This is a genomic window from Pseudomonas taiwanensis, from assembly GCF_013393345.1.
In the GTDB taxonomy this organism is placed as follows: domain Bacteria; phylum Pseudomonadota; class Gammaproteobacteria; order Pseudomonadales; family Pseudomonadaceae; genus Metapseudomonas; species Metapseudomonas resinovorans_C.
The window spans coordinates 230687-320500 of sequence record NZ_QJRF01000076.1; the positions used below are offsets into that span (position 1 = coordinate 230687).

Genomic DNA, 89814 nt, shown 5'->3' on the forward strand with positions numbered 1-89814 from the left:
GCGGCCCACTTCGGCGCGGATGGCGGCCGGGTTGGCGTAGAGCACGGAGGGGTCCATGTTGCCTTGCAAGGAGACCTTGTCGCCGACGCGGGCGCGGGCGCTGCCGATATCGCAGGTCCAGTCCAGGCCCAGGGCTTCTGCGCCGGTATCAGCCATGGATTCCAGCCAGAGGCCGCCACCCTTGGTGAAGAGGATCACCGGTACGCGTCGACCGTCGTGCTCGCGGATCAGCCCGTCGACGATCTTCTTCATGTAGGCCAGGGAGAATTCCTGGTAGGCCGCCGCCGAGAGGCTGCCACCCCAGGAGTCGAAGATCTGCACCGCCTGGGCGCCGGCCTTGATCTGGCCGTTCAGGTAGACGGTCACTGACTGGGCCAGCTTGTCCAGCAGGGCGTGCATGGCTTGCGGGTTGTCGTAAAGCATCGCCTTGGACTTACGGAAGTCGCGGCTGGAGCCGCCTTCGACCATGTAGGTAGCCAGTGTCCAGGGGCTGCCGGAGAAACCGATCAGCGGCACGCGGCCGTTCAGTTCGCGGCGGATGTTGCGGACGGCATCCATCACGTAGCCCAGGTCCTGCTCCGGGTCCGGGATCGGCAGGGCTTCGATGTCGGCCAGGCTGTTCACGACTTTCTTGAAGCGCGGACCTTCACCGGTCTCGAAATACAGCCCCTGGCCCATGGCGTCGGGGATGGTGAGGATGTCGGAGAAGAGGATCGCCGCGTCCAGCTGGGGGTAACGGTCCAGCGGCTGGACGGTGACCTCGCAGGCCAGTTCGGGGTTCTTCATCAGGCTGACGAAGTCACCGGCCTTGGCGCGGGTGGCACGGTATTCCGGCAGGTAACGACCGGCCTGGCGCATCATCCAGACGGGAGTGACATCAACGGGCTGCTTGAGCAGGGCGCGGAGGAAACGGTCGTTCTTCAAGACGGTCATGGCAGTGTCCAACGAAAAAGTGCGGGCATTTTCGCAGAGCCCAATGCAAAAGGCACGGCGGGTGCCGTGCCTTTTGTCCATCGCGACATTCGGTCGCTGCGGTCCCAGTCCCTTAAGCGCTTAGACGCCCAGGTAGTCGAGGATGCCTTCGGCGGCTGTACGACCTTCGAAGATCGCAGTTACCACCAGGTCGGAACCACGGACCATGTCGCCACCGGCGAAGATCTTCGGGTTGCTGGTCTGGTGCTTGAACTGCGACTGCGCAGGCGCGACCACGCGACCCTGGCTGTCCACGCTGATCTCGAACTGCTCGAACCAGGGCGCCGGGCTCGGACGGAAACCGAAGGCGATCAGCACGGCTTCTGCCGGAATGATCTCCTCGGAACCCGGGATCGGCTCGGGGCTGCGACGGCCACGGGCATCCGGCTCGCCGAGACGGGTCTCGACCACCTTCACGCCTTCCACCTTGTCTTCGCCGACGATGGCGATGGGCTGGCGATTGAAGAGGAATTTCACGCCCTCTTCCTTGGCGTTCTTCACCTCTTTGCGCGAACCCGGCATGTTTTCTTCGTCACGACGGTAGGCACAGGTCACGGCCTTCGCACCTTGGCGAATGGAGGTGCGGTTGCAGTCCATCGCGGTGTCGCCACCACCCAGGACCACTACGCGCTTGCCCTTCATGTCGACGAAGTCCTCGGGGGACTTCTCGAAGCCGAGGTTGCGATTGACGTTGGCGATCAGGAAGTCCAGCGCATCGTGCACGCCCGGCAGGTCCTCGCCCGGGAAGCCGCCCTTCATGTAGGTGTAGGTACCCATGCCCATGAAGACTGCATCGAACTCCTCGAGCAGTTGGTCCATGGTCACGTCCTTGCCCACTTCGGTGTTCAGGCGGAACTCGATGCCCATGCCGGTGAAGACTTCACGGCGACGGCTCAGCACATGCTTCTCGAGCTTGAACTCGGGGATACCGAAGGTCAGCAGACCGCCGATTTCCGGGTTCTTGTCGAAGACCACCGGGGTCACGCCGTTGCGCACCAGCACGTCGGCGCAGCCCAGACCGGCCGGACCGGCACCGATCACGGCAACGCGCTTGCCGGTGGGCTTGACCTTGGACATGTCCGGACGCCAGCCCATGGCGAAGGCGGTGTCGGTGATGTACTTCTCCACCGAGCCGATGGTCACTGCACCAAAGCCGTCGTTCAGGGTGCAGGCGCCTTCACAGAGGCGGTCCTGCGGGCACACGCGACCGCAGACTTCCGGCAGGGTGTTGGTCTGGTGCGACAGTTCGGCGGCAGCCAGGATGTTGCCTTCCGACACCAGCTTCAGCCAGTTCGGAATGAAGTTGTGCACCGGGCACTTCCACTCGCAATACGGGTTGCCGCAGCCGAGGCAGCGGTGAGCCTGGTCAGCCGCTTGCTGCGGCTTGAACAGGTCATGGATCTCGACGAATTCCTTCTTGCGCTGGCGCAACAGTTTCTTCTTCGGATCCTTGCGCCCGACCTCGATGAACTGGAAGTCGTTGTTCAGACGTTCAGTCATTAAAAAAACCTCATCAAACCACTTCAGGCGCTGTTGTTATTGCGGGTTGGCACGGGTGCTGGAGAGCAGCGAAGCGAGGCTCGCGGCCTTCGGCTTGACCAACCAGAACTTGCGCAGGTAATCGTCCAGGTTTTCCAGCAGGTGGGCACCCCAGTCGCTGGAAGTTTCCTTCACGTACTCGACCAGCACGCTGTGCAGGTGGCTACGGTAGGCCTCCATGGACTCGTTGCTGATGCGCTGGATTTCCACCAGTTCGTGGTTGACCCGGTCGACGAAGCTGTTGTCCTGGTCGAGCACATAGGCGAAGCCGCCAGTCATGCCGGAACCGAAGTTGTAGCCGGTCTTGCCGAGAACGCAGACGAAACCGCCGGTCATGTACTCGCAGCAGTGATCGCCAGTGCCTTCCACCACAGTGTGGGCACCGGAGTTACGCACTGCGAAACGCTCGCCTGCGGTACCCGCAGCGAACAGTTTGCCGCCAGTGGCGCCGTAAAGGCAGGTGTTGCCGACGATGGCCGACTCCTGGCTCTTGAACGGGCTGCCCTTCGGCGGAGTGATCACCACCTTGCCGCCGGTCATGCCCTTGCCGACGTAGTCGTTGGCATCGCCTTCGAGGTACAGGTTCAGGCCGCCGGCGTTCCACACGCCGAAGCTTTGGCCCGCGGTACCGCGGAAGCGGAAGGTCACCGGGGCGTCTTTCATGCCCTGGTTGCCATGACGACGAGCGATCTCACCGGAAATCCGCGCGCCAATGGAGCGGTCGCAGTTGCAGATATCCAGGTCGTAGACACCGCCGGTCTTGCCTTCGACGGCCGCCTTGGAGATGTCCCACATCTTCTCGGCCAGCAGGCCCGGGTCGAAGGGCGGGTTTTTCTCCACTTCGCAGAACTGCGGCTTGTCGGCCGGGATATGGTCGCTGCCCAGCAGCGGGCTGAGATCCAGGTAGCCCTGTTTCTCGGTATCACCCGGCAGCATTTCCAGCAGGTCGGTACGACCGATCAGCTCGCTCAGGCTGCGCACGCCCAGCTTGGCCAGCCACTCGCGGGTTTCTTCGGCGATGTAGGTGAAGAAGTTCATCACCATTTCGACGGTGCCGATGAAGTGGTCCTTGCGCAGCTTGTCGTTCTGGGTGGCGACGCCGGTGGCGCAGTTGTTCAGGTGGCAGATACGCAGGTATTTGCAGCCCAGGGCGATCATCGGTGCGGTACCGAAGCCGAAGCTTTCAGCGCCGAGAATGGCCGCCTTGATCACGTCGAGGCCGGTTTTCAGGCCGCCGTCGGTCTGTACGCGCACCTTGCCGCGCAGGTCGTTGCCGCGCAGGGTCTGGTGGGTTTCAGCCAGACCCAGTTCCCACGGGCTGCCGGCGTACTTGATGGAGGTCAGCGGGGATGCGCCGGTGCCGCCGTCGTAGCCGGAGATGGTGATCAGGTCGGCATAGGCCTTGGCCACGCCAGCGGCGATGGTGCCAACGCCGGCTTCAGCCACCAGCTTCACCGAGACCAGCGCCTGCGGGTTGACCTGCTTGAGGTCATAGATCAGCTGGGCCAGATCTTCGATGGAGTAGATGTCGTGGTGCGGCGGCGGCGAAATCAGGGTCACGCCGGGCACTGCATAACGCAGGCGGGCGATCAGGCCGTTGACCTTGCCACCAGGCAGCTGGCCACCCTCACCGGGCTTGGCACCCTGGGCGACCTTGATCTGCAGCACTTCGGCGTTGACCAGGTATTCCGGGGTGACACCGAAGCGGCCGGTAGCCACCTGCTTGATCTTGGAGCTCTTCACGGTGCCGTAGCGCGCCGGGTCTTCGCCACCCTCACCGGAGTTGGAGCGACCGCCCAGGCGGTTCATGGCCTCGGCCAGGGCCTCATGGGCCTCGGGGGAAAGCGCGCCCAGGGAAATGCCCGCGGCATCGAAGCGCTTGAAGATGGACTCCAGCGGTTCGATCTCGTCCAGCGACAGCGGCTGATCGATGGTCTTGACCTTGAGCAGGTCGCGCAACATCGACACCGGGCGGTTATCCACCAGCGCGGTGTATTCCTTGAACTTCTCGTAGTCGCCCTGCTGCACGGCCGCTTGCAGGGTGTTCACCACGTCCGGGTTGTAGGCGTGGTATTCGCCACCGTAGACGAACTTCAGCAGGCCGCCTTGCTGGATGGCCTTGCGGTTGTTCCAGGCTTCGAAGGCCAGCAGCTTCTGCTCGGACTCGATGTCGACGAAGCGCGCACCCTTGATGCGGCTGGCGACGCCACGGAAGCTGAGGTCCACCACTTCTTCCGAGAGGCCAACAGCTTCGAACAGCTGGGCGCCGCGGTAGGAGGCGATGGTGGAGATGCCCATCTTCGAGAGGATCTTCAGCAGGCCCTTGGAGATGCCCTTGCGGTAGTGCTTGAAGACTTCGTACAGGTCGCCCAGCACTTCGCCGGTGCGGATCAGGTCAGCCAGCACTTCATAGGCGAGGAACGGGTACACAGCGGACGCGCCAAAGCCCACCAGCACGGCGAAGTGGTGCGGGTCGCGGGCGGTGGCGGTCTCGACCAGGATGTTGCAGTCGCAACGCAGGCCCTTTTCCACCAGACGGTGGTGAACGGCACCGACAGCCAGAGAGGCGTGGGCCGGCAGCTTGCCGGGGGCGATGTGACGGTCGGTCAGGACCAGCAGCACCTTGCCAGCACGCACGGCTTCTTCGGCCTGGTCGGCCATGTTGCGCACGGCCGCTTCGAGGCCGAGGCTCTCGTCGTAGTTCAGGTCGATGATCTGCCGCTCGAAGCCCGGAGTGTCCAGGCTCATCAGCGCGCTCCACTTGGCCGGGGAGATCACCGGGCTGCTGAGGATCACGCGGGTGGCATGGTCAGGCGATTCGCTGAAGATGTTGCGCTCGGCACCGAGGCAGATCTCCAGGGACATCACGATGGCTTCACGCAGCGGGTCGATCGGCGGGTTGGTGACCTGCGCGAACTGCTGGCGGAAATAGTCGAACGGCGAGCGTACGCGCTGGGACAGCACGGCCATGGGGGTATCGTCGCCCATGGAACCGACCGCTTCCTGGCCTTGCTCGGCCAGCGGGCGCAGTACCTGGTCACGCTCCTCGAAGGTGACCTGGAACATCTTCATGTACTGCTTGAGCTGATCGCTGTCGTAGCTGGCCACGCCATGGTCGTCGTCCAGCTTGGCCTGGATGCGCACGGCACTCTGGCGCAGCCACTGCTTGTACGGATGGCGCGACTTCAGGCGGCTGTCGATGTCGTTGGTGTTGAGGATCTGACCGGTCTCGGTATCCACCGCGAGGATCTGCCCGGGACCGACGCGGCCCTTGGCGAGTACGTCTTCCGGCTTGTAGTCCCACACGCCGATTTCCGACGCGAGGGTGATGTAGCCGTTCTTGGTGGTGACCCAGCGGGCCGGGCGCAGGCCGTTGCGGTCGAGCAGGCAGACGGCGTAACGGCCGTCGGTGAGCACGACACCGGCGGGGCCGTCCCAGGGCTCCATGTGCATGGAGTTGTATTCGTAGAAAGCACGCAGGTCGGCATCCATGGTTTCCATGTTCTGCCAGGCCGGCGGGATGATCATCCGCACGCCACGGAACAGGTCGATGCCGCCAGTGACCATCAGTTCCAGCATGTTGTCCATGCTGGAGGAGTCGGAACCGACGCGGTTGACCAGCGGACCCAGCTCGTCGATGTCGGGCAGCTGCTCGTTGGCGAACTTGGTACGACGAGCCACCGCCCAGTTGCGGTTGCCGGTGATGGTGTTGATCTCGCCGTTGTGGGCGAGGAAGCGGAAGGGCTGCGCCAGCGGCCACTTCGGCAGGGTGTTGGTGGAGAAGCGCTGGTGGAAGACGCAAATGGCGGTCTGCAGGCGTTCGTCACCCAGGTCCGGGTAGAACTGCTGCAGGTCGGCCGGCATCATCAGGCCTTTGTAGATGATGGTCTTGTGGGAGAAGCTGCAGATGTAGTGGTCGGCGTCCGCGGCATTGGCCACGGAGGAACGGCGACGGGCACTGAACAGCTTGACTGCCATTTCCTGGTCGCCCAGGCCTTCACCACCGACGAACACCTGCTCGATCTGCGGCAGGCGCTCCAGGGCCAGGCGGCCGAGGACGCTGGTGTCCACCGGCACCTTGCGCCAGCCGATCAGTTGCAGGCCGGCAGCGAGGATTTCGCGATTCATGTTTTCGCGAGCCGCTTCGGCGCGAACCGGGTCCTGGTTAAAGAAGACCATGCCGACTGCGTACTGGGCAGGCAGCTCGACCGAGAAGGTTTCCTTGGCGATGGCGCGCAGGAAAAGGTCGGGTTTCTGGATCAACAGACCACAACCGTCGCCGGTCTTGCCGTCGGCGTTGATGCCGCCGCGGTGGGTCATGCAGGTCAGGGCTTCGATGGCGGTTTTAAGAAGATTGTGGCTCGCCTCGCCCTGCATATGGGCGATCAAGCCGAAACCGCAGTTATCCTTGAATTCATCAGGATGGTACAGACCTGCTTTCATAGGGGAACTCTCACCAGGGTTGCCTTCAGAAAAAGGCAGAATTGCTTTGTAATTCAACTCCTTACCATACGCGCCGGACTTGACGCCAGCTTTTGCGTAGGGCAAAGGGAGGTCATTGTACATAGCGCTTTGGTCGACCACAAATCTTCGTGGCCAACCTATGAAAGCCAATGTCGCAAAAATGAATGAATGAACCGGGAGGTCGTGCTAGCGACCGCCCAGTCAAAAGGCGGGGGATCAGGCTCGCAGAATACTAGCGAGCCATTTCCTGCTGGATGCTGGCGAAAGTCTTCGGCCAGGGTTTACCAGCCTGGACCTTGGCTGGCAAAGATTTGATCGCGGCCTGCGCTGCGGTGCGGCTGGGGAAGCTGCCGTAGGTCACGACATAGAGCGCCTTACCCTGGTGCTGCTTCTTGAAGTAGCGGTACTGACCACCGTTCTGCTGAACGAAGGCCTTGGCGCTGCCCTCGGAACTGGTGCCGAGCACCTGCAGGGCGAAGTGGCTTCCCGCCTGACCGCTGTACCAACCATTACCCGATGCGCCACCGGTCGACGCGACTGCTGTCGCCGGCACGGGTTTCTCTGCCGGCTTGGCGACCTGGGCGGGTGCGGCGGCGGGCTTGGCTGTGGCGACTGGCTTGGTAGCGGCGCTCGGCACAGCGGCCGGAGCAGCAGCCGGTGCGGCCGGCTTGGGGGCTGCAACCGGCGCGGCGGGCACAGCCGCGATGGGCTGGGTCGGCTGGGGCAATGGCTGCGCCGACGCGATCGGCTCTACCGGCGCTGCTGGCACCGGACTCGCAATCGCGCCCTGAGGCGGCGCGCTGGTGGTAACGGTAGGCGGCACAGTGGCGGCCCCTTCGGGCGCGGGGCCATCTTCCGGCTCACCCTGACCAGCAGCCTGGGCCAGCGGCTCACGAATCACCGGCTGGGCCTCACCCACCAACGGCAAGGGCAGCGGTTGGGAGGAACCCGCGAACTCGACGGCCGGCGAACCGGAGTCCGCTTCGCCGGCAGGCTGGCCTGCAGGCGCTTGCCCTTGCGACTGGGCGGCGGTTGCCGACGCGTTCTCGGCGCCACTTTCGTTGCGGCCCTGCATCATCCAGGCAGCAATCACACCGATCCCGACTACGGCGAGGGCGAGCAGGTGCTTCTTCGGCAGATTGAAGCCACCTGCGGATTTCCGCGAGGCGCCGCGCTCCGCAAGCATGGCCTCGACCATGAGATCGTGCGCCACTTGGTTGATCGAACCCGGCCAGCCGCCGGATTGCAGGTGAATGTCTTCCACCTGCTCATCGCTGAGCACGTCGATGCCACGCCCCGCACCTTCAAGGCGCTGGGCGACGTACTCGCGGGTTTCTTCCGGGGTGTACGGCTGCAGCTCGATGACATGGAAGCGCTCCTCACCCTCGACCAGCGCATCCAGGCGGGCCAGCAGCGAGTCCTCGCCAAACAGGAATACGTGGGTACGTGCTTCGACACTGCCCTCGGCCAGAGCCAGCAGATTGTCGAGGGAAGCGTCGTCCAGCTCCTCGGCGTCATCCACCAGGAGGTAAACCTCCTGGCCGGTCAGGGCAAGCTGGCCGACCTGGGCGAGAATGGAGCGCACATCAGCCTGCGCAACATTCAGCCCCTGGGCGATCTGACGCAGCATTCCACCCGCCTCGACCGAACTGCGTGCCGAAACCACCAGGCTCTGGACCGCCTGCTTGTTGGTGCTCGCCACCAGGGCCTGACGCAGCAGCGTCTTGCCGCTGCCGTGCGGGCCGCTCACCACCAACATCAACTGGCTGTAGCGAGCCAGGTGGTGCAGCTGACCCAGCACCGGCTTGCGCTGGGCCGGGAAGAACTTGAAGCCAGGCACCCGCGCCGCGAACGGATCATGGGTGAACTGGTAGTGACCGAGGTAGGCCTCGTCGGCGTGCAGGCTGCTCATGGGAATCCTTTACTCTCCAAGCTTGTCGGCCAGGGCGCGATAGTCGGCGGCCAGGGTGGCCTCGAGCACGTCACGCGGATAATCGGCAGTCACGACGGCATCGCCAATCCGGCGCAGCAGCACCAGGCGCAATTGGCCATCGAGTACCTTCTTGTCTACGGCCATGTGCTGGAGGAAATGTTCCGGCGTCATGTCCATTGGCGGTACGACCGGCAAGCCGGCACTGCGCAGCAAGCGAATCGCCGCGTCGCGATCGTCGGTGGAAATCCAGCCCAGGCGGCAGGACATTTCCAGGGCCATGACGGTACCCGCCGATACCGCCTCGCCGTGCAACCAGGCGCCGTAACCCATGTGGGTCTCGATGGCGTGGCCGAAGGTGTGGCCGAGGTTGAGGATCGCGCGCAGCCCGGACTCGCGCTCATCCACGCCCACCACCCGCGCCTTGGCGGCACAGGAGCGTTCGATAGCATCGGTCAGGGCGCCCGCATCGAGACCGCGCAGGGCAGTCATCTTTTCTTCCAACCAAGGCAGGAAAGGTTCGTCGCAGATCAAGCCGTACTTGATCACCTCGGCCAGACCAGCGGACAACTCGCGCTCCGGCAGGGTGCGCAGGCTGTCAGTGTCGATGATTACCGCCTTGGGCTGGTAGAAGGCACCCACCATGTTCTTGCCCAGCGGGTGGTTGATGCCGGTCTTGCCGCCAACCGAGGAATCCACCTGGGACAACAGCGTCGTAGGCACCTGGATGAAGTCCACACCACGCTGGTAGCAGGCAGCGGCAAAGCCGGCCATATCGCCGATGACCCCGCCACCCAGGGCGATCACAGTGGTGCGGCGATCATGGCGAGCGCCCAGCAGGGCATCGAAGATCAGCTGCAAGGTTTCCCAGTTCTTGTGCGCCTCGCCGTCGGGCAATACCACCGGCAGCACCGAGTAGCCCTGCAAGGTCTGGGTCAGCGTTTCGAGATAAAGGGGTGCCACGGTCTCGTTGGTGACGATGGCCACCTGACGACCGGCGATGTGCGGCGTGAAAAGCTCCGGGCGCGACAGCAGCCCAGAACCGATATGGATGGGATAGCTACGCTCGCCAAGATCGACTTGAAGTGTCCGCATGGGGCCCCCGATATAAAAAGGGCTAAAGGATAGCGCAGTTCCGCCCGCGCTTTAACGGGGCGGAAGTGCCTGGAGGCGCGCCAGTATTTCTTGAACCACCATGCGCGGCGGCCGCTCATCGGTTTCGATGATGATGTCGGCGATCTCCCGATAGAGCGGATCGCGAATGGCCATCAGGTCGCGCAGGACCTTGCCTGGATCAGCCGAACGCAACAGGGGCCGATTACGGTCACGCGAGGTGCGTTCAATCTGCTGCTCCACCGAGGTGTGCAAATAGACGACCCGCCCCCCGCCACGCAGAGCCTGGCGATTGGCCGGACGCAGAACCGCGCCACCACCGGTCGCCAGGACCACGCCGTCATGACCGCAGAGTTCCTCGATCATCGATTGTTCGCGATCGCGGAAACCCTGCTCGCCCTCGACGTCGAATATCCATGGGATATCCGCTCCAGTGCGCTGTTCGATTTCCTTATCGGAGTCCTTGAAGGGAAGTCGCAGTTCTTTAGCAAGCAAACGCCCGATGGTGCTTTTTCCTGCCCCCATCGGGCCAATCAGAATCAAATTTCGCACCGATATCAGCGACTCACCGCAATGGCCTGGTTGTTCATGATGCGGGGAGTGAGGAATACCAGGAGCTCGGATTTCTTGTCCTGAACCACGTCGCGACGGAACATGCGGCCGAGGAAGGGCAGGTCGCCGAGGAAGGGCACCTTGTCCACCGCCTTGGTTTGGGTGTTGGAGAATACCCCACCTATCACGATGGTTTCACCATCATTGACCAGTACCTTGGCGTTTACCTCGTTCTTGTTGATCGGCGGTACACCGTTCAGGGCGTTGCCGAAGTCCGGCGCGTCCTTGGTGACCTTGACCTCCATGATGATGCGGTTGTCCGGCGTGATCTGCGGAGTCACTTCCAGAGACAGGGCCGCTTCCTTGAAGGACGTGCTGGTGGCGCCGCTGGAACTGGCTTCCTGATAGGGCACTTCCTGGCCCTTGAGGATCTTCGCGGTTTCCTTGTCGGAGGTGACCACCTTGGGCTGCGACACGATTTCACCGTTACCGGTCTTCTCCATCGCCGACAGTTCGAGGTCGAGGATGGTGTTGTCGGTAATGAAGCCGATGCCGATGCTGGAGGTTGCGCCGGTGGCACCCAGGTCGACGAACGGGGCGTTGGCCAGGTTCACGTTGCCAGCCTGGTTGGCAGCTGGACGACCGAGACCACCGCCACCGACGACGAAGTTGTTGTCGCCGATGCTCGCACCGCGCCAGTTGACGCCCAGAGCCTTGTCATAGTCGACGTTGGCTTCGACTATGCGCGCCTCGATCATGACCTGACGAACCGGGATATCCAGCTGAGTCACGATGCGACGCAGCTCTTCCAGTTTGTCCTGGGTCTGGTAGGCGATGATGCTGTTGGTACGATCATCCACAGTGATGGAGCCGCGCTCATCAGTACCGGCCGCGCTCGGGTCACCACTGGTGACGGACTGGAACAGCTTGGCGATGTCTGCTGCCTTGGCGTAGTTCACCTGGATCAGCTCACGGCGCAGGGGCGCCAGTTCGGCGATCTGCTTCTGCGATTCCAGCTCCTGGCGTTCGCGGGCAGCGATCTCGTCCGCAGGCGCAACCAGCAGCACGTTACCCACTTTGCGCTTGTCCAGGCCCTTGGTCTTCAGCACCAGGTCCAGCGCCTGGTCCCAGGGCACGTTTTGCAGGCGCAGGGTGATGTTGCCTTGTACGGTATCCGACGCGACGAGGTTGAGGTCGGTGAAGTCGGCGATCAGCTGGAGAACGGAACGGACGTCGATGTCCTGGAAGTTCAGCGACAGCTTCTCGCCCGAGTAGGCGAAACGCTCGGTCTTGCGCTTTTCCACGTCATCCTGGGTCAGCGGCTTGATGCTGACGGTCAGCTTGTTGTCGGTCTGATAGGCCAGGTAGTCGTAGTAACCGGTCGGTTCGATGCTGATGCTGGCATTGGCGCCGGAGCCGGAAGCGCTGACGAACTGCACCGGAGTGGCGAAATCCTTCACATCGAGACGAACACGCAGCGGCTCGGGAATCTGGGTCTTGGAGAAGTCCAGGCGAATCTTGCCGCCTTGCTCCTGGATATCCGGACTGACGCTGGGATCGGACAGGGTGATGACTACGTTCCCCTCCCCCTGCTCACCGCGCTGGAAGTCGATGTTCTCGATGGCGCGCCCAGCGCTGGCATAGCTCTTGGTCGGCTGGGAGGCGCTCAGGGTAGTGGCCACCGGGGCGGGAGCGGACGCTACGGTGCGCGGCGCTGCGGACGAAGCCGCGGAATCGCCCACCAGAACGTAGAGGTTACGGCCATCCACACGGGTGCTGTACGGCACCAGGGTCGACAGGTTGATGATCAGGCGCGTGCGGTCCTTGGCTTCCACGACGGTCAGGCTGCGAGCGTTCCCCACGCCCAGCTCGCGGTTCTTGGAGCCCAGCTTGTTGGACACACCCGGCAAGTCCAGGGCAATACGCGCAGGCTGCTCGATGGTGTAGCCGCGCGGAGCCGTAATCGGCTCGTCGAATGCCAGCTTGAGTTCAACCCTGTCGCCTGGGAGAGCCGCGACATCCAGTGCCTGCAGGTTCGCAGCCAATAGCGCTGGCGACAGCAGGGCGGCCAATAGCGTGATACCAAGGCGCGATAGCGAGCTTTTCATCATCTGGTTCCGTTGTGCAGACCGGTAGTTATTCTTCATCGGTGGTTAACCTCGCCCTCAAGAGCGCTCCCTGAGCGCGAGACTACGTGGACGCTCCAGCCATCCACCTTCCCCGTCCGGGACGATCTCGATCACGTCGACCTTGGCTTCGTCGATCCCGACGACACGACCATGGTTACGCCCCAGATAATCCCCAACCTTGACCCGGTGCACCCCTCCAGCACCACTGACCAAGGCAAAGGTCCCCGAGCCGTTGGACAAGGTGCCCACCATCTCGAAGGACTCGATATTGAATCCTTCGAGGAACTGTTTGACCCGGGTTTCGTCCGGGTGAATGTCCTTCGAACCCTTCTGCTGCTTTGCCAGATCGATCTTGATCGGCGGCTGGAAGGGACTGCGCAGGGCGGCAGCGCTATAGGTGAATGCCTCATAGGGCTGGAATTTCGGCAAGGGTTCGATGGAGCCCTTGGGGCGAGCGCGAACTTCGTCCATGTAGGCTTGAAGATCGCCAAAGTCGTTGCCGACACCGCAGCCGGAAAGGCCGGCCAGCATCAGGGCACAGAGCGCCAGACGGGCGCGAGGACTACTCATTTCTGCAGCCCCTTGTCGTTATAACGGTAGGTCTTGGCCAGGATCGACATACGCAGCTTGGAACCGCTGTCATTGGCGAGCGGTTTGATCTCGAAATCATGCAACGTCACGATTCGCGGCAAGCTGGCAACGCCACTGACGAAGGTGGCCAGGTCGTGATAGCCGCCCACTACCGAAATCTGGATCGGCAGCTCGATATAGAACTGCTGCGCCACTTCCGGCAGCAGCTTGATTTCTTCGAACTCGAGGCCACTGCCCAGACCGGTACGGGTAATGTCTTCCAGCAGGCCCGGCACTTCGGTGTCGCTGGGCAGTTGGCGCAGCAAGGCACCGAAGGAGGTTTCCATCTCCTTCATCTGCTCCTTGTAGGCTTCCAGGTTTGCAGCCTGGAACGCCTTCGCGGCGAACTGCTCCTTCAGCGTCACTTCTTCGGCGCGCTTCGAGTCCCACTGGAGTTCGAGGTCCTTGAGGTGGAAGTTGTAGCCCAGTACCAGCACGAGAATCAGCAGCAGGATGCAGGCAATGACCTTGACCGCAATGGGCCAGGAGCCGAGGTTGTTGACGTCAAGATCGGCGAGGTCGATCTTGCGCAGGCTTTCCAGGGAGTCGGAGAAACTCATTTCGCGGCTCCTTTGTTAGCGGTGTTCACGGCTCCAGGCTTGCCGATTTCTTCCTCAGAGCCCGGCTGGGTCTGCTGCACGGTCAGCTGGAATACGTTGGCCTGGTCCACCGCGCCAGCAGTGACCGCCTTGACTCCAGTGAGGTTGGGCGCAGTCAGCCACTCAGAGGCATCCAGGTTACGCATCAGGTTGGAAACCCGGTTATTCGACTCGGCTGCGCCGACGATGTCGATGTTCTTGCCAGTCATCTTCACGCCGGTGAAGAAGACACCATCGGGCAGCGTCCGCACCAATTGATCAAACACACGACCGATGATCGGCCGGTTGCCCTGCAGATCCTGGATGATCTTCATCCGCTCGAGAAGCTGCTGGCGGCGGGTCTTCAACTCGCTGATTTCCTTGATCCTGGCGTCCAGGACGGCGATTTCCTTGCGAACGAAGTCGTTGCGTGCCTGCTGGTTCTCGATAGCGTTGTTCAGGTACTGGTCACCGAGGAACACCGCGCCGGCGCCCAGCGCCAGTACGGCTCCCAGTGCGACCAGGAACCGCTGCTTGCGCTCCTCGCGCAGCTGCTCACGCCAGGGGAGTAGGTTGATGCGCGCCATCAGTCGAAACTCCTCATCGCCAAGCCGCAAGCAATCATCAGGGCAGGGGCATCGCTGGCCAGGGCGCCCGCATTGACCTTGCTACTGAGCGCCATATCGGCGAAGGGGTTCGCAACCAGAGTCGGAGTACCGATCTTCTGCTGAATCAGGCGATCCAGGTCAGGAATCGAAGCGGTACCGCCGGCCAGGAGGATGTAATCCACGTCGTTGTACTGACCCGCGGCGAAGAAGAACTGCAGGGAACGGGATACCTGCTGAACGACAGCATCCTTGAACGGTTGCAAAACCTCGCTGTCGTAGTCATCCGGAAGACCACCTTGCTTCTTGGCAAGACCAGCTTCCTCGACCGAAAGCCCATAGCGGCGCTGGATCTCCTCGGTCAGCTGACGCCCCCCGAAAAGCTGCTCCCGCGTATAGATGGTGCGACCGCTGTGCAGCACGCTGAGCGTAGTCATGGTCGCGCCGATGTCGACGACAGCCACGGTGAGTTCGTCATGGGAATCGCCGAGCTGGGCCGAAAGCAGGGAATAGGCGCGTTCCAGCGCATAGGCTTCAACATCGACCACCTTGGCGGAGAGACCTGCCAGGGCGAGCGCGGCTTCCCGCACTTCGACGTTCTCCTTCCGGCAAGCAGCCAGAAGAACGTCGACCCGCTCCGGGTTACGCGCCGAGGCGCCTTGCACCTCGAAGTCGATGGCAACTTCTTCCAGCGGATAGGGAATGTACTGGTCGGCTTCGATTTTCAGCTGGTTCTCCAGATCATCATCGGAGAGACCGGCTTCCATCTCGATTGTCTTGGTGATCACGGCCGAACCCGCCACAGCGACCGCAGCGACCTTGACGCCGGTTCGCGCCTTGGTGACCACGCGGGAAAGCGCCTGCCCGACGCCTTCAAGTTCAGCGATGTTCTTTTCGACGACCGCATTCGGAGGGAGTGGCTCGACGGCATAGGACTCCACTTTGAAGCGGCTTCCCGAGCGACTCAATTCAAGGAGCTTGACTGAGGTCGAGCTGATGTCGATCCCCAACAGCGAATTCGCTTTCTTATTGAAGAGCCCTAGCACGACCGATTTCCTATCAGCGTCCGAGACTTACGGACGATTTATGTTTTTCCACATTAAATAGCAGTCTTGACAGAAGCGCAAATGGCTCCCCCGGAAAAAAAACGCTTATAATGTGATCGGCTTTTGCCTTTTATCATCGCCTTTCGTTTAACTCATTCTTTTGTCTGGAAATCCACAAGCCTTGATGCGCCTGCTGAAGTTCTTCTGGTGGTCTTTCGTTGCCGTTTTCTGTGGCCTGTTGCTCAGTTTCAGCGGCGCTTACCTCTATCTTAGTCCCAGCCTTCCGTCCGTCGACTCGCTACGCCGGATCCAGCTCCAGATCCCGCTGCGCGTGTATAGCAGCGATGGCAAGCTGATAGCTGAGTTCGGCGAGATGCGCCGTTCTCCCGTCCGTTTCGCCGACATTCCGCCCGATTTCATCCAGGCTCTGCTGGCTGCCGAGGACGACAATTTCGCGAACCATTATGGCGTCGACCTCACCAGCCTGATGCGCGCTGCCACGCAATTATTGAAGACCGGCCACATCCAGACGGGCGGTAGTACCATCACCATGCAGGTGGCGAAGAACTACTTCCTCACCAGCGAAAGAAGTTTCTCTCGCAAGATCAATGAAATATTGCTGGCCCTGCAAATTGAACGGGAACTCAGCAAAGACGAAATTCTTGAACTTTATGTGAACAAGATCTACCTCGGTAACCGCGCATACGGTATCGAGGCCGCCGCCCAGGTCTATTACGGCAAGTCCATTCGCGAAATCAGCCTCGCGCAAATGGCCATGATCGCCGGCCTACCCAAGGCGCCCTCCCGCTTCAACCCGCTGGTCAATCCGACCCGCAGCAAAGAGCGTCGCGACTGGATCCTCGGTCGCATGTACAAGCTGGGACGAATCGACGAAGCCCGCTATCAGCAAGCCATCAACGAACCGATCGACGCCAGCTACCACGTTCCGACCCCGGAACTCGCCGCGCCCTATATTGCAGAGATGGCCCGGGCCGAAATGGTCGGCCGCTATGGCAGCGACGCCTATACCGAAGGTTTCCGGGTCACCACCACCGTTCCCAGCGACCTTCAGCAAGCAGCCAACTCCGCGTTGCGCGAAGGCCTGATCGATTACGACCAGCGCCACGGTTACCGCGGTCCCGAAACCCGCCTGCCGGGCATGACCAAAGAAACCTGGCTGCAGGAGCTGGCCAAGCAGAAATCCCTCGGCGGTCTGGAACCGGCCATCGTCACCCAGGTAGAGAAGAGCGGCATCCTGGTCCTGACCCGCAGCGGCAAGGAAGAAGCCGTGAGCTGGGACAGCATGAAATGGGCCCGTCCCTTCCTCAACACCAACAGCCTGGGCGCTCGCCCTCAGCAACCTGCCGATGTCACCCAGGTGGGCGACCTGATCCGCGTACAGCGCCAGGCTGATGGAAGCCTGCGCTTCGTCCAGCTGCCGGCAGCGCAGAGCGCACTGGTTTCGCTGGACCCGAACGACGGCGCCATTCGCGCCCTGGTGGGTGGTTTCTCCTTCGAACAGAGCAACTACAACCGCGCCGCCCAGGCCAAGCGCCAGCCGGGCTCCAGCTTCAAACCCTTCCTTTATGCCGCCGCGCTCGATAACGGCTTCACCGCCGCGAGCCTTGTGAACGATGCCCCGATCGTCTTCCAGGAAGCGGGCATGGAAGAAGCCTGGCGTCCGAAGAACGACAACAACACCTTCCTCGGCCCGATCCGCCTGCGCGAAGCCCTCTACAAGTCACGCAACCTGGTTTCGATCCGCGTCCTGCAAGCAGTCGGAATCGACTACGCGCTGAATTACGTCAGCCGCTTCGGCTTCAACAAGGATGACTTGCCGCGCAATCTGTCCCTGGCCCTCGGTACCGCCAACCTCACACCACTGGAGATCGCTGGCGGCTGGAGCACCTTCGCCAACGGCGGTTACAAGGTTCAGCCCTACTTGATCGAGCGCATCGAGAGCCGCGACGGCAAGACGCTGTTCGTTGCCAATCCTCCGCGGGTTCCGGAGGGGGAAGTGCAACCCACCGACGTGGCACAAGCCAATGCAGCGCCAGACACCCTGCTTGCCTCTGCCGATGCAGCAGCACCTCAGAGCCAGGCTCCGGCCGTCGCCGAGCGCATCGTCGACCCGCGCACCACCTTCATCCTGAACAGCATGCTGCAGGATGTGATCAAGCGCGGCACCGGTCGCCGCGCACTGTCCATGGGTCGCAGTGATATCGCCGGCAAGACCGGGACCACCAACGAGTCCAAGGACAGTTGGTTCTCCGGCTACAACGCTGACTACGTCACTACGGTCTGGGTCGGCTTCGACCAGCCGGAGAGCCTGGGTCGCCACGAGTATGGCGGCACCGTGGCACTGCCGATCTGGATGAACTACATGAGCAGCGCACTGAAAGACAAGCCGGCTCACGTCCAGTCCGAGCCTGCTGGCCTGCTGACCCTGCGCATCGACCCGCTCAGCGGTCGCGCCGCCAGCCCCGGCACGCCGGATGCGTTCTTCGAACTGTTCAAGAGCGAGGACACACCACCGCCCATGAGCGAACTCGAACCCGGCCTGGCCATTCCAGGCAGCCCGCTGCCAGCCGACGAAGCCGCCCCCATCGACCTGTTCTGAGAACAAGGCCAATAAAAAAGCCCCGCATTTGCGGGGCTTCTTTTTGGTCCGGACTTAGCCGTTGAACACTTCGTCCACCGAGTTCAGCGGATAGTGCTTCGGATAAGGCAGGGTCGCTACGCCGGATTCGATGGCGGCCTTGGCCACAGCATCGGAAACGACGGTGATCAGACGCTTGTCCATGGGTTTCGGAATGATGTACTCACGGCCGAATTCCAGGGAGTCCACGCCGTAGGCGTCGCAGACGTCCTTCGGTACCGGCAGCTTGGCCAGATCGCGCAGGGCCAGGGCGGCGGCAATCTTCATCTCTTCGTTGATGCGAGTGGCGCGTACGTCCAGGGCACCGCGGAAGATGAAGGGGAAGCCCAGCACGTTGTTGACCTGGTTCGGGTAGTCGGAGCGACCGGTAGCCATGATCACGTCGTTGCGGGTCTCGTGAGCCAGTTCCGGCTTGATTTCCGGGTCCGGGTTGGAGCACGCGAAGACGATCGGGTTGGCCGCCATGCGCTTCAGGTCTTCCGGGCTCAGCAGGTTGGCGCCGGAGAGGCCGACGAACACGTCAGCGCCATCCAGGGCTTCGGACAGGGTGCGCTTGTCGGTTTCGTGGGCGAAGACGGCCTTGTACTGGTTCAGGTCGTCGCGACCGGCATGGACTACGCCCTTGCGGTCGATCATGAAGATGTTCTCGACCTTCGCGCCCATGCTAACCAGCAGCTTCATGCAGGAGATGGCGGCCGCACCGGCGCCGAGGCAGACGATTTTGGCTTCGGCCAGGCTCTTGCCGGCGATTTCCAGGGCGTTGAGCATGCCAGCGGCAGTCACGATGGCGGTGCCATGCTGGTCATCGTGGAAGACCGGGATGTCGCACTGCTCGATCAGGGTGCGTTCGATCTCGAAGCACTCGGGTGCCTTGATGTCTTCGAGGTTGATGCCACCGAAAGTGATGGAGATGCGCTTGACGGTGTCGATGAAGGCCTGAGGGCTTTCAGCGTCAACTTCAATGTCGAATACGTCGATGCCAGCGAAACGCTTGAACAGGACGCCCTTGCCTTCCATTACCGGCTTGGAGGCCAGCGGGCCGAGGTTGCCCAGGCCGAGGATTGCAGTGCCATCGGAAATGACCGCTACCAGATTGCCCTTGCCGGTGTACTTGAAGGCCAGCTCGGGATCACGCGCGATCTCGCGTACCGGCTCGGCGACGCCCGGGCTGTAGGCCAGCGACAGGTCGCGGGCGGTGGCGGTCGGCTTGGTCAGCTCGACGCTGAGTTTCCCGGGGCGGGGCTGGGCATGGTATTCGAGAGCGGCCGTTTTCAGATCAGACATTTTGGCATTTCCGCTTTTGCTTGTGACAGACGTGACGGGCGAGCATACGCAAGATGCTGGGGGCTAACAAGACCGTTCAGTCACTCCACGTCAACCCCTCTAACGTACGACTTTTAGCCAGTCTCCGGGCTTTGGCTCGCCTATTGGATACAAATTATTAAGCAATCGGATACGATTTTCCAGATCCGCTTGAGGTCCTGGTAATTTGCTTTCCCGGGCCAGGCTGGCCACGGTCTGGCCGGCTTTCACCTGGATCAGATGGAGGCGTAGCGGCTGACCCAGGGCCAACTCCTCCTTCTTCATCGGACGGAAGCTACGAATCACCGAGAGGAACTTGTCATCTTGGCTTTCCAGGGACGCCTTGTTGCGGATCGCTCCCACGAAAAGATAAGCCTTGTCGTCCTTGTAGATCACCGCCACACGTCGCGCAGGACTCCCCGCCAGCACAGCCGTGGCGCCCTGGAGGCCGGCCTGCTGCAGCGACTCCTCCATGGACAGGCGCTGACTACCAGCCTTCTGCCGCAGGTAGTCGGCGGGCGCCAAGCTGGGCTTGCTGCCATCCATGGTCATGGCGATGAAGGCCTGCTGGTCTGCGCTGTGGGTGATCACCGCATCCGGACGATTGACCAGGCCCCAGCCATCAGGGAAGTGGAAGGTGAAGTCCAGTCCGGCGTGATAGAAGTCCTGCCCACGACGCACACCGGTTTCCGCCGAATCACCGAACGGCAGCCCCTCGAGATGCTTCAGGAAGACCTCCCGGTTCACCACCTGATTACTGCCAGCCAGCGACTTTGCCGGCCCTACGACCTGTTTCAGCCGGGTGTCGTTGTCCGGGTGGGTATCGAACAGCCCGTGATAGCCCGACGGCGGCGCCTCCTGCCCCTTGCGCTGCGCCTGGCTACGGGCAAATTCCTCCTGGTTCTTCAGAACTTTCACCACTTCGATCATGGCTTGCGGGTCATAGCCGCTGCGCGCCAAGTACTGGGCACCGAGGCCATCAGCCTCCAGCTCCATGTCGCGACCATAGCCGCGCACGAAGGCAGTCCCCAGCACATTGGTCAGGTCACCGGCGGCGCCGACGCCAGTGCCGATGGCAACCGCCTGACCCAGGATGTTCCAGGCGGTGGACTGGCTCTGCTGCTGCACGCTATGCCGGGCAGTAACGTGCCCCACCTCGTGCCCTAGCACAGCGGCGAGCTCCGCCTCCGAGTTCAGGTACGCCAGCAGGCCGCGATGGATATAGATGTAGCCACCCGGCAGGGCGAAGGCGTTGATATCCGGCGAATCGACCAATGTGAAGTGGTACGGGATGCCGCTGCGATGGCTGTGAGTGGCGACGCGCTGCCCGACCTCCTGCACATAAGCCTGCAGTTTCTGGTCGGCATAGGGCGGGTTCTGCTTGACGATTTCCTGGTTGTAGCGGCGACCGAGGTCCAGCTCCTGCTGCTCGCTCATCATCACGAAATTGGTCTTGCCGGTGGCAGGATTGACTGCACAGCCAGCCAGCAGGGAAGAAGCGAGAAGCAGCGCCATGACGAGCGCAGGGAATCTCATCGAATCACCTCGAGCATTCCATTGTGGGTAAGGGGGAGCATCCAGCGGGCACCCTTCGTATTTACGCCGCCGCCGCGTGCACGGTCAATGACCCAACCTCTCGCCTCCACTCGCCTACCCACCAGCCGTTGCAGCGCGGCGGCATTGAACTGGTGCAGGTGCTTGAGGTTGATCCGCAGTACCAGAGGCCCCTCCAGTTCAAGCCAGATTCCACCCCGATTGCGCTCCACCCGGGCGACTCGCCCCTGCACCAGCGCGAATCCGCTGCGGCGCAGTTGCCAGGACGTCTGCTGAGGCGACTGGCGCCAAAGCCCCCGCCCAGCGCGACGAGCCGATCGCTCAGCCAGCGCATGACAGTCATTAAGGGCCGAATTGGGAGCGATGACGATACGAAACGCCAGTCCGTCAGTGAGCAGGAACTCTTCGAGATTGCGCCCGCGATCGTCATAGAGATGGGCCAGCGTTCGACCGTAGCGGTCCTTCGACTCGCGTCCCAGCCGAAGCGCAACGCGTCCGCCATTGGCTTGCACCAGCCCGGCGAGCCGTTGACGGGCGGCTCCGGAGTAAGGCTCAGCCGACCGCCCCTTGCGAGCCAACTCAGGCGCATTCAGACCGATCAGACGAACGCTTCGTCCATCAACCAGACGCAGCGTGTCCCCATCGACGACTTGTCGGACTTGATAGGTAGGAAGCTTCCCGGGAACCGGGCAGGCGGCATGAAGGGAGAAACTCAGGAGCCAGAAAAAGAAAAAGGCGCCTGTCAGAGGCGCCTTTTTCGTCAGCGGGGACTTGGCCATCAGGCCTTCCCGGGCTGTATCGGCTCTTACTTGGCGCCGAATACGCCGAAACGCTGCTTGAAGCGATCGATACGGCCGCCGGTGTCCAGGACCTTCTGCTTGCCGGTGTAGAACGGGTGGCACTCGGAGCATACGTCGAGGCTGATGTTCTTGCCGAGGGTGGAGCGGGTCTTGATGACGTTGCCGCAGCTGCAGGTAGCTTCGATCGCGACGTACTCGGGATGGATTTCCGGTTTCATTGCTTGATCCTCAGGTCTGGCGTGCCGCCACCCGACCCTATGTCGAGTACCGCACGGAAACAGGCGGCGGATGATACCAGAGTGAGTGTGCGTTGCAACCTGCCGGCCGCGCCGGCTGTCGCGCTGCACCGTGCTAAGATCGCGCCTTTTCCGACAGGACCGCCGCTTGCCTGACGCCCCCATCTTGCGCCTCGCGCTGCCCTCCCCGCTGCGCCGCCTGTTCGACTACCGTGCGCCCGCCGGCGTACCCCGCGCTGCCTTGCAACCGGGCGTGCGCCTGCGGGTGCCATTCGGTCGCCGCGAGATTATTGGCGTGCTGGTGGAACTGGCCGAGAAAAGCGAGGTGCCGGCCGACAAGCTCAAGCCTGCACTGGAATTGCTGGACAGTCGCCCCCCGCTCCCACCGGCGCTGTTCAAGCTGTGCCTGTGGACCGCCCAGTATTACCAGCACAGCCTCGGCGACACCCTGAGCTGGGCACTGCCGGTGCTGCTGCGCCAGGGCGAACCCGCGGAAGCCCGCCAGGAGCGCTTCTGGCACGCGATGCCTGGCGCCAGCCTCGATGATCCACGCCTCGCCCGCGCCCCGCGCCAGCGCCAGGCCCTGGCCACGCTCGCGCAGCATCCCCACGGTGTTGCCCACCAGTTGCTCGCGCAATTGCAGCTGAACAAGGACAGCCTCGAAATCCTCCTGGAAAAGGGCCTCGCCCGGGTGGAAGTGCGCCGCCACGCGCCCAGCGAACGCCATGGCCCGCTGCTGGCGCAACCGGAGCTGCCGCTCAACCCCGAGCAACGCGCTGCCTTCGACGCCGTGCATGCCTCATTCGGCAGCTTCAACGCCCTGCTCCTGGCTGGCGTCACCGGCAGCGGCAAGACCGAGGTCTACCTGCAACTGATCCGCCAGACCCTCGAAGCAGGCAAACAGGCGCTGGTGCTGATCCCCGAGATCAACCTGGGCCCGCAGACCCTCGAACGCTTCTCCCGCCGCTTCAATGCGCGCATCGCCCTGCTGCACTCGGCGGTGAACGACCGCGAACGGCTCGACGCCTGGCTGGCCGCCCGCGACGGCGAGGCCGATATCGTCATCGGCACGCGCTCGGCGCTGTTCACGCCACTGAAGAACCCGGGACTGATCATCATCGATGAGGAGCACGACGCCTCCTATAAACAGCAGGAAGGCCTGCGCTACCACGCTCGTGACCTCGCACTGGTGCGTGCCCGCCAGGAGAACATTCCGATCCTGCTGGGCTCGGCCACGCCCTCCCTGGAAAGCCTGCAGAACGCGCACGCCGGGCGCTATGGCCTATTACGCCTCACCCAGCGCGCGGGCGGTGCCAAGCAGCCGCGCTTCCTGCGGCTGGACGTGAAGAGCCTGCCGCTGGACTCCGGCATCTCGATGCCCCTGCAGCAGGCCATCGCCCAGACCCTGGCCGCCGGCCAGCAAGTGCTGGTGTTCCTCAACCGTCGCGGATTCGCCCCCACCCTGCTGTGCCATGACTGCGGCTGGATCAGCCAGTGCCCGCGCTGCGACGCGCGCATGACCCTGCACCAGCGCTACAACGAGCTGCGCTGCCACCATTGCGGCCACACCCAGCGCCAGCCGGCCTGCTGCCCCGACTGTGGCCGGGTCGACCTGCGCCCGGTTGGTGCCGGCACCGAGCGCGCCGAGGAACGCCTGGCGATCCTCTTTCCGAAGACGCAGGTGCTGCGTATCGACCGCGACAGCACATCGCGCAAGGACGCCATGGACAAGCTGTTCGCCACCATCCAGCGCGGCGAGCCCTGCATCCTGGTCGGCACCCAGATGCTCGCCAAGGGTCACCACTTCCCCCGTGTGACCCTGGTGGCCATCCTCGATGCAGACGGCGGCCTGTTCTCCGCAGACTTCCGCGCCAGCGAACGCATGGCCCAGCTCATCGTCCAGGTCGCAGGCCGGGCCGGACGCGCCGAAGAGCCGGGCAAAGTAATCATCCAGACCCACCTGGCCGAGCATCCGCTGCTGGTGCAGCTCACCGAGCAAGGCTATTTCGCCTTCGCCGAACAAGCCCTGTCCGAACGCCGCGCCGCCGGACTGCCGCCCTTCGCTCACCTGGCCCTGCTCCGCGCGGAAGCGCACAAGCCGGGGCAGGCGGAAGAATTCCTCGACAGCGCTTGCGGGGAAGCCGAACAACAACTGGCCGAGATGGGACTCAACAACGTCGAACTCCTTGGCCCCGTGCCCGCGCCCATGGAGCGCCGCGCGGGCCGCTATCGGGCGCAACTGCTGCTCCAGGCCAACGCCCGGGCGCCGCTGCACCGACTGCTGACGCCCTGGAGCCAGGCCCTGGAGCAACTCCCCGGCGGCCGTGCAGTGCGCTGGTCGCTGGATGTGGACCCCATCGATCTGTTCTAGAACGACCACCCGGCCGATATTGCTCACTGGTCCTTGCAGGCCGCCGCTTAAAACTTGAAGCTGCGGCCGCAGCCCGCCGATAATGCACAGTTTTCAACCAGCGCCAGCCCTTCCCGGGCGGCCGGAAGAGCAGAAGATGAAAGACACCATTCGCCAGCTGATCCAGCAAGCCCTGACCCGACTCGCCAGCGAGGGCGTGCTGCCCGAGGGCCTCAGCCCGGCTATTCAGGTGGAAAACACCAAGAACAAGAGCCACGGCGACTTCGCCAGCAACATCGCCATGATGCTGGCCAAGCCCGCCGGCATGAAGCCGCGCGACCTGGCGGAAAAGCTGATCAACGCCCTGCCCCAGGACGAGCAGGTCGCCAAGGTCGAGATCGCCGGTCCCGGCTTCCTCAACTTCTTCCAGAACAGCCAGGCACTGGCCCAGCGCCTGGAAGCCGCGCTGGCCGACGAGCATCTCGGCGTGCGCAAGAACGGCCCGCAGCAACGCGTCGTCATTGACCTGTCGGCGCCGAACCTGGCCAAGGAAATGCACGTCGGCCACCTGCGTTCCACCATCATTGGTGACGGCGTCGCACGCGTCCTGGAGTTCCTCGGCGACACCGTGATCCGCCAGAACCACGTGGGCGACTGGGGCACCCAGTTCGGCATGCTGCTGGCCTACATGCAGGAACAGCCGGTCGGCAGCGATGCCGAGCTGTCCGACCTGGAATCCTTCTACCGCGCGGCCAAGAAGCGTTTCGACGAGTCCGCCGAGTTCGCCGATCGCGCCCGCGAGCTGGTGGTCAAGCTCCAGGCTGGCGACCCCGACTGCCTGAAGCTCTGGACCCGCTTCAATGAGATTTCCCTGAGCCACTGCCAGGCCGTCTATGACCGCCTGGGCGTGAAACTCACCATGGCCGACGTGAAGGGCGAGAGCGCCTACAACGACGATCTGGCCAACGTGGTTGCCGACCTGCGCGCCAAGGGCCTGCTCACCGAGAGCGATGGCGCCCTGTGCGTGTTCATGGATGAGTTCAAGAACGCCGAAGGCAACCCGCTGCCGCTGATCGTGCAGAAGGCCGGTGGCGGCTACCTCTACGCCACCACCGACCTCGCGGCGACCCGCTACCGTAGCGGCGTGCTCAAGGCAGATCGCGCACTCTACTTCGTCGACCAGCGCCAAGCCCTGCACTTCCAGATGGTCTTCGCCTGTGCCCGCCTTGCCGGATTCGTGCCCGACAGCTTCGAGATGGAGCACATGGGCTTCGGCACCATGAACGGCGCAGACGGCCGCCCGTTCAAGACTCGCGATGGCGGCACCGTGAAGCTCATCGACCTGCTGGACGAAGCCGAGCAGCGCGCCTATGACCTGGTGAAGGGCAAGAACCCCGACCTGGAAGAGGCCGAGCTGCGCCAGATCGCGCGGGCCGTGGGTATCGGCGCGGTGAAGTACGCAGACCTGTCCAAGCACCGCACCAGCGACTACAGCTTCAACTTCGAGCTGATGCTGAGCTTCGAGGGCAACACGGCGCCCTACCTGCTTTACGCGTACACCCGCGTGGCCAGCGTGTTCCGCAAGCTGGGTAAGGACTTCTCCGAGATCGACGGCCAGATCATCCTCGCCGCCGAACAGGAGCAGGCCCTGGCCGCCAAGCTGGCGCAGTTCGCCGATACGCTTGGCAACGTTGCCGAGAAGGGCGTACCGCACATCCTCTGCGCCTACCTCTACGACCTGGCCGGCCTGTTCTCCAGCTTCTACGAGAACTGCCCGATCCTCACCGCCGAAGATCAGGCCACCCAACAGAGCCGCCTGCGCCTCGCCGCGCTGACCGGCCGCACCCTCAAGCAAGGCCTGGAGCTGCTCGGCCTGCAAACCCTGGAACGCATGTAACGGACTATGGCGAAGAAAAAACCTGCACCCAAGCGCGGGGCCAGCCGCTACCAGGCGCCGGCCAAGAAACCGGTGCCCGGCTGGGTCTGGTTGGCCATCGGACTGGTCATCGGTGGCTTCGTGGTCTTCCTCAACCAGCTCGAACCCGGCCGCGACGAAGTGCGCCGGGCCAAGCCCGAGCAGGCCACGAACGGTGCCGCCAGCGGCAAGGCCAGCAGTGATGCCGGCAAGGTCCAGGCCAAGCCGGCGACGCCGCCAGCCCAGGAACCGGCAAAGCCGAAGTATGACTTCTACACCCTGCTGCCGGAGTCGGAAGTGATAGTGCCGCCGGAAGCGGTGCAGAAGGAGACGCCGGCCACCCCGCCTGCGCAGAAACCGGTCACCCCGGAAGAAGCCGCCAAGATCGACGCAGCGCGCGCCCAGGCCGCCCTCAACGGCGAAACCCCGCCGCCCGCGCCGGTGGTGGCCAAAGCGCCGGTCACCAACCAGTTCTTCCTCCAGGCCGGTTCGTTCCGCAAGCGCGACGACGCGGACCGGGTGCGGGCGCAGATCATCCTCCTCGGGCAGAACGTCCAGGTGGAGTCCGGCACCGTGCGCGAGGAAACCTGGTACCGCGTACTGGTCGGCCCCTACGCCAACCGCGAGCAACTCGCCTCGGCGCAGAAGCAGCTGGCCGGCAGCGGTTTCAGCAACCTGCTGTTACAGCAGCGCCAGAGCCGTTGAGCTGTTGATTACCGCGCCCGGTTGAAAAGCCGGGCAAGGCCCCCCATCTGAGTTTCCATTCGGGCATTTCCGCCCCGCTGCGTGGAGACTCTCCCCTTGACCACCATCGTTTCAGTCCGCCGCAACGGCAAAGTCGTCATGGGCGGCGACGGCCAGGTTTCCCTCGGCAACACCGTCATGAAGAGCAACGCCCGCAAGGTCCGCCGTCTCTACCACGGTCAGGTCCTGGCCGGGTTCGCCGGTGCCACCGCCGATGCCTTCACCCTGTTCGAGCGCTTCGAAGGCCAGCTGGAAAAACACCAGGGCCACCTCGTCCGTGCCGCCGTCGAACTGGCCAAGGACTGGCGTACCGATCGCTCCCTGAGCCGCCTGGAAGCGATGCTCGCCGTGGCCAACAAGGATGCCTCGCTGATCATCACCGGCAATGGTGACGTGGTCGAACCCGAGCACGGCCTGATCGCCATGGGCTCCGGCGGCGGGTTTGCCCAGGCCGCCGCCATGGCGCTGCTGCAACACACCGAGCTGTCCGCCCGCGAAGTGGCCGAGACCGCCCTGAACATCGCCGGCTCCATCTGCGTGTTCACTAACCAGACCCTGACCATCGAGGAGCTGGACAGCGCCGAGTAAGGCCGCCGTCCCGCATTGGAGCAACATTCATGTCCATGACGCCCCGCGAAATCGTCCACGAACTCAACCGCCACATCGTGGGCCAGGATGACGCCAAGCGCGCCGTCGCCATTGCCCTGCGCAACCGCTGGCGCCGCATGCAGCTGCCGGCCGAGCTGCGCGCCGAGGTAACGCCGAAGAACATCCTGATGATCGGGCCGACCGGTGTCGGCAAGACCGAGATCGCCCGTCGCCTGGCCAAGCTGGCCAACGCGCCGTTCATCAAGGTAGAAGCCACCAAGTTCACCGAAGTGGGCTACGTCGGCCGCGACGTCGAGTCGATCATTCGCGACCTGGCCGATGCCGCCGTGAAGATGATGCGCGAGCAGGAAATGCACCGCGTGCGCTATCGCGCCGAAGATGCCGCCGAAGATCGCATTCTCGACGCCCTTCTGCCTCCGGCACGTACCGGCTTCGGCGACGAACAGCCGCGTGAGGATTCCAACACCCGCCAGCTGTTCCGCAAGCGTCTGCGCGAAGGCCAGCTGGACGACAAGGAAATCGATATCGAAGTGGCTGAGTCTCCGGCCGGCGTGGAAATCATGGCCCCGCCCGGCATGGAGGAAATGACCAACCAGCTGCAGAACCTCTTCTCCAACCTTGGCAAGGGCAAGCGCAAGACCCGCAAGCTGAAGGTCAAGGAAGCGATGAAGCTGGTGCGCGACGAAGAAGCCGCGCGTCTGGTCAACGAGGAAGACCTGAAAGCCGCTGCGCTGGAAGCCGTGGAACAGAACGGCATCGTCTTCATCGATGAGATCGACAAGGTGGCCAAGCGTGGCAACGTGGGTGGCGCCGATGTCTCCCGCGAGGGCGTCCAGCGCGACCTGCTGCCGCTGATCGAAGGCTGCACCGTGAACACCAAGCTGGGCATGGTGAAGACGGACCACATCCTGTTCATCGCCTCCGGTGCCTTCCACCTGTCCAAGCCCAGCGACCTGGTGCCGGAACTGCAAGGCCGACTGCCGATCCGCGTCGAACTCAAGGCGCTGTCGCCGGAAGACTTCGAGCGCATCCTCACCGAGCCCCATGCATCGCTGACCGAGCAATACAGTGCGCTGCTGAAGACAGAAGGCCTGAACATCGAGTTCGCCCCGGACGGCATCAAGCGTCTCGCCGAGATTGCCTGGCAGGTCAACGAAAAGACCGAGAACATCGGCGCCCGTCGCCTGCACACGCTGATCGAGCGCCTGCTCGAAGAGGTTTCCTTCAGTGCCGGCGATCTCGCCGCGCAACACGACGAGACGCCGATCCACATCGATGCCGCGTACGTGAACGGCCACCTCGGCGAGCTGGCCCAGGACGAAGACCTGTCGCGCTACATCCTCTGACAGGTGCACACTGAAGATAGCCGGCACGCCGGCTATCTTCGTTTGGAGACCCCCGACATGCGCATCCCCAGCGGCATCGAACTGCACAAGGCCTCCAGGACCTTGACGCTGAAGTACGGTCCGGACGAAAGCTACACGCTGAGCGCCGAGTTCCTGCGCGTGCATTCCCCCTCGGCGGAAGTACAGGGCCACGGCAAACCCATCTTGCAGTACGGCAAGCTGAACGTCGGCCTGACCAAGCTCGAGCCGGCCGGCAACTACGCCCTGAAATTGACCTTCGATGACGGCCACAACAGCGGCCTGTTCACCTGGGATTACCTCTACGAACTCGCCACCCGCGAGCAAGCGCTGTGGAACGACTATCTGCAGGAGCTGGCGGCCGCAGGCCGCTCCCGCGATCCGGACGAATCCGTCGTCAAGCTCATGCTCTGAAGCGGTGCGCGACGCGCCCCATTCCTGCCCTGACCGCCCAAGGTTAGGGCGCTTTTTCTAAATGCTCGCGACATACTCCCGCTGCAGCGAACTCTCTGCGGTCCGCTTGCGCAAACTGACAAACTCGGGTAACCAAGTTCTGGCAAGTTCCATGCATTTGGCATCGCCAGATACAGAGAAATTCGCGAAGTTCGCTTCGCCTTCCCGGTAACCCGAGCGTATCAGCGCGCTGTTCCGCCAGAGCGCTGTTCGACTCAGGACAATGGAGCGTCGTAGATGAGCAACAAGAACAATGAAGACCTGCAGTGCCAAGCCTCGGATAACACCCTGAACCTCAATCCGGTGATAGGGATCCGCGGCAAGGACTTGCTGTCTTCAGCTCGGATGGTGCTGTTGCAGGCCATCAAGCAGCCTTTCCACAGTGCAAAACACGTCGCCCATTTCGGTCTGGAATTGAAGAACGTTCTGCTTGGCCAATCCGGTCTGCATCCGGAAGCCGATGACCGCCGCTTCAATGATCCGGCCTGGAGCCAGAACCCGCTCTACAGACGCTACCTGCAGACCTACCTCGCCTGGCGCAAGGAACTGCATAGCTGGATCTCTGAAAGCAACCTGTCGAGCCAGGACGCCAGCCGCGGACACTTCGTCATCAACCTGATGACCGAAGCCATGGCACCGACCAACAGCATGGCCAACCCGGCTGCGGTCAAGCGTTTCTTCGAGACCGGCGGGAAGAGCCTGCTGGATGGCCTCTCCCATCTGGCCAAGGACATGGTGAACAACGGCGGCATGCCCAGCCAGGTGAACATGGATGCCTTCGAGGTCGGCCAGAACCTCGCCACCACCGAAGGCGCTGTGGTCTTCCGCAACGACGTGCTGGAGCTGATCCAGTACAAGCCCATCACTGAAAGCGTGCATGAACGTCCGCTGCTGGTGGTACCGCCGCAGATCAACAAGTTCTACGTCTTCGACCTGTCGCCGGAGAAAAGCCTGGCGCGCTTCAGCCTGCGCAACGGCCTGCAGACCTTTATCGTCAGCTGGCGCAACCCGACCAAGGCGCAGCGCGAATGGGGCCTGTCCACCTACATCGAGGCCCTCAAGGAAACCATCGATGTCATCCTGAAGATCACCGGAGCCAAGGATCTCAACATCCTCGGCGCCTGCTCCGGCGGCATCACCACTGTCGCCCTGCTCGGCCACTACCAGGCCACCGGCGAGAACAAGGTCCACGCCTTCACCCAGATGGTCAGCGTGCTCGACTTCAACCTCGACACCCAGGTCGCCCTGTTCGCCGATGAGCAGACGCTGGAGGCCGCCAAGCGCCGCTCGTACCAGGCTGGCGTGCTGGAAGGCAAGGACATGGCCAAGGTCTTCGCCTGGATGCGTCCCAACGACCTGATCTGGAACTACTGGGTCAACAACTACCTGCTGGGCAACGAACCGCCGGCCTTCGACATCCTCTACTGGAACAACGACACCACGCGCCTGCCCGCCGCACTGCACGGTGAGCTCGTGGAGATGTTCAAGACCAACCCGCTGACCCGTACCAATGCCCTTGAAGTCTGCGGCACTCCAATCGACCTCAAGCAGGTCACCTGCGACTTCTATTGCGTAGCCGGTACCACCGACCACATCACCCCCTGGGAAGCCTGCTACCGCTCGGCACGGCTGCTGGGTGGCAAGTGTGAGTTCGTGCTGTCCAACAGCGGCCACATCCAGAGCATCCTCAACCCGCCTGGCAACCCCAAGGCGCGTTTCTCCACCAGCAGCGACATGCCGGCAGACCCGAAAGTCTGGCTGGAGAACGCCACCAAGCACGCCGACTCCTGGTGGCTGCATTGGCAGCAGTGGATCGGCGAGCGCTCCGGCAAAACCAAGAAAGCCAACTTCACCCTGGGCAACAAGGCCTTCCCGGCCGGTGAAGCTGCGCCTGGCACCTATGTGCACGAGCGATGACAGACTGCGCCTTGCGCACCACTGCCCATGGCACCAGGAAGTGCCCTACGCGCCGCCGGCATCTGCCGGTGGCGCTGGTCAGGCACCGCCTGGCAGATTCGGGGGGCGCTCGCGAACGCTTCCCCCGGCGTTCTAATCAATAGGGCCTTGCGCATGCCGCTACCTTTCGTATTCCGCACCATCGAGTTGGACGGCCAGACCATCCGAACCGCCGTTCGCCCCGGGCAGTCGCACATGACCCCGCTGCTGATCTTCAATGGCATCGGCGCCAACCTCGAACTCGTGTTTCCCTTCGTCCAGGCCCTGGACCCGGACCTGGAAGTGATCGCCTTCGACGTACCCGGGGTCGGTGGCTCATCCACCCCGCGTACGCCCTACCGTTTCTCCGGCCTGGCCAAGCTCGCCGCGCGCATGCTGGACTACCTGGATTACGGCCAGGTCAGCGCCATTGGTGTGTCCTGGGGCGGTGCACTGGCACAGCAGTTCGCCCACGACTACCCGGAACGCTGCAAGAAACTGATTCTCGCCGCCACCTCGGCCGGCGCCGTGATGGTGCCTGGCAAACCCAAGGTGCTCTGGCGCATGGCGAGCCCGCGACGCTACATACAGCCGTCCTACGGCGTGCACATCGCACCCGACATCTACGGGGGCGCCTTCCGCCGCGACCCGGGCCTGGCCATGGCTCACGCCAGCAAGGTGCGCTCGTCCGGCAAGATGGGCTACTACTGGCAACTGTTCGCTGGCTTCGGCTGGACCAGCATCCACTGGCTGCACCGCATCCGCCAACCCACGCTGGTGCTGGCAGGCGACGATGATCCGATCATTCCCCTGGTGAACATGCGCCTGCTGGCCTGGCGGATTCCGAATGCGGAACTCCACGTCATCGACGACGGTCATCTGTTCCTCGTGACCCGTGCCGAAACGGTGGCGCCGATCATCATGAAGTTCCTCGCCGAGGAGCGTCATCGTGCCGTGATCCATCCACAGGCATTGCCGCTGCGTAATAGCTGAGAACCTGCCGCTCCCTTGTGGGGCGGCCGCATGACGCCCGAACCAGACCGGTGCGTGCTGTCATCAACTTGAATTTTGCTGGAGATAGTCTGGAATGCCCTTCGGGCTCCTGGTGGTACAAGCCTTGCTGTAGTCCTCCTGAACCACGGACCGAATACGGAGCGTTGCCCCATGCGAGAAAAACAAGTCCCGGGCACCTTGCCGGCACCAGCCGCTTTCATGAACGCGCAAAACGCCATCGTCGGCCTGCGCGGCAAGGATCTGCTTTCCACCGTACGCAACCTGGCGCTACAAGGGCTGCGGCATCCGGTGCACAGCGCACGGCACATGCTCGCGTTCGGCGGCCAGGTCGGTCGTGTGCTGCTTGGCGATACCCTGCATCAGCCCAATCCGCAGGACAGCCGCTTCGCCGATCCTTCCTGGCAGCACAACCCCTTCTACCGTCGCGGCCTGCAGGTGTACCTCGCCTGGCAGAAGCAACTCAGCACCTGGATCGACGAGAGCGACCTCAGCGACGACGACCGCGCTCGCGCGCGCTTCGTCATGGCCCAACTCAGCGACGCACTGTCGCCCACCAACAGCCTGCTCAACCCGCTGGCCGTGAAGGAGTTGTTCAACACCGGCGGCCTCAGCCTGATCAAGGGACTCGGCCATCTGGTGGACGACCTGCTGCACAACGACGGCATGCCCAGCCAGGTCAGCAAGCATGCCTTCGAGATCGGCCGCAACCTCGCCAACACGCCGGGTGCTGTGGTCTACCGCAATGAGCTGCTGGAGCTGATCCAGTACAAACCGATGAGCGAGAAGCAGTACCTGCGCCCCTTGCTGGTGGTGCCGCCGCAGATCAACAAGTACTACATCTTCGACCTCGCCCCGGATAAGAGCTTCGTCCAGTACGCCCTGAAAAATGGCCTGCAGGTGTTCATGGTGAGCTGGCGCAACCCGGATGCGCGGCACCGTGAATGGGGCCTGTCGACCTATGTGCAGGCCCTCGAAGAAGCCTTCGAAGCCTGCCGCGCCATCACCGGCAGCAAGGAAGTGAACCTCGCGGGGGCTTGCGCTGGCGGACTCACCATTGCCGCATTGCAGGGACACCTGCAGGCGCGCCGGCAGCTGCGCAAGGTCACCAGCGCCACCTACCTGGTCAGCCTGCTGGATAGCCAGGTGGACAGCCCCGCCGCGCTTTTCGCCGATGAGCAGACCCTGGAAGCCGCCAAGCGCCGCTCCTACCAGGCCGGTGTTCTGGACGGCAAGGACATGGCGAAGATCTTCGCCTGGATGCGTCCCAACGACCTGGTGTGGAACTACTTCGTCAACAACTACCTGCTGGGCCGCGAACCTCCTGCGTTCGACATCCTCTACTGGAACAACGACAACACTCGGCTACCTGCAGCGCTGCACGGCGACATGCTCGACTTCTTCAAACACAACCCGCTCACCCGCAGCGGTGGACTGGAGATCTGCGGCACCGCCATCGACCTGCAGAAGGTCACGGTGGACAGCTTCAGCGTGGCGGGCATCAACGACCACATCACCCCGTGGGACGCCGTCTACCGATCCGCGATGCTGCTGGGCGGCGACAGCCGCTTCGTGCTGTCCAACAGCGGCCATATCCAGAGCATTCTCAATCCGCCGGGAAACCCCAAGGCCAATTTCTACGAGAACGGCAAGCTCAGCTCCGACCCACGCGCCTGGTACTACGACGCCAAGCACGTACAAGGCAGCTGGTGGAGCCAGTGGCTGGGCTGGATTCAGGAGCGCTCCGGCGAGCAACGGGAAACCATCATGGCGCTGGGCAACCAGGACTATCCGCCGATGGAAGCCGCGCCTGGAACCTACGTTCACGTGCGCTGAAAAACATGCGTGACCGGCCGCGCGAGACGCCGGCCGGTCCTTCACTTTCTCTTTGAATGCCTGACAAGAAACCTGGATGAAGACCCGCGACCGCATCCTCGAATGCGCCCTCGAGCTGTTCAACCTCAACGGCGAACCCAACGTCACCACCCTGGAAATCGCCACTGAACTGGGCATCAGCCCCGGCAATCTCTATTACCACTTCCACGGCAAGGAGCCGCTGGTGATGGCGCTGTTCGAGCGCTTCCAGGAAGAGCTGGCGCCGCTGCTCGACCCACCGGCCGATGCGCAACTCGACGCCGAGGATTACTGGCTGTTCCTGCACTTGATCGTGGAACGCCTGTCGCAGTACCGCTTCCTGTTCCAGGACCTGTCCAACCTGGCCGGTCGCCTGCCCAAGCTGGCCCGTGGCATGCGCAACTGGCTGAACCACCTCAAGCGCACCCTGGCGGCCCTGCTGGCGCGATTGAAGTCCGAAGACCAGTTGGTCAGCGATACCGAAGCCCTTGGCCAACTGGTGGAGCAGATCACCCTGACCCTGCTGTTCTCACTCGACTACCAGCGGGTACTGGGCAGCGGAGGCGAGATACGCCTGGTGGTCTATCAGGTGATGATGCTGGTCGCTCCGCACTTGCGGCCCGGCTCCCGCCACGCGGCGGAGAACCTCGCCCGGCGCTACCGGGAGACCTGAAACGAAAACGCCCGGCAATGCCGGGCGTTTTCGTCATACCGATACAGCTCAGGACTGGCTGGCCGGCGGAGTTGCCGGTACTGCCGGAGCCGGTGCTGCTGCCGGTGCTGCGCTGGGAGCCGGAGTAGCAGCTGCTGCGGTCGGTGCTGCGGGAGCAGCAGCCGGTGCGGCAGGCTTGGCGGCCTTGGGCGCGGCGGGTTTCTTCACGGCCGGCTTCTTCGCGGCGGCGGGCTTGGCCGCTGCCGGTTTCGCAGCAGGTTTCGCTGCGGGCTTGGCGGCTGCGGCTGGCTTAGCGGCTGCAGGCTTGGCTGCCGGTTTCGCCGCAGGCTTCGCAGCAGCTTTTGCAGCGGGCTTGGCTGCCGGTTTAGCAGCAGGCTTGGCAGCGGCTGCCTTGGGCGCCGGTTTGGCAGCAGCGACTTTCGCAGCCGGTTTTGCAGCAGCTTTGGCGGCTGGCTTGGCGGCTGGCTTCGCAGCAGCTTTGGCAGCCGGCTTGGCGGCAGTCTTGGCAGCAGCGGGCTTGACCGATTTCGCCGACACGCCAGTGAGTTTCTCGAGCTGCCTGGTCAGGGTATCGACCTTGCCTTGCAGGTCTTTCACTTCACTGCGGCTGGGCACGCCGAGACGGGAAATGGCGCTGTTCAGACGCTTGTCGAAAGCCTCTTCCAGCTCGCCCCATTTGCCAATCGCCTTGCCCCGGACCTCTTCGACCTTGGACTTGGCCGTGCCCACGCGGGCGCCGACCTTCGACTTGACCGCGTCTACCTGCTTGTCCACTTCGGTCTTGGCCTGCTTTTCAGCCTTCTCACCATCCTTGACCAGCGTATCGAACAGCTTGGAGCCGTCGTTGCTGACCTTCGAGTAGGCCCCCAAGCCAGCCAGCCAGATCTGGCGCGAGTATTTCTCGATCTCGCCGATCCAGGAGTTGGTGTCTTTATCGGTTTTCTTCTTGCCAGCCATCCTGCTCTCCTTATTTGGTTCGCGCGACGTGCTCGAGCAACGCGCTCAGCTCATCAAGCTTAGCAGAGAGTGCCTCAACGTCCTGCCGGGAGGGAATACCAATGCGGTTGAGCGCGCTGGCTACTCGGTTGTCGAACGCCTTCTCGATCTTGTCGAGTTGGACTTCGACTTTTTCCTTCACGCCGGTGACGCTGTTCTTCACGCTGTCGAACTGGCTGTTGGCGGCTTCGACCTGCTCATCGACGAGCTTCTTGCCTTGCTTCTCGACGCCTTCGCCGGCCTTCACCAGCTCCTTGAAATAGTCGACGCCTTCGGCGCCGGCTTTGGCGTAGGCGCCCAGGCCAGCCAGCCAGATCTTGCGGGCGTAGAGCTTCACGTCGCTGACGACAGTGGACTTGCTTTCGGCTTTCTCGAGTTTCTTCTTGACGGCTACTTTGGCCATGGTGCACCTCACGCGGAATGGTAGATGACTCGCCCTTTTTCAGGACTTGAGCGCAAGGTAGCGAGGAAAATTAGAAACCGCATACTAGCCGCGAATTGGGGCCGTTTCGGTGAGAGCGGATTCATTCGCGAAGGGCCGCCAGGCGGCCCTGGGAAGAGATGGGGCTCAGACCAGGTATTCGTCCAGCGCCTTCTCGATCTCGCGCTTGATGCTGCCGCTCATGGCCGACAGCAACAGGCCCAGCTTGACCTCCACGCGCACCTTCGAATCGCTTACCTCGATCTGTCCGTCGGCGCCGCTGCGCTTGAATTCCAGGGTGTCTCCGCGCCATTGGTAACGCACGTCGTATTCACGCGCCAGGCGCTCGGCCAGTTTCTCGGCTTTCCCACGGACGGCTTCGCGACCGAGGGCATGGGAACGTTCGACTTGGATGCGGGACATGGGGGGTTCCTGAACTGCGACCTTTGGTCGCGTGAATATACCAGTGCCCGCGGCCCCTGACCGCGTCCGCCGCCGTCGGGCGCCAAGACAAAGCCGGACGCGGGCATTAGAATGGCCGCCATTCAATTCCGGTGGCAGCGACATGAACGATCAGCGCAAAGGCAACGACGCCGAACCCACGACCCACTTTGGTTATCAGCAGGTTCCCGAAAGCCAGAAGGCCGACAAGGTCGCCGAGGTCTTCCACTCGGTCGCGGCCAAGTACGACCTGATGAACGACCTGATGTCCGGGGGCGTCCACCGCCTGTGGAAGCGCTTCACCATCGAGCTGTCCGGCGTTCGCCCGGGCAACCGCGTGCTGGATATCGCCGGCGGTACCGGCGACCTCACCCGCCAGTTCTCCCGCCTGGTCGGCATGACCGGTGAAGTGGTACTGGCCGACATCAACGCCTCGATGCTCAAGGTGGGCCGCGACAAGCTGCTGGACAGCGGCGTCGCCGGCAACGTCAGCTTCGTCCAGGCCGACGCCGAGAAGCTGCCCTTCCCCGATAACCACTTCGACGTGGTCACCATCGCCTTCGGCCTGCGCAACGTCACCCACAAGGACGAAGCCATCCGTTCGATGCTGCGCGTGCTCAAGCCCGGTGGCCGCCTGCTGGTATTGGAGTTCTCCAAACCCACCAGCGGCCTGCTGTCCAAGGCCTATGACGCCTACTCCTTCAGCCTGCTGCCGCTGATGGGCAAGTTGATCACAAACGACTCCGAAAGCTATCGCTACCTGGCCGAATCCATCCGCATGCACCCGGACCAGGAAACCCTGAAGGCGATGATGGTCGAAGCCGGCTTCGAGCGCGTCACCTACCACAACATGACCGGCGGCATCGTCGCCCTGCACCGCGGCATCAAGCCCTGATGCTGACCCAGGCGCTGCTGGCCGGTATCGAGCTCGGCCTGAACCGGGTGCTGACACTGGACAGCACGGCGCTGCCGCGCATGGCATCCCTTGAAGGCAGCGTCATCGAAGTCGACTGCCAGAGTCCGGCCCTGACCCTTTTCCTGCTCCCCGGCGGCGACGGCCTGAAGCTGTCCGCCCACTGGTCCGCTCCCGCCGATTGCCGCCTGCGCGCGCCGGCCAGCAGCCTGCTGAAGCTGGCCACCACGCGGGAAAAGACCGCCGTCCTGCATAGCCCGGAAGTCACCCTCGAAGGCGACAGCGGCGTGCTCCTGGAGCTGGCCGCGATCCTCCAGGACCTCGAGCTGGATTGGGAATACGAGCTGTCGCGCTGGCTCGGCCCGGTCGGCACCCAGTTGCTTGCCGGCCACCTGAAGCTGCGCGCCAACTGGGCAGGCCAGGGCCTGGAAAGCCTGCGCCAGAACCTCGCCGACTACCTGGCCGAAGAATCGCGCACCCTCGTGGGCCGCCGCGAAGCCGACGCACGCTTCGCTGAACTGGATCGCCTCAAGTTCGCCCTCGATCGCCTCGACGCCCGCGTCGAACGCCTGAACCAGAGAACCAAACCCATCGCATGAAGCTGCTCGCCGCCCGCCGCCTGTTGCGCATCCAGCAGGTCGTCATCCGCTACCGCCTCGATGACCTGCTGCTCGAACTGCCGCTGCCCTGGTGGCTGCGCACGCTGAGCCACGTCCTGCCCTGGCGCTGGCTGCCGCGCAAGGAACTCAGCCTGACCCGCGGCGAGCGCCTGCGCCTTGCCCTGGAAGACCTCGGTCCGATCTTCATCAAGTTCGGCCAGCTGCTTTCGACCCGCCGCGACCTGATGCCGCCAGACATCGCTGATGAGCTGGCGCGCCTGCAGGACCAGGTGCCACCCTTCGCCCCGGAGAAAGCCGTCGCGCGCATCGAGGAACAACTCGGAGCCAGCGTCAGCGAAGTATTCGCCCGCTTCGACGTGGAGCCGCTGGCTTCGGCATCGGTGGCGCAGGTCCACGCCGCGCAACTGAAGAGCGGTGAAGAAGTGGTGGTGAAGGTGATCCGCCCGAACCTGCGACCAATCATTCGCCAGGACCTCGCCTGGCTGTTCATCCTCGCCCGGCTTGCCGAGCGCGTCTCCGCCGATGCCCGCCGCCTGCGCCCGGTGGAAGTGGTGGACGACTACGAAAAGACCATCTACGACGAACTCGATCTGCTCCGCGAGGCGGCCAACGCAAGCCAGCTGCGCCGCAACTTCGATGGCTCGCCGTTGCTCTACGTGCCCCAGGTGTACTGGGACTGGTGCCGTCCCAAGGTGCTGGTGATGGAACGCATCTACGGCATCCCGGTGACCGACCTCACCACCCTCGCCGACCAGCGCACGGACATGAAACTGCTGGCCGAACGCGGTGTGGAAATCTTCTTCACCCAGGTGTTCCGCGACAGCTTCTTCCACGCCGACATGCACCCCGGCAACATCTTCGTCGCCACCCGCCAGCCCTGGAACCCGCAGTACATTGCCATCGACTGCGGCATCATCGGCAGCCTCACCCCCGAGGACCAGGACTACCTCGCCCGCAACCTGATCGCCTTCTTCAAGCGCGACTACCGGCGCGTGGCCCAGCTGCACATCGACTCCGGCTGGGTGCCGGCGGAAACCAAGGTCAACGACTTCGAAGCGGCCATCCGCACCGTCTGCGAACCCATCTTCGAGAAGCCTCTGAAGGACATCTCCTTCGGCCAGTTGCTGCTGCGCCTGTTCCAGACTGCGCGCCGCTTCAACATGGAAGTCCAGCCGCAGCTGGTGCTGCTGCAGAAGACCCTGCTCAACATCGAGGGCCTGGGCCGCCAGCTCTACCCGGACCTGGACCTCTGGACCACCGCCCAACCGTTCCTCGAGCGCTGGATGCGCGAACGCGTCAGCCCAAGGAGCCTGTTGAGCAACCTTCAATCCCAGGTGGAGCAGGTGCCCCACCTGGCAGGCATGACCCGCGACCTTCTGGAGCGCATGAGCCAGCCGCACGCCGCCGACCCGCCGCCGCCCTGGCAGCAGCGCAACGACGGCCTGGCCCTGCGCCTGCTCGGCGTCGGCCTGCTGCTGGGCGCCGCCAGCCTGGGTCTGGAACAGCACCTGCAGGCCTGGCCGAGCTGGCTGATGCTGGCCGGCGGTCTATATCTGGTGCTGCGCCGATAGCCAGCCCCGAATGGCACTGGCACACTAGTTCGAATCCGAGCGCCGGCCCCTGAGGCCGGCACAGTTGTGGAAGACGCAATGAAAGACTGGCTGGAAGAGATTCACTGGAACGCCGATGGCCTGGTCCCGGCGATCGCCCAGGACTACAAGACGGGCCGCGTGCTGATGATGGCCTGGATGAACCGCGAAGCCCTCACCCTCACTGCCGCCGAGAACCGTGCCATTTACTGGTCACGCTCCCGTGGCAAGTTGTGGCGCAAGGGCGAGGAGTCCGGTCATGTACAACGTCTCCACGAATTGCGCCTGGATTGCGACGCCGATGTCGTCATCCTGATGGTCGAACAGCTGGGTGGCATCGCCTGCCATACTGGACGCGAAAGCTGCTTCTACCGTGTCTTCGAGAATGGCGGCTGGAAGACCGTCGACCCCGTACTCAAGGATCCGCATGCCATCTATGCCGCAGGACACAACCATGAGTGATACCCTCGCCCGCCTGGCCGAGGTGCTGGAGGAGCGCAAGAACGCCGCAGCCGACAGCTCCTACGTCGCCAGCCTGTACCACAAGGGCCTGAACAAGATTCTGGAAAAGGTCGGCGAAGAAGCGGTGGAAACCATACTCGCCGCCAAGGACGCCGCCGTCAGCGGCGACTCCAGCGACCTGATCTACGAAACCGCCGACCTCTGGTTCCACAGCCTGGTCATGCTCGCCGCCCTCGGCCAGCACCCCCAGGCCGTACTGGACGAACTGGACCGTCGCTTTGGCCTGTCCGGGCACGCCGAAAAGGCCGCTCGCCAGCCCTCCGCCTGACAAAGACAATCAAGAGGAACACACCATGGGCATCTTCGACTGGAAACACTGGCTGGTCATTCTCATCGTCGTCGTACTGGTCTTCGGCACCAAGCGCCTGAAGAACCTCGGTTCCGACGTCGGCGAAGCCATCAAGGGCTTCCGCAAGGCCATGAACACCGAGGAAGGCGACAAGGCCCCCGAGCAGACCACCACCGCCCAGCAACCCGGCGCCACGCTGAACCAGCCGCACACCATCGACGGCCAGGCGCAGCAGGTGCAGGACCCGGTGACCCGCAAGGACTGATGACCCATGTTCGGTATCAGCTTCGGTGAACTGCTGCTGATCGGCCTGATCGCCCTCCTGGTGCTAGGGCCCGAGCGGCTGCCCGGCGCGGCGCGCACGGCGGGCCTCTGGATCGGCCGCCTCAAGCGCAGCTTCAACGCGATCAAGACCGAGGTCGAGCGCGAAATCGGCGCCGACGAGATCCGTCGCCAGCTGCATAACGAACACATCATGGCGCTGGAAAAGCAGATCAAGGAAAGCATCGTGCCTCCCACGGTCGAATCCCTGCTTTCCGAGGCAGAGCCTGAAAGCGATACCGCACCGGAAAGTCCGGCGCCCGTCGCCCCGGCTACGCAACCCGCACAGGCTACGTCGGCACCGTCCACCGCCAAGGCGCCGGCAGCTCCAGGCGTGGCGGCTCCCAACCCGGCAGCCCCGACTGCGCCTGACCAGGCCCCCAGTGCCGCGTCGACGTCTCAGCCATCGCCCCAGGCCCCCATTGAACCGCAGCAGCCGTCCCGCACCCCATGAGCGACCAGAAGCCGGAACAAGACCAGGAAATGCCCCTGGTCTCGCACCTCACTGAACTGCGTACGCGCCTCCTGCGCTGCGTGGCGGCGATCTTCCTGATATTTGCGGGCCTGTTCTACTTCGCCCAGAAGATCTACACCCTGGTATCGGCGCCCCTGCGCCAATACCTGCCGGAAGGCGCGACCATGATCGCCACCGATGTTGCCTCGCCCTTCCTCACGCCCTTCAAGCTGACCATGGTGGTGGCGCTGTTCCTCGCCATGCCGGTGATCCTGCACCAGGTCTGGGGCTTCATCGCGCCCGGCCTGTACAAGCACGAAAAGCGCATCGCCCTGCCCCTGCTGGTCTCGAGCATCGTGCTGTTCTATGGCGGCATGGCCTTCGCGTACTTCCTGGTGTTCCCGCTGATCTTCCACTTCTTCGCCAGCGTGACGCCCGAAGGCGTGTCGATGATGACCGACATCAGCAGCTATCTCGACTTCGTGATGACGCTGTTCTTCGCCTTCGGCGTGGCCTTCGAGATTCCCGTGGCCGTCATCCTGCTGATCTGGATCGGCGTGGTGGATGTCAGCTACCTCAAGCGCATCCGCCCCTACGTGATCATCGGCTGCTTCGTGGTGGGGATGGTCCTGACGCCGCCGGACATCTTCTCCCAGACCTTGCTGGCCGTGCCCATGTGGCTGCTGTTCGAGGTCGGCGTGTTCTTCGGTGGCATGATCCGCAAACGCGGTGATCATCCGGAAGACGACGCCGAAGAGCCCGGCGACCAGCCGCCCGCTACCCGCCCGTGAACCTGCTGCTTCTCGAAGACGCCGACTTCATCGCGGCGGACCGGGCACGCCTGGAAGGCCGACGCCTCAAGCACCTGCATGAAGTCCACCGCGCCGAGGCCGGCGACAGCCTGCGGGTGGGTCGCCTGGGCGGCCAGATGGGCCAGGGTCGCTTGCTGAACCTTGAAGCCAGTTGTGCGGAGCTGGAAGTCAGCTTCGACCAGCCGCCGCCAGCCAAGCTGCCCATCACGCTGCTGCTGGCCCTGCCCCGTCCGAAGATGCTCCGCCGCGTGTTCCAGACCGTCGCCGCCATGGGCGTTCCGCGCCTGGTCCTGCTGAACAGTTACCGGGTGGAAAAGAGCTTCTGGCAGACCCCTTTCCTCGATCCGGCGGCCATCCGTGAACAGCTGATCCTGGGCCTGGAGCAGGCGCGGGACACCGTGCTGCCCGAAGTCGTCATCGAGAAGCGTTTCAAGCCCTTCGTGGAAGATCGCCTGCCGCAGCTCACCGCCGGCACCCTGGGCCTGGTAGGTCACCCCGGTGACCACCCGCCCTGCCCCCGCGCCGTGAACGAGCCCATCACCCTGGCGATTGGCCCCGAAGGTGGCTGGATTCCCTACGAGGTCGAAAAATTGCACGAGGCCGGCCTGCAGCCCGTGCAACTCGGAGAGCGCATCCTGCGCGTGGAGACAGCAGTAACGGCGTTGCTCGCCCGGCTGTTCTGAGGCGCGGCGCTGGCGTAGGCTGGCAACATCCTCTCCGCTATCGAGATTGAGCCATGCGCCCGCTGACCATCGACCTCGACCAACTCGCCTTCGCCCTCAACACCTTTGGACTCGACCACTACCTCGACCTGCTCAGCGGCAAGGTGTTGCTGATTCCCGAAGAAGACGCCGATCCCGAACTGGAAGCCCTGCTGCGCGAGGAGCCGGAGCGGTTCCTACTGGTGGAACCCCTCGGTCAGGCCGACGAACTGCGGCTGATGCAGGAGTTTCTCCATGAAGTGGTCCATCCCCACGCCTATTCCGCCCTGGAACAGGCCCTGGCAAGCCGCAAGCCGGCGCGCACGTTCCGCCACGTGCTGATGGAATACCCGGTGCTGCTGGAAGCCTGGCACCAGTTCGAAGCCGCACGACTGCGCGAGCTTGCTCAGGACTGGCTGGCGGAGAATGAGCTGCAACCGGCGACGCCGTTGCACTGAGCCCTTCCCATTGTGGGAGCGAATTTATTCGCGAAAGGTTGCAACGTAGGAGCTGGCTTGCCAGCGAATGGCCCCTTTTCGCTAGCAAGCTAGCTCCTACAGGCATAGCGAATTCATTCGCCAAGGGCCGCGCAGCGGCCCAAAGACTCCCGATCAGAACACCTGCCGCAGGAAGCTCTGCGCGCGCGGGCCCAGGGGCTTGTCGCGGAGAATGAGCTGCAACCGGCGACGCCGCTGCACTGAGCCCTAATTGGGTTCGGGATGGTCGTAGGTTGTGGCTGAGGTCACGAAGCCCAACATTGTGGACGCCGAGCTTGGCTTTGTTGGGCTTCGCTCCGCTCAGCCACAACCTACAAAAGGCCGGTTCCGCTGGCCTGATCAGAGCACCTGCCGCAGGAAACTCTGCGCGCGCGGGTCCTGGGGCTTGTCGAAGAACTGCGCCGGAGGCGCGTCTTCCAACAGCTTGCCGTGATCGAAGAACAGCACCCGGTCGGCCACTTCGCGGGCAAAGCCCATTTCGTGGGTCACGCAGACCATGGTCATGCCTTCCTGGGCGAGCTGCTTCATCACGTCCAGCACTTCGCCGACCATTTCCGGGTCGAGCGCCGAGGTGGGTTCGTCGAACAGCATCACCTTGGGCTCCATGCACAGGGCCCGGGCAATGGCGACGCGCTGCTGCTGGCCGCCGGACAGGCGCGAGGGGTACTCATTGGCCTTCTGCGCGATGCCGACCTTGGCCAGCAGCGCCTGGGCCTTGGCTTCGCGTTCGGCCTTGCCGCGCTTGCGCACGACCTTCTGGGCCAGGCAGAGGTTTTCCAGCACGGTCATGTGCGGGAACAGGTTGAAGTGCTGGAACACCATGCCCACTTCGCGGCGGTAGGCGTTCACGTCGGTCTTCGGGTTGGCGAGGTCGACGCCGTCGATGCTCACCGAACCGGAATCCAGCTCCTCCAGGCCGTTGAGGCAGCGCAGGAAGGTGGACTTGCCGGAGCCCGACGGGCCGATCACCACCACTACTTCGCCACGCTTCACCTGCGTGGTGACGTTATCCACAGCCCGCACCTCTTGGCCGCGAGCATCGAAGACTTTCACCAGGTTTCGGACTTCAATCACTTTTCCCGAGCCTCCGCTCCAGACGGCTGGCGATTTGCGACAGCGGCAGGTTGATGACGAGGTACAGCGCAGCGACGCAGAACCAGATTTCGAAGGTGGAGAAGGAGGTCGTGATTGCCTCGCGGCCGCTCTTGGTCAGTTCGGTGATGGCGATGACCGACACCAGCGACGTGTCCTTGACCAGGCTGATGAACTGCCCGGCCAGCGGCGGCAGCACGCGCTTGAACGCCTGCGGCAGGATTACGTGACGCATCGACTGGCCCGCGGTCAGGCCCAGGGAACGTGCCGCCTCGTTCTGGCCACGGGCGATGGACTGCACGCCGGCGCGGACGATTTCGCCCACGTAGGCGCCGGTGAACAGTGCCAGCGCCGCCACCCCGGCGAACTCGCGGGAGAGGTTCAACACCGTGCCGATGAAGAAGTAGAAGATGAAGATCTGCACCAGCAGCGGCGTACCGCGCACCAGCTCGACGTAAACGGTGGACAGGTCGCGCAGGGTGGGATTGCTGGATAGGCGGCAAAGGCCGGTGAACAGGCCGATCACCAAGCCGAAAGCGCCGGATACCACGGAAATCCACAAGGTGGTCCAGAGGCCCCAGAGCAGCGGTCCGGCGGCCCAATGACGGGTCACACCGATCTGGTCGCCTTCGGAAACTTCATCGCCCTGGCTCACCTGCAGGCTATCGCGAGCGACTTCCAGCACCTGTTCCTCACCGCCCTCGGCGGTCAAGGTCACGCGGGCATTGTCGCCGGCGTCGGCAATGGCGCTGACCGTGCCGTAATCGGCAGCGCGCTGACTTTCCTCCGCCTGGTAGGCGAAGTACTGGGGCACGCGATTCCAGCGCCATTCGTAGGAAATCAGTGAGGTGGAGTACCAGAGTCCCCAGCCCACCACGACCAGGATCAGACCGGTCAGGATGTGCCAGGGCCAGTTACGGCGATGTTTTCTAGTCACGGGAAATCTCGCTCATGGCGGGTAACAAAAGGCAGGCCCGGCCTTGTGGGCCGGGCCTGTCGCAACCAGCGCGGCCCGGAGGCCAGCGCAGGTTTATTCCATCTCTTTCAGCCAGTCGTTCTTCTTGAACCACTTGGTGTGGATGCGATCGTAGGTGCCGTCGTGGCGGATCTGGTTCAGCCAGTTGTTGACCCAGTTGATACTGTCGTAATCACCCTTCTTCAGGCCGTAGGCCAGGGGCTCGAAGGTGAAGGGCTCTTCCAGGAACACCAGCTTGCCCGCACCGGCCTTGTTCACCGCAACCACGTTGTACGGGGCGTCGTAGATGAAGGCGTCGGCCTTGCCGTTGACCACGTCCATCACCGCTTCCTGCTCGTTGTCGAAGCCGTGGTACTGGGCCTTGGAGATCAGCTTCTTGGCAACCATCTCGCCGGTGGTGCCGATCTTGGAGGTGATGCGGTACTTGGCATCGTTCAGGTCCTTGTAGGACTTGATCTCGCCTTGCAGCTCCTTGCGGATCAGCAGGGTCTGGCCGACCACGATGAAGGGCTCGGAGAAGTTGATGCGCAGGTTGCGCTCCTGGGTCAGGGTCATGCCGGAACCGATCATGTCGAACTTGTCGGTCAGCAGGGCCGGGATGATGCCGTCGTAGCTGGTGGACACCAGCTCAAGCTTCACGCCCATGGCCTTGGCCATGGCTTTGAGCAGGTCGACTTCGAAGCCGATGATCTCACCGCGCTTGTTGGTCATTTCGAAGGGCATGTAGGTCGGGTCCATGCCGACACGCAGGGTGCCGCGCTTGACTGCATCATCGACCATGCCAGCGTGGGCCAGGCCAGTCAGTGCGCTGGCGGCGAACAGCAGTGACGCGAGAAACTTTTTCATTCTTTCTCCTAATGGGGCGGCTCATTGAAAAACGTCAACAACGCAGTCGAGACGATGCCTCGGCCACACAGGTAGCGTTTCAAGAGCCTGCCAATGGGGCAGCTCGTTGTTGTTGTGCAGCCCACGAACGACGGGGCATGGCGCGCATCCTAAACCGCATCTTCGTGGATGGCGAGTCGCAGGAAGCAGATATCGGGCCAGCTCAGCTTTCGAGCAGGAAAGTGACCGGTCCGTCGTTGACCAGGTGCACCTGCATGTTGGCGCCGAAGCGGCCAGTGGCGACCTGTGGATGTTTGAGGCGGGCCTGCTCCACCAGATAATCGAACAGCTCCTCACCACGCGCCGGGGATGCTGCGGTGGAAAAGCTGGGGCGCAGGCCGCTCTTGGTATCGGCGGCCAGGGTGAACTGGGATACCAGCAACAGGCCGCCACCGACCGCGCCGAGGGACAGGTTCATCTTGCCCTCGGCATCGGCGAATACGCGGTAGTTGACCAGTTTGTGCAGCAGTTTGTCGGCGCTGGCCTCGGTGTCCTGGGGCTCGACGCCGACCAGCACCAGCAAGCCCTGGTCGATGGCCCCGACCACTTCACCTTCCACCTCGACGCGGGCGGCACTGACCCGTTGCAGCAGTGCCTTCATCAGGCGTCTTCCTCGGGCGGCATCTCCAGCAGGCGCCGCGCCATCTGGTTGGCGGCGCGTACCAGGGCGTCGGTGATGCCGGCCTCTGATGCAGCGTGGCCCGCATCCCGAACGATCTGCAGCTCGCTGTTCGGCCAGGCCTTGTGCAGCGCCCAGGCGTTATCCAGGGGGCAGATGACGTCATAGCGGCCGTGCACGATCACGCCCGGCAGATGCGCGATGCGCGGCATGTCGCGGAGCAGCTGATTGGGTTCGAGGAAGGCGTTGTTGACGAAGTAGTGGCATTCGATACGGGCGATGGAAAGGGCACGCATCGGCTCGCTGAAGCGCTCCACCACCGGTGCGCTCGGACGCAGTGTAGCGGTGCGGCCCTCCCAGGTGGACCAGGCCTTGGCGGCGTGCATCTGGGCAATCTGGTCAGGGCCGGTCAGGCGTTTGTAGAAGGCCTGCATCAGGTCGCCATGTTCCTCGGCCGGAATCGGCGCCAGGTAATCTTCCCAGTAGTCGGGGAACATGCGGCTGCAGCCTTCCTGGTAGAACCACTCGAAGTCCTGCGGACGGCACAGGAAGATGCCGCGCAGAATCAGGCCGAGGACGCGATCCGGATGCGCCTGGGCATAGGCCAGGGACAGGGTGGACCCCCAGGAGCCGCCGAACAGGACCCACTTGTCGATCCCGAGGTGCTGGCGAATGCGCTCGAGGTCCGCCACCAGGTCCCAGGTGGTGTTCTTTTCCAGGCTCGCATGGGGCGTCGAGCGGCCGCAGCCACGCTGGTCGAAGGTGACGATGCGGTACAGATTCGGATCGAAGAAGCGCCGGCTCAGGGCATCGCAGCCGGCTCCCGGCCCACCGTGGATGAACACCACCGGCAGCCCTTCCGGCGTGCCGCTCTCGTCCACGTAGAGCACGTGCGGCGCATCCACCGCCAGGTCGTGCCGGGCGTAGGGTTTTATCTCCGGATACAAAGTCTGCATTCTTGGCTCCCGAATCTGTGCGAAAGGTCGACTCCTGGGCGAGTCCGGCCTTTTAATCTGCCGGGCATCATAACGAGGAAAAAGGAGTTCAGCATGCTACTCAGGAAGTTCGCTCTGCCGACATTATGCGTTCTGGCAATCCTAGCCGGTTGTGGCCGGAACGACCCGGCAGCGGAGCTGGATGCGGCGGTGCAACAACTGCAGGACAACCTCGAAGCGAAGAAAACCGCTGCGGTGCTGGAGCAGTTGCACCCGCAGTTCATTGCCCAGCAACAGAACGACCGCGACTGGGCCAAGCGCACCATGACCCTGCTGTTCATGCGCCACAAGAATGTCAGCGTGCTCGCCCTCAGCAAGGCGAACAGCCTCGACCCGACCTACCGCGAGAAGGGCTACACGGACGCTCAGGTGGCCCTCACGGGTGCCGAGGGGCTGATTCCCGACAGCGCACGCCATTACGGAGTGAAGCTGGAATGGTGGCTGGACGACGGTGAGTGGAAGCTCGCCCGGATGGATTGGCAATGAGCGCTCCCCTCACCCATCGCATCCGCGCTGCCGGGCTGCTGGTACACGAGGGCCGCATCCTGCTGGTCAAGCACGTGGTCGGCGACGATACCTACTGGATTCCGCCGGGCGGAGGCTTCGAATCGGTCAGCGACGAATGCACGCGCGATACGGTGCGCCGTGAGTTCAGGGAAGAAACCAGCCTCGACGTCGACGTCGGCCCGCTGGTCTATGTTCGCGAATTCGCCGAACCGGCCATGGGGCGCTTCCATATGGAACTGTTCTACCGGATCGACGCCTGGCGCGGCGAACTCAGCCTGGCCAACCTGAACGGCCTGGGTGGCGACGAGTTCGAGATCCGGGAAGTGGGCTGGATCAGTCGTGAGGCGCTTGCCGCCCTGCCTTTCTACCCGGCCGAGTTGCTGGATGATGTGTGGGAGCGGGTGGCGGCCGACGAGGTGGTGATCCGTCACCTGGGGTTGCAGCGCTAGAGCCCCTGGCTATCGTCGCAATCAGCTCTTGATCTGGAGTGCCGGGTTCACGGGGCTAGCCTTGGGGTTTTGGGGGCTTCCACTTTCGCGAGGACAGTCGCCATGCGCCCGGACCTGTTGGAGACCGACTATCTGGTGATCGGCGCCGGCGCTGCGGCGATGGCCTTCGTCGACACCTTGCTCAGCGAATCCGACGCCACCGTGCTGATGGTGGACCGCCACGCCCAGCCCGGCGGCCACTGGAACGACGCCTACCCCTTCGTCCGGCTTCACCAGCCCTCGGCCTGCTACGGCGTGAATTCCCGTGAGTTGGGCAGTGGCAAGAAAGACAGCTCCGCGCTGGGGGAGAACCTCTACGAACTGGCCTCCGGCACGGAAATCCTCAGCTACTACGAGCAGGTGATGAACCAGCGGTTCCTGGCATCGGGGCGGGTGCGCTACTTCCCCATGTACGACTACGTCGGGGATCGTGCAGCGGACCATCGTTTCGTTTCCCTGCTTGGCGGCACTGAGTATCGCGTACAGGTACGGCGGAAACTGGTCGACGCCACCCATGCCCAGACCCAGGTGCCTGCCACTCATCCGCCGAAATACCGGGTGGCCGCCGGGGTAACCTGCGTGCCACCCAACGAGCTGCCACAGATTCGCCAGCCATATCCCGCCTACGTGGTGGTCGGCTCCGGCAAGACCGGCATCGATACCTGCCTGTGGCTGCTGCAGAACGGCGCGGCGCCGGGGGCCATCCACTGGATCATGCCCAGCGATCCCTGGCTGGTGGATCGCGCCACCCTGCAACCCGGCCTCGAATACTTCGAGCAGTGTGTGCGTGGCGTCACCGCGCAGTACGCGGCCCTTGGCGCCGCCACCTCGCTCGCAGACCTGTTCGACCGCCTTGAGCACTCGGGCCAGCTGCTGCGTATCGATCCTTCGGTCACGCCACGGGCCTATCGCGGCGCCACCGTCACCCAGAGCGAGCTGAGCGCCCTGCGCAGCATCGAACACAAGGTGCGGATGGGCCATGTCGAGGCGATCGAGCCAGGCAAGGTCCTGCTGGAAGGCGGCAGCGTCGAGGTTCCCGCCGGGACCCTGTTCATCGACTGCAGTGCCCGCGCCCTGGCCGGATGGAAAGTGGCGCAGGTGTTCGACGGGAACAGGATCAACCTGACCTTCGTCAGCAACAACCAGCCGGTGTTTTCAGCCGCCCTGATCGCCTATGTCGAATGCCACCTGGCAGACGACGCGGCGAAGAACGCCTGCTGCCAGCCGGTCCCAGTGCCACGGGTTGCGGAGGATTGGCTGAGGGTCTGGGCCGTCTACCTGGGCAACTTCCAGCGCTGGCGAGAAAACCAGGCCCTGACCCAATGGCTGTTCAGCTCCCGCCTGTTCCTGATGACCACCGTGGTACGTGACGTCCGGCCGGACGACAGCGAGCGCCATGCCCTGCTCCATGAACTGACCCTCGCCCGGCAGCAGGCAGCGGTGAACCTGCCCAGGCTGATGGCGCTGCTCGCCTGAGCAGAAGGCGTGAATATGGGCACCCCGACGCTGGAAACTCTCACCGTCAACGGCATCCGCATGCGCGTCGCGATGCAGGGCGAAGGGCCAATGGTGCTGCTGTGCCACGGTTTCCCGGAGCTGTGGTACGCCTGGCGGCACCAGCTCGATGCCCTCGCGGCGGCCGGCTTCAGGGTGGTCGCCCCGGACATGCGCGGCTACGGCGGAACCGACGCCCCGCAAGCCGTAGAGGCCTACTCCAGGCTGCACCTCGTCGGAGACATGGTGGACCTCGTGCGGGTGCTGGGGGAGCGCCAGGCGGTTATCGTCGGGCACGACTGGGGGGCCATGGTGGCCTGGGCCGCCGCCCTGCTGCGGCCGGACCTGTTTCGCGCGGTGATCGGCATGAGCGTGCCCTTCGCGCCACCCGACCCGACGGACATTCTCAAGGTGCTGGAGGACCGGGGCATTCATGATTACTACATGCAGTACTTCCAGGCCCCCGGCGTGGCGGAAGCCGAGCTGGAGCGGGATGTCAGCGCGACATTCCGCCGAATGCTCTTCTGCGGTTCCGGTGATTGGCAGGGCCTGCCGGCATTCGGCCGCCTGCAGCCCGGCCAGGGCTTCCTGGGCCACATGAAAGAGCCCGACGTGCTGCCGGCCTGGCTCACTGAAGACGACCTCGACTACTACGTGCAGGCGTTCCGGCGCAGCGGTTTTCGCGGCGGGCTGAACTGGTACCGGACCATGCGTCTCTCCAGCGAACTCATGGCACCGTGGCGCGGCGGCATCATCCGACAGCCGTCGCTGTTCATGGCAGGAACCCGGGACTCGGTGCTCGGTTTTCCGGTGATTCCCCAGTTGATCGCCGCGTTTCCGAAAACGCTGCCCGGACTGCGGGGGTGCCACCTGCTCAATGGGGCCGGGCACTGGGTTCAACAGGAGCGGGCGGAGGAAGTCAGCAGCCTGATGCTGGATTTCCTCCGCGCCCTTTGAGGCAACGACGGCACTCGCCGTTGCCTGTCAGGGAGGTCAGCGGCCGTAGCGCTGCTGCCCCCACGCCAGCATCGCCTGCAACAGCTTCTCCAGCACCGCCTGAGTCGGCACCGCGAGGTCCTCGCGGTAGTCGAAGGGCACCTGCTCATCCATGTAGGTGCACTGCGCGAGCTCCAGCTGCACGGCATGGATGTGCTGGTCGGGCTGGCCGTAGTGACGGGTGATGTGACCACCCTTGAAGCGGCCATTGAGCACGTGGCTGTAGTCCTGCGCATCTGCGCAAACCGCCACCAGGGCATCGGCCAGACCCGAATCGCAACTGGCGCCGGCGTTGGTGCCGAGGTTGAAGTCCGGTAGGCGGCCATCGAACAGGCGGGGGACAAAGGAGCGGATGGAGTGGGCGTCGAACAGCATGGCGTAGCCGAATTCGTCCTTCATCCGCGCCAGCTCATCGCTGATGGTCTGATGATAGGGCGTCCAGATGTCCGCCAGGTAGCGCGCCCGCTCCGCCGCCGAGGGCTCCTCGCCTTCGTGGTAGAGGGGGTCGCCATCGAACAGGGTCGACGGGTACAGGCCGGTGGTGGCGGTGGCATAGAGCGGCTTGTCGTCGGCCGGGCGATTGAGGTCGATGACGTAGCGCGAGTACTGCGCCGCCAGGGTGCTCGCCCCAAGTTCGCCGGCAAAATCGTAAAGGCGCGGGATGTGCCAGTCGGTGTCGGTGAGGTCCCAGCCGGCCTCCACCATCCCGGCTTCCACCGCCGGCGTCAGCAGGGTGCCGGGATGCGGCATGCTGATCAGCAACGGCACGTTGCCGCGGCTGAATGAGAGAACGTTATCCACAGTCGATCTCCTGTCCGTGTCGAATCACCCGCTTGGGCAGGTCGCCGCCCAGCCAATAGGCGAGTTCCGCCGGGCGCTGGATGTCCCAGGCGATGAAGTCGGCCACCTTGCCGTTCTCCAGGCTGCCATGGCTGTCGGCCAGGCCCAGGGCCTTCGCGGCGTGCAATGTGGCGCCGGCCAGCGCTTCCTCCGGGGTCAGGCGGAAGGAGGTGCAGGCCATGTTCAGCATCATCCGCAGTGACAGCGCCGGGGACGTACCGGGGTTGAGATCGGTCGACACCGCCATCGCCACGCCGTGCTTGCGCAGGGCATCGATGGGCGGCAGCTGGGTTTCCCGCAGCAGGAAGAAGGCGCCCGGTAGCAGCACGGCAACGGTGCCGGCCTCGGCCATGGCGATGGCGTCGTCCTCGGTCATGTATTCCAGGTGGTCCGCCGACAGCGCCTGATAGCGTGCGGCGAGGGCGGAACCATGCAGGGAGGACAACTGCTCGGCATGCAGTTTCACCGGCAAACCGAGCGTCTTCGCGACCTTGAAGATGCGTTCCACCTGGGCCGGAGAGAAGGCCAGGTGTTCGCAGAAGGCGTCCACCGCATCCACCAGCCCCTCATCGGCGAGCGCCGGCAGCATCTCGTTGCAGATATGGTCGATGTAATCATCGGCGCGGCCGGCGTACTCCGGCGGCAGGGCGTGGGCGGCCAGGCAGGTGGCGCGCACGGTGATCGGCAAGGTCTCGCCCAGGCGCCGCGCGACCCGCAGCATCTTGCGTTCGCTGGCCAGGTCCAGGCCGTAGCCGGACTTCACTTCCAGGGTGGTCACGCCATCGCGCAGCAACTGGCGGGCGCGGCGGGTGGCGCTCTCCAGCAGCTCGTCCTCGCTGGCCTCGCGGGTGGCGCGCACGGTGCTGGCAATACCGCCGCCCTGGGCGGCGATCTCGGCGTAGCTGACGCCTTCCAGACGCTGTTCGAACTCGCGGCTGCGGTCACCGCCGAACACCAGGTGCGTATGGCAGTCGACCAGTCCCGGGGTCAGCCAGGCGCCACCGAGATCGACTTCGACATCGTAGGGAATGGCGGGCAGTTCAGCGCGCGGGCCGATCCACTCGATGCGCCCGGCGTAGGTCAGCAGCACCGCGTCTTCGATGATCGAGTACTTGCCGCCTCGCATGGTGGCGGCGTGGCAGTTGTGCCAGAGGTGTTTCATTGCAGGCCTCCGGTGCGAACGGAAATCCCTTCCAGCGCGGCACCGTCGCGCAGCAGGTCGGTGGCACGGGCGATATCCGGTGCCAGCCAACGGTCCTGGTCATAAGCCGGCACCTGTTCGCGCAGGGTTTCCCACGCGGCCGATGTGCCGACACCGAAGCCCCTGGGCTTGTGGAACTCGAAAGCCTGGGCGGCAAACAGATATTCGATGGCAAGGATACGGCGGCAGTTCTCCACCGCCTTGCCCAGCTTGAGGGCGGCACTGGTGCCGAGGCTCAGGTGGTCTTCCTGCAAGCCGGAAGTGACGAAGTTATCCACAACGGCCGGCTGCGCCAGCTGGCGGTTCTCTCCGACCAGGGCGGCGGCGACGTACTGGGCGATCATCATTCCCGAGTTGACCCCGGGCTGGCTCACCAGGAAGGCTGGCAGGCCGCTGACCAGCGGGTTGACCAGGCGATCCAGACGGCGCTCGGCGATGCCGCCAAGCTCGGCCACGGCGATGGCCAGCAGGTCGGCTGCCATGGCCACCGATTCACCGTGGGGGTTGGCCTGGGAAACGATCTTGTAGCTGTCCGGGGTCCCCAGAAGCAGCGGGTTGTCGTTGGCCGATGCCAGTTCGGTATCCACCTGCTTCGCGGCGTGGGCCAGCTGATCACGGCAGGCGCCATGCACCTGCGGGATGGAGCGGATGCTCAATGCGTCCTGGGTACGGATGCCCTGGCTGGCGGCAATCACCTCACTACCGGCCAACAGAGCCAGCAGGTTGGCGCCCACCGCCTGCACGCCGGGGTACGGCTTGAGTGCGATGATGTCCGGGTCGAAAGCGGCGATCTGCCCGCGCAGGGCTTCAAAACTCATGGCGCCGATCACATCGGCCCAGCGCATCAGCCGCTCGGCGTCGTCCAGGGCGAGGCAGGTCAGGCCGGTCATACACGGCAGACCGTTGACCAGGCAGAGCCCGTCCTTGGCGCCCAGTTTCACGGGTTCGAGGCCCTCGGCGGCCAGCGCTTCGGCAGCGGATACCACGCGACCGCGATAGCTCACTTCGCCGACGCCGAGCAGGGCGATGCCGACGTGGGCCATGTGGGTGAGATAGCCCACCGACCCTTGGGACGGCACCTGCGGGGTGATGCCACGCGCCAGCAGCGCCAGCAGCGCTTCCACCACCTGCCGCTGCAGGCCGGAGCGGCCGTGGCTGTAGTTGGCGATGGCGCAGCAGATGATGGCGCGGGTCTGCTCGTCGGCCAGCGCGGGGCCAACACCGCAGGCGTGGCTGAGCAGGGTGTTGCGGGACATCGTGGCGAACTGCTCGGCGGTCAGCACGACCTCGCTGAGTGCGCCGAGACCGGTGCTGATCCCGTAGGCGCGCTCGCCCCGCTCGACGATGCGTTCGACGATGCCGCGGGCATTGTCGATGCGCGCCCAGGCCGACGGCGTCAACTCCAGGCGCGCGCCGTGGCGAGCCACGGCCACCACCTGGCGCCAGTTCAACGGCGAATCACCCAGCAGGACTTTCTCGGGTAACGACATTCAGCTGTTCCTTACAGATTGGCCACGCGGCGCTGGACGAAGCGATCGACGTAATCGTCGGCCGGCTGGTGGAGGATCTCTTTCGGCGTGCCGACCTGGATCAGTTGGCCGTCCTTGAGAATGGCGATGCGGTTGCCGATGCGCACGGCCTCGTCCAGGTCATGGGTGATGAAGACGATGGTTTTCTGCAGGGTCTTCTGCAGCTCCAGCAGTTGTTCCTGCATGTCGGCACGAATCAGCGGATCGAGGGCGCTGAAGGCTTCGTCCATGAGGATGATGTCGGTGTCCGAGGCCAGTGCACGGGCCAGGCCGACGCGCTGGCGCATGCCGCCGGAAAGCTGGTGCGGGAAGGACTTCTCGTAGCCCTTCAGGCCCACGGTGGTGATCCAGTGCTGGGCGCGCTCCAGGCAGTATTCCTTGGTCTCGCCGCGCACTTTGAGGCCGTAGGCGACGTTGTCGATCACCGACTTGTGCGGCAGCAGGCCGAAGCTCTGGAACACCATGCTGATCTTCTTGCGACGGAATTCGCGCAGCTCTTCCATGTCGTAGCGCAGGATGTCTTCGCCATCGACCAGGATCTGCCCGCTGGTGGGGTCGATCAGGCGATTGAAATGGCGCACCAGGGTGGATTTGCCGGAACCGGACAGGCCCATGATCACGAAGATCTCGCCCGCGCCGATGGACAGCGACAGGTCGTTGACCCCGACCACGCAGCCGGTGTTGGACAGCACGTCCGCCTTGCTCTTGCCCTGCTGGATCAGCGCCAGGGCTTCGTCGGCGCGCTGGCCGAAGATCTTGAATACGTTCTTGACGACGATCTTGCTCATGTTCTCGCCACTCATTTGCTGGCTGCGTGCCGCGAACGGCCGTAAGCCTGGGTGATGCGGTCGAAGACCACGGCCAGGATGACGATGGCCAGGCCCGCTTCGAGGCCCTTGCCGACGTTGAGGGTCTGGATGCCCACCAGGACGTCCTCGCCGAGACCACGGGCGCCGATCATGGAAGCGATCACCACCATCGACAGGGCCATCATGGTGGTCTGGTTGATGCCAGCCATGATGCTCGGCATCGCCAGCGGCAACTGCACGCCGAACAGCTGCTGCCAGCGGTTGGCGCCGAAGGCGTTGATGGCTTCCATCACCTCGCCGTCAACCTGGCGGATGCCGAGGTCGGTGAGGCGGATCAGCGGCGGCGCGGCGTAGATCACGGTGGCGAAGATGGCCGGCACCTTGCCCAGGCCGAAGAGCATCAGCACCGGGATCAGGTACACGAAGCTGGGCATGGTCTGCATGATGTCCAGCAGTGGCATCAGCACCGCACGCAAACGGTCGCTGCGGGCCGCAAGGATGCCCAGCGGAATGCCGATCAGCACCGAGATGAAAGTGGCCACCAGCATCAGTGCCACGGTCTGCATCAGTTTGTCCCAGAGCCCCACGGCGCCCACGAGGAACAGCAGGCCGGTGATCACCACCGTCGGCAGGATGCGCCGTGTGGCGTGCCAGGAAATCCCGGCGATCACAATCAACACCAGCCACCAGGGCGTGGCGCGGAGGATGCCTTCCAGATAGACGATGGCCCAGAGCAGGGTGTCGGAGATGTGGCGGAATACATCGCCGTAGTTGGTCACCAGGCTGTCTACCCAGCCATTGACCCAGTCAGCGATGGAGAAGGTGAAGCGTTCGGGGAACATAGCTCGCTCCGGTCAGGTGGTGAACCCGCTCCTCCGTCCGAGAAGCGGGCCGTGATAGGGGACTGCCCAGCCTCAGAGGGCGGCTTCGATCTTCTTCGCCGCATCCTCGCTGACCCAGGCGTGCCACACCTCCGGGTGCTCCTTGAGGAAAACCTTGGCCAGGTCGGCCGAGTCCATCTTCTCCTTGGCCATCTTCGCCAGGTTCTGGTTCAGCAGGTCGATCGGCAGGTTGACCTTCTTCAGCACGTCCACCAGTTCCGGGGCCTCGTCATGGAAGGTCTTGGACAGGCCGACCTGGATGGTCACGCTCTTGTCCACGCCGGGCTTCTCCTCCAGCTTGACCAGGTCTGCCTGGCCCATCAGCGGCGTCGGCGACCAGTAATAGAAAAGAATAGGCTCGCCACGGCGATAGCTCGACAACACGGCCGCATCCAGGGCCGGGCCGGTGCCGGGGCGGAAGTTGGTGAACTTCCCTTCCAGGCCGTAGCTCTTCAGCATTTCGCTGTTGTCCAGCTCGCAGGTCCAGCCGGCTGGGCAGTTGTAGAAGCGGCCCTTGCCCGGCTCTTCCGGGTCGCGGAAGACTTCGGCGTACTGGCCCAGGTCGGCAATGGACTTGAGCTGCGGCGCCTTGGCCTCGATGCCGCGCTTGGCATCGCCCTCGATCACATAACGCGGCACGTACCAGCCTTCGGTAGCGCCGACGATCGGTGCACCCACGCCCACCACCTTGCCGGCGGACGCGGCCTTGTTCCAGGCGTCGCTACGGCCGATCCATTCCTCGGCGAAGATCTGGATGTCGTTGTTGCCCAGGGCCTGCTCCATGGTGATGGAGTTACCCGGCAGGCTGTCGGTCTCGCAGCCGTAACCGTTCTTCAGCACCAGTTGCAGCACGTCGGTGAGCAACATGCCGCTTTCCCAGTTGAGCCCGGCGAACTTCACCGGTTTGCCGGATTCACACCAGCCCGCCGCCTGGGCGGAAGCCGCCCCGGCCAGCAGACCCGCTGCACACATGAGGCCCAACACTCGCTTCTTGAATTGCATGTTCCGACGCTCCTGAAACTTGGTAAGGGTTAAGGCAGTTCGTTCATCGACAGAAGCCGGTTGTGCCGGCTCCCGGTGCCAGTGACTGGCAATTGTTGTTTTGACGACCGGTGACGACTCGTGATCGTCCCGGGTACCTCAAGCAGTTGCGGTCTTCCCGACCGGGGCAGGACGCACGCGCCCCACCCTCCCGCTCCCTACTTCAGGTTCACAGGCTCGGCAGCAGCTTTGCCGGGACCAGCGCGTTCAGGCAGCCGCTGGCCAGCAGGTCACTTGCCGTTTCGATGTCCGGGGCGAAGAAGCGGTCCTCCTGGTAGTAGGAGACCTTGGCGCGCAGCAGGCCGCGGGCCTCTTCGAGCTTCGGCGAGCTCTTCAGGCCGGTGCGGAAATCCAGGCCCTGGCAGGCGCCCAGCCATTCGATGGCGAGGATGCCGCGCACGTTTTCGGCCATGGCCCAGAGACGCTTGCCGGCGTTCGGCGCCATGGACACGTGGTCTTCCTGGTTGGCCGAAGTCGGCAGGCTGTCGACGCTGGCCGGGTGGGCCAGGGCCTTGTTGTCGCTGGCCAGGGCGGCGGCGGTGACCTGGGCGATCATGAAGCCGGAGTTGACCCCGCCGTTTTCCACCAGGAAGGGCGGCAGCTGGGACATGTGCATGTCCATCATCAGCGAGATACGACGCTCGGACAGCGAGCCGATCTCCGCAATGGCCAGCGCCAGGTTGTCAGCGGCCATGGCCACCGGCTCGGCGTGGAAGTTGCCGCCGGAGATCACATCGCCCTCTTCGGCGAACACCAGCGGGTTGTCCGAGACCGCGTTGGATTCGATCTCCAGCACCTCGGCAGCCTGGCGCAACTGGGTCAGGCAGGCACCCATGACTTGCGGCTGGCAGCGCAGGGAGTACGGGTCCTGCACCTTGTCGCACTTCTCATGGGAGCGGGCAATTTCGCTGCTGGCGGTGAGCAGTTCACGGTAGGCGGCCGCCACGTCGATCTGGCCGCGCTGGCCACGGGCGGCATGGATGCGCGCATCGAAGGGGGCACGGGAACCGAGCATGGCTTCTACGCTGAGACCGCCGCAGACAGTGGCGCCGGCGAACAGATCCTCGGCCTCGAACAGGCCGCGCAGGGCATAGGCAGTGGAGACCTGGGTGCCGTTGAGCAGGGCCAGGCCCTCCTTGGCGGCCAGGGTCAGCGGCTCAAGCCCGGCAATGGCCAGGGCCTCGGTGGCCGGCAGCCACTGGCCCTTGTGACGCGCCTTGCTTTCGCCGAGCAGCAGCAGGGACATATGCGCCAAGGGAGCGAGGTCACCGGAAGCACCTACCGAGCCCTTCAGCGGGATATGCGGGTAGACCTCGGCATTGATCAGGTCGATCAGCGCATCGATCACCTTGCGACGGATGCCGGAGAAGCCACGCGCCAGGCTGTTCACCTTGAGCAGCATGATCAAGCGCACCATGGCGTCGTCCAGCGCTTCGCCAACACCGGCGGCGTGGGACAGCACCAGCGAACGCTGCAGCTTTTCCAGGTCGGCCGGAGCGATGCGGGTCGAGGCCAGCAGGCCGAAGCCGGTGTTGATGCCGTAGGCGGTACGGCCTTCGGAAACGATGCTCTCGACGCAGGCGACGCTGGCGTCGATGGCCTTGCCGGCGCTGGCGTCCAGGGTCAGCCGCAGGGGCTGCTGGTACACCTTGCGCAGGTCGGCCAGGGTCAGTTGGCCGGGTTTCAGATTCATATTCATCGAGGTTCTCCTTGGCCGCTTTTCGGCCTTGTCCGCCGCCGCCTTCCGCTGGCGACGTGCTTTAAAAAGTGGAGGCGGCGATCAGGCCGCATCCCGTTTCAATACCCGATTCAGGCGCCGTTGGCGGCCTTGCTCAGGTTCATGGAATCCGCCGGCAGCACCATGTGCTCCGGCACCGACCGGGCGCTGCGGCGAGCGACCACGTAGTAGAGGACGCTGGGTACGACCAGGCCGATGATCCAGGAGATATCCACCCCGCCCAGGTGCGCAACCATCGGTCCGGTGTAGAGCTTGGTGGAGATGAAGGGCATCTGCACCAGCACGCCGATGGTGTAGACGATGATGCCCGGCATGTTCCAGCGGCCGTAGCGGCCATTGGGGTCGGACAGCGCCGGTACGTCGTAGCGCTCCTTGGTGATGAAGTAGTAGTCCACCAGGTTCACCGCGCTCCACGGCGTGAAGAAGGCCAGCAGGAACAGGATGAAGGACTTGAACGCACCCAGGAACGAATGCTGGCCGAGCAGCGCAACCAGGGTGGAGGCGCCCACGATGCCAATCACGAAGCACAGGCGCTGGGCGCGCGACACTTCGATGTGCCCACGGAAGCCACTGATGATGGTGGCGATGCACATGAAGCTGCCGTAGGAGTTCAGGGTGGAGATGGTCACTTTGCCGAAGGCGATGCTGAAGTACAGCAGCGCGGCGACGGCGCCGGTGCTGCCCAGACCGACGATGTAGGCCACCTCGCGGCCGGCAAACTGACCATTGGCCATGGCGGCGGCGAACACCCCGAGCACCATGGCGACCTGAGCGCCGATCACCGAGCCGAGGCCGGCGGCGAGGAAGGTCTTCACGGACGAGGTACCACTGGGCAGGTAGCGCGAGTAGTCGGCCACGTAGGGGCCGTAGGCGATCTGCCAGGAAGCGGCGAGAGACACCGCGAGCAGGAAGCTGGACCAGCTGAAGTGGCGGTTCTGCAGCAGCTCGCTGATGTCGCTAAGCACCATGACGCGACTGAACAGGTAGATGAACGCGATGATGCCGAGCACGCTGGCGATGCGGCCGATGTAGTGGATCACGCGGTAGCCGAACGCGGTGGCCAGGACGATCACGGCGGCGAAGATAAGGATGCCGGCGCTGTCACTGACACTCAGCAGTTGGCCGATGGCCTGACCGGAAAGCACGGTGCCGGTAGCGGTGAAGCCGAGGTACATCAGGCACACCAGGACGATCGGGATGGCCGCACCATACACACCGAACTGCACCCGGCTGGAAATCATCTGCGGCAGGCCGAGCTTGGGCCCCTGGGCTGCGTGCAGCGCCATCACCGCGCCGCCGAAGAGTTGGCCGATGAACAGGCCGATCAGCGACCAGAACACGTCGCCGCCCAGCACCACGGCAAGGGCGCCGGTGACGATGGCGGTGATCTGCAGGTTGGCGCCCAGCCATAAAGTGAACTGGCTGTAGAGGCGACCGTGGCGCTCGGCCTCGGGAATGTAATCAATCGAGCGGCGTTCGATCAGGGGCTTGGCCGAAGGCTCGTGGGACTGGGTCATCTAACTGTTCTCCGATACGGCTGTAGTGACGATCTCTTGTTGTTGTCCGTGTGCAGATTCGAGAACTGTCTTGCCTGCGTGGCGCTCTGCGGCGCCTCCATTGCGGGCATAGGGCCCATGCGCAAGGCTCCGATCCTGGAGCTGATATCTGCGCATGGGCCTCGACCTCAGCGTTTGCCGGTGATCATCGGCAGGTTCAGGCCCTGTTCCTTGGCGCAGTCGATGGCGATCTGGTAACCGGCATCGGCATGGCGCATGACGCCGGTGCCTGGGTCGTTGGTCAGCACGCGGGCGATGCGCGCGGCGGCTTCATCAGTGCCGTCGCAGACGATCACCATGCCCGAGTGCTGGGAGAAGCCCATGCCCACGCCGCCGCCATGGTGCAGGGACACCCAGGTGGCGCCGCTGGCGGTGTTCAGCAGGGCATTGAGCAGCGGCCAGTCGGAAACGGCGTCGGAACCGTCCTGCATGGCTTCGGTTTCGCGGTTCGGGCTGGAGACCGAGCCGGAGTCCAGATGGTCGCGGCCGATGACGATCGGGGCGGACAGTTCGCCGCTGCGGACCATTTCGTTGAAGGCCAGGCCGAGCTTGGCGCGCAGGCCCAGGCCAACCCAGCAGATACGTGCCGGCAGGCCCTGGAAGCTGATGCGCTCGCGGGCCATGTCCAGCCAGCGGTGCAGGTGGGCGTCGTCCGGGATCAGTTCCTTGACCTTGGCGTCGGTCTTGTAGATGTCCTGCGGATCACCGGACAGGGCAGCCCAGCGGAACGGACCGATGCCACGGCAGAACAGCGGACGGATGTAGGCCGGGACGAAGCCGGGGAAGTCGAAGGCGTTGGCCACGCCCTCTTCCTTGGCCATCTGGCGGATGTTGTTGCCGTAGTCGAAGGTCGGAACGCCGGCCTTCTGGAAATCCAGCATGGCCTTCACGTGCACAGCCATGGACTGCTTGGCAGCCTTGACCACGGCAGCCGGCTCGGTCTGCGCGCGGTCGCGGTACTGTTCCCAGGTCCAGCCGATCGGCAGGTAGCCATTGAGCGGGTCGTGGGCGCTGGTCTGGTCGGTGACCATGTCCGGACGCACGCCACGGCGCACCAGTTCCGGCAGGATTTCAGCGGCGTTGCCCAGCAGGGCGATGGAGATGGCCTTGCCTTCGCCGGTGTACTTGGCGATGCGCGCCAGGGCGTCGTCCAGGTCGGTGGCCTGCTCGTCGACGTAGCGGCTGCGCAGGCGGAAGTCGATGCTGGTCTGCTGGCATTCGATATTCAGCGAGCAGGCGCCGGCCAGGGTCGCGGCCAGGGGCTGGGCGCCGCCCATGCCGCCGAGGCCGGCGGTCAGGACCCACTTGCCGGTCAGGTTGCCGTTGTAGTGCTGGCGGCCTGCCTCGACGAAGGTTTCATAGGTGCCCTGGACGATGCCCTGGCTACCGATGTAGATCCAGCTGCCGGCGGTCATCTGGCCGTACATGGCCAGACCCTTGGCATCCAGTTCGTTGAAGTGTTCCCAGGTCGCCCAATGGGGTACCAGGTTGGAGTTGGCGATCAGCACGCGCGGGGCGTTGGCGTGGGTCTTGAAGACGCCGACCGGCTTGCCGGATTGCACCAGCAGGGTCTCGTCTTCGTTCAGCTCTTTCAGGGTCTCGACGATCTTGTCGTAGCACTCCCAGTTGCGCGCGGCACGGCCGATGCCGCCATACACCACCAGTTCCTTCGGGTTCTCCGCCACCTCGGGGTCGAGGTTGTTCATCAGCATGCGCAGCGGCGCTTCGGTCAGCCAGCTCTTGGCGTTCAGCTTGTTGCCACGCGGGGCGCGGATTTCGGTGTCACGGAATTTGGTCATGCCTGGCTCCTCGTAGGGTGGTTGCGGTGGCAACGTTACTGCCTGACTGCGCGGGAAAAGCAGTGCACATCTGCACACATATAAACTTGTACATACAAGCATATGCAAGCGAGAGGCCAAATCCATCCAGGCGAGTGGCAAAGGGAGGGGAAAACCTTGCGGCACAAGGGTTGTAGCGCAGCAAGATGTATAGACAAGTGAAGAAGCAGGCAGCGAAAAAACTGTTACCGCGATGGGGAAACGCCCGATTTCGAAGCAGGCGCGCCCCGAACTGGGGCCTTAGGTAACAACTACTTCAAGGAGGCATCGATACGCTGCGCGACGTCCGCCGGCACCCAGCGTGACCAGACATCGCGATGCTGGCGATAGAAGTCGACGGCCACGGGCGCAGCCTCGGCATGCTCCTCCGCCATGCGCGCCAGAATGCCGTTGAAGAGGGGCAGAGGGATTTCCAGCTTGGCGAAGGCGTCCACCAGGGGCTGTGCCTTTTCATGCAACTCGCGGGATACACCGATGGAGATCTTCGCCGGCAGCGAGCGGGTGCCAATGGGCTTGGGATTGTTCGGGTCGATCAGGGTTTCCCAGGCCTTCTGGTCGAAAGGCGGCTCCTCTAGCTGCACCAGTTGATAGCGACCCATGAGCGGCGTCGGCGACCAGTAGTAGAAGAGAATCGGCTGGCGCTGGCGGATCGCCGAGGTAATGGCCGCATCCAGCGCCGGTCCGGTTCCGGTGCGGAAGTTCACATAGCTGTCTTCCAGGCCGTAGGCCTTCAGCTTCTGGGTGTTGACCCCTTCGCAGGTCCAGCCTGTGGGGCAGTTGTAGAAGCGCCCCTTGCCGGGCGACTCCGGGTCCTTGAACAGGGCCTTGAAGCGCGGCAGGTCGCTCACCGAACGCAGGTCGGCAGCGGGGGCGCCCTCCCCTTTCACCAGGTAATCCGGCACCCACCAACCTTCGGTGGCGCCCTTGACCGGCTCGCCCACGGCGAACACTTCGCCCGCCGCCTCGGCCTTGCGCCACAACTCGCTGCGTCCGGCCCACTGCTCGGCGATCACCTGGATATCGTTCTGCCGCAGGGCGTTCTCCATGGTCAGCGTGTTACCCGGCAGCACGTCGGTCTTGCAGCCGTAACCCTTCTCCAGCAGGTAGCGCAGCACTTCGGTGGTGAACATGCCGCTTTCCCAGTTCAACCCGGCCAGCACCACGGGTTTGGGATAAGGACACTCGGCGGCGTTGGCTGAGGCGGGCAGCACCAGCGACAGGGCGATGGCAGCGAGGACGCTGTGGCGTGGCATGGGGCAGCTCCGAGAGGCGTGGCGGGCGACAGGATTAGGTGTAGACCCTGTGGCGCAGTCGTGCTCGGACCCGTAGAGGCGAATTAAGTGTCGCAAGGAGCTGAATTGCCCGTAGGAGCTGGCTTGCCAGCGAATGGCCCCTTTTCGCTAGCAAGCTAGCTCCTACAAAATGATCGGCCGCCTGCCTCAGCGAGGCGTCAGCTCGATCAGGCAGCAGGCGCCCGTGCCATCCAGCTTCAGCTCGGCCAGCGCGCCAGATGCTTCGATATGCAGGCAGTCATGGCGGCCCAGCACCTCGGATGCCTGGCCATCGATCACCAGGCTCGTTCCTGCTTCGGCGGCGAACAGCAGCACGGTGCTGGCCGAAGAAAACAGCTTGAATTCGCCATCGACCCGCAGCCATTGCAGGCGCGCGGCATAGCGTTTCGGCGAATAGATAAGGTTGAAATCGCGGATAGGTCCATCGATCAGCTCGCACTGCACCGTGCTACCGCCATCGAACGCGAAGGCGTCCAGGGTGGTGAGGTCGCGGGAACGCTGGTCATCCACCTCCAGACGCATACCGGCGCCTTCAAGCACCGTGATCACCCGCTGGTAGCCGGTGAAGGCGGAGAAACCGCCCGACTCGCCGACGTCGGCAATGGACAACCGCCAGCCGAAGCCGTCGAGACCGTCGCCGGCGTCGCGGGCGATTTCCAGGGTGGAACCGGCGCCGTTCTTCCACGGCATACGGGGGTAATCGGCGGCACGCAGCAGGCGGGATTGGGTCATGAACCGAAACGTCCTTCGAGGCGGTAGCGGGAACCGGGATAGAGCAGGCGCGCGCTGGTCACGGTATTGCGTCCAGACCAGGTACGCCGGCGAATCAGCAGGCAAGGCTCGCCGCGCTCGATCAGCAGCAGCTTGCATTCATCAGCATCGGCCAGGATGGCTTCCACCACGTGCTCGCCTTCGGTCAGCGGCGCGACCTGGGACAGGTAGGCGTAAGGCGTCTGGCGAGTGAAATCCTGCTTCAGGTAATCGGGGGCGACGGCGGGATTCACGAAGCGGTCTTCGATCTGTACCGGCACATCGTTCTCGAAGTGCACGATGCGCGAGTGGAATACGCGTTGTCCTTCGCGCAGGTCGAGCGCCAGCGCCCGCTCTGGGCCTGCCACTTCGTCGACCAGGCTGACCACCACGCAGTGATGGCGATGACCACGGGCGGCGATCTCTTCGGCGATGTTGTGCACTTCGAACAGGGCCGACTGGCCCTTGGGTTCGGCGACGAAGGTGCCGACGCCCTGCATCCGCACCAGGAAGCCTTCGGCGGTCAGCTCGCGCAGGGCGCGGTTGATGGTCATGCGGCTGAACCCCAGCTCATTGACCAGTTCGCTCTCGGAAGGCACCCGATAATGCGGCGGCCATGCACCGCTCTGGATCTGCTGGCTGATCATCTGTTTGACGCGGGCATAGAGCGGCGCGGGGGTTTCCCCCATCTGGGCGGCCAGCGAGGAAGGCGCTGTAGGCGAACTGGACACGAGATTCTCCTTGTCGGCGAAGAGGCAGGACTGGCGGTGCCCGGAACGTGGCGCCCGTCACCGGCATGTACCGGATTCGACAACTCCAGACAAGTGCGCGACTGACGGTGAGTTTACGTTACACGCAAACGTCTGTATATGTATATACAAATAAAACCACCCATCCAGGGGCCCTCACCATGTCCGCATTCTTCGCCGAACGTGCCTTGCTGCCGCAGGGCTGGGCGCGCAACGTCCGCTTCGAAGTCTCCTCCGACGGCCTGATCCTGCAGGTCCTGGCCGATGCCGACGCGGCCGGAGCCGAACGTCTGCAAGGCCCGGTTCTGGCGGGTATGCCGAACCTGCACTCCCATGCATTCCAGCGCGCCATGGCCGGACTGGCAGAGGTGGCGGGCAATCCCAATGACAGCTTCTGGACCTGGCGCGACCTGATGTACCGATTGGTGGGCCGGCTGTCGCCGGAGCAAGTCGGGATCATCGCCCGGCAGCTCTATATCGAGATGCTCAAGGCGGGCTACACCAGCGTCGCCGAGTTCCACTACGTGCACCACGATGTCGATGGCCGCCGTTATGCCGACCCCGCCGAGCTGTCCCTGCAGGTCAGCCAGGCCGCCCGCGATGCCGGTATCGGCCTCACCCTCCTGCCGGTGCTTTACAGCCACGCCGGCTTCGGCGGCCAGACACCGAATGACGGACAGCGTCGCTTCATCAACAGCACCGACAGCTACCTGGCCCTGCAGGAACGCCTGCAGGCGGAAATCGCCCGCCAGCCAAACCAGCGCCTGGGCCTGTGCTTCCACTCGCTGCGCGCGGTAACACCTGAACAGATCAACGCGGTGCTGGCTGCGGAACAGGGCCCGCGCCCCATCCATATCCATATCGCCGAACAGCAGAAGGAAGTGGCCGACTGCCTGGCCTGGAGCGGCCGCCGTCCCTTGCAGTGGCTCTACGAGAATGCCCCGGTGGATGAGCGCTGGTGCCTGGTCCACGCCACCCATGCAGAGCCGGACGAAGTGGCATCCATGGCGTCCAGCGGCGCAGTGGCCGGCCTCTGCCTGACCACCGAGGCCAATCTGGGTGACGGCATCTTCCCGGCGGTGGACTTCCTCGCCCAAGGCGGCCGCCTCGGTATCGGCTCCGACAGCCATGTGTCGGTCAGCGTGGTGGAGGAACTGCGCTGGCTGGAGTACGGCCAGCGCCTGCGCGACCAGCGTCGCAACCGCCTCTATCGCGCCGATCAGCCCCAGGTCGGCCGCACCCTGTTCGATGCGTCCCTGGCCGGCGGCGCCCAGGCCCTCGGTCAGCCAGTAGGTGCCCTGGAAGTCGGCAAGCGCGCCGACTGGCTGGTTCTGGATGGCAACGACCCCTACCTCGCCACGGCAGAGGGCGACGCCCTGCTCAACCGCTGGCTGTTCGCCGGCGGCGATCGTCAGGTGCGCGACGTGATGGTCGGCGGGAACTGGGTGGTGCGCGATGGCCGGCATGCGGCCGAAGTGGAGACGGCGAAGGCCTTTGCGGGGGTGTTACGAGAAGTCCTGCGCTGACCCGTTACCCTCACCCCCGGCCCCTCTCCCTGAAGAGGAGAGGGGTGACTCGCGCCTGACACCGCAATGCTCACCGGCTACTCCGCGTCCATCCAGGCATTGAACCTGCCGTCGGCACGAACAAACTCCCTTCTCCCTTTCAGGGAGAGGGGCTGGGGGTGAGGGCGCTGTCCGGCACACGCCAGATCAGCCGGTCCGTGTCATACCCCTGCTCTTCCGCCACTTCCAGCAATTGCTCGCGGGTCTTCTCAGAGACCACTGGCGTGCGCGACAGCAGCCAGAGGTACTTGCGATCCGGATTGCCCACCACCGCGGTGCGGTAGTCGTCGTCCAGGTACAACACCCAGTACTCGCCCTTGGCGACACCCGGCAGGAGCCGGGAGAACCAGTTGTCGAAACGCACCCAGAGCTTGTCGGTGCGCCCCTCCACCTGGGGCACGGCATTACCGTGTGCTTCTTTCCAGTTCCCATCGAGGGTACGGCAGCGGTTCAGCACGTCCAGTTCGCCGTCGCCTTGCAGGCTGTAGCGGGCTTCGGACTGGGCGCAATCGCGCTGGAAGAACATCGGCAATCGCGCCAACTCGTACCAGGTGCCCTGGTAGCGCGTGAGGTCCACGGCCGACACGGTGCGCGGCGGCACAGGCGCTTCGCCATGGCTGGCGCAACCGGCCAGCAACAGGGCCGCCAGCAGCGCGCCGGCGCGTTTCACTTGAGTCCTTTGCCGGAGAACATCAGCACCTTCTCCCCGGCGTACTGCACGCTGACGAAGGCCTTCTCGTCACCCCAGGTGCAGCTGGTGAAGCCCACAGCGCCGGAGCACTCGGTCGGGCTGCCGAGCAACTGCTCCACCTCGGCCTTGGTCATGCCGGACTTGAGCTTGGAATAGTTCTCCTGGTTGAGCTTGTTGCAGGCGGTCAGCACCAGGCAGCAGGACAAGAGGGCGAGGGTACGCAGCGACATGAAGCACTCCTTGGCGGATGGAACGCGACCCGCCAGAGACGGCGGGTCGCAAGATTGTTCCATTCGATTCTAGAAGCGCGAACCGGGTTCCCGCAGGAATGAGCTTTCTTCGTCGCTGGAAACGCGACCGAGTACCGCGTTGCGATGGGGAAAGCGGCCGAAGCGGGCGATGACCACCCGATGGCGCTCGGAGAAATCGAGGAAGTTTTCGAACAGCGCCCGCTCGGCGGCATCGGCGCCATCCAGCAGCAGGCGGTAACGGTACAGGGCGCGCTCCTGACTGGCGAGGTCCTCGGCGTGCTCCAGTACCAGGCAGATGAACACCTGGCGAATCGGGCTGAGAGACCGGTCCAGGCCGCGAGCCAGGCCGTCGGCGACCAGCGCCTGGGCGCGGGCGTCGCCGGAGAAGCCTCGCGGGTCGTTGCGGAACAGCATGCGGGGCAACTGATCCAGCAGCAGCACCAGCGCCAGCCAGCCGTCCGGCTGTGCGCTCCAGTCGGCAAGACCGCCTTCCAGTGCCTGTTCGACCAGGCCACCGAAGCGCTTGCGGGCTTCGGCGTCCTGATGGTCTTTCTTGCCGAACCACAGACCCTGGCGCGCCGCGGCGACCTGGTTGGCGGAGGCCTCAGGGCCAAACCACCAGTCCAGTAGCGGCTGCCAGGGCTGCATGGGTTACTCCTGGTGGTAACCGGTGACGCGGGCGACTTCTTCCTTGGAACCCAGGAAGACCGGCACGCGCTGGTGCAGGGAAGTCGGCTCGATGTCGAGGATGCGCCGACGGCCATCGGTGGAGGCGCCGCCGGCCTGCTCGATGATGAAGGACATCGGGTTGGCCTCGTACATCAGGCGCAGCTTGCCGGGCTTCTCCGGCTCACGGGCGTCCCAGGGGTACATGAAGATGCCGCCGCGGGTGAGGATACGATGCACGTCGGCCACCATGGAGGCGATCCAGCGCATGTTGTAGTTCTTGCCCAGCTCGCCTTCCTTGCCGGCCAGCATTTCGCTGACGTAACGCTTCACCGGGGCTTCCCAGTGGCGCTGGTTGGACATGTTGATGGCGAACTCGGCGGTGGTTTCCGGTACGCGGATGTTGTCGTGGGTGAGCACGAAGGAACCCAGCTCGCGATCCAGGGTGAAACCCTTCACGCCGTCGCCCAGGGTCAGCATCAGCATGGTCTGCGGACCATAGATGGCATAGCCGGCGGCAACCTGCTTGGTGCCCGGCTGCAGGAAGGCCTGCTCATTGAGGGCGTCGTTCTGCGAGAGGTGCTGCTCGGGGCAACGCAGCACGGAGAAGATGGTGCCCACCGACACGTTGACGTCGATGTTGGAGGAGCCGTCCAGCGGGTCGAATACCAGCAGGTAGGCACCCTTCGGGTACTTGCCGGGGATCTGGTAGGCGTTGTCCATTTCCTCGGAGGCCATGCCGGCCAGGTGACCGCCCCATTCGTTGGCTTCCAGCAGGATTTCGTTGGACATCACGTCCAGCTTCTTCTGCACTTCGCCCTGCACGTTCTCGGTGCCCATGCTGCCGAGCACGCCGCCCAGGGCGCCCTTGGACACCGCATGGCTGATTTCCTTACAGGCGCGCGCGACGACCTCGATGAGGAAGCGCAGATCGGCAGGGGTGTTGTGGCTTCTGGTCTGCTCGATCAGGTAGCGACTCAGGGTAACGCGGGACATGGAATGGCTCCGGAGGGTGGAAAAATGCGCGCAGTTTAGCGCGAGTCGAATGGCATTGCCTCTCAGCGGGATGGAAGGTGCTGAAACGGCAGTGAATGCGGGCCATGGAGGCCCCGAAAATATCTGACGCTGCTGTCGGCCACTGGTTCAGCCATCAATCGACATCACTCGCGGCGAGCCGGCTCACCTGGTTGCGGCCATTGCGCTTGGCCTCGTAGAGCGCGGCATCCGCCACCTGCATCAGCTCCTCCAGGGCCTGACCCTGTATCGGCCAGACCGCCAGGCCGGCGGACAGTGTCACCGACAGCGGTCCTTCGCGGGTAGGCAGCGGCTGGCCGGCAAGGGCCTGACAAAGCGCCGCCAACCGCGCATACGCCTCATCGCCGGTGGCGCCGGGCAGGAGCAGGAGGAACTCCTCGCCGCCAATGCGGAACACCGCATCGCTGCCGCGCAGGTTGCCGGTGAGATGGATGGCCACCGCGCGCAACACATCGTCGCCGACCAGGTGGCCGTGGCGGTCGTTGAGTTGCTTGAAGTGGTCGAGGTCGATCAGCGCCAGGGCGATGGGGGTGCGCTCGCGCTGGCTGCGGGCCTGCTCGCGGGCGAACAGTTCGCTGAGGTGGCGGCGGTTGTAGAGGCCGGTCAACGGGTCCCGCAGCGCCTGCTCCTGCAATTGCTCGTGCAGACGGGTGATGGTTCGCAGGCGCTCTTCGCTGGTCGCCAGCGCCTCCGCCAGCTTGAGTTCACTGCAATGGCGCTCGGTGATGTCACGCAGGTAGAGCATCTGCCCGAGGATGGACGTGCCACTGCGGGTAACCCGTTCGATATCGCGGGAGCGGACCTCGAAATAGCGCGAGGAGCTGGCCGGGACCAGAAGCATCTCCTTTTCCCCCGCCACCAGCATCGCTTCCAGCTCCAGGCCGTACACCGGCCACCTGGAAAGCGTCATGCCCTGCCAGCCTCCGGGTTGCCCGGCCAGCGTCAACGCAGCGGGGTTGGCATCGATCACACGACGTTTCGGGTCGACCACCAGCACCGGGTCGGGCAGCTCCTCCAGCAGCAGGTGGCGCGCCACCGGTACCAGGTCGAAAAGGCGAACGCCGAGAATCAGGAAGGTGAACGCCACCAGGGTGAAAGCGAAGCTGAAGGGTGTCGGGTCGAAGCCGAACAGGGTCCAGCCGTAAACCACATAGCTCAGGTTGACGGCCCAGGGCACGCAGGTGACCACCACAAATGCCAGGTAGTGACGGCGGTGCACGCCTTGGCTGGCCAGCGCGGCGCGGGTCACCACCGCCAGGCAGAACACCATGAACAGGTAGACGTAAGCGGCCACGGCATCGAAAAGCGGGCCATGGTCGTAGCGGATCGCCGCGCCCAGCGTATCGTCCACCGGCAGGGTGCCGGGGCCGTAGAACAACTGGTGCCAGGGGTTGCTCAGCGCCATGGCCGAGGCCACCAGCGGGCCAATCCCCAGGAGCAGGAAGGCGCGCAGGCTCAGGGGCTCGCGGATGCTGTTAACGTACTGCCAGAGAAACACGGCCCAGAAAGTCGGCACGCCGATGATGCCCGGCCAGGCCATGCTGGCCCAGAACACCTTGCACTGCGGACCCTGCGCAGCCAACTCCAGGCCGGCAGCCGCGAGCCACCAACAGATGCCGGCATGCAGGACGAGGAAGCTCTCGCGGCCAGGGAAATGACGCTGACGGCGAACCCAGAGGGCGATGAGGACCACTCCGATACCGACGGCAATGGTCAGCGCCACCGGCCCGTTGAGGCTCCAGCCACCGGCCAGGCAGGCGTTCATCGCCGGACTCCGGAGAGCGCGGCGCGGGGAGACGAGGATTCCGGATAGAGCGGCTGGAGGCTGGGCACCTGATCGTCCTGACCTGACGTGGAGCCGCCTGCTGCGGCCTTTGGAATGACCGGACAAAGATACATCAAAAAGCCACTATCCCTGTATGGTCATTCGCACATCATCAGGACCGCGCCTCCGGACGCCTCAGCAGGCTGAACGCCATGGCTCCCAACAGACCGACGCCAAGCAGCAATACCGCCCAGAGCCCGACGCGCTTCCACACGATCTGACCAGCGGTCTGCCGCTCAACCGGATGGACGCCCGTCTGCTCGGGAATCGCCACCGCTTCGGCACGCCCCATCTTTTCCAGGCTGGAGCTGTCGAACCCCGGCACCAGCGTGGACAGGGGCAATTCAGCGCGGCTGACCTCGAGATTGCCCAGGGCGAGCGTGAACGGCGGATTGCCCCGAGCGAGAAAGACCACCTGGGTGGCATGCATACCGGCCTCCAGGCGGGGCACCTGCTGGCCGAAGCCGCCGGCACGCTGGTCGACCGTCAGGCGCAGCTGCTTGATCGCCATCCAGCCCGCGAGGTCCAGCTCTTCCTGGGCGACTTCCTTGCCGTCCTGGGGTAACCGGTACAGCAGGCCGGACATTACCGGCTGCCATTGCGGGGCACCGTCGCGGCGAGCCTCCACCTGGACCGGCAGCAAGCTGCCGGGCCGCTCCACGGCAATCCGCAGACGCTCGATGGGCAATCCCAGCGGCAATTCCCAGACGTACTGCCCATCCTTGCTACTGATCGGTTCCAGCGGCGCGGACCAGGCCATGGCCGCCGGGAGGCTTTCGCGACTGGCGCTGAACACCTTCACCGCAGTCAGGTCCGCTGCGCGCCGGGGGCTCTGCCAGAGCAGTCGGAGGTAACGTGCGGAGCGTCCGGGAAGGGTCACCTCGCGCTGGTCTATGCGTTGGTCGGCAAACGACAGGCGCGCCACCTGCCCATCGCCCCACGGCTGCCAATGTTGCAGGTCATCGCTGGCCTCGATACTGAAATGCTGGAAGCCGTCCGCTGCGCTGCTCCAGTCCAGGCGGAGCTTCTCCAGTGGGGCCTGCACGCCGCTGACGTCCAGCAACCAGCCGCGTAGTTGCTCACCTTCGGCCGCTGGACTCTCCGGCACCACCTGAACGACGGTCCCGGTCGTGCTGCGTTCGATCCTCACGCCGGGCAAAGCACCGTTCCCATCCGCCGGGCCGCGCAGGGGGAACCAGCGCACTGCGTGCTCGTGACGGGCACGACGTTCGCTGGCGCTGCTGCGAGTCAGGGCGTAGGCCAGCGACTCGCCTTCGGCGTTGAACACGCGCAGGTCGCGCAGGTCGGCATGACGCGCGGCGAAGTGCAGCGCCATCGGCAGCTCCATGCGATACCAAGGGCCCTGCCCGTCCAGGCGCAGTTCGACGCGGGTAGTGAAGTCCTCCAGCTGCTCGGCGGCGAGCAGCTGCTGGCAGAGCAATCCCAGGCTGGCCAGCAAGGCCAGTGCGGGGCGGCGCAGACAAGACGATCCGATCATGCGTTGACCTGTTCCTGTTCAGATTCCGCGCGCCGTGGCGGCAGCGGCGCGAAGTAGCCGACGACCAGCAGCAGGACGCCGACGCCGATGAAAGACACGATGCGTTCCAGGCCACCGCGATTGCCCAGTTCGACGAAGAACAGCTTGGCCACCACCAGCGCGATCAGCGCCGCGCCCACCAGCCAAAGCTCGCGCCGCGCCCGCAGGTGACCGCCAACCATCAGGCCCAGGGCGATGCTGGTCCAGACAATGGACAGGCCGGCCTGCACCAGCATGGAGTCCAGCTGCGCGTCCAGTTGATAGGGCACGCCACCCCAATGGTGCGCGCAGCGGAACACGGCCGCGGTCGCCAAGGCGAACAGTGATACGCCGGCGACGCCCTGGGGCAGCCAATCCGGTAATGCGCGCAGACCGAGCTGCGGCAGGCAATCACGCAGCCAGAGACAGACACCCAGCAGCGCGAACAGCAGTCCCAGTTCCAGCGGGTTGAGCAGCGGCAGGTAAGGCAGCGGTTCGGCGGCGCCATCGCTCCAGGCGTTGGCAATCCAGAACCAGGCGAGCATCAGCAGGGCCAGCGGCAACGATGCCCACAGGCGGTATTCACGCGGATAGGCCGCCACCGGCCAGGGCAGGCGCGGACGCAGCGCCACCAGCAACAGCCAGGCGCTCGGCAGCAGCGCCCAACCCAGCCAGCGCCAGGCGTTGTACTGCTCGGAAAGCAGCATCAGCAGGTAACGCAACTCCAGCGCCAGCACGCCGAGCAACAGCCAGCAGCCCAGCACATGGGCGGAACTGCGCGCTCCCGTGGGCAGCAGCCCATCCAGCCTGCGCAGGGCCAGCAGGTGCACGACGAACAACGCGCCCCATCCAGCCCAGCCAAAGTTTGCCGCCGGGTGATAGTGCGGTTCCCAGGCAACGGCCAGCGCCACCACCCCTGCCGGCACCAGCACCAGGCAGAGCAAGGCCAACGCTCGCCACTGTTCGCGCCCTGCCAGCCATACGGTGAACGCCACGCTGCCCGCCGCCAGCAACAGCGCCAGGGGAACTTGCAGTTCCGGCGTGGCGAAACGAGCGATCTCCGCCAACCAGGCCAGCGCCCACCAACCGGCACTCCAGGCCAGCAGCAATTGGGCCAGATGCGCGAGGCTCAGCCCGCCCACTGCCGCTTCTACTCGCGCGGCACGCTGTAGGCGCCAGGCACCGACGAAGGCCGCCAGAGCCAGCACGGTCGGCGTCCAGAAGCCGGCATGGGCCAACGGCCGAAGACCTTCGGCGCTCAGTTCGCCCAGCAGCAGCGGACTCACCGCGAGGAAGCTCATGCCCGCGAGCAACTGCAGGACCAGGCCAAACCAGAAACCTGCGCGCTGTTGCAGGCGCAGGCTGAGCCAGAGGATCAGCAGCCCACTGCCGGCCCAGACCGCAGCGGCGGTGCGCCAGGGCAGCACGAAGAGCACCGCGAGGTTGACGAAAGCCAGTCCCGCCAGCAGCACCAGCGACAACCCGCGCAGCAGTCGCGCATCGCTGCGTGCCAGGGGGTGGCGAGCAGCCAGGATCATCCCGGCGATCAGCGCCAGGCCGATCAAGGACGCCACCATCAGTCCGCGCCAACCGGGAACGGAGCCGCTGCCCAGGCCTGAGCCATCGAGATCGAGCAGGAAAATCGCGCCACCCAGCAGTTGCACGGCGAATGCGCTGAAGAGGAAGGTGCGCGAGCCCAGCCGCAACCCGGCGAAGAGCGTCGCGAGGCCGGCCAGCGCCCAGGCAATGGCGGTTCCTTCCGCCGCGAAGGCGAGCGGCGCCAACAGGTACAGGAATGAGAGGCCCGCACAGGCAAGTGCCGGAACGAAGCGCCGTTCCAGGTCGGTAGCGGCGTCGTCCGGTGCCCGGCGCAGTTGCCAGAACACGAACAGCAGCGCCGCTCCCAGCATCAGGGCACCCAGGGGCGAGCCGTCGAGCAGCGTATAGGTGCCGGCGCGTAATCCACCCAGGAAAGCAACTGCGGCACCGAACTGCAGCAACAGCGCGAAAGCCCGCGCCAACGGTCGGCTTTGGCGCAGGCCGAGCCAGTAGATACCGGCGCCTTCCACTGCCCAGGCGGCGGAAGTCCAGCGCGCATCCAGCCCCAGCGGAATGGCCAGACTGCCGAACACCACACCGAGGGCGAGGCAGGTTTCCACTAGCAACAGGGCGCGGCCGGCGGTACGGCCAGCCAGGACCCGTGCCAGCACGATGTAGAACAACCCCAGGGCCAGTGCGCTGAAGGCCGCGCCGAACTCGATATGGCGGACCAGCGCCACCTGCAGGCCGAAGCCGATGATCGGCGGACCGAACAGCACGGTGCCGTCCACCGTGTCGCCCTGACGCGCCGACCAGCGCAGCAGTTGATCACGATCCTCTGGCGCGTCCGCCGCCTCTGCCAGCTTGCGCCGGGCGAACAGCAGGCCGATGCCGACGTACATCACGAAGAACAACACCAGGAAAGGCTCAGTGCTGGCGAAGAGCTCCGGCTGGTAGGAGCGCAGGCCCCAGGCAAAACCGATCCCGAAGGTGCCGACGAAGCCAATCAGGTTGAGCAGGCGCCAGGCCTTGAACCAGGCAATGGCGAAGATGCCGGCATTGAGCAGCGCGAAGTAGCTGAACAGCGCCACATGGTTGCCGCTGCCACTGGAGGTGAGGATGGGCGCGGCGAAACCGCCCAGCGCGGCGGCAGCAGCCAGGCCCAGGGCGTCCTGGGCCACGGCGAGGATGGCGGAAAACAGGGTTACCGCCACCAGCAGACCGAAGGCCAGCTTCGGGTCCAGCAAAGGGTGCAGGCGCATGGCGGCGAACACCGTCAGGTAGAGCACGGCGATCCCCGCCCCCTGGAGCATCAGCCCGTAACTGGGATTGCGCCCGCGCAGCCACCAGCCGAGGCCGAGCAGCGCGATGGCGGCCAGGGCCACGCCGGCGTAGCGGAGTTCCACAGGCACCACCATGCCTTCGGTGGCATAGCGCAGCAGGAAGGCCAGGCCGAGGAACAGCAGCACAACGCCGATGCGCAACACGGTATTGCCGCCGAACAGCCAGTTGCGAGCGGCCGCGAAGCCTCGTTCGAGCAGGGAGGGTTCGCGGGGTTTCGGGGGGATCGGCGGAGCCTTCGGAGAAGCACCAGAGCGGGCTTCCTGGCCCCAGGCATCGGCGGACGCCGCAGCAACGGGTGCAGGAGTGGGTGCTGGTGTAGCGGCGGCAACGGGCTCGGTCAGCACATCCGCCGGCAGCTCCCAGACCAGGTCGGAATCGTCTTCGGTCACAGCCCCGGGCGCCGCTTCGGCCAAAGGCGGCACGGGTTCGGAAACAGCCGGGGGCGACGGCACATCCTCGGCCGGTGGCACCCTGCCCTGCTCCACCTTGAGCAGGCGTTCATGGATGGCCTGGGTGCCCTTGTCGAACCGTGCGGCGAAACTGGCGAGCGACTTGCGCAGCTCGGCATTTTCCCGCGTCAGCCACTGGAGCCGGATGGCCTGCCCCAATCCCAGCCCCATCAGGCCGCCGAGCAGGGCTCCGGTGACGCTTTCATCAATCCCGGCCCCGAAGGCCAGGCCAACCAGCATGAAGATCCATTGCATGCAGCGTTTACTCGGATGATTGAGCACTCTGGGCCGCATCCATCGCAGCCACGACCGCCCGGAAGCTACAGGAAACCGGCATCGACCCCATAGAGACGCCTGAGTCCTGGCTCACAGACACAGAAGATTCCTACAACCCAGTCACGTATCGATACAAATCCGGCGAGACAAAGGGAAATTTCGCGTTCCCCGACGGGAAACTGTTCACTTTTTCACCGACACCGCTATGATGCCCGCCCTTCTACCCTAGCCTGCTCGCCGACCATGAAAACCATGATGATCGTCGGTGCCGACCTTGACCGGACGGACACCTGGATCAAATACGAAAAGACCATGTGCCACGCATGCGTTTCCAGCTGCTGCACCATGCCGGTCGAAGCACGTCTGAGCGACCTGATTCGCCTGGAACTGGTTGCAGAGTTCGAGCGTGGCGAGCCGCCGAAGAACATCGCGAAACGGCTGATGAAAGATGGCGTGGTAGAGCGCTTCAACCAGAAGTCCGGCATCTTCACGCTGACCCGCATGGGCAACAACGACTGCTACTTCCTCGACCGCAAGAGCCGTCTGTGCACCGTGTACGACAAGCGCCCGGATACCTGCCGCAACCACCCGCGAATCGGCCCACGCCCGGGTTACTGCGCGTTCAAGCCGAAGGATTGAGCTCCGTCAGCGGGTCATCTTCTTCACAAACACCACCACGAACAGCGCCATGGTGAAGCTGCCGACGAAGGCCTCGAAGGCCGCCAACGGTCGCGACAGGCCGAGCGGCGCGATGTCGCCGTAGCCAAGGGTAGTGAAGGTCACCACGCTGAAGTACATGCAGGCGGCCAGTTCCTCCAGGTTGGTCAGCAGGTCCTGCTCCAGAGACAAGGCCAGCCGCACATCACCGTGGTGAATGCCGGTCAGGAAATAGAGCAGCCCGCAGACCAGCACGAAGCCCAGGGAAAACAGCACCACGCGCAGGGGCTGTTCGCCGTAGCCGCAGAACAGGTCCACCAGCCAGGAAAACAGCCGTTGGGTTGACCAGCGCGGCATCTGCAGACGGCGCGTGACCATCTCGCGGTAGAAGAAGCGCCCCGCCTCTTCGAACAACCCGGCCTTCTCCAGGTGAATACGCAGGTTGCGATAGACCTCTTCGGCCTGCTGCAAGAGGTCCAGCATCAGCGCGGGCTGTCGGTTCCTGCACGCGTCGCGGGCCTCGCGCTCCTGTAGCACGTGTTCGTCCCAGACGACGTTGTCCAGACGAGCGCCATCGAGCTTCACACCGAGCAGATTGGCGTCACGCATATCTGCGCAGTGCAGGTTGGCATCACGCAGATCGGCCTTCATCAGCGAAGCGCCGCGCAGGTTGATGGCGAACAGATGAGCTCCGCGCAAGTTGGCGCGGTAGAAATCGCTTCCGGAAAGGTCGTAGCCGGTGTGGCTGCCACGGTGAACCAGATCGAGACCGGCCAGCTGGCACCTCTTCAGGCTGAACCCGCGCATCGGCACCCCATTGCGGGCACGCGCCTCCAGAGCCGGGCCGAGTTCGGGCGTTCCCGATTTGTCCTGTTTGGCATCCCGCCAGAAGTCGTCCTCAGGGGGGATGTCGAGCATGTTGGCAAACCCAGGGTACGGATTTTCAGCCTAGCCCAAAGCCCCGGAAATCGCGCCGGATCGGCGCAGGGGAGCGGGATGGCTCCCTCTGAGCCTTGTAGGAGCTAGCTTGCTAGCGAAACGGGGCCATTCGCTGGCAAGCCAGCTCCTACAGGCGATGCAGCCCCAGAAAAACGCATTACAGCTACCAGCTCGCAGGGGCTCAGCCCTTCACCGCCGCCAGCACCTTCTTCACCACGCTCACCCCAGCCAGCACCAGCGCACCCGCAGCGATGCCGGCCAGACCGTCCACCAGTAGCTGCACCAGCCAGGCGAAGCCGCCAACGCTGGCCAGCACCGGTTCCAGCAGGTGATGGGCCGCTGGGATGCCGTGCAGGATGATGCTGCCGCCCACCAGGAACATCGCGGCGGTACCCAGCACCGAAAGCCCCTTCATCATCCAGGGTGCAGCGGCAAGGATGGCGCGGCCGATGGCCTGGGCCGTCGAGCTGGCTTGGCGCACCAGGTAGAAGCCGAGGTCATCCAGCTTGACGATGCCGGCCACCAGGCCGTAGACGCCAACGGTCATGATCAGCGCGATACCCACCAACACCGTCACCTGCTTGCCGAAAGCGGCATCGGCCACCGTGCCCAGGGTAATGACGATGATCTCGGCGGAAAGGATGAAGTCGGTGCGGATGGCGCCCTTGATCTTGTCCTTCTCCATAGCCACCAGATCCACTTCCGGATTGGCCACAGCCTCGACGAGCGCCGCATCGTGCTGCGCGTCTTCCGCCTCACTGTGCAGCCACTTGTGCGCCAGCTTCTCGAAGCCCTCGAAGCAGAGAAAGGCGCCGCCCAGCATCAGCAGCGGGATCACCGCCCAAGGAATGAAGGCGCTGATCAGCAGGGCCGCGGGCACCAGGATGGCCTTGTTCACCAGGGAACCCTTGGCCACCGCCCAGACCACCGGCAACTCGCGCTCGGCGCGTACACCGCTGACCTGCTGGGCATTCAGCGCCAGGTCATCGCCGAGTACGCCAGCGGTTTTCTTCGCGGCAACTTTGGTCATTACCGAAACGTCATCGAGCAGCGTCGCGATGTCGTCGATCAGGGTCAGCAGGCTGGCTCCGGCCATGGGATGTCCTTGCAGAGGGAGTGACGGGGCGCCGCAGTCCGGCGAAGGCGAACTACAGACAAAAACGCCCCGGCGGTCAACCCGGCGGAGCCTTTCTGCCGCCCGGTTCACGCTCCCCGCTGACCACTTCCATATCCGGCGCCTTGGCCTTGGGCTTGATCAGGCTGAAGTCGATCAGGGTTTTCGGCTGATAAGGGTTGCCGATCAGCAGCGGGCGCGCCTGGAAGGCGGTGTTGACCACACTGCGGCTGGGGTCGAAGTCATCGAAACCGATCCCGGCCAGGTCCGCCCAGGTGTGGATGAAACTGGAGCTGCTGTAGGGCCGCTTCAGGCTGGCGGATAGCTCCTGTGGATGAGCTTCGCGCCATTGTGGGGAGCGCCAGAGCATGAAGGGGATGGTGTACATGGGCGCGGTTGGCGCCGCCTCGTTGCGCCCCAGGACTTCCGGCTGCTCAGGGTCGAACACCGCTTCGCCGTGGTCGGAGAGGTAGAGCAGGAAGCCGTTGGCGTTGCTCCCGGAGAATCGCTCGATCAGGCTGGAAACCACGTGATCGTTGAACAGTACGGCGTTGTCGTAGCTGTTGTAGGTGGGCAACTGATCATTAGTGACCGAGTCCGGAACGCCCTGACGATCGGTAAAGCGGTCGTACTCCGGCGGATAGCGGTACTGGTAGCTCATGTGGGTACCCAGCAGGTGCACCACGATGAACTTGCGCGGCGCCGGGTCGGCCAACACCTTCTCGAACGGCGGCAACACATCGTCGTCGTACTGGCGCGCGTTCTGGTTGCGGTTGTTGTTCAGGTAGAACTGCTCGTCCGCCTGCTTGGAGAAGGTGGTGAGCATGGTGTTGCGCTTGGTCAGGGTCTGCTGGTTGGTGATCCAGTAGGTCTTGTATCCGGCCTGCTTCATCATGTTCAGCAGCGAGGGCTTGGTCAGGTAGAGGTTCGGATTGCGCTCGTCCGCGAAGGTCAGCACCTGCTGCAGGGCTTCGATGGTGTAGGGGCGCGGCGTGATGACGTTGTCGAAAACGTCCAGCTGATCACGGATACGATCGAGCTTCGGGGTCGTCGCACGCGGATAGCCGTAGAGGCTCATGCGCTGCCGGTTGGTGGATTCGCCGATCACCAGCACCAGGGTCGCCGGCAGCCCGGCATTGGCGTCCTTCAGATTGGCCAGGGGCGCGATGTTGGCGCTGCTCTCCAGCAAGTCATGCATGTCCGCCAGTTGCTGGCGGTACTGGCGATAGCCGACCAGCAACTGCCAGGGCACTGCCGGCTCCATGCGTTTCTCGAAACTGTCGCGCGCCGCCTCGAAGGTATCGTTGCCAAGCCCCTGCTTGACCGCCGGATAACCGACCAGAGCAGCCAGCAGCGCCAGGCTGGCAAGCATCGCCTTGCTACGGGGCAGATGAACCGGCCGCAGCCGCGTCCACAGCAATACGCCGCCCAGCGCATAAGCAAGAAACGCCGGGACCATCCACCAGGCGAAGTACTGCGCCATGTACTCCGAGCCTTCGGCCACGTTCGATTCGAACATGATGAAGATGACGCTCTGGGAGAACTCCTGGCCGTAGACCAGGAAGTAACCAAAAGCCGGTAGCGACGCGAGCCAGAGCAGCAGGCCCATTCCCGCAGCAATAGTCCGGGTACGCCCCGGGAAGAGCAGCACCGGGATCAACCACAGGCCGCTGAGCAGGAAGGCCTGGCGGAATCCGCTGAAACCGCTGGTACCCGTCACCTGGATCAGGAACTGGGTGACACCCGAGAAATACCAGAAGAAGAGGAAGAGCCAGCCGAGCCCGGCCCAGTCGAACCGACGCTCTCCAGCCTTGTGTAGATCGAACTTCATAGACATCCGCCCTAGTCGAGCCTTGACCAGTCCATCTGATCGAAAAGCAGGGAATATGACTATGAACGTGTGAAAAGTTCGTCAAAGGTTGTGGGAATTGGTGAATTTACTTGAAGCGTTTCAGAGTCGCCGGAGAGAAAAGGACGACGCTCTGAAAGGTCTCGGCGGTCGGCCTAGAGGGCGGCGCTAGACTGCGCGGCGGCCGGGGAACCCAAAGGGGGTCGCGTAGATCAGCCAGGTAACGCTCGAAATCAGCGTCCTCGGCAAACACGACTTGGCAACAGAACCCGCCCCACCCTGGGCATGGCTTCTCCCTCCATGAAGACTGAATCGCCCCTAGTTTCATTAATACTTAGCATAGAAAGGGCAAAACACAGCGCGTGTAAAAATAGCTCGATTAGGTGGGTAGACTAAGGCTGTACGTTATTTATGAGCGCACTTGGGTGGTCATTCATAAAACAAGGTAAAAGTAGCCGTCGTGGACAACTTGCCCGAAGTCATCTCATCGCTATTGTTCACCGTGCGGTTGTAGCGAGCAGTCAGCGGAATGCTGACGCCTTGGGCCGCGCCCGAGGTCTCCACGTGAAGGAGTTTCGAGCCCAGGTGCAACGTCTCGAAGCTGTTCAAATCGCCCCGGAACAAACGTATGCCTACACCCGTGGCCATTTCCGGCCCGCTGGCATTAGCCAGCACGTCGGTGGCGGCCTGAGTGCCGTCGACCTGATAGCTCACCTTCACACCCGGGTCGCACAGCAAGTTGATAGAGAACATCCGAGCCTTGTCATTGGCCTGGATAACCGGCGAACCGTCTACAAAATCGACCTTGGCAATTGACGGCAGCTGGACATCGATGTTGCGGCTGTCGGCGCTCACCTCACAGCCCAGGCCGGTAACTGTGGTACCGCCAGTCAGAGTAAGACGGGCCAAAGGAAGATCGATATAGTAGATAGTCGAAACGCCACCTACGTTCAGGATCCCGGCGCTGGCGTCCACGTTTCCTGTTTTGATCAAGCGCACCCGCCAGTTGATGAGCTTTTTATACTCCACAGGCCCTACTTTCCAGTCTAGGTTGGGCAACGGGGTGAGCTTGGTGGGATCGGAGTCGCAGTTCGACTCATGATTGCACCAGAACACTGAAATGCCGATGCCCGGGATACCGGTCTCGAACACCGAACTGTAGCCGTTGCTGATGTAGCCGGGCACTGGCGCGCCGATGCTGGAAGCAAGTGTGCCGGAAACGGTACCGCTGGACGAGCAGCTGATGTGCGGGGTGCTGGAAGTTTGCCATAAGCTGTCCCAGAGCACGGTGCCGTTAGGGGCGTTGCGCGGGATAGGGATCGACGCTGGCAGGGCGATGGCACCATTCGATGTGTCGTAGCCTTTTTCGAACTCGCAGCCCGCCGCGAATACTGATGGCGACAGCAGCAGGAAAAGCAGAAACGCAAGATTTCTCATGGTGATCTCGATAACTTAGTGAGTAGCGACCTGGGGCGCGCGACTGAGGCGGCTGCACAGTGTCTCGGCTGTGCGGAAGTGGCTGGTGTGGCTACCCTTGGCAGGGGACGGCGGCAAGCGATAGTGCACACGGCATTGACGATCCTCGCCCTGGCCCCAGCGTACGGTCAGCTCGCCCTCGCGTTCGGCAGCGCGGATGAACACCCGGCTACCCTGGCCCACTAGCGTCAGGCTATTGCCCTGGGCGTCGAGCACTTCGGCGCCTACCGGAAGCATTTCGCCGTTGTCGTCACGCACCAGCAGCAGGACCGGCTCACCCGTGATGGTGGGGTACTTGAGCATCACTACCGCGCCGTAGCGTGGCGCAACGTTCTGCGAGGTGAGTTGAAGTTCGACATCGTCGGCCGTGCCCTTAGGGTCGAGTGCCACTTCGTTCTGTCGATAGGGCATCAGGCTGGAAACTACGCCGTAGCCACTGCCGTTCACCTCGGCGCCGCTGCTGTTGAGCAACGCCGCACCTTTGGCGCCCTTGGCCTCGACGATCGCCCGGGTTTCGCCCTGGGCCTGGCTGAAGGTCACGCCGCCGGGATGGGCGACGATGCTGCCTGAGAGCCCCATGCCCACCTGACGATAGCCATCGCCATCGCTGTAGTTGCCCGAAAGGTTGGCACTGGCCGCACGATATTGGACGTTGACCCCACTGGCGCTGCTGCTGTCTTCGTTGGTGTGGCTTTGTGTGCCATACACACCGTAGTTGAACTGGTTGAATTCCCCCAGCGAACCGGAAACGCCCACCTGGCTGTTGAGTTCACCCTTGTCTGAATAGGTCGCCGAACTGTTCAGGTGAGGGGCATAACTGGATCGCCCCAGCGGCAGCGACAGGGTCAGCATGTACTGGGTGTCCGTATCGCCCTGGCCAGTCTCGGTGCGGCTGGCCGAGAGGCTCATGCTGCCCCAGCGAAAACTGTTGGAGTAGCCGGCTTGATAACCGATATCGCCGTCCTCGCCGGTCTTCCAATAGTTCTGTGCCGAGCCGCTGATGAACAGGCTGCCGTAGTGATCGCCGAGCGGCTGGTTGACGTTGACCTGCAGGCGGTTGCGCTGACGACGCGGGGACTGCGTGGCATCGTGCGCCTGGATGAAATCGCTGAAGCTCAGGTAGCCGGCGCTGGAAAAACGGTAGGCGGCGACCACAAAGTTGGTCCGCGAGGTCTCCACCAGCTTGCTATAGCTCAGACGATAACTTTGCCCACTGGATGAACCGCTCAGTTCTTCCTCGGCGTCCAGTCCCGAGGCATTGGAATGCGTGACGTCGAAGGCAAATGCGCCAACCGGGGTACTCAACGCCAGACCACCCTGTACCGCCATGTACTGGTCGGCGATGATGCTACCGGTGTAGCCGGTCCAGAGGTTGGAGATCCCCTGCTGGTATGTACCTTGTACGAACACCGGTTTGCTCTGAAGGCTATCGTCGCGATAGCGACCGGCCGTCACGCTGTAGCGTGCAGTGCCGGGGCGCAGCAACTGCGCTACCGAGGCGTAGGGCACGACAAAACTGCGAATCCGGCCATCGGCTTCGGTGACAGTAACGTCGAGATCACCTGAGTAGCCGGTGCTGTGCAAATCGTCAATGATGAAAGGGCCCGGTGCTACGCTGGTTTCATATAGCACAGCGCCGCCCTGGCGCACGGTCACCCGGGCATTGGTTTCCGCCGTGCCACGCACGGCCGGGGCGAAGCCGCGCTGCGAGTCCGGCAGCATTCGGTCGTCGGAGGTCAGCTGCACGCCGGTGTAGGGCACGCTGTCGAACAGGTCCGCGGGGGTGTAGTACTCGCCAAGGGTGAGCTGCGACTTCAGCTCGGTGATGTCACGTTGGGCGTAACTGCTGACCGCATCGTACTGACTGACGGTCGCTCCGGCAGCGCTGCTGCGGTTGTAGCTGCCATTGTGGCGCAGGCGCCAGTCGCCCAGGTTCACTCCAGCATTGAAACCGACATAGAACTGGTTGGTATTCTGGCCGCCGGCATCGCTGTGCAAGGTGTTGCCGTTGTAGTCGATGAATGCTGCAGTTACACCACGATCCCAGTCGCGTGGATCGACATAACCACTCAAGGCACGGTTGAGATACGCTTGGGGAATGCTCAGGTCCAGGCGCAGGGTGGACAGATCCAGAACTGCAAGGGCTTCGGGCACGTGTTCGGTGATACTGATGCAGTCGGCGTCCGACGTCTCATCGATTTTCGGCAGGCGCTCGACATCCAGGCCAAGGCTGGACAACTGACTGCGCTTGAAACAGTAGCGCATCGACTGTTTATTCTCGGTATCCCCTACCCGAACTTCCTGTCGGCCGACCCAACTCTGGTTGACGTACACATCCAGTCGGTAGCTGCCCGCCGCCACCGGATTGCCCCGTTCGAAGCGGGTAACATCCACATTGCGCCCTCCAGGCCCTTGCAGAAATGTAGGGTTGAACGATGCTTGCAGGGCATCGGCCTGAACAATTTCCGCGTTCAGGCAATAACCTATCGCCGTTGCCAGTACCAAGTTTCGGGCGTGCGGAAGCACGCCAGCGTGGTGACGCGGCGAAGGGGGCGTCGTAGACATGGAAGTTCCTTCGACTAGATAAGTACAGTCGTCGCGAGTTTGCGCAAATCAGTGCAGGGGAATGGTCTGTTCGGGGGCGGCACCGAAGTCGCTCATCCAGCGAAAACGCAAGGTGTCGCCGTTGCCGCTGGAATAGCCAGGCAGTGCGAAGTCGTGGTGACTGAACGGCGGGATCATTCCGCCGGCGGTTTCGAAGCTTTGGCTGCCCTGGTTAAGAACCAGCGTACTGAACGAAATGTGGTAGGGACTGGGATTCTCACCGCGCAACACATAGCCGTTACCTTGGTGTTGTACCTGCCAGTTCACTTTGCCAACGGCGCTTGGCAGGTCGCCGGGCAACCCGCTCGGACGATAGAACAGCTTCAGTCGCGAGCGTACAGCCACCTGCAACATGCTGCCGTTGGCATCCTGCGGCATCGGCGGAATTTCCAGGGCGTTGAACCAGAACAGAGTCTCGCGATCCTGCGGTAGGTCCTCGCCAGTGAAAGCCAAGCGCACGCTCTGACCTTTTTGCGGGTCGAGACGGAAGATCGGTGGTGTGGCCAGGAAGGGGGCATCGGCCTCCTGAGGCTTGAGCTGGGCGTCACCACGATCGACCCAGGCCTGCATCAGAACGGGAGTCTGGCCCTTGTTGGTCAGTTCTACGGTGACTTCGCGCTCATCTGCGGGATATACGATTCGGGTTCCATTGATCAGTACACCGGCGACGGCATCGGACGGGACCGAGGCAGCAATCAGCAGGCCGGCGAGTAGGGAACCCAGCCGGAGGGCCGGAAAAGATAGCATGGGTGTAGGTACCTGGCTGGCCCGGGCGGTTAACCCGGGAGCAATGGATCACTCGTAAGTGAGCTGGTAGTTCGCCGTGACGTTGACATCACCTGCACCAGCGTCGCCCGCTAGCGAGTAGTACTGGGCGTAGTACTGTAGGTTGACTGGGGTCGAGCCCTTGACGGTGACCGCACGCGCCAACTGAGTGGTCGCGTCATCGGTGTTGATGTTGATTGCGGTCTGCGAACGGTCCAGCAGCTGCACCTGAACATTGCGTGCGGCACCGGAGGAGATGCTTCTCAAGTTGCCATATTCATCGACGTTATGGTCCGGCACAAAAGCCGCAGACACCTTCACGCCATCAGCGCAGCCGGTGACCTTCATGACGAAACCAGTACGGCCGGAGCTGCTCTGTGCGTTCTTCAGCAGATCCTTGTCGACACTGGGCAACTTGACGGCGAGGTTGGTGACGGACGAGTCGAGCAAGCAACTGGTCTCGGTGACTTTGCCGGAGATATTGATGACGCCGGTCTGTGGGGGGGCAGCTACTGCATGCATGGATACACCCACACCGGCCAATAGGGATGCGGCAGCAAATTTACTTAACCTCATAAATTCATTCTCTTAATCAATAAAAAGACCGTCAAAGCCAGGTAATGAGGGCCTGGCTTTCGACATGAAATCGCATGGATCCAAGCGAGGCTGGGCATTATTGGGATGAATTTTCTGGGGGCCAATAGGACAATATCCGGTGATCTGTAGGAATTTTCCGATGGCTGTAGGAGTAGCAGCGAAGGCTCGGATCCCAGGGCTTCAGGCCGAGCCGGCGCGAGCCAGGCATCGAATCGCCTTTCTGCTGGATATGCGTCCAGATCAAGTCGCCGAGGACCTATCGCCTCAAGCCTTGTCGGCAATATCCACGGGGCTCCCTATCGGCGAACCAGCTGACCTGTTTCGTCGACGGCCCGATATCCGTGCAGCCGAAAGGCGTTTGGCTGCGAGTACCGCCGAGGTCGGAGTTGCTACGGCTGATTTGTTTCCACGGGTCAGCCTGAGCGGATTTCTTAGATTCACGGCTGGGCGGGAGTCGCAACTTGGCTCACCGGCAGAAAGGCATGGAGCGCGGCCCCAACCCTAACCTGGAGCGCATTCGACTTGAGCAGTGCACTATAAAAAAGGGGGACAGATTTATTTTCCCTACTCTATTTTCGGTCTGCCCTGCTTTCTGCGCTCAATCCGCACCCCGGCAATACGCTCGACTTCGTCCACAAAGCGGTTGGTCCCGGTAAGTTGGCCGCGTTGAATGGCCGCTCGGATGAGGCCCAATTCCTCGGAAGGAACCGCTTGCCTTACAAAATCGGCATACCGGTGGCGCCGCTCCTCAGCGGTTACACCGAGCGCCTTGAAGCATGGGTCTTCGTCCAACCAGTTCTGCTCAGGCGCAGCATCAATACGCAGGGCATAGCTGGACTAGGGATAATCCCCTGCCTCCGCCACCATGAACGCCCGCACAGGATTCAGTTCGATATATCGACTGCAGGCCAACAGGTAAGTATCAGACTGGACGATGCTCGACTTGTAGCGGCTTTCCCACACAGTTCCGGAGCGACCTTCCAAACGATTGCGGTAGCGTGTGGTGCGAGCAGCCAAGGTCTTCATTAACTGGCTGAGTCCGCCGCGTGAATCATCTGGGGCCAGTAGTAGATGCACATGGTTGGTCATCAGGCAGTACGCATACACCTTCACCCCAAAGGCATCCTTCAACTCACGTAGGTCGCACAGGTAACGTTCGAAGTCCGCATTCTCGGCAAAAACAACCTGTCGGTTATGGCCACGTTGAACGATGTGATGTGGATAATTTGGCAACAGAACCCGCCCCACCCTGGGCATGGCTTCTCCCTCCATGAAGACCTAGAACGTATTTTCTATTTCCAAGGGATTAGAGTAGGAAAAATAAATCTGTCCCCTTTTCCACTTCGGTAGCACTCTCTTCCGCCTTCTCTGCGAATGACAGGAGCAGTCTGTGCATCGAGCCTAGGGGATTGGGCTTATCAGCGGCCGCGACGATGTATCCCGCACCGCAACCCAATAACGCCAGAATGAGTCCGGGGGCGAGTATTTTTCTGACGGTTATCAGCGGGGTGATGGGGGAGGCTCTGAAATTCATTCCTTGATCGTCCGATTTACGCAAAAAATAGATGATCTATTCTTTGCACTCTAATATCACCCCGCGAGCCAGGCTAAGAGTAAAAATAAATCTTCTCTTCCTTTACGCTGGGGTATACCCAAAAAAAACGCCCGCATGACTCTACGGGCGCAAACTCCATGGAAGCAACGCACAATATAAAAATATCAGTCCATTAAATACTTAGCGTCAATTTTTGATTTCTCGAGAGCGTACGCCTTCAAGTCAACCGAGCCATTCTTCAGCTCTTCATCCAAGCCATCCAATTCATTTTTACGCAACTGTCGAACATGCTCCTTGGTGGAGTAATAATTTATTGACTCTGCCGCGTTATACCCACTTACGGGGTCCCACAGAATGGAGATTGGCCAAAGCAGTAGGTTTATTGCACCGAATCCATACTCACGACCATAAAATGATCCGCCGCCTGGCAACAATCCCAATGCCGCACCTGCACCAGGATTTTTCTCCTCAACAGACAGACCCCGTGACTCGAAATTTCTCAACTCTGTCTTTTGCTGGCTATTTAGCCCGCTTGCACAACCGGAGCCGATTACTATGAGCCCTGTAAGAACGGTTAACTTAAGTGCTTTCACTCGCCATATCCTTTAACTGTAAGATCCTGCCAGAAACAGCACTGAGATAGTATCAGCACAGGAATTCAAGAAAGCACCCATCACAAACCCGATCATGCTTAGCATCTAGTAAGAAAAATCCGCACAATCAAAAACAGCCTAGAAATTTCAGACAAAAGCAGAAGCTTATTTACCCACCGACATTCGATGAAGGCCTGACAATTACAGTCCTTTGCAGAAGCCACCTACCAATGACGTCCGCACTGTAGTTGTGAAGATAAAAATAGTTGGTAAATGCGCTGCAGCGGCCTTCCGAAAGAATCGATAGCGCATGGTGCGAGCGGAAAAGGTCTTCATCAACTGGCTGAGTCCACCGAGTGAGTCATTCGGGGCCAGCAGCAGATGCACATGATTGGTCATCAGGCAGTACGCATACACCTTCACCCCAAAGGCACCCTTCAACTCACGTAGGTCGGCCAGGTAACGTTCGAAATACGCATTCTCGGCAAAAACAACCTGTCGGTTATGGCCACGTTGAACGATGTGATGTGGATAATTTGGCAACAGAACCCGCCCCACCCTGGGCATGGCTTCTCCCTCCATGAAGACCTAGAACGTGTTCTCTATTTCCAAAGGATTAGAGTAGGAAAAATAGATCAG

77 protein-coding genes and 3 pseudogenes (1 of these 80 running past the window's edge) are annotated in these 89814 nt (G+C 63.5%); 28 read left to right on the top strand and 52 right to left on the bottom strand.

Going from position 1 to position 89814, the window contains the following annotated elements; genetic code table 11:
* The 11 genes from hemE to DM872_RS28285 all read right to left on the bottom strand — a co-directional run.
* Positions 1 to 933, bottom strand: the 5' portion of a protein-coding gene (gene hemE / locus DM872_RS28235) for a uroporphyrinogen decarboxylase (RefSeq protein ID WP_179062495.1). 135 nt of this gene lie to the left of the window's left edge; the window shows 933 of its 1068 coding nt (coding positions 1-933); the start codon lies at positions 931 to 933; the stop codon falls past the left edge of the window.
* Positions 934 to 1053: 120 nt separating this feature from the next.
* Positions 1054 to 2472 carry an FAD-dependent oxidoreductase gene (locus tag DM872_RS28240; protein WP_179062496.1) on the bottom strand — a complete coding sequence of 473 codons (1419 nt, stop codon included), beginning with the start codon at positions 2470 to 2472 and terminating at the stop codon, positions 1054 to 1056.
* A gap of 36 nt (positions 2473 to 2508) precedes the next feature.
* On the bottom strand, positions 2509 to 6954 hold the full coding sequence (gene gltB, locus DM872_RS28245) for a glutamate synthase large subunit (RefSeq protein ID WP_179062497.1): 4446 nt from the start codon (positions 6952 to 6954) through the stop codon (positions 2509 to 2511).
* Positions 6955 to 7207: 253 nt separating this feature from the next.
* A complete protein-coding gene (locus DM872_RS28250; protein ID WP_179062498.1) occupies positions 7208 to 8887 on the bottom strand; it encodes an AAA family ATPase in 1680 nt (559 codons plus the stop codon).
* Positions 8888 to 8896: 9 nt separating this feature from the next.
* The gene (gene aroB, locus DM872_RS28255; RefSeq protein ID WP_179062499.1) at positions 8897 to 10000 is read right to left on the bottom strand and encodes a 3-dehydroquinate synthase; all 1104 of its coding nucleotides are present in this window, start codon (positions 9998 to 10000) and stop codon (positions 8897 to 8899) included.
* Positions 10001 to 10051: 51 nt separating this feature from the next.
* Complete coding sequence (aroK, locus tag DM872_RS30630; protein WP_077524753.1) at positions 10052 to 10570, bottom strand: shikimate kinase AroK; 519 nt, start codon at positions 10568 to 10570, stop codon at positions 10052 to 10054.
* Positions 10571 to 10575: 5 nt separating this feature from the next.
* The gene (gene pilQ, locus DM872_RS28265) at positions 10576 to 12678 is read right to left on the bottom strand and encodes a type IV pilus secretin PilQ family protein (protein ID WP_179062500.1); all 2103 of its coding nucleotides are present in this window, start codon (positions 12676 to 12678) and stop codon (positions 10576 to 10578) included.
* A gap of 57 nt (positions 12679 to 12735) precedes the next feature.
* On the bottom strand, positions 12736 to 13269 hold the full coding sequence (gene pilP / locus DM872_RS28270; RefSeq protein ID WP_077524751.1) for a type 4a pilus biogenesis lipoprotein PilP: 534 nt from the start codon (positions 13267 to 13269) through the stop codon (positions 12736 to 12738).
* Entirely contained in the window at positions 13266 to 13889 is a 624-nt protein-coding gene (gene pilO / locus DM872_RS28275) for a type 4a pilus biogenesis protein PilO (RefSeq protein WP_179062501.1), read from the bottom strand. The genes pilP and pilO overlap by 4 nt, the downstream gene beginning before the upstream one ends.
* A complete protein-coding gene (gene pilN / locus DM872_RS28280) occupies positions 13886 to 14494 on the bottom strand; it encodes a type 4a pilus biogenesis protein PilN (protein WP_179062502.1) in 609 nt (202 codons plus the stop codon). Before pilN ends, pilO begins: the two co-directional genes overlap by 4 nt.
* Positions 14494 to 15558, bottom strand: a complete 1065-nt coding sequence (locus tag DM872_RS28285; RefSeq protein WP_179062503.1) for a pilus assembly protein PilM — start codon at positions 15556 to 15558, stop codon at positions 14494 to 14496. Before DM872_RS28285 ends, pilN begins: the two co-directional genes overlap by 1 nt.
* 184 nt (positions 15559 to 15742) lie before the next feature.
* On the opposite strand from DM872_RS28285, the gene DM872_RS28290 reads away from it, so the two are divergent.
* Positions 15743 to 18178 (top strand): penicillin-binding protein 1A, encoded by a 2436-nt coding sequence (locus tag DM872_RS28290; protein ID WP_179062504.1) that lies wholly within the window; start codon positions 15743 to 15745, stop codon positions 18176 to 18178.
* Positions 18179 to 18232: 54 nt separating this feature from the next.
* Here DM872_RS28290 and DM872_RS28295 read toward each other — a convergent pair whose 3' ends face one another.
* The 4 genes from DM872_RS28295 to rpmE form a co-directional block, all read right to left on the bottom strand.
* Entirely contained in the window at positions 18233 to 19501 is a 1269-nt protein-coding gene (locus tag DM872_RS28295) for a malic enzyme-like NAD(P)-binding protein (RefSeq protein ID WP_179062505.1), read from the bottom strand.
* A gap of 99 nt (positions 19502 to 19600) precedes the next feature.
* The gene (locus tag DM872_RS28300) at positions 19601 to 21055 is read right to left on the bottom strand and encodes a M48 family metalloprotease (RefSeq protein WP_179062506.1); all 1455 of its coding nucleotides are present in this window, start codon (positions 21053 to 21055) and stop codon (positions 19601 to 19603) included.
* Positions 21052 to 21852 carry a thermonuclease family protein gene (locus DM872_RS28305; protein ID WP_179062507.1) on the bottom strand — a complete coding sequence of 267 codons (801 nt, stop codon included), beginning with the start codon at positions 21850 to 21852 and terminating at the stop codon, positions 21052 to 21054. The genes DM872_RS28300 and DM872_RS28305 overlap by 4 nt, the downstream gene beginning before the upstream one ends.
* Before the next feature lie 26 nt (positions 21853 to 21878).
* The gene (rpmE, locus tag DM872_RS28310) at positions 21879 to 22091 is read right to left on the bottom strand and encodes a 50S ribosomal protein L31 (protein ID WP_003453200.1); all 213 of its coding nucleotides are present in this window, start codon (positions 22089 to 22091) and stop codon (positions 21879 to 21881) included.
* Positions 22092 to 22257: 166 nt separating this feature from the next.
* Here rpmE and DM872_RS28315 point away from each other — a divergent pair, with 166 nt between their 5' ends.
* The 10 genes from DM872_RS28315 (at position 22258) to DM872_RS28360 (ending at position 35017) form a co-directional block, all read left to right on the top strand.
* Positions 22258 to 24480 carry a primosomal protein N' gene (locus DM872_RS28315; protein ID WP_179062508.1) on the top strand — a complete coding sequence of 741 codons (2223 nt, stop codon included), beginning with the start codon at positions 22258 to 22260 and terminating at the stop codon, positions 24478 to 24480.
* 136 nt (positions 24481 to 24616) lie between these two features.
* Positions 24617 to 26356 carry an arginine--tRNA ligase gene (argS, locus tag DM872_RS28320; RefSeq protein WP_179062509.1) on the top strand — a complete coding sequence of 580 codons (1740 nt, stop codon included), beginning with the start codon at positions 24617 to 24619 and terminating at the stop codon, positions 26354 to 26356.
* Between the two features lie 6 nt (positions 26357 to 26362).
* Positions 26363 to 27079 carry an SPOR domain-containing protein gene (locus tag DM872_RS28325; protein ID WP_179062510.1) on the top strand — a complete coding sequence of 239 codons (717 nt, stop codon included), beginning with the start codon at positions 26363 to 26365 and terminating at the stop codon, positions 27077 to 27079.
* Between the two features lie 96 nt (positions 27080 to 27175).
* Complete coding sequence (gene hslV, locus DM872_RS28330; RefSeq protein WP_077524740.1) at positions 27176 to 27706, top strand: ATP-dependent protease subunit HslV; 531 nt, start codon at positions 27176 to 27178, stop codon at positions 27704 to 27706.
* A 29-nt stretch (positions 27707 to 27735) separates the two neighbouring features.
* Positions 27736 to 29073, top strand: a complete 1338-nt coding sequence (gene hslU, locus DM872_RS28335) for an HslU--HslV peptidase ATPase subunit (RefSeq protein WP_179062511.1) — start codon at positions 27736 to 27738, stop codon at positions 29071 to 29073.
* 57 nt (positions 29074 to 29130) lie between these two features.
* Positions 29131 to 29505 (top strand): gamma-butyrobetaine hydroxylase-like domain-containing protein, encoded by a 375-nt coding sequence (locus tag DM872_RS28340; protein ID WP_179062512.1) that lies wholly within the window; start codon positions 29131 to 29133, stop codon positions 29503 to 29505.
* Positions 29506 to 29781: 276 nt separating this feature from the next.
* A complete protein-coding gene (gene phaC / locus DM872_RS28345; protein WP_179062513.1) occupies positions 29782 to 31461 on the top strand; it encodes a class II poly(R)-hydroxyalkanoic acid synthase in 1680 nt (559 codons plus the stop codon).
* Positions 31462 to 31614: 153 nt separating this feature from the next.
* Positions 31615 to 32472 (top strand): poly(3-hydroxyalkanoate) depolymerase, encoded by an 858-nt coding sequence (phaZ, locus tag DM872_RS28350; RefSeq protein ID WP_179062514.1) that lies wholly within the window; start codon positions 31615 to 31617, stop codon positions 32470 to 32472.
* A 171-nt stretch (positions 32473 to 32643) separates the two neighbouring features.
* Positions 32644 to 34326 carry a class II poly(R)-hydroxyalkanoic acid synthase gene (gene phaC, locus DM872_RS28355; RefSeq protein WP_179062515.1) on the top strand — a complete coding sequence of 561 codons (1683 nt, stop codon included), beginning with the start codon at positions 32644 to 32646 and terminating at the stop codon, positions 34324 to 34326.
* A 76-nt stretch (positions 34327 to 34402) separates the two neighbouring features.
* A complete protein-coding gene (locus tag DM872_RS28360; protein WP_120654153.1) occupies positions 34403 to 35017 on the top strand; it encodes a TetR/AcrR family transcriptional regulator in 615 nt (204 codons plus the stop codon).
* 48 nt (positions 35018 to 35065) lie between these two features.
* Here the strand turns inward: DM872_RS28360 and DM872_RS28365 are convergent, their stop codons facing one another.
* The 3 genes from DM872_RS28365 to DM872_RS28375 all read right to left on the bottom strand — a co-directional run bounded on the left by DM872_RS28365 (position 35066) and on the right by DM872_RS28375 (position 36857).
* Entirely contained in the window at positions 35066 to 35974 is a 909-nt protein-coding gene (locus tag DM872_RS28365) for a phasin family protein (RefSeq protein WP_179062516.1), read from the bottom strand.
* A 10-nt stretch (positions 35975 to 35984) separates the two neighbouring features.
* On the bottom strand, positions 35985 to 36416 hold the full coding sequence (locus DM872_RS28370) for a phasin family protein (protein WP_179062517.1): 432 nt from the start codon (positions 36414 to 36416) through the stop codon (positions 35985 to 35987).
* A gap of 165 nt (positions 36417 to 36581) precedes the next feature.
* Positions 36582 to 36857, bottom strand: a complete 276-nt coding sequence (locus DM872_RS28375) for a polyhydroxyalkanoic acid system family protein (RefSeq protein ID WP_077524731.1) — start codon at positions 36855 to 36857, stop codon at positions 36582 to 36584.
* 142 nt (positions 36858 to 36999) lie between these two features.
* Between DM872_RS28375 and ubiE the strand changes: the two genes are divergently transcribed.
* The 10 genes from ubiE to DM872_RS28425 all read left to right on the top strand — a co-directional run bounded on the left by ubiE (position 37000) and on the right by DM872_RS28425 (position 43554).
* Complete coding sequence (ubiE, locus tag DM872_RS28380) at positions 37000 to 37770, top strand: bifunctional demethylmenaquinone methyltransferase/2-methoxy-6-polyprenyl-1,4-benzoquinol methylase UbiE (RefSeq protein ID WP_077524730.1); 771 nt, start codon at positions 37000 to 37002, stop codon at positions 37768 to 37770.
* Positions 37770 to 38387: a ubiquinone biosynthesis accessory factor UbiJ gene (locus DM872_RS28385; protein ID WP_179062518.1), complete on the top strand. Its 618-nt coding sequence runs from the start codon at positions 37770 to 37772 to the stop codon at positions 38385 to 38387. Before ubiE ends, DM872_RS28385 begins: the two co-directional genes overlap by 1 nt.
* Entirely contained in the window at positions 38384 to 39979 is a 1596-nt protein-coding gene (ubiB, locus tag DM872_RS28390; RefSeq protein ID WP_179062519.1) for a ubiquinone biosynthesis regulatory protein kinase UbiB, read from the top strand. The genes DM872_RS28385 and ubiB overlap by 4 nt, the downstream gene beginning before the upstream one ends.
* Before the next feature lie 78 nt (positions 39980 to 40057).
* Positions 40058 to 40459, top strand: a complete 402-nt coding sequence (hisI, locus tag DM872_RS28395) for a phosphoribosyl-AMP cyclohydrolase (protein ID WP_077524727.1) — start codon at positions 40058 to 40060, stop codon at positions 40457 to 40459.
* Complete coding sequence (locus DM872_RS28400) at positions 40452 to 40787, top strand: phosphoribosyl-ATP diphosphatase (RefSeq protein WP_179062520.1); 336 nt, start codon at positions 40452 to 40454, stop codon at positions 40785 to 40787. The genes hisI and DM872_RS28400 overlap by 8 nt, the downstream gene beginning before the upstream one ends.
* Positions 40788 to 40812: 25 nt before the next feature.
* Positions 40813 to 41073, top strand: a complete 261-nt coding sequence (locus tag DM872_RS28405) for a twin-arginine translocase TatA/TatE family subunit (protein WP_179062521.1) — start codon at positions 40813 to 40815, stop codon at positions 41071 to 41073.
* Positions 41074 to 41079: 6 nt separating this feature from the next.
* On the top strand, positions 41080 to 41583 hold the full coding sequence (tatB, locus tag DM872_RS28410; protein WP_179062522.1) for a Sec-independent protein translocase protein TatB: 504 nt from the start codon (positions 41080 to 41082) through the stop codon (positions 41581 to 41583).
* Positions 41580 to 42374: a twin-arginine translocase subunit TatC gene (gene tatC, locus DM872_RS28415; protein WP_179062523.1), complete on the top strand. Its 795-nt coding sequence runs from the start codon at positions 41580 to 41582 to the stop codon at positions 42372 to 42374. The genes tatB and tatC overlap by 4 nt, the downstream gene beginning before the upstream one ends.
* Complete coding sequence (locus DM872_RS28420; protein WP_179062524.1) at positions 42371 to 43078, top strand: 16S rRNA (uracil(1498)-N(3))-methyltransferase; 708 nt, start codon at positions 42371 to 42373, stop codon at positions 43076 to 43078. The genes tatC and DM872_RS28420 overlap by 4 nt, the downstream gene beginning before the upstream one ends.
* A gap of 53 nt (positions 43079 to 43131) precedes the next feature.
* Positions 43132 to 43554, top strand: coding sequence for a UPF0158 family protein (locus tag DM872_RS28425; RefSeq protein ID WP_179062525.1), 423 nt, complete (start codon positions 43132 to 43134; stop codon positions 43552 to 43554).
* 378 nt (positions 43555 to 43932) lie between these two features.
* On the opposite strand, the gene DM872_RS28430 is transcribed toward DM872_RS28425, so the two are convergent.
* From DM872_RS28430 to pip, 5 genes are all read right to left on the bottom strand, one after another.
* On the bottom strand, positions 43933 to 44667 hold the full coding sequence (locus DM872_RS28430) for an amino acid ABC transporter ATP-binding protein (protein WP_179062526.1): 735 nt from the start codon (positions 44665 to 44667) through the stop codon (positions 43933 to 43935).
* Positions 44660 to 45622: an amino acid ABC transporter permease gene (locus tag DM872_RS28435; RefSeq protein ID WP_179062527.1), complete on the bottom strand. Its 963-nt coding sequence runs from the start codon at positions 45620 to 45622 to the stop codon at positions 44660 to 44662. Before DM872_RS28435 ends, DM872_RS28430 begins: the two co-directional genes overlap by 8 nt.
* Positions 45623 to 45715: 93 nt before the next feature.
* Positions 45716 to 46507 carry a transporter substrate-binding domain-containing protein gene (locus DM872_RS28440; protein ID WP_179062528.1) on the bottom strand — a complete coding sequence of 264 codons (792 nt, stop codon included), beginning with the start codon at positions 46505 to 46507 and terminating at the stop codon, positions 45716 to 45718.
* Between the two features lie 202 nt (positions 46508 to 46709).
* Positions 46710 to 47147 (bottom strand): D-aminoacyl-tRNA deacylase, encoded by a 438-nt coding sequence (gene dtd, locus DM872_RS28445; protein WP_077524717.1) that lies wholly within the window; start codon positions 47145 to 47147, stop codon positions 46710 to 46712.
* Entirely contained in the window at positions 47147 to 48121 is a 975-nt protein-coding gene (gene pip, locus DM872_RS28450; RefSeq protein ID WP_179062529.1) for a prolyl aminopeptidase, read from the bottom strand. Before pip ends, dtd begins: the two co-directional genes overlap by 1 nt.
* 93 nt (positions 48122 to 48214) lie before the next feature.
* Here pip and DM872_RS28455 point away from each other — a divergent pair, with 93 nt between their 5' ends.
* The 4 genes from DM872_RS28455 to DM872_RS28470 all read left to right on the top strand — a co-directional run bounded on the left by DM872_RS28455 (position 48215) and on the right by DM872_RS28470 (position 51606).
* Complete coding sequence (locus DM872_RS28455) at positions 48215 to 48646, top strand: hypothetical protein (RefSeq protein ID WP_179062530.1); 432 nt, start codon at positions 48215 to 48217, stop codon at positions 48644 to 48646.
* On the top strand, positions 48643 to 49116 hold the full coding sequence (locus DM872_RS28460; RefSeq protein ID WP_179062531.1) for an NUDIX domain-containing protein: 474 nt from the start codon (positions 48643 to 48645) through the stop codon (positions 49114 to 49116). Before DM872_RS28455 ends, DM872_RS28460 begins: the two co-directional genes overlap by 4 nt.
* 102 nt (positions 49117 to 49218) lie before the next feature.
* Complete coding sequence (locus DM872_RS28465) at positions 49219 to 50631, top strand: NAD(P)/FAD-dependent oxidoreductase (RefSeq protein ID WP_179062532.1); 1413 nt, start codon at positions 49219 to 49221, stop codon at positions 50629 to 50631.
* A gap of 15 nt (positions 50632 to 50646) precedes the next feature.
* On the top strand, positions 50647 to 51606 hold the full coding sequence (locus tag DM872_RS28470) for an alpha/beta fold hydrolase (RefSeq protein ID WP_179062533.1): 960 nt from the start codon (positions 50647 to 50649) through the stop codon (positions 51604 to 51606).
* A gap of 36 nt (positions 51607 to 51642) precedes the next feature.
* Here the strand turns inward: DM872_RS28470 and hutG are convergent, their stop codons facing one another.
* The 12 genes from hutG to hutC all read right to left on the bottom strand — a co-directional run bounded on the left by hutG (position 51643) and on the right by hutC (position 65809).
* On the bottom strand, positions 51643 to 52446 hold the full coding sequence (gene hutG, locus DM872_RS28475) for an N-formylglutamate deformylase (RefSeq protein ID WP_179062534.1): 804 nt from the start codon (positions 52444 to 52446) through the stop codon (positions 51643 to 51645).
* Positions 52439 to 53647, bottom strand: coding sequence for an imidazolonepropionase (gene hutI / locus DM872_RS28480; protein WP_179062535.1), 1209 nt, complete (start codon positions 53645 to 53647; stop codon positions 52439 to 52441). The genes hutG and hutI overlap by 8 nt, the downstream gene beginning before the upstream one ends.
* Positions 53644 to 55176 carry an HAL/PAL/TAL family ammonia-lyase gene (locus tag DM872_RS28485; protein WP_179062536.1) on the bottom strand — a complete coding sequence of 511 codons (1533 nt, stop codon included), beginning with the start codon at positions 55174 to 55176 and terminating at the stop codon, positions 53644 to 53646. Before DM872_RS28485 ends, hutI begins: the two co-directional genes overlap by 4 nt.
* Positions 55177 to 55187: 11 nt before the next feature.
* Positions 55188 to 56018, bottom strand: a complete 831-nt coding sequence (locus DM872_RS28490) for a quaternary amine ABC transporter ATP-binding protein (RefSeq protein ID WP_179062537.1) — start codon at positions 56016 to 56018, stop codon at positions 55188 to 55190.
* The gene (locus DM872_RS28495; RefSeq protein WP_179062538.1) at positions 56015 to 56866 is read right to left on the bottom strand and encodes an ABC transporter permease; all 852 of its coding nucleotides are present in this window, start codon (positions 56864 to 56866) and stop codon (positions 56015 to 56017) included. The genes DM872_RS28490 and DM872_RS28495 overlap by 4 nt, the downstream gene beginning before the upstream one ends.
* 72 nt (positions 56867 to 56938) lie before the next feature.
* The gene (locus tag DM872_RS28500; protein ID WP_179062539.1) at positions 56939 to 57907 is read right to left on the bottom strand and encodes an ABC transporter substrate-binding protein; all 969 of its coding nucleotides are present in this window, start codon (positions 57905 to 57907) and stop codon (positions 56939 to 56941) included.
* Between the two features lie 208 nt (positions 57908 to 58115).
* A complete protein-coding gene (hutH, locus tag DM872_RS28505) occupies positions 58116 to 59645 on the bottom strand; it encodes a histidine ammonia-lyase (protein WP_179062540.1) in 1530 nt (509 codons plus the stop codon).
* Positions 59646 to 59755: 110 nt separating this feature from the next.
* Positions 59756 to 61201: a purine-cytosine permease family protein gene (locus DM872_RS28510; protein ID WP_179062541.1), complete on the bottom strand. Its 1446-nt coding sequence runs from the start codon at positions 61199 to 61201 to the stop codon at positions 59756 to 59758.
* Between the two features lie 167 nt (positions 61202 to 61368).
* Positions 61369 to 63039 (bottom strand): urocanate hydratase, encoded by a 1671-nt coding sequence (gene hutU, locus DM872_RS28515; RefSeq protein WP_179062542.1) that lies wholly within the window; start codon positions 63037 to 63039, stop codon positions 61369 to 61371.
* 290 nt (positions 63040 to 63329) lie between these two features.
* Positions 63330 to 64331, bottom strand: coding sequence for an ABC transporter substrate-binding protein (locus DM872_RS28520; protein ID WP_179062543.1), 1002 nt, complete (start codon positions 64329 to 64331; stop codon positions 63330 to 63332).
* A 186-nt stretch (positions 64332 to 64517) separates the two neighbouring features.
* A complete protein-coding gene (locus tag DM872_RS28525; protein WP_179062544.1) occupies positions 64518 to 65102 on the bottom strand; it encodes a HutD/Ves family protein in 585 nt (194 codons plus the stop codon).
* Positions 65099 to 65809, bottom strand: coding sequence for a histidine utilization repressor (gene hutC, locus DM872_RS28530; protein WP_218649722.1), 711 nt, complete (start codon positions 65807 to 65809; stop codon positions 65099 to 65101). The genes DM872_RS28525 and hutC overlap by 4 nt, the downstream gene beginning before the upstream one ends.
* A 221-nt stretch (positions 65810 to 66030) precedes the next feature.
* Here hutC and DM872_RS28535 point away from each other — a divergent pair, with 221 nt between their 5' ends.
* Positions 66031 to 67395 carry a formimidoylglutamate deiminase gene (locus DM872_RS28535; protein ID WP_179062546.1) on the top strand — a complete coding sequence of 455 codons (1365 nt, stop codon included), beginning with the start codon at positions 66031 to 66033 and terminating at the stop codon, positions 67393 to 67395.
* A 139-nt stretch (positions 67396 to 67534) separates the two neighbouring features.
* Here the strand turns inward: DM872_RS28535 and DM872_RS28540 are convergent, their stop codons facing one another.
* The 7 genes from DM872_RS28540 to DM872_RS28570 all read right to left on the bottom strand — a co-directional run bounded on the left by DM872_RS28540 (position 67535) and on the right by DM872_RS28570 (position 77005).
* Complete coding sequence (locus DM872_RS28540) at positions 67535 to 68104, bottom strand: lipocalin family protein (RefSeq protein ID WP_179062547.1); 570 nt, start codon at positions 68102 to 68104, stop codon at positions 67535 to 67537.
* Entirely contained in the window at positions 68101 to 68355 is a 255-nt protein-coding gene (gene bamE, locus DM872_RS28545; RefSeq protein WP_179062548.1) for an outer membrane protein assembly factor BamE domain-containing protein, read from the bottom strand. Before bamE ends, DM872_RS28540 begins: the two co-directional genes overlap by 4 nt.
* 69 nt (positions 68356 to 68424) lie before the next feature.
* Positions 68425 to 69024, bottom strand: a complete 600-nt coding sequence (locus tag DM872_RS28550; protein ID WP_179062549.1) for a DUF924 family protein — start codon at positions 69022 to 69024, stop codon at positions 68425 to 68427.
* A gap of 3 nt (positions 69025 to 69027) precedes the next feature.
* Positions 69028 to 70038 (bottom strand): class 1 fructose-bisphosphatase, encoded by a 1011-nt coding sequence (locus tag DM872_RS28555; protein ID WP_179062550.1) that lies wholly within the window; start codon positions 70036 to 70038, stop codon positions 69028 to 69030.
* Positions 70039 to 70192: 154 nt separating this feature from the next.
* Positions 70193 to 71842 (bottom strand): histidine kinase N-terminal 7TM domain-containing diguanylate cyclase, encoded by a 1650-nt coding sequence (locus DM872_RS28560; protein ID WP_179062551.1) that lies wholly within the window; start codon positions 71840 to 71842, stop codon positions 70193 to 70195.
* 172 nt (positions 71843 to 72014) lie between these two features.
* Positions 72015 to 73400: a DUF3999 domain-containing protein gene (locus DM872_RS28565; RefSeq protein WP_179062552.1), complete on the bottom strand. Its 1386-nt coding sequence runs from the start codon at positions 73398 to 73400 to the stop codon at positions 72015 to 72017.
* Positions 73397 to 77005 (bottom strand): DUF2339 domain-containing protein, encoded by a 3609-nt coding sequence (locus tag DM872_RS28570; RefSeq protein WP_179062553.1) that lies wholly within the window; start codon positions 77003 to 77005, stop codon positions 73397 to 73399. Before DM872_RS28570 ends, DM872_RS28565 begins: the two co-directional genes overlap by 4 nt.
* A 264-nt stretch (positions 77006 to 77269) precedes the next feature.
* On the opposite strand from DM872_RS28570, the gene DM872_RS28575 reads away from it, so the two are divergent.
* The gene (locus tag DM872_RS28575) at positions 77270 to 77665 is read left to right on the top strand and encodes a YkgJ family cysteine cluster protein (RefSeq protein ID WP_179062554.1); all 396 of its coding nucleotides are present in this window, start codon (positions 77270 to 77272) and stop codon (positions 77663 to 77665) included.
* A 6-nt stretch (positions 77666 to 77671) separates the two neighbouring features.
* Here the strand turns inward: DM872_RS28575 and DM872_RS28580 are convergent, their stop codons facing one another.
* From DM872_RS28580 to DM872_RS28610, 7 genes are all read right to left on the bottom strand, one after another.
* Entirely contained in the window at positions 77672 to 78601 is a 930-nt protein-coding gene (locus tag DM872_RS28580; RefSeq protein ID WP_179062555.1) for a pentapeptide repeat-containing protein, read from the bottom strand.
* A gap of 202 nt (positions 78602 to 78803) precedes the next feature.
* On the bottom strand, positions 78804 to 79718 hold the full coding sequence (locus tag DM872_RS28585) for a DUF808 domain-containing protein (protein ID WP_179062556.1): 915 nt from the start codon (positions 79716 to 79718) through the stop codon (positions 78804 to 78806).
* A gap of 76 nt (positions 79719 to 79794) precedes the next feature.
* On the bottom strand, positions 79795 to 81573 hold the full coding sequence (gene cptA / locus DM872_RS28590; protein ID WP_373273747.1) for a phosphoethanolamine transferase CptA: 1779 nt from the start codon (positions 81571 to 81573) through the stop codon (positions 79795 to 79797).
* Between the two features lie 441 nt (positions 81574 to 82014).
* On the bottom strand, positions 82015 to 83022 hold the full coding sequence (locus DM872_RS28595) for a fimbrial protein (protein WP_077524689.1): 1008 nt from the start codon (positions 83020 to 83022) through the stop codon (positions 82015 to 82017).
* 15 nt (positions 83023 to 83037) lie between these two features.
* Positions 83038 to 85626: a fimbria/pilus outer membrane usher protein gene (locus DM872_RS28600; RefSeq protein WP_179062558.1), complete on the bottom strand. Its 2589-nt coding sequence runs from the start codon at positions 85624 to 85626 to the stop codon at positions 83038 to 83040.
* Between the two features lie 48 nt (positions 85627 to 85674).
* Positions 85675 to 86412: a fimbrial biogenesis chaperone gene (locus DM872_RS28605; RefSeq protein ID WP_077524687.1), complete on the bottom strand. Its 738-nt coding sequence runs from the start codon at positions 86410 to 86412 to the stop codon at positions 85675 to 85677.
* Between the two features lie 48 nt (positions 86413 to 86460).
* Positions 86461 to 86952: a fimbrial protein gene (locus tag DM872_RS28610; protein WP_179062559.1), complete on the bottom strand. Its 492-nt coding sequence runs from the start codon at positions 86950 to 86952 to the stop codon at positions 86461 to 86463.
* A gap of 235 nt (positions 86953 to 87187) precedes the next feature.
* Between DM872_RS28610 and DM872_RS30635 the strand changes: the two are divergent.
* A pseudogene (locus DM872_RS30635) lies at positions 87188 to 87558 on the top strand (TolC family protein); the annotation flags it as partial.
* Positions 87559 to 87591: 33 nt separating this feature from the next.
* Here DM872_RS30635 and DM872_RS28615 read toward each other — a convergent pair.
* The 3 genes and pseudogenes from DM872_RS28615 to DM872_RS28625 form a co-directional block, all read right to left on the bottom strand.
* A pseudogene (locus tag DM872_RS28615) lies at positions 87592 to 88284 on the bottom strand (transposase).
* A 462-nt stretch (positions 88285 to 88746) separates the two neighbouring features.
* Positions 88747 to 89175, bottom strand: coding sequence for a hypothetical protein (locus DM872_RS28620; protein WP_179062560.1), 429 nt, complete (start codon positions 89173 to 89175; stop codon positions 88747 to 88749).
* Positions 89176 to 89475: 300 nt separating this feature from the next.
* Positions 89476 to 89742, bottom strand: a pseudogene (locus DM872_RS28625) (transposase); the annotation flags it as partial.
* Positions 89743 to 89814: the final 72 nt, after the last annotated feature.

Coding starts and splice junctions, on each gene's coding strand:
- DM872_RS28240 (WP_179062496.1), bottom strand. CDS start 2,472: ATGACTGAACGTCTGAACAACGACTTCCAGTTCATCGAGGTCGGGCGC.
- gltB (WP_179062497.1), bottom strand. CDS start 6,954: ATGAAAGCAGGTCTGTACCATCCTGATGAATTCAAGGATAACTGCGGT.
- DM872_RS28250 (WP_179062498.1), bottom strand. CDS start 8,887: ATGAGCAGCCTGCACGCCGACGAGGCCTACCTCGGTCACTACCAGTTC.
- aroB (WP_179062499.1), bottom strand. CDS start 10,000: ATGCGGACACTTCAAGTCGATCTTGGCGAGCGTAGCTATCCCATCCAT.
- pilQ (WP_179062500.1), bottom strand. CDS start 12,678: ATGAAAAGCTCGCTATCGCGCCTTGGTATCACGCTATTGGCCGCCCTG.
- pilP (WP_077524751.1), bottom strand. CDS start 13,269: ATGAGTAGTCCTCGCGCCCGTCTGGCGCTCTGTGCCCTGATGCTGGCC.
- pilO (WP_179062501.1), bottom strand. CDS start 13,889: ATGAGTTTCTCCGACTCCCTGGAAAGCCTGCGCAAGATCGACCTCGCC.
- pilN (WP_179062502.1), bottom strand. CDS start 14,494: ATGGCGCGCATCAACCTACTCCCCTGGCGTGAGCAGCTGCGCGAGGAG.
- DM872_RS28290 (WP_179062504.1), top strand. CDS start 15,743: ATGCGCCTGCTGAAGTTCTTCTGGTGGTCTTTCGTTGCCGTTTTCTGT.
- DM872_RS28295 (WP_179062505.1), bottom strand. CDS start 19,501: ATGTCTGATCTGAAAACGGCCGCTCTCGAATACCATGCCCAGCCCCGC.
- DM872_RS28300 (WP_179062506.1), bottom strand. CDS start 21,055: ATGAGATTCCCTGCGCTCGTCATGGCGCTGCTTCTCGCTTCTTCCCTG.
- DM872_RS28305 (WP_179062507.1), bottom strand. CDS start 21,852: ATGGCCAAGTCCCCGCTGACGAAAAAGGCGCCTCTGACAGGCGCCTTT.
- rpmE (WP_003453200.1), bottom strand. CDS start 22,091: ATGAAACCGGAAATCCATCCCGAGTACGTCGCGATCGAAGCTACCTGC.
- argS (WP_179062509.1), top strand. CDS start 24,617: ATGAAAGACACCATTCGCCAGCTGATCCAGCAAGCCCTGACCCGACTC.
- DM872_RS28325 (WP_179062510.1), top strand. CDS start 26,363: ATGGCGAAGAAAAAACCTGCACCCAAGCGCGGGGCCAGCCGCTACCAG.
- hslU (WP_179062511.1), top strand. CDS start 27,736: ATGTCCATGACGCCCCGCGAAATCGTCCACGAACTCAACCGCCACATC.
- DM872_RS28340 (WP_179062512.1), top strand. CDS start 29,131: ATGCGCATCCCCAGCGGCATCGAACTGCACAAGGCCTCCAGGACCTTG.
- phaC (WP_179062513.1), top strand. CDS start 29,782: ATGAGCAACAAGAACAATGAAGACCTGCAGTGCCAAGCCTCGGATAAC.
- phaZ (WP_179062514.1), top strand. CDS start 31,615: ATGCCGCTACCTTTCGTATTCCGCACCATCGAGTTGGACGGCCAGACC.
- phaC (WP_179062515.1), top strand. CDS start 32,644: ATGCGAGAAAAACAAGTCCCGGGCACCTTGCCGGCACCAGCCGCTTTC.
- DM872_RS28360 (WP_120654153.1), top strand. CDS start 34,403: ATGAAGACCCGCGACCGCATCCTCGAATGCGCCCTCGAGCTGTTCAAC.
- DM872_RS28365 (WP_179062516.1), bottom strand. CDS start 35,974: ATGGCTGGCAAGAAGAAAACCGATAAAGACACCAACTCCTGGATCGGC.
- DM872_RS28370 (WP_179062517.1), bottom strand. CDS start 36,416: ATGGCCAAAGTAGCCGTCAAGAAGAAACTCGAGAAAGCCGAAAGCAAG.
- DM872_RS28375 (WP_077524731.1), bottom strand. CDS start 36,857: ATGTCCCGCATCCAAGTCGAACGTTCCCATGCCCTCGGTCGCGAAGCC.
- ubiE (WP_077524730.1), top strand. CDS start 37,000: ATGAACGATCAGCGCAAAGGCAACGACGCCGAACCCACGACCCACTTT.
- DM872_RS28385 (WP_179062518.1), top strand. CDS start 37,770: ATGCTGACCCAGGCGCTGCTGGCCGGTATCGAGCTCGGCCTGAACCGG.
- ubiB (WP_179062519.1), top strand. CDS start 38,384: ATGAAGCTGCTCGCCGCCCGCCGCCTGTTGCGCATCCAGCAGGTCGTC.
- hisI (WP_077524727.1), top strand. CDS start 40,058: ATGAAAGACTGGCTGGAAGAGATTCACTGGAACGCCGATGGCCTGGTC.
- DM872_RS28400 (WP_179062520.1), top strand. CDS start 40,452: ATGAGTGATACCCTCGCCCGCCTGGCCGAGGTGCTGGAGGAGCGCAAG.
- DM872_RS28405 (WP_179062521.1), top strand. CDS start 40,813: ATGGGCATCTTCGACTGGAAACACTGGCTGGTCATTCTCATCGTCGTC.
- tatB (WP_179062522.1), top strand. CDS start 41,080: ATGTTCGGTATCAGCTTCGGTGAACTGCTGCTGATCGGCCTGATCGCC.
- tatC (WP_179062523.1), top strand. CDS start 41,580: ATGAGCGACCAGAAGCCGGAACAAGACCAGGAAATGCCCCTGGTCTCG.
- DM872_RS28425 (WP_179062525.1), top strand. CDS start 43,132: ATGCGCCCGCTGACCATCGACCTCGACCAACTCGCCTTCGCCCTCAAC.
- DM872_RS28440 (WP_179062528.1), bottom strand. CDS start 46,507: ATGAAAAAGTTTCTCGCGTCACTGCTGTTCGCCGCCAGCGCACTGACT.
- dtd (WP_077524717.1), bottom strand. CDS start 47,147: ATGAAGGCACTGCTGCAACGGGTCAGTGCCGCCCGCGTCGAGGTGGAA.
- pip (WP_179062529.1), bottom strand. CDS start 48,121: ATGCAGACTTTGTATCCGGAGATAAAACCCTACGCCCGGCACGACCTG.
- DM872_RS28455 (WP_179062530.1), top strand. CDS start 48,215: ATGCTACTCAGGAAGTTCGCTCTGCCGACATTATGCGTTCTGGCAATC.
- DM872_RS28460 (WP_179062531.1), top strand. CDS start 48,643: ATGAGCGCTCCCCTCACCCATCGCATCCGCGCTGCCGGGCTGCTGGTA.
- DM872_RS28465 (WP_179062532.1), top strand. CDS start 49,219: ATGCGCCCGGACCTGTTGGAGACCGACTATCTGGTGATCGGCGCCGGC.
- DM872_RS28470 (WP_179062533.1), top strand. CDS start 50,647: ATGGGCACCCCGACGCTGGAAACTCTCACCGTCAACGGCATCCGCATG.
- hutI (WP_179062535.1), bottom strand. CDS start 53,647: ATGAAACACCTCTGGCACAACTGCCACGCCGCCACCATGCGAGGCGGC.
- DM872_RS28485 (WP_179062536.1), bottom strand. CDS start 55,176: ATGTCGTTACCCGAGAAAGTCCTGCTGGGTGATTCGCCGTTGAACTGG.
- DM872_RS28490 (WP_179062537.1), bottom strand. CDS start 56,018: ATGAGTGGCGAGAACATGAGCAAGATCGTCGTCAAGAACGTATTCAAG.
- DM872_RS28495 (WP_179062538.1), bottom strand. CDS start 56,866: ATGTTCCCCGAACGCTTCACCTTCTCCATCGCTGACTGGGTCAATGGC.
- DM872_RS28500 (WP_179062539.1), bottom strand. CDS start 57,907: ATGCAATTCAAGAAGCGAGTGTTGGGCCTCATGTGTGCAGCGGGTCTG.
- hutH (WP_179062540.1), bottom strand. CDS start 59,645: ATGAATATGAATCTGAAACCCGGCCAACTGACCCTGGCCGACCTGCGC.
- DM872_RS28510 (WP_179062541.1), bottom strand. CDS start 61,201: ATGACCCAGTCCCACGAGCCTTCGGCCAAGCCCCTGATCGAACGCCGC.
- hutU (WP_179062542.1), bottom strand. CDS start 63,039: ATGACCAAATTCCGTGACACCGAAATCCGCGCCCCGCGTGGCAACAAG.
- DM872_RS28520 (WP_179062543.1), bottom strand. CDS start 64,331: ATGCCACGCCACAGCGTCCTCGCTGCCATCGCCCTGTCGCTGGTGCTG.
- DM872_RS28525 (WP_179062544.1), bottom strand. CDS start 65,102: ATGACCCAATCCCGCCTGCTGCGTGCCGCCGATTACCCCCGTATGCCG.
- hutC (WP_218649722.1), bottom strand. CDS start 65,809: ATGGGGGAAACCCCCGCGCCGCTCTATGCCCGCGTCAAACAGATGATC.
- DM872_RS28535 (WP_179062546.1), top strand. CDS start 66,031: ATGTCCGCATTCTTCGCCGAACGTGCCTTGCTGCCGCAGGGCTGGGCG.
- bamE (WP_179062548.1), bottom strand. CDS start 68,355: ATGTCGCTGCGTACCCTCGCCCTCTTGTCCTGCTGCCTGGTGCTGACC.
- DM872_RS28550 (WP_179062549.1), bottom strand. CDS start 69,024: ATGCAGCCCTGGCAGCCGCTACTGGACTGGTGGTTTGGCCCTGAGGCC.
- DM872_RS28555 (WP_179062550.1), bottom strand. CDS start 70,038: ATGTCCCGCGTTACCCTGAGTCGCTACCTGATCGAGCAGACCAGAAGC.
- DM872_RS28560 (WP_179062551.1), bottom strand. CDS start 71,842: ATGAACGCCTGCCTGGCCGGTGGCTGGAGCCTCAACGGGCCGGTGGCG.
- DM872_RS28565 (WP_179062552.1), bottom strand. CDS start 73,400: ATGATCGGATCGTCTTGTCTGCGCCGCCCCGCACTGGCCTTGCTGGCC.
- DM872_RS28570 (WP_179062553.1), bottom strand. CDS start 77,005: ATGCAATGGATCTTCATGCTGGTTGGCCTGGCCTTCGGGGCCGGGATT.
- DM872_RS28575 (WP_179062554.1), top strand. CDS start 77,270: ATGAAAACCATGATGATCGTCGGTGCCGACCTTGACCGGACGGACACC.
- DM872_RS28580 (WP_179062555.1), bottom strand. CDS start 78,601: ATGCTCGACATCCCCCCTGAGGACGACTTCTGGCGGGATGCCAAACAG.
- DM872_RS28585 (WP_179062556.1), bottom strand. CDS start 79,718: ATGGCCGGAGCCAGCCTGCTGACCCTGATCGACGACATCGCGACGCTG.
- cptA (WP_373273747.1), bottom strand. CDS start 81,573: ATGTCTATGAAGTTCGATCTACACAAGGCTGGAGAGCGTCGGTTCGAC.
- DM872_RS28595 (WP_077524689.1), bottom strand. CDS start 83,022: ATGAGAAATCTTGCGTTTCTGCTTTTCCTGCTGCTGTCGCCATCAGTA.
- DM872_RS28600 (WP_179062558.1), bottom strand. CDS start 85,626: ATGTCTACGACGCCCCCTTCGCCGCGTCACCACGCTGGCGTGCTTCCG.
- DM872_RS28605 (WP_077524687.1), bottom strand. CDS start 86,412: ATGCTATCTTTTCCGGCCCTCCGGCTGGGTTCCCTACTCGCCGGCCTG.
- DM872_RS28610 (WP_179062559.1), bottom strand. CDS start 86,952: ATGCATGCAGTAGCTGCCCCCCCACAGACCGGCGTCATCAATATCTCC.